Annotated in this window: 81 protein-coding genes (1 of these 81 running past the window's edge); 28 read left to right on the top strand and 53 right to left on the bottom strand. The window is 59.9% G+C overall.

Annotated elements, in window-relative coordinates:
* Positions 1-315: 315 nt before the first annotated feature.
* The 18 genes from tilS to rpsB all read right to left on the bottom strand — a co-directional run bounded on the left by tilS (position 316) and on the right by rpsB (position 21,044).
* Complete coding sequence (gene tilS, locus ACI2KB_RS21090) at positions 316-1,653, bottom strand: tRNA lysidine(34) synthetase TilS (RefSeq protein WP_404637534.1); 1,338 nt, start codon at positions 1,651-1,653, stop codon at positions 316-318.
* A 48-nt stretch (positions 1,654-1,701) separates the two neighbouring features.
* Positions 1,702-2,649, bottom strand: coding sequence for an acetyl-CoA carboxylase carboxyl transferase subunit alpha (gene accA / locus ACI2KB_RS21085; protein WP_404637532.1), 948 nt, complete (start codon positions 2,647-2,649; stop codon positions 1,702-1,704).
* 113 nt (positions 2,650-2,762) lie between these two features.
* Positions 2,763-6,284, bottom strand: coding sequence for a DNA polymerase III subunit alpha (gene dnaE / locus ACI2KB_RS21080; RefSeq protein WP_404637530.1), 3,522 nt, complete (start codon positions 6,282-6,284; stop codon positions 2,763-2,765).
* A gap of 72 nt (positions 6,285-6,356) precedes the next feature.
* Positions 6,357-6,998 (bottom strand): ribonuclease HII, encoded by a 642-nt coding sequence (gene rnhB, locus ACI2KB_RS21075; RefSeq protein ID WP_404637528.1) that lies wholly within the window; start codon positions 6,996-6,998, stop codon positions 6,357-6,359.
* An 11-nt stretch (positions 6,999-7,009) separates the two neighbouring features.
* Positions 7,010-8,146 (bottom strand): lipid-A-disaccharide synthase, encoded by a 1,137-nt coding sequence (lpxB, locus tag ACI2KB_RS21070; protein WP_404637526.1) that lies wholly within the window; start codon positions 8,144-8,146, stop codon positions 7,010-7,012.
* Between the two features lie 2 nt (positions 8,147-8,148).
* The gene (gene lpxA, locus ACI2KB_RS21065) at positions 8,149-8,925 is read right to left on the bottom strand and encodes an acyl-ACP--UDP-N-acetylglucosamine O-acyltransferase (RefSeq protein WP_404637524.1); all 777 of its coding nucleotides are present in this window, start codon (positions 8,923-8,925) and stop codon (positions 8,149-8,151) included.
* Positions 8,922-9,362 (bottom strand): 3-hydroxyacyl-ACP dehydratase FabZ, encoded by a 441-nt coding sequence (fabZ, locus tag ACI2KB_RS21060; RefSeq protein ID WP_279893329.1) that lies wholly within the window; start codon positions 9,360-9,362, stop codon positions 8,922-8,924. The genes lpxA and fabZ overlap by 4 nt, the downstream gene beginning before the upstream one ends.
* A 112-nt stretch (positions 9,363-9,474) precedes the next feature.
* Entirely contained in the window at positions 9,475-10,530 is a 1,056-nt protein-coding gene (gene lpxD / locus ACI2KB_RS21055) for a UDP-3-O-(3-hydroxymyristoyl)glucosamine N-acyltransferase (protein ID WP_404637521.1), read from the bottom strand.
* A 4-nt stretch (positions 10,531-10,534) separates the two neighbouring features.
* Positions 10,535-11,038, bottom strand: coding sequence for an OmpH family outer membrane protein (locus tag ACI2KB_RS21050; RefSeq protein ID WP_108235756.1), 504 nt, complete (start codon positions 11,036-11,038; stop codon positions 10,535-10,537).
* Positions 11,039-11,083: 45 nt separating this feature from the next.
* Complete coding sequence (bamA, locus tag ACI2KB_RS21045; RefSeq protein ID WP_404637519.1) at positions 11,084-13,459, bottom strand: outer membrane protein assembly factor BamA; 2,376 nt, start codon at positions 13,457-13,459, stop codon at positions 11,084-11,086.
* Positions 13,460-13,534: 75 nt separating this feature from the next.
* Complete coding sequence (gene rseP / locus ACI2KB_RS21040; RefSeq protein WP_404637517.1) at positions 13,535-14,887, bottom strand: sigma E protease regulator RseP; 1,353 nt, start codon at positions 14,885-14,887, stop codon at positions 13,535-13,537.
* A gap of 93 nt (positions 14,888-14,980) precedes the next feature.
* Positions 14,981-16,171, bottom strand: coding sequence for a 1-deoxy-D-xylulose-5-phosphate reductoisomerase (ispC, locus tag ACI2KB_RS21035; RefSeq protein ID WP_404637515.1), 1,191 nt, complete (start codon positions 16,169-16,171; stop codon positions 14,981-14,983).
* Positions 16,168-16,986 carry a phosphatidate cytidylyltransferase gene (locus ACI2KB_RS21030; RefSeq protein WP_404637513.1) on the bottom strand — a complete coding sequence of 273 codons (819 nt, stop codon included), beginning with the start codon at positions 16,984-16,986 and terminating at the stop codon, positions 16,168-16,170. Before ACI2KB_RS21030 ends, ispC begins: the two co-directional genes overlap by 4 nt.
* Positions 16,986-17,741 (bottom strand): polyprenyl diphosphate synthase, encoded by a 756-nt coding sequence (gene uppS, locus ACI2KB_RS21025; protein ID WP_404637511.1) that lies wholly within the window; start codon positions 17,739-17,741, stop codon positions 16,986-16,988. The genes ACI2KB_RS21030 and uppS overlap by 1 nt, the downstream gene beginning before the upstream one ends.
* Positions 17,742-17,757: 16 nt before the next feature.
* Positions 17,758-18,315: a ribosome recycling factor gene (gene frr / locus ACI2KB_RS21020; protein WP_404637509.1), complete on the bottom strand. Its 558-nt coding sequence runs from the start codon at positions 18,313-18,315 to the stop codon at positions 17,758-17,760.
* Entirely contained in the window at positions 18,312-19,055 is a 744-nt protein-coding gene (pyrH, locus tag ACI2KB_RS21015; protein ID WP_019692086.1) for a UMP kinase, read from the bottom strand. The genes frr and pyrH overlap by 4 nt, the downstream gene beginning before the upstream one ends.
* Positions 19,056-19,256: 201 nt before the next feature.
* Complete coding sequence (gene tsf / locus ACI2KB_RS21010) at positions 19,257-20,123, bottom strand: translation elongation factor Ts (RefSeq protein WP_400596905.1); 867 nt, start codon at positions 20,121-20,123, stop codon at positions 19,257-19,259.
* A gap of 183 nt (positions 20,124-20,306) precedes the next feature.
* Positions 20,307-21,044 (bottom strand): 30S ribosomal protein S2, encoded by a 738-nt coding sequence (gene rpsB, locus ACI2KB_RS21005; protein WP_108235765.1) that lies wholly within the window; start codon positions 21,042-21,044, stop codon positions 20,307-20,309.
* Between the two features lie 339 nt (positions 21,045-21,383).
* On the opposite strand from rpsB, the gene map reads away from it, so the two are divergent.
* The 4 genes from map (at position 21,384) to ACI2KB_RS20985 (ending at position 27,379) form a co-directional block, all read left to right on the top strand.
* On the top strand, positions 21,384-22,166 hold the full coding sequence (gene map / locus ACI2KB_RS21000; RefSeq protein WP_404637506.1) for a type I methionyl aminopeptidase: 783 nt from the start codon (positions 21,384-21,386) through the stop codon (positions 22,164-22,166).
* Between the two features lie 45 nt (positions 22,167-22,211).
* Complete coding sequence (locus ACI2KB_RS20995; protein WP_404637504.1) at positions 22,212-24,911, top strand: [protein-PII] uridylyltransferase; 2,700 nt, start codon at positions 22,212-22,214, stop codon at positions 24,909-24,911.
* 74 nt (positions 24,912-24,985) lie between these two features.
* Positions 24,986-26,182: a succinyldiaminopimelate transaminase gene (gene dapC, locus ACI2KB_RS20990; protein ID WP_404637502.1), complete on the top strand. Its 1,197-nt coding sequence runs from the start codon at positions 24,986-24,988 to the stop codon at positions 26,180-26,182.
* Between the two features lie 345 nt (positions 26,183-26,527).
* Complete coding sequence (locus tag ACI2KB_RS20985) at positions 26,528-27,379, top strand: matrixin family metalloprotease (protein ID WP_404637500.1); 852 nt, start codon at positions 26,528-26,530, stop codon at positions 27,377-27,379.
* An 8-nt stretch (positions 27,380-27,387) separates the two neighbouring features.
* On the opposite strand, the gene ACI2KB_RS20980 is transcribed toward ACI2KB_RS20985, so the two are convergent.
* Entirely contained in the window at positions 27,388-29,034 is a 1,647-nt protein-coding gene (locus ACI2KB_RS20980) for a Na+/H+ antiporter (RefSeq protein ID WP_404637498.1), read from the bottom strand.
* Positions 29,035-29,265: 231 nt separating this feature from the next.
* Here ACI2KB_RS20980 and ACI2KB_RS20975 point away from each other — a divergent pair, with 231 nt between their 5' ends.
* From ACI2KB_RS20975 to ACI2KB_RS20960, 4 genes are all read left to right on the top strand, one after another.
* On the top strand, positions 29,266-29,622 hold the full coding sequence (locus ACI2KB_RS20975) for an ArsC family reductase (protein WP_404637496.1): 357 nt from the start codon (positions 29,266-29,268) through the stop codon (positions 29,620-29,622).
* Between the two features lie 31 nt (positions 29,623-29,653).
* Entirely contained in the window at positions 29,654-30,688 is a 1,035-nt protein-coding gene (gene dapD / locus ACI2KB_RS20970; RefSeq protein ID WP_404637494.1) for a 2,3,4,5-tetrahydropyridine-2,6-dicarboxylate N-succinyltransferase, read from the top strand.
* A gap of 113 nt (positions 30,689-30,801) precedes the next feature.
* A complete protein-coding gene (locus ACI2KB_RS20965) occupies positions 30,802-32,007 on the top strand; it encodes an aminotransferase class V-fold PLP-dependent enzyme (RefSeq protein WP_404637492.1) in 1,206 nt (401 codons plus the stop codon).
* Positions 32,004-32,408 carry a SufE family protein gene (locus ACI2KB_RS20960; protein ID WP_404637490.1) on the top strand — a complete coding sequence of 135 codons (405 nt, stop codon included), beginning with the start codon at positions 32,004-32,006 and terminating at the stop codon, positions 32,406-32,408. The genes ACI2KB_RS20965 and ACI2KB_RS20960 overlap by 4 nt, the downstream gene beginning before the upstream one ends.
* A gap of 167 nt (positions 32,409-32,575) precedes the next feature.
* On the opposite strand, the gene tcdA is transcribed toward ACI2KB_RS20960, so the two are convergent.
* Entirely contained in the window at positions 32,576-33,400 is an 825-nt protein-coding gene (tcdA, locus tag ACI2KB_RS20955) for a tRNA cyclic N6-threonylcarbamoyladenosine(37) synthase TcdA (RefSeq protein WP_404637488.1), read from the bottom strand.
* Positions 33,401-33,650: 250 nt separating this feature from the next.
* Here tcdA and dapE point away from each other — a divergent pair, with 250 nt between their 5' ends.
* The 6 genes from dapE (at position 33,651) to ACI2KB_RS20925 (ending at position 40,146) form a co-directional block, all read left to right on the top strand.
* Complete coding sequence (dapE, locus tag ACI2KB_RS20950) at positions 33,651-34,802, top strand: succinyl-diaminopimelate desuccinylase (RefSeq protein ID WP_404637486.1); 1,152 nt, start codon at positions 33,651-33,653, stop codon at positions 34,800-34,802.
* Positions 34,802-35,611, top strand: coding sequence for a putative RNA methyltransferase (locus ACI2KB_RS20945; RefSeq protein ID WP_404637484.1), 810 nt, complete (start codon positions 34,802-34,804; stop codon positions 35,609-35,611). The genes dapE and ACI2KB_RS20945 overlap by 1 nt, the downstream gene beginning before the upstream one ends.
* Before the next feature lie 23 nt (positions 35,612-35,634).
* Positions 35,635-36,012 carry a hypothetical protein gene (locus tag ACI2KB_RS20940; protein ID WP_404637482.1) on the top strand — a complete coding sequence of 126 codons (378 nt, stop codon included), beginning with the start codon at positions 35,635-35,637 and terminating at the stop codon, positions 36,010-36,012.
* 303 nt (positions 36,013-36,315) lie between these two features.
* Positions 36,316-38,808 (top strand): glycerol-3-phosphate 1-O-acyltransferase PlsB, encoded by a 2,493-nt coding sequence (gene plsB, locus ACI2KB_RS20935; RefSeq protein WP_404637480.1) that lies wholly within the window; start codon positions 36,316-36,318, stop codon positions 38,806-38,808.
* A gap of 213 nt (positions 38,809-39,021) precedes the next feature.
* Entirely contained in the window at positions 39,022-39,423 is a 402-nt protein-coding gene (locus tag ACI2KB_RS20930) for a YbaY family lipoprotein (protein ID WP_404637478.1), read from the top strand.
* Between the two features lie 33 nt (positions 39,424-39,456).
* Positions 39,457-40,146 carry a DUF4197 domain-containing protein gene (locus ACI2KB_RS20925; RefSeq protein ID WP_404637476.1) on the top strand — a complete coding sequence of 230 codons (690 nt, stop codon included), beginning with the start codon at positions 39,457-39,459 and terminating at the stop codon, positions 40,144-40,146.
* Between the two features lie 67 nt (positions 40,147-40,213).
* Here ACI2KB_RS20925 and ACI2KB_RS20920 read toward each other — a convergent pair whose 3' ends face one another.
* The 3 genes from ACI2KB_RS20920 to ACI2KB_RS20910 form a co-directional block, all read right to left on the bottom strand.
* Positions 40,214-40,780: a DUF4337 domain-containing protein gene (locus ACI2KB_RS20920; protein WP_404637474.1), complete on the bottom strand. Its 567-nt coding sequence runs from the start codon at positions 40,778-40,780 to the stop codon at positions 40,214-40,216.
* Positions 40,781-41,030: 250 nt separating this feature from the next.
* Positions 41,031-44,105 carry an efflux RND transporter permease subunit gene (locus tag ACI2KB_RS20915; RefSeq protein ID WP_404637472.1) on the bottom strand — a complete coding sequence of 1,025 codons (3,075 nt, stop codon included), beginning with the start codon at positions 44,103-44,105 and terminating at the stop codon, positions 41,031-41,033.
* Positions 44,106-44,111: 6 nt separating this feature from the next.
* Complete coding sequence (locus ACI2KB_RS20910; RefSeq protein ID WP_404637470.1) at positions 44,112-45,212, bottom strand: efflux RND transporter periplasmic adaptor subunit; 1,101 nt, start codon at positions 45,210-45,212, stop codon at positions 44,112-44,114.
* Between the two features lie 107 nt (positions 45,213-45,319).
* On the opposite strand from ACI2KB_RS20910, the gene ACI2KB_RS20905 reads away from it, so the two are divergent.
* The gene (locus ACI2KB_RS20905) at positions 45,320-45,952 is read left to right on the top strand and encodes a TetR/AcrR family transcriptional regulator (RefSeq protein ID WP_404637468.1); all 633 of its coding nucleotides are present in this window, start codon (positions 45,320-45,322) and stop codon (positions 45,950-45,952) included.
* Positions 45,953-46,127: 175 nt separating this feature from the next.
* On the opposite strand, the gene ACI2KB_RS20900 is transcribed toward ACI2KB_RS20905, so the two are convergent.
* On the bottom strand, positions 46,128-46,910 hold the full coding sequence (locus tag ACI2KB_RS20900; RefSeq protein ID WP_404637466.1) for a class I SAM-dependent methyltransferase: 783 nt from the start codon (positions 46,908-46,910) through the stop codon (positions 46,128-46,130).
* A gap of 98 nt (positions 46,911-47,008) precedes the next feature.
* On the opposite strand from ACI2KB_RS20900, the gene ACI2KB_RS20895 reads away from it, so the two are divergent.
* A complete protein-coding gene (locus ACI2KB_RS20895; RefSeq protein WP_404637464.1) occupies positions 47,009-47,635 on the top strand; it encodes an energy transducer TonB in 627 nt (208 codons plus the stop codon).
* A gap of 117 nt (positions 47,636-47,752) precedes the next feature.
* Here the strand turns inward: ACI2KB_RS20895 and ACI2KB_RS20890 are convergent, their stop codons facing one another.
* The 6 genes from ACI2KB_RS20890 to ppc all read right to left on the bottom strand — a co-directional run bounded on the left by ACI2KB_RS20890 (position 47,753) and on the right by ppc (position 54,308).
* Positions 47,753-48,451 (bottom strand): extensin family protein, encoded by a 699-nt coding sequence (locus ACI2KB_RS20890; RefSeq protein ID WP_404637462.1) that lies wholly within the window; start codon positions 48,449-48,451, stop codon positions 47,753-47,755.
* A 45-nt stretch (positions 48,452-48,496) separates the two neighbouring features.
* Positions 48,497-49,363: a DUF72 domain-containing protein gene (locus ACI2KB_RS20885; RefSeq protein WP_404637566.1), complete on the bottom strand. Its 867-nt coding sequence runs from the start codon at positions 49,361-49,363 to the stop codon at positions 48,497-48,499.
* Between the two features lie 2 nt (positions 49,364-49,365).
* Complete coding sequence (locus ACI2KB_RS20880) at positions 49,366-49,659, bottom strand: hypothetical protein (RefSeq protein ID WP_404637460.1); 294 nt, start codon at positions 49,657-49,659, stop codon at positions 49,366-49,368.
* Between the two features lie 309 nt (positions 49,660-49,968).
* On the bottom strand, positions 49,969-50,643 hold the full coding sequence (tsaB, locus tag ACI2KB_RS20875; RefSeq protein WP_404637458.1) for a tRNA (adenosine(37)-N6)-threonylcarbamoyltransferase complex dimerization subunit type 1 TsaB: 675 nt from the start codon (positions 50,641-50,643) through the stop codon (positions 49,969-49,971).
* Positions 50,644-50,738: 95 nt separating this feature from the next.
* Complete coding sequence (gene adk, locus ACI2KB_RS20870; RefSeq protein ID WP_404637456.1) at positions 50,739-51,386, bottom strand: adenylate kinase; 648 nt, start codon at positions 51,384-51,386, stop codon at positions 50,739-50,741.
* A gap of 285 nt (positions 51,387-51,671) precedes the next feature.
* Positions 51,672-54,308 (bottom strand): phosphoenolpyruvate carboxylase, encoded by a 2,637-nt coding sequence (gene ppc, locus ACI2KB_RS20865; RefSeq protein ID WP_404637454.1) that lies wholly within the window; start codon positions 54,306-54,308, stop codon positions 51,672-51,674.
* 234 nt (positions 54,309-54,542) lie between these two features.
* Here ppc and ACI2KB_RS20860 point away from each other — a divergent pair, with 234 nt between their 5' ends.
* The 3 genes from ACI2KB_RS20860 to ACI2KB_RS20850 all read left to right on the top strand — a co-directional run bounded on the left by ACI2KB_RS20860 (position 54,543) and on the right by ACI2KB_RS20850 (position 56,426).
* Entirely contained in the window at positions 54,543-54,887 is a 345-nt protein-coding gene (locus tag ACI2KB_RS20860; protein WP_404637452.1) for a pilin assembly protein, read from the top strand.
* A 282-nt stretch (positions 54,888-55,169) separates the two neighbouring features.
* On the top strand, positions 55,170-55,595 hold the full coding sequence (locus tag ACI2KB_RS20855; RefSeq protein WP_404637450.1) for a DUF4398 domain-containing protein: 426 nt from the start codon (positions 55,170-55,172) through the stop codon (positions 55,593-55,595).
* A gap of 48 nt (positions 55,596-55,643) precedes the next feature.
* Positions 55,644-56,426: an OmpA family protein gene (locus tag ACI2KB_RS20850; RefSeq protein WP_404637448.1), complete on the top strand. Its 783-nt coding sequence runs from the start codon at positions 55,644-55,646 to the stop codon at positions 56,424-56,426.
* 141 nt (positions 56,427-56,567) lie between these two features.
* Here ACI2KB_RS20850 and ACI2KB_RS20845 read toward each other — a convergent pair whose 3' ends face one another.
* The 15 genes from ACI2KB_RS20845 to ACI2KB_RS20775 all read right to left on the bottom strand — a co-directional run bounded on the left by ACI2KB_RS20845 (position 56,568) and on the right by ACI2KB_RS20775 (position 73,398).
* Positions 56,568-56,894: a hypothetical protein gene (locus ACI2KB_RS20845; RefSeq protein WP_404637446.1), complete on the bottom strand. Its 327-nt coding sequence runs from the start codon at positions 56,892-56,894 to the stop codon at positions 56,568-56,570.
* Complete coding sequence (locus tag ACI2KB_RS20840; RefSeq protein ID WP_404637444.1) at positions 56,891-57,799, bottom strand: alpha/beta hydrolase; 909 nt, start codon at positions 57,797-57,799, stop codon at positions 56,891-56,893. Before ACI2KB_RS20840 ends, ACI2KB_RS20845 begins: the two co-directional genes overlap by 4 nt.
* Before the next feature lie 126 nt (positions 57,800-57,925).
* Positions 57,926-59,203, bottom strand: coding sequence for a flavohemoglobin expression-modulating QEGLA motif protein (locus ACI2KB_RS20835; RefSeq protein ID WP_404637442.1), 1,278 nt, complete (start codon positions 59,201-59,203; stop codon positions 57,926-57,928).
* Between the two features lie 27 nt (positions 59,204-59,230).
* Positions 59,231-59,788 carry a hypothetical protein gene (locus tag ACI2KB_RS20830; RefSeq protein WP_404637440.1) on the bottom strand — a complete coding sequence of 186 codons (558 nt, stop codon included), beginning with the start codon at positions 59,786-59,788 and terminating at the stop codon, positions 59,231-59,233.
* Positions 59,789-59,824: 36 nt separating this feature from the next.
* Positions 59,825-60,547 carry a TetR/AcrR family transcriptional regulator gene (locus ACI2KB_RS20825; RefSeq protein ID WP_404637564.1) on the bottom strand — a complete coding sequence of 241 codons (723 nt, stop codon included), beginning with the start codon at positions 60,545-60,547 and terminating at the stop codon, positions 59,825-59,827.
* A gap of 131 nt (positions 60,548-60,678) precedes the next feature.
* Positions 60,679-62,181, bottom strand: coding sequence for a lysine--tRNA ligase (lysS, locus tag ACI2KB_RS20820; protein ID WP_404637438.1), 1,503 nt, complete (start codon positions 62,179-62,181; stop codon positions 60,679-60,681).
* Between the two features lie 105 nt (positions 62,182-62,286).
* A protein-coding gene (gene prfB, locus ACI2KB_RS20815; protein ID WP_404637436.1) for a peptide chain release factor 2 occupies positions 62,287-63,382 on the bottom strand; the annotation gives its coding sequence in 2 pieces (ribosomal slippage) (positions 62,287-63,309 and positions 63,311-63,382; 1,095 coding nt in all).
* 314 nt (positions 63,383-63,696) lie between these two features.
* Positions 63,697-64,704: a diguanylate cyclase domain-containing protein gene (locus ACI2KB_RS20810; protein ID WP_404637434.1), complete on the bottom strand. Its 1,008-nt coding sequence runs from the start codon at positions 64,702-64,704 to the stop codon at positions 63,697-63,699.
* Positions 64,705-64,749: 45 nt separating this feature from the next.
* A complete protein-coding gene (locus tag ACI2KB_RS20805) occupies positions 64,750-65,760 on the bottom strand; it encodes a chemotaxis response regulator protein-glutamate methylesterase (RefSeq protein ID WP_404637432.1) in 1,011 nt (336 codons plus the stop codon).
* Positions 65,757-68,138, bottom strand: coding sequence for a hybrid sensor histidine kinase/response regulator (locus tag ACI2KB_RS20800; protein WP_404637430.1), 2,382 nt, complete (start codon positions 68,136-68,138; stop codon positions 65,757-65,759). The genes ACI2KB_RS20805 and ACI2KB_RS20800 overlap by 4 nt, the downstream gene beginning before the upstream one ends.
* On the bottom strand, positions 68,135-68,818 hold the full coding sequence (locus ACI2KB_RS20795; protein WP_404637428.1) for a chemotaxis protein CheW: 684 nt from the start codon (positions 68,816-68,818) through the stop codon (positions 68,135-68,137). Before ACI2KB_RS20795 ends, ACI2KB_RS20800 begins: the two co-directional genes overlap by 4 nt.
* On the bottom strand, positions 68,815-70,119 hold the full coding sequence (locus ACI2KB_RS20790; RefSeq protein ID WP_404637426.1) for a CheR family methyltransferase: 1,305 nt from the start codon (positions 70,117-70,119) through the stop codon (positions 68,815-68,817). The genes ACI2KB_RS20795 and ACI2KB_RS20790 overlap by 4 nt, the downstream gene beginning before the upstream one ends.
* Complete coding sequence (locus ACI2KB_RS20785; RefSeq protein ID WP_404637424.1) at positions 70,116-70,652, bottom strand: chemotaxis protein CheW; 537 nt, start codon at positions 70,650-70,652, stop codon at positions 70,116-70,118. Before ACI2KB_RS20785 ends, ACI2KB_RS20790 begins: the two co-directional genes overlap by 4 nt.
* Before the next feature lie 7 nt (positions 70,653-70,659).
* The gene (locus ACI2KB_RS20780) at positions 70,660-72,282 is read right to left on the bottom strand and encodes a methyl-accepting chemotaxis protein (RefSeq protein ID WP_404637422.1); all 1,623 of its coding nucleotides are present in this window, start codon (positions 72,280-72,282) and stop codon (positions 70,660-70,662) included.
* A gap of 381 nt (positions 72,283-72,663) precedes the next feature.
* Positions 72,664-73,398: a tellurite resistance TerB family protein gene (locus ACI2KB_RS20775; protein ID WP_404637420.1), complete on the bottom strand. Its 735-nt coding sequence runs from the start codon at positions 73,396-73,398 to the stop codon at positions 72,664-72,666.
* Between the two features lie 166 nt (positions 73,399-73,564).
* On the opposite strand from ACI2KB_RS20775, the gene ACI2KB_RS20770 reads away from it, so the two are divergent.
* The 8 genes from ACI2KB_RS20770 (at position 73,565) to ACI2KB_RS20735 (ending at position 84,477) form a co-directional block, all read left to right on the top strand.
* Positions 73,565-74,479 carry a LysR substrate-binding domain-containing protein gene (locus ACI2KB_RS20770; RefSeq protein ID WP_404637418.1) on the top strand — a complete coding sequence of 305 codons (915 nt, stop codon included), beginning with the start codon at positions 73,565-73,567 and terminating at the stop codon, positions 74,477-74,479.
* 250 nt (positions 74,480-74,729) lie between these two features.
* On the top strand, positions 74,730-76,190 hold the full coding sequence (locus ACI2KB_RS20765) for a gamma-aminobutyraldehyde dehydrogenase (protein ID WP_404637416.1): 1,461 nt from the start codon (positions 74,730-74,732) through the stop codon (positions 76,188-76,190).
* Positions 76,191-76,278: 88 nt separating this feature from the next.
* Positions 76,279-77,430 (top strand): putative ABC transporter substrate-binding protein YdcS, encoded by a 1,152-nt coding sequence (gene ydcS / locus ACI2KB_RS20760; protein ID WP_404637414.1) that lies wholly within the window; start codon positions 76,279-76,281, stop codon positions 77,428-77,430.
* Between the two features lie 184 nt (positions 77,431-77,614).
* A complete protein-coding gene (locus tag ACI2KB_RS20755) occupies positions 77,615-78,652 on the top strand; it encodes an ABC transporter ATP-binding protein (RefSeq protein WP_404637412.1) in 1,038 nt (345 codons plus the stop codon).
* 31 nt (positions 78,653-78,683) lie between these two features.
* Positions 78,684-79,604, top strand: coding sequence for an ABC transporter permease (locus ACI2KB_RS20750; protein ID WP_404637562.1), 921 nt, complete (start codon positions 78,684-78,686; stop codon positions 79,602-79,604).
* The gene (locus ACI2KB_RS20745; RefSeq protein ID WP_404637410.1) at positions 79,594-80,424 is read left to right on the top strand and encodes an ABC transporter permease; all 831 of its coding nucleotides are present in this window, start codon (positions 79,594-79,596) and stop codon (positions 80,422-80,424) included. Before ACI2KB_RS20750 ends, ACI2KB_RS20745 begins: the two co-directional genes overlap by 11 nt.
* A 201-nt stretch (positions 80,425-80,625) precedes the next feature.
* Positions 80,626-82,050 carry a gamma-aminobutyraldehyde dehydrogenase gene (locus ACI2KB_RS20740; RefSeq protein ID WP_404637408.1) on the top strand — a complete coding sequence of 475 codons (1,425 nt, stop codon included), beginning with the start codon at positions 80,626-80,628 and terminating at the stop codon, positions 82,048-82,050.
* Positions 82,051-82,464: 414 nt separating this feature from the next.
* Positions 82,465-84,477, top strand: coding sequence for a response regulator (locus ACI2KB_RS20735; RefSeq protein ID WP_404637560.1), 2,013 nt, complete (start codon positions 82,465-82,467; stop codon positions 84,475-84,477).
* 102 nt (positions 84,478-84,579) lie between these two features.
* Here the strand turns inward: ACI2KB_RS20735 and ACI2KB_RS20730 are convergent, their stop codons facing one another.
* From ACI2KB_RS20730 to ACI2KB_RS20720, 3 genes are all read right to left on the bottom strand, one after another.
* A complete protein-coding gene (locus tag ACI2KB_RS20730; protein WP_404637406.1) occupies positions 84,580-85,686 on the bottom strand; it encodes an NADH:flavin oxidoreductase/NADH oxidase in 1,107 nt (368 codons plus the stop codon).
* 92 nt (positions 85,687-85,778) lie between these two features.
* Complete coding sequence (recJ, locus tag ACI2KB_RS20725) at positions 85,779-87,494, bottom strand: single-stranded-DNA-specific exonuclease RecJ (RefSeq protein WP_404637404.1); 1,716 nt, start codon at positions 87,492-87,494, stop codon at positions 85,779-85,781.
* A gap of 59 nt (positions 87,495-87,553) precedes the next feature.
* Positions 87,554-88,096, bottom strand: coding sequence for a YaeQ family protein (locus tag ACI2KB_RS20720; protein WP_404637402.1), 543 nt, complete (start codon positions 88,094-88,096; stop codon positions 87,554-87,556).
* A 295-nt stretch (positions 88,097-88,391) separates the two neighbouring features.
* Here ACI2KB_RS20720 and ACI2KB_RS20715 point away from each other — a divergent pair, with 295 nt between their 5' ends.
* Entirely contained in the window at positions 88,392-89,285 is an 894-nt protein-coding gene (locus ACI2KB_RS20715; protein ID WP_404637400.1) for a TIGR02285 family protein, read from the top strand.
* A gap of 161 nt (positions 89,286-89,446) precedes the next feature.
* Here the strand turns inward: ACI2KB_RS20715 and ACI2KB_RS20710 are convergent, their stop codons facing one another.
* The 5 genes from ACI2KB_RS20710 to dsbC form a co-directional block, all read right to left on the bottom strand.
* Positions 89,447-89,743, bottom strand: coding sequence for a DUF3509 domain-containing protein (locus ACI2KB_RS20710; RefSeq protein ID WP_404637398.1), 297 nt, complete (start codon positions 89,741-89,743; stop codon positions 89,447-89,449).
* Between the two features lie 148 nt (positions 89,744-89,891).
* A complete protein-coding gene (locus ACI2KB_RS20705) occupies positions 89,892-91,976 on the bottom strand; it encodes a transporter substrate-binding domain-containing protein (protein ID WP_404637558.1) in 2,085 nt (694 codons plus the stop codon).
* 180 nt (positions 91,977-92,156) lie between these two features.
* The gene (gene thrC, locus ACI2KB_RS20700) at positions 92,157-93,566 is read right to left on the bottom strand and encodes a threonine synthase (protein WP_404637396.1); all 1,410 of its coding nucleotides are present in this window, start codon (positions 93,564-93,566) and stop codon (positions 92,157-92,159) included.
* Positions 93,567-93,614: 48 nt separating this feature from the next.
* Positions 93,615-94,919 carry a homoserine dehydrogenase gene (locus ACI2KB_RS20695; RefSeq protein WP_404637394.1) on the bottom strand — a complete coding sequence of 435 codons (1,305 nt, stop codon included), beginning with the start codon at positions 94,917-94,919 and terminating at the stop codon, positions 93,615-93,617.
* Positions 94,920-95,008: 89 nt separating this feature from the next.
* A protein-coding gene (dsbC, locus tag ACI2KB_RS20690) for a bifunctional protein-disulfide isomerase/oxidoreductase DsbC (RefSeq protein ID WP_404637392.1) crosses the window boundary here: on the bottom strand, positions 95,009-95,133 show its 3' end. It continues 619 nt past the right edge of the window; 125 of the gene's 744 nt are visible here — the last part of the coding sequence; the start codon falls outside the window, past its right edge — the gene reads right to left on this strand; the stop codon is at positions 95,009-95,011.

Raw genomic sequence — 95,133 nt, 5'->3', positions numbered from 1 at the left:
CCCAATGAAGAAACAACACCGCCCGTGACGAAGATGTAGCGCGTCATGAAAAACCCTAGAAGTCTGCGTTAAAGCGGTCAGAGCCGCCGGGGAAAGCGAAGGAAGGCCGAAGCCCCCGATGACCTGCGTGTTTCACAGTGCATTCCTGAAACTGCTGCGTTGAAAGCGACTGGTCGTATACGGACCTGTCCATTGCTCGCCACATTTTGAGAATCGCCCAGTAAAGACTGGCTGGTAATCGGCAACTTGTGTCGTTCCGAAAGGGCCGACATAAGCTGTATCAAGAAGGGAGCGTAGTCTACCGGAAACAGGCTCTCATCTCAAACTGTGGTCATTCGTCGGTGGCTGCCAGTGCAATCGCCAATCGCCACGGGGGTCTGCGTCGAGTCCGGGAAGATTGGCGACCGCCAGCAATTGCTCGCCGCGATAGAGCAGCGGCAATCGGCCGCGCAAAAACACAGGCACCCTTTTTTCGTTGAGTAGACGCTTGAGGTCGCGGCGACCGCGGTCCGGCACATCGAGCACTTCGCCGCCTTGACGATAGTGAACGTGAAGCCCGCCCCGAGGCACATCTCCGAGAATCTGCAACATCCCGTTGCCCGGCAGGTGCAGGGGCTGAGACGCGGTTGACCAGTGCTGCGAACCGGCGACGTCTTTCAACCAGATCCCCGACAGCCACCAGATGCGCCCCTCTGCCCTATGCAATTGCCCGTCGGCCAGCCGCCAGATCGGACGTCCCTCCGGGCCTGCATCACGCAGCGAATCCCAGCCAGCCCAATGATCGCTGTCCGGCAGGCGGGTCAGCGGGCCGAGCCAGTGTCGCAACGCATTGCGTTGGCGCGCGGGGGATAACCCCTCCAAGGGGGCCAACTCCAGCGAGGGCAGATTCAGCCAGGGCCATGAGCAGGGAGTGTCCGCGAGCGACAGGTCCTGCACCGCCAGCTCTTCGAGCAACCCTTGCGCTTCTGCCAAATGCGCGGCGCTGCGCGTCATGCTGGCAATCGCCTGAGGCCAGCGGGCGGTGAGCAGGGGCATGACATGATTACGCAGGTAATTGCGGGAAAAACGGCTGTCCTTGTTACTCGGGTCTTCAATCCAGCTCAGCCCTTCCTCCTGCGCATAACGTTCAAGCAACGCACGGGGCTCGTCCAGCAGCGGGCGGAACACATGCCCGTTGCCAAGAATTCGCTGCGCAGGCATCGCGGCCAAACCGCGCACTCCGGCACCGCGCAACAGGCGAAACATCAGAGTTTCGGCCTGATCGTCGCGGTGCTGTGCCGTCAACAGCACAGCACCGGATGGCAAGGCGTGTTCGAACGCCGCATAACGGGCATCCCGCGCGGCCTGTTCAAGGCTGGCGCCGGGCTGCACCTGAACGTCGATGACCTGCAATGGCACACCCAAAATCTGGCACATCTGGCGGCAATGCCCCGGCCACGACGCGGCAACGGCCTGCAACCCGTGATGGACGTGAATGGCAGTCAAGGGAGGAATGCGCTGACTCCGAGCCAGTTCGGCAAGCAGGTGCAGCAGGACGGTGGAATCAAGGCCACCCGAGAAGGCAATGCACCAACCGGTTGCGTCGCGCCAAGGGGAAAGGCGTGACAGCAGCCGCTGGTTGAGCTCTTTCTTGAAATGGTCCGGTTTGCTCATGCTGGTAGACCCCGCGCTGGCTCACCGGACCTCGAAAGCTGGCTCCGGTTAGACGCCGTAACTCATCAGACGCTCGTAACGACGCGCCAGCAGTTCATCGTGACTGAACTTCTTGAGCATGGCCAACTGGCTGCTCAGTGCTTCACGAATCGAAGCGGAGGCCGCAGCCGGATCGCGGTGCGCACCACCCAGTGGCTCGCTGATCACTTTGTCAACGATACCCAGACCTTTCAGGCGCTCGGCAGTGATGCCCATGGCCTCAGCAGCATCCGGCGCCTTCTCGGCGGTTTTCCACAGAATCGACGCACAGCCTTCCGGCGAGATCACCGCATACGTGGAGTACTGCAGCATGTTTAACTGATCGCAAACACCGATGGCCAGCGCACCACCCGAACCGCCTTCTCCGATGACTGTGGCAATGATCGGAGTCTTCAGGCGCGCCATGACGCGCAGGTTCCAGGCAATCGCTTCGCTCTGGTTGCGCTCTTCAGCGTCGATGCCCGGGTAGGCGCCCGGTGTGTCGATGAAGGTCACGATCGGCATCTTGAAGCGCTCGGCCATTTCCATCAGACGGCAGGCTTTGCGATAGCCTTCAGGACGAGGCATGCCGAAATTGCGACGCACCTTTTCACGCACTTCACGGCCTTTCTGGTGACCGATCACCATGACAGGCTGATTGTCCAGACGGGCGATGCCACCGACGATGGCAGCGTCATCAGAGAAGTGTCGGTCGCCGTGCAGTTCGTCGAACTCGGTGAAGATGTGTTCGATGTAATCCAGCGTGTACGGACGACGCGGGTGACGCGCCATCCGCGCGATCTGCCAACTGGTCAGGTTGCCGAAAATGCTTTCGGTGAGCGTTTTGCTCTTATCTTGCAGTCGAGAGATTTCGTCGCTGATGTTCAGCGAGTTGTCATTGCCCACCAGACGCAGCTCTTCAATTTTGGCTTGCAGGTCAGCGATCGGCTGTTCGAAATCCAGAAAATTCGGGTTCATAGGCATCCGTCTTGGGTCGACGGCCAAGAGGCCGGCCGGTTGATCCGTAAGCGCCATACCTTAAAGGAGCAGGCGCCTTGCGGTCGAGTTTTAATAAATTCGTCTGTTGGCTTTCAACGATACTGCAGGAAGACGTTCTCTCGTCCGAACTGGTCACGCAGCGCCTGAATCAGGCTGTCTGCGGGATCGATCCGCCACGCTTCGCCAAACTGCAGCAGCGCTCTGGCATCCTGCCCGGTGTAATCGAGCGTGATCGGGCACGCCCCCCGATGCTTCCTGCACAGGTCCCCCAGCCAGCGTAGACGATCGCCTTTGAGCGCTTCGCTACGCACGGTCAGGCGTAAACTTTCAGCGAGGCCGGTCCGCGCCTCTTCCAGACTCATGACCCGCTTGGCCCGCAGGCGCAGCCCTCCGGAGAAGTCGTCCGAACTGACCTCGCCTTCAACGACCACCATCGCGTCGGTTTGCAACAGCGATTGCGCGGCCTGGAACGAGTCGGCGAACAACGACGCCTCGATGCGCCCTGAACGGTCGTCCAGGGTGATGAAGCCCATCTTGTCGCCCTTTTTGTTCTTCATCACCCGCAACGCGATGATCAGGCCGGCCACGGTCTGAGTGTCGCGCGCAGGCTTGAGATCAACGATGCGCTGACGCGCGAAGCGGCGAATCTCGCCTTCGTATTCGTCAATCGGGTGCCCGGTCAGATAAAGACCCAGCGTTTCTTTCTCCCCGCGCAAACGCTCCTTGAGAGTGACCTCGCGGGCATTGCGATGGTTCGCGTAAACATCGGCATCGGCCTCGTCGAACAGGCCACCAAACAGGTCGGAGTGACCGCTGTCGTGGCTGCGCGCGGTCTGTTCGGCGGCTTGAATCGCCTCTTCCAGCGCAGCCAGCAACACGCCGCGATTGCGGTCGATATTGGCGTGATATTGCTTGGGCTCGTCATAGAAAAACGGGCCGAGACGATCCAGCGCACCACTGCTGATCAACCCGCCGAGGGTCCGTTTGTTGACGCGTTTGAGGTCGATGCGCTCACAGAAATCGAACAGATCCTTGAACGGCCCGGCCTGGCGCGCTTCGGTGATGGCCTCGACCGGCCCCTCGCCCACGCCCTTGATCGCGCCGAGACCGTACACGATGCGGCCTTCGTCGTTCACCGTGAACTTGAATTCGGAGTTGTTCACGTCCGGCGCATCAAGGCGCAGCTTCATGGTCCGCACTTCTTCGATCAAGGTCACGACCTTGTCGGTGTTGTGCATGTCCGCTGACAGCACCGCCGCCATGAACGGCGCCGGGTAGTGCTTCTTCAGCCACGCGGTCTGGTACGACACCAGGCCATAGGCCGCAGAGTGGGATTTGTTGAAACCGTAACCGGCGAACTTTTCCACCAGGTCGAAAATGTTACCGGCCAGATCGGCATCGATGCCGTTCGTGGCGCAGCCTTCGATGAAACCGCCACGCTGTTTGGCCATTTCCTCGGGTTTCTTTTTACCCATGGCGCGACGCAGCATGTCTGCACCACCAAGGGTGTAACCGGCCATGACCTGTGCGATCTGCATCACCTGCTCTTGGTACAGGATGATGCCGTAGGTCGGTGCCAACACCGGCTGCAGACCTTCGTACTGGTAATCCGGATGCGGATAAGCCAACTCTGCGCGACCGTGCTTACGGTTGATGAAGTCATCCACCATGCCCGATTGCAACGGACCGGGGCGGAACAGAGCCACCAGTGCGATGAGGTCTTCCAGGCAGTCGGGCTTGAGCTTTTTGATCAGCTCTTTCATGCCACGGGATTCAAGCTGGAACACTGCCGTGGTTTCGGCCTTTTGCAGCAGATCGTAGGTCGGCGCGTCGTCCAGAGGGATGAAGGCAATGTCCAACGGCTCCTCGCCTGCCTTGGCGCGGTCGCGGTTGATGGTTTTCATCGCCCAGTCGATGATCGTCAGCGTCCGCAGGCCGAGGAAGTCGAACTTCACCAGACCCGCCGCCTCGACATCGTCCTTGTCGTACTGGGTCACCAGACCGCTACCCTCTTCGTCGCAGTAAATCGCGGCAAAGTCAGTCAGCTTGGTCGGCGCGATCACCACCCCACCGGCGTGCTTACCGACGTTACGCACAACGCCTTCCAGCTTGCGCGCCATCTCCCAGATTTCCGCACCTTCTTCGTCGGTCTTGAGGAAGTCGCGCAGGATCTCTTCCTGCTCGTAGGCTTTTTCCAGGGTCATGCCGACTTCGAACGGGATCATCTTGGACAGACGATCCGCCAAACCGAAGGATTTACCCTGCGCCCGCGCCACGTCCCGAACCACCGCCTTGGCGGCCATGGAACCGAAGGTGATGATCTGGCTCACCGCGTTGCGGCCATATTTGTCGGCCACGTACTCGATCACGCGGTCGCGACCATCCATGCAAAAGTCGACGTCGAAGTCGGGCATGGAAACCCGCTCCGGGTTAAGGAAACGTTCGAACAGCAGGTCATAGGCCAGCGGATCGAGGTCGGTGATTTTCTGCACATACGCGACCAGCGACCCGGCACCCGAACCCCGGCCCGGCCCCACCGGCACACCGTTGTTCTTGGCCCACTGAATGAAGTCCATAACGATGAGGAAGTAACCGGGGAACCCCATCTGGATGATGATATCCAGTTCGAAATTCAGCCGGTCGACGTAGACCTGACGCTTGGCTTCATAGTTGGGCGTGGTGTCTTTAGGCCACAGCACCGCCAAGCGCTCTTCAAGCCCTTCGAAGGACACCTTGCGGAAATATTCGTCGATGGTCAGACCATCGGGGATCGGGAAATTGGGCAGGAAGTGCTTGCCCAGACGCACATCGATGTTGCAACGCTTGGCGATCTCGACGGTGTTCTGCACCGCATCGGGCAAATCGCTGAACAGCTCGATCATTTCATCGGCGCTTTTCAGGTACTGCTGGTCGCTGTAATTTTTCGAGCGGCGCGGATCGTCCAGCGCCCGGCCCTCACCGATGCAAACACGCGTTTCGTGGGCTTCGAAGTCTTCCTGTTTGATAAAGCGCACATCGTTGGTCGCTACCAACGGCACACCGTGACGGTCTGCCAAAGCGACAGCGGCGTGCAGATGTTCCTCGTCGTTGACGCGGTTGGTGCGCTGGATCTCGATGTAGAACCGATCCCCAAACACCGACACCCACTCCTTGAGCAGTTCGTCAGCTTCCGCTGGATTGCCGCCCAACAAGGCCATGCCGATTTCGCCTTCTTTCGCAGCGGAGAGCGCAATCAGCCCCTCGTTCGCCTCGGCCACCCAATCGCGCTCGATGATGACCAGGCCGTTGCGCTGGCCGGTCATGAAGCCCTGGGAAATTAACTCGGTCAGGTTCAGGTAGCCTTTGGGATTCATCACTAGCAGGCTCATGCGGCTGAGCGGCGCGTCCTTGCCGCGACCCGCCAGCCAGATGTCGGCGCCACAGATCGGCTTGATGCCCGCGCCCATCGCAGCCTTGTAGAACTTGACCAGCGAGCACAGGTTGTTCTGATCGGTCACTGCCACCGCAGGCATGTTCATCCCGGTCAGCGCCTTGACCAGGGGTTTCACCCGAACCAGGCCATCGACCAGAGAATATTCGGTGTGCATGCGCAGATGAACGAAAGAAGCCGACATGGGTGATCCTATGGCGCACAGAAAACAAAGGCCGGATTGTACCGGCCTCTCAAAAAAACATCAGCCCGCGATTCAGCTGATCGGTAACGACGAGAATCCAGTGGACACCATGAGTTCCCGCGCTTCATAAGCCGCCCGGACGGGGCCGAAAGAACGACGATGAATCGGGGTAGGCCCCAGCCGTGCCAACGCTTCCAGATGAACGGCGGTCGGATAACCCTTGTGCCCAGCCATGCCATAGCCCGGATAGGTCAACTCCATCGCTGCCATTTCCCGATCGCGGGTGACTTTCGCCAGAATCGAGGCCGCCGCAATGGCAGGCACCTTGGCGTCGCCCTGAACCACCGGCGCGCAGGGCACTGACAGTTGGGGGCAACGGTTGCCATCGATCAGCGCCAGTTTGGGCGTGATGATCAGGCCCTCGACCGCACGCTTCATGGCCAGCATGGTGGCGTGCAGGATGTTCAGCTCATCGATTTCGTCGACCTCTGCCCGCGCGATGTGCCAGCACAGGGCCTTTTCACATATCTCGTCGAACAGCTTTTCGCGCTTGGCTTCGGTGAGCTTTTTCGAATCGTTCAGCCCCAGAATGGGACGATTGGGATCGAGAATCACCGCAGCGGTCACCACCGCGCCACAGAGCGGGCCACGGCCCACTTCGTCGACACCGGCGACCAGATCCTCGACCAGGTTGAAGTCCAGACCCATTTGCATTGATTGAAGGCTCATTGTGAAGGCGAAGCGCCAATCAGGCTCAATACCGCATCAGCGGCTTGATTGGAGGCGTCGCGTCGCAAGGTACGGTGAATGGCATCAAAGCCTGCTGTCTGTTCCGCGCCGTTGTCGAGCAACGGCAGCAGGGTGTGTGCCAGGGCATCGGGGGTCGCCGCGTCCTGCAGAAGTTCCGGGACCAGCAGTCGCTGGGCCAACAGATTCGGCAGAGACACATACGGACTTTTCACCATCCGCTTGAGGATCCAGTAGGTCAGTGGCGCCAGACGATAGGCCACCACCATCGGTCGCTTGTACAACAGGGCTTCCAGCGTGGCCGTGCCCGAGGCGATCAGAACGGCATCGCAAGCGGCCAGTGCCACATGAGAACGGCCATCGAGCAAGGTCAGTGGGAGTTGGCGTCCTTGCAGGAGCTGTTCGATCTGCACGCGACGTTGCGGGCTTGCACAGGGCAGCACGAAACGCAACTCAGGCCGCGCGGCGAGCAAACGCTCAGCGGCATCGAAGAACAACGCGCCGAGGCGTCCGACTTCGCCGCCACGACTGCCTGGCATCAGAGCAACCACAGGGCCATCACCCAACCCCAGTTCGGCGCGAGCCGCCTGACGATCAGCTTCCAGAGGAATGGTGTCGGCCAGCGGATGCCCCACAAAACGCACCGGAACGCCTTTCTCTTCGTAAAAACGCGCCTCGAACGGCAGCAGCGTCAGCATCAGATCGCACCCTTCGCGAATCTTCAGCACCCGCTTCTGTCGCCACGCCCATACGGACGGACTGACGTAATGAACGGTCTTGATACCGGCCTGGCGCAGTTTGAGTTCGATATTGAGGGTAAAATCCGGGGCATCGATGCCAATGAACACGTCCGGTTTTTCACCGATCAGGGTCTGGATCAGCAGTTTGCGGCGCGCCAGCAACTCTTTCAGCCGGCCCAACACCTCCACCAGCCCCATGACCGACAAACGTTCCATGGGGAAGTAAGAGTGCATGCCCTCGGCTTCCATGAGCGGACCGCCCACACCGATGAACTGTGCATCCGGATGGCGAGCTTTAATCGCACGCATAAGCCCGGAACCGAGAATGTCGCCGGAGGCTTCCCCGGCGACCAGCGCAATACGCAAGGCCGCCATGGTCAGCGAGTAATGCCGCGAGTCGAGTTCTGAATGGACTCAAGGAACAGCGCGACTTCCGGGAACTGCGCAGCCGGTTCGGCCAGCTCGACAATCGCCTGCTCAACGGTGAGGCCCTGGCGATAAACCGTTTTGTAGGCACGACGCAGTGCGTGGATCGAGTCGTCCGAAAAACCGCGACGGCGCATGCCTTCGAAGTTCATGCTGCGCGCCTCGGCCGGGTTGCCGAATACGGTCACGAATGCCGGAACGTCCTTGCCGATTGCCGTGCCCATGCCGGAAAAGCTGTGAGCACCGATGTGACAATACTGGTGAACCAGAGTGAAACCGGACAGGATCGCCCAGTCCGCCACATGAACGTGGCCAGCCAGCGCGGTGTTGTTGACCAGGATGCAGTGATTGCCGATGACGCTGTCGTGCCCGATGTGGGCGTACGCCATGATCAGGTTGTGATCGCCAATGGTGGTCTCGGCGCGGTCCTGAATGGTGCCCCGATGAATCGTCACGCCTTCGCGAATCACGTTGTGATCGCCAATGACCAGGCGCGTCGCTTCGCCCTTGTACTTGAGATCAGGCGTGTCCTCACCTACCGAGGAGAACTGGTAGATGTGGTTATGTTTGCCGATTTTGGTCGGGCCACGCAGGATCACGTGCGGGCCAATCACCGTACCCTCGCCAATTTCCACACCAGGTCCGACGATCGACCACGGGCCGACCTCCACATCGTCGGCCAGAATGGCCGTCGGATCGATGATCGCGCGAGGGTCAATCAAACTCATAGCTTGCGTTCCGCACAGATGATTTCAGCGGAGCAGACCGGCTTGCCATCGACCGACGCCTGGCATTCGAACTTCCAGATCTGACGCTTGCAGCTGATGAACTTGGCTTCAAGGATCAGTTGGTCGCCCGGCAACACTGGCTGGCGGAAACGCAGCTTGTCGGAGCCCACGAAGTAATACAGAGTGCCGTCCGCAGGTTTCACGTCAAGCATTTTGAAACCCAGAATACCGGCAGCCTGAGCCATGGCTTCGATAATCAACACACCCGGCATGATCGGATGCGCCGGGAAGTGCCCATTGAAGAACGGCTCATTGATGCTGACATTCTTATAGGCACGAATGCTCTTGTTCTCAACATCCAGCGCCACCACCCGGTCCACGAGCAGGAACGGGTAACGGTGGGGCAGATATTCGCGGATTTCGTTGATGTCCATCATTTCGAGAGGAAGCCTGTAGTCAAGAATGGGAGTGCGCGACGAACGCGCAGCACTCCTCTAGCAAATCAAGGAGGCAGTTTATCGGCTGTACACGCTTGATAAGAAAAAAATATCAGCTATCAGATGACGCTTTACCGCCCGAGGTCACGGCCTCGACAATCTTTTCCAGCTGCTGCAGCCGCCGCGACATGCCATCGAGCTTACGAATACGGGCCGCGCTCTTGCGCCACTCAGCAGCAGGCTGCATCGCCGTGCCGGAGGAATAGGAACCCGGCTCGGTGATCGAATGGGTCACCATGGTCATGCCGGTGATGAAAACTCCGTCGCAAATATCGATATGCCCCACCAGCCCGACACCGCCTGCGAGCATGCAGTGCTTGCCGATTTTCGTGCTGCCGGAAATGCCGACACACGCCGCCATGGCCGTGTGATCGCCCACTTGAACGTTGTGCGCAATCTGAATCTGGTTATCCAGCTTCACGCCATTGCCGATACGGGTGTCGTCCATCGCACCACGGTCGATGGCCGTGTTCACGCCGATTTCCACGTCATCACCAATGGTCACACCGCCGATCTGAGCGATTTTCTGCCAGACGCCCTTCTCGTTGGCGAAACCGAAGCCCTCGCCACCCAGAACCGCGCCGGACTGGATCACCACACGCTGACCGATACGCACATCGTGGTAAAGCGTCACGCGAGGTGCGAGCCAGCCGCCGTCGCCAATGACACTGCGCGCGCCGACGTAGCACTGCGCACCGAGGGTCACGCCTGCACCAATCTTCGCGCCGCTTTCAATGACCACGTAGGGACCGACACTGGCGCTCAGATCAACGAACGCATCCTGCGCGACGACCGCCGTCGGGTGAATACCCGCCGCAGCCTTGGGCTTGGGGTCGAACAGGTGGGAAATTCGCGCGTACGCCAGATACGGATCGGCGATCAGCAGGGCATTGCCGTCGTAATCTTCAGCATCTGCTGGCTTGAGTAGCACGGCAGCGGCCTGGGTCGTGGCGAGGAATTTTCGATATTGGGGGTTGGCCAGGAAACTGACCTGCCCGGCGCCCGCCTCCTGCAAGGTGGCGAGTCCGGTGATTTCCTTGTCCGCCGGGCCACGCAGTGTGGCCCCGAGGAACTCGGCCAACTGGCCGAGGGTGGTAGTCGCAGTCATGAAGTTACTTCAACTGGTTCATGCGCTCGATCACCTGGCGAGTGACGTCGTATTGTGGCTTGACGTCAATCACGGCTCCGCGCTCGAACACCAGGTCATAGCCGCCTTTCTTGATGACTTCTTCAACGGCCTGATCCAGCTTCGGTTTCAGTTGCTTGAGCATGTCGCGGTCAGCAACGGCTTTGGCTTCGTTCAGCTCCTTGGACTGGAACTGGAAGTCACGGGCTTTCTGTTTGAAGTCCAGCTCCAGCTTCTCGCGCTCAGGCTGAGCCATCTTGTCGCCGCCCGCCACCAGACGATCCTGAATACCCTTGGCGCTGCTTTCCAGTGCTTTGAGCTTGGTCAGTTGCGGGCCGAATTTCTTTTCTGCGTCAACGGCATACTTCTTGGCAGCATCCGATTCCAGCAGCGCCATCTGATAGTTCAGGACGGCGATTTTCATGTCAGCGAATGCCGGGCCTGCAACCAAAACCGTTGCCAGCAATGCCAATTGGGTCAACTTACGCACGTTGTAACTCCTACAGAATCCGTTGTCGTGACAGTGATCAGACCCTTAGAAGGTCTGACCGAGAGAGAATTGGAAGACCTGGGTTTCGGTGTTGTCGTCCGGCTTCTTGATCGGCATCGCCAGTGCGAAGCTCAATGGACCCAGAGCGGTAACCCACGTCACGCCAACACCGACCGAGCTGGCCAGGCCAGACAGGTCAGGGCCGTTACATTCAACTTTTTCACCGTTGACTGTGGTTTTGGTGCTACCACAGTTGGTGTTGAACACGTTACCCACGTCCCAGAACAGCGAGGTACGCAGAGAACGCTGGTCCTTGATGAACGGCAGCGGGAACAGGATCTCGGCACCGCCAGTGATCAACACGTTACCACCGAACGGCAGCGGGTCTTGATCCGGGTCTTGGGAAGTACCCGGGTTACGTCCGCTACTTGGTGTACTACGAGGACCCAAGGTGCTGTCCTTGAAGCCACGTACCGAGTTGAAACCACCTGCGTAGTAGTTCTCATAGAACGGCAGACCGGAGGTCGAACCGAAACCGTCACCATAGCCCAGCTCCGAGTGCAGGCGCAGGGTGGTGTTGGTGGTCAGTGGATGGAACAGCTGGCCACGGTAGTCAAGTTTGTAGAACGACAGGTCGCTGCCCGGAATGGTGGTTTCCAGCGTCAGGCTTTGGGAATGACCACGAGTTGGCAGGGTGCCTTTGTTCAGGGTCGACTCGGACCAGCCCACGGATGCCTTGAAGTTGGTGAAGCTGTCGCCTTCCTTCTCCAGGAAGTCGAATATTTCGTCAACGGTGTAAGTACCGGTGTTGATCTCGTCACGCTGCACCGACAGACCGAAGTTCAAACGCGAGGTTTCGCTGATCGGGTAACCCATGTTGATACCGGCACCGATGCTGTCTACCGAGTAGCTGGCGATATCGACATCGAGGTCGTCGTAGTTGGTCTTGCGGTAGAACGCGCTGTAACCCAAGCTCACACCGTCAGGCGTGAAGTACGGATCGACATAGCTGAAGTTGTAGCGGGTCTGGTATTCACTTTTGGTCAGGCCGATGCTGACCTTGTTACCGGTACCCAGGAAGTTGTTCTGGCTGATCGAACCGCCGAGGATCAGACCGGCACTCTGTGCAAAACCGACGCTCGCGGTGATCGAACCGGAGGCCTGCTCTTCCACGGCATAGTTCACGTCAACCTGATCGTCGGTGCCTGGCACCGCCGGGGTTTCAACGTTCACTTCCTTGAAGAAGCCCAGACGATCAAGACGGGTCTTGGACTGGTCAATCAGATAGGTGGAGGCCCAACCGCCTTCCATCTGACGCATTTCGCGACGCAACACTTCGTCCGCGGTCTTGGTGTTGCCACGGAAGTTGATGCGGTTCACGTAGGCACGCTTGCCCGGATCGACAGCGAACAGAATGTCGACGGTATGGTCTTCATCGTTCGGGGTCGGAACGCCGTTGACGTTGGCGAAGGTATAGCCTTCGTTACCCAGACGACGTGTGATGAGCTCGGAAGTAGTGGTCATGACCTTGCGCGAGAACACCTGGCCCGGTTTGACCAGCAACAGCGACTTGACCTGATCTTCAGGCACTTTCAGGTCGCCACTCAACTTGACCGACTTGACGGTGTATTTTTCGCCTTCATGAATGTTGACGGTGATGTACACGCTTTTCTTGTCAGGGGTGATCGACACCTGAGTCGAGGCGATATCCATGTTGATATAGCCACGGTCAAGGTAGTAGGAACGCAGACGTTCCAGGTCGCCGGACAGTTTTTCCCGGGCGTACTTGTCGTCGTTCTTGAAGAAAGAGAGCCAGTTGGTGGTCTTCAGTTCGAACAGGTCGGTCAGGTCTTCTTCTTTGAAGACCGAGTTGCCGACCACGTTGATGTGCTGGATGGCGGCCACTGCGCCTTCGTTGATGTTGATCTTCAGACCAACGCGGTTACGCGGCTGAGGAACGACTTCAGTGGCGACTTCTGCCGAATAGCGGCCCTGAGCGACATACTGACGCTGCAGCTCGTTACGCACGCCTTCAAGGGTTGCACGCTGGAAGATTTCGCCTTCAGCCAGACCGGATTGCTTCAGCCCCTTCATCAGGTCTTCAGTGGTGATTGCCTTGTTGCCCTCGATCTCGATGCTCGCGACCGACGGACGTTCCACGACAGTGATCACCAGCACGTTGCCATCACGGCCCAGCTGGATGTCCTGGAAGAAACCGGTTTTGAACAACGCGCGCGTGGCTTCGACCAGGCGTGCGTCATCGGCCTGTTCGCCCACGTTCAACGGCAACGCGCCAAAGACGCTGCCTGCGGACACCCGCTGCAGCCCGTTGACACGGATATCGGAGATAGTGAAGGACTCGGCGTGAACTTCGGCGATCATCAGTACGGCAAGAACCGCAGTTAGCAGCAGACGTTTCATGAAGTCCTTTCTTATTCCAACTGGCAATAAACAAACTGCCGCAAAATGCGGCAGATTCACAATTCGGCGTAGCTTTTACAGTCGTCCCAGATCGTTGACCAGTGCGAGTAACATGACTCCGACCACTAGACTGACTCCGATCTGAACCCCCCAGCCCTGAACCTTTTCCGACAGCGGACGACCACGCGCCCACTCGATCAGATAAAACAGCAAGTGCCCCCCGTCCAACACTGGAATGGGCAGCAAATTGAGAACCCCCAGGCTTATGCTCAGATAAGCGAGGAAATTCAAGAAGTCACCAACACCTGACTGGGCCGAAGCGCCCGCCACTTTAGCAATGGTTATCGGTCCGCTCAAGTTTTTTACCGAGAGCTCGCCGAACAGCATTTTCTTCAGCGAATCGAGGGTCAGCACGCTCATCGTCCAGGTACGACGAGCCCCTTCTGCAACAGCAGCCACAGGCCCGTAGCTGACTTCGCGAAGCATCTCCGGCGGCCAGTCAACGGCTTTGACACCAGCCCCCAAGTACCCCGTTGCCGCTTTGCCCTCACCGCGAACCGCGAGCGTGACCGGGACCTCGATTGTCGCACCGTCACGCTCGACACCGAGTGTGATCTTGGTATCAGGACGGACACGAACCCAATCGACGACCTGCTGCCACTCCTCGACCGATTGCCCATTGAGCGTCAGCAGACGATCTCCGGTCTTCAAGCCTGCCGCCTGGGCCGGGCCTTTGGGGTCAAGTTCTGCCAGAACAGGCAACAAGGCCGGGCGCCACGGACGAATCCCCAGCGAATGAATCGGATCTGGCTCATCGGCGCCTTTGAGCCAGTTATCCAGAACCAATGTGCGCGGCATATCGACGTCAGAGCCCTTGTCGCGGACCTTCAAGGCGATGCTGCCGGTCTCCCCCAGACGACGAACCAGCTGCAAATTGACCGCTGCCCAGCCCGTGGTGGTTTCGCCATCAATGGAAACAATTTCCTGGCCGGAAACGAGGCCCGCCTTTTCTGCAATGCTCCCCGCCTCCACGCCACCGATGACAGGGCGAAGCTGCTGACTGCCCAGCATGGCCAGCACCCAGAAGAATGCGATGGCCAGCAAAAAGTTTGCAACCGGGCCAGCGATGACAATGGCGATACGCTGATACACGGTTTTGCGATTGAACGCCTGATCGACGAGGTGAGCAGGCACATCGCCTTCGCGCTCGTCGAGCATTTTCACGTAGCCACCCAGCGGAATGGCAGCTACGACATATTCGGTTCCCTTACGGTCATGCCAGCGCAGCAGCGGCATGCCGAAGCCCACCGAGAAGCGCAGCACTTTTACGCCGCAACGCCGGGCCACCCAGAAGTGGCCAAATTCGTGAAACGTCACCAGCACGCCCAACGCAATCAGGGTGCCGACAATCATGTAAAGCGCGCTCATCGCAGTTCTCCGGGTATCGGTCCGGCGCTGCGGGCAGGTATTGCTTGAGCACCCACCCCCGCCGACACACCTGCATCGTGTGACACATGTCGCCTATCGATCATTTCGCGCGAGCCACTGCTCAGCCAGGCTTCGCGCCCTGGCGTCGACTTGGAACACCGTCTCCAGCTCGCCCATCGCCATGATCGGCTCCGCATTCAAGACTTCGTCGATCATACTCGCGATTTCCGGAAAACGAATGCGTCGATCAAGAAACGCCGCCACCGCGACCTCATTGACCGCGTTCAGCATGGCCGGAGCACTGCCCCCTGCCTCCGCAGCTTGCCGTGCCAGACGCAGGCAAGGGAAGCGCACTTCGTCCGGCGCCTGAAAATCCAGCCGCGCAATGCTGAACAGATCCAGAGGCGCAACGCCCGAATCAATTCGCTCAGGCCAAGCCAGTGCGTGGGCAATGGGAGTACGCATGTCGGGATTGCCCAACTGAGCCAGCACCGAACCGTCCACATAATCCACCATCGAGTGGATGACGCTCTGAGGGTGGACCACGACTTCAATACGAGCCGGCGCACAATCGAACAGCCAGCAAGCCTCGATCAGCTCAAGCCCCTTGTTCATCATGCTGGCTGAATCCACGGAAATCTTGCGACCCATGGACCAGTTTGGATGCGCGCAGGCTTGCTCGGGGGAGACATGCTCCAGCTCCGAAAGCGGCGTTTCCCGAAACGGACCACCGGACGCGGTCAGCAACACCCGGCGCACGCCCACGGCATCGAGGCCCTTGGCGTAGTTGCCGGGCAGGCATTGAAAAATAGCGTTGTGCTCGCTATCCAGCGGCAACAAAACGGTCCCGCTGCGCTGAACCGCTTGCATGAACAGCGCGCCAGACATGACCAACGCTTCCTTGTTGGCCAGCAGTACCTTCTTGCCCGCTTCAACGGCGGCGAGCGTAGGCCTCAAGCCAGCAGCACCTACGATCGCGGCCAGAACAGTATCGACTTGCGGATGGGCAGACACTTCACAAAGGCCACCCTCCCCTACCAAAACCCGCGTATCAAGCCCCGCAGCGCGCAGGTCGTCCTGCAACTGCCGTGCGGCCAGCGTCGTTGGCACCACCGCGAACTGCGGAGTGTGCCGCACGCACAGCGCCAGCAACTCCTTCAGCCGTGTATAACCCGTCAGCGCGAACACCTTGTAGCGCGCGGGGTGACGGGCAATGACGTCAAGGGTACTAAGGCCAATGGAGCCGGTGGCGCCGAGCACCGTGATGTGTTGAGGCTTGCTCACATTAAGCCCCAATCTTTGGCTGCCCACAGCAGCAGCGCGAACACCGGGATCGCAGCGGTCAGACTGTCGATGCGGTCCAGTACGCCGCCATGCCCGGGCAACAGGTTACTGCTGTCCTTCACGCCGGACTTGCGCTTGAACATGCTCTCTGTGAGGTCACCCACAACAGACACCAGCACCACGATGGCGGCACACACCAGCGCAAAGATGATTTCGGAAACCGCCCAACCACGACCGATCCCCACCGCCAGTGTGATCAACAGGCACGCCGCCAGACCACCGTAAAGGCCTTCCCAGCTTTTTCCCGGACTGACTTTCGGCGCCAGCTTTCGCTTGCCGAATGCCTTTCCGGAGAAATAGGCACCGATGTCTGCCCCCCAAACCAGAACCATGACAGCGAGGATCAGCCAGTTACCCGATGGCGAAAGCTTGATGAGAATCAGCCCTTGCCAGGCAGGCAGCAGAATCAGCAAACCGATGACCAACTTGCACAGCACGCTGGACCAATGCTCGCTCGATTCCGGGTAGGTCAAGACCAGCCAGGTCGCTGCCAGCCACCAGAGCAGTGCCGCGACCAGTAGCCACGGTGCGAGGCCCGGCAACAGGTAGAGCAGAAAAAGCAGCACCGCCACCGCAGCGGCATACACCACACGAATGGACTGGCTTTCAAAACCGGCGAGACGTGCCCATTCCCAGGCACCCAGGGCAACGACAACGCCAATGAACAGTGCGAAGTAACCGCCTTCAAGCAGAAAAAAACCGCACAGCGCCAGAGGCGCGAGAATCAACGCCGTAATGATTCGTTGTTTGAGCATTAAGCACGGGCTCCGGCTTCCACCTGCTCGCTGGTCTTACCAAAGCGGCGCTGGCGCGAAGCGAAATCGGCCAGCGCATGGCGCATGGCATCGTGTTTGAAGTCCGGCCAGAACAGGTCGGAGAAATACAGCTCGGCATAAGCGAGCTGCCACAGCAGAAAGTTGCTGATGCGATGCTCCCCCCCGGTACGAATGCACAGGTCGGGTAGCGGCAGATCACCGGTCGCAAGACAGGTTTGCAACAACTCGGGCGTAATGTCTTCCGGGCGCAAATGCCCGGCCTGAACCTCACGCGCCAAACGCTGCGCCGCTTGAGCAATATCCCACTGACCGCCGTAATTGGCGGCGATCTGCAGGACAAAGCGACTATTACCGGCGGTAGAGGCCTCAGCTTCGCGAATCGCGGCCTGAAGTTCCGGATGGAAGCGCGAACGGTCACCAATGATGCGCAAGCTGATGCCGTTCTCGTTCAAGCGCCGGGTCTCCCGACGCAGGGCGGTGAAGAACAACTCCATCAACGCCCCGACCTCTTCCGCAGGGCGCTGCCAGTTCTCACTGGAGAAGGCGAACAGCGTCAGCACCTCGACCCCGGCCTCGGCACACACCTCAATCACTGCCCGAACAGCATCCACCCCAGCCTTGTGACCCGCCACACCTGGTAACAGACGCTTCTTCGCCCAGCGATTGTTTCCATCCATGATGATCGCGACATGGCGCGGTACCGACGACGGCACAGCCAGCTTTGTCTTTTCCATGAAAGCTTCCCGACCCTTAAACGGCCATCAGGTCCGCTTCTTTGTCATCCGTGGCCTTGGTGATCTGAGCCTCGAAGTCCTTGATCAGCTTGTCGATATCAGCGCTGGCGCGACGCTCTTCGTCTTCGCTGATTTCCTTGTCCTTGACCAGTTTCTTCAGGTCACCCATGGCGTCACGACGAATGTTGCGCACTGCGACGCGAGCGTCTTCGGCAGCACTGCGCGCCTGCTTGGTGAAGCCCTTGCGGGTCTCTTCAGTCAGCGGCGGCATGTTGACCAGCAGCAGCTCTCCCAGGTTGGTCGGGTTCAGATTCAGTCCAGCACTGGCGATGGCCTTGTCGATCGCCCCCAGCATGTTGCGCTCGAACGGGACAACTTGCAGCGTACGAGAGTCTTTCACGGTGACGTTGGCAACGCCGGTCAGCGGCGTGTCCGCACCGTAGTAAGGAACCATTACGGTTCCCAGCACGCTAGGGTGCGCCTTGCCAGTACGAATCTGGCCGAATGCGTGGTGCAGGGATTCCAGGGATTTCTGCATGCGCTCTTTAGCGTCTTTCTTGATGTCGTTGATCATTGTTCGCCTTCCTCGATCAAGGTTCCTTCCGCGCCGCCATGCACGATGTTCAGCAGGGCGCCGGGTTTATTCATGTTAAAGACACGCAGCGGCATCTTGTGGTCACGGCACAGACAAATGGCCGTCAGATCCATTACACCCAGCTTGCGATCCAGCACTTCATCATAAGTAAGATGATCGAACTTCTCGGCATGCGGGTCCTTGAATGGATCGGCAGTGTACACACCATCGACCTTGGTTGCCTTCAATACGACGTCGGCATCGATTTCGATGGCGCGCAGGCAAGCGGCCGAGTCGGTGGTGAAGAACGGGTTACCGGTGCCCGCCGCGAAAATCACCACTTCCTTGGCGTTCAGATGACGCATGGCCTTGCGACGATCATAGTGATCCGTCACGCCCACCATGGAAATAGCCGACATCACGATGGCCGAGATGTTGGCCCGCTCCAGCGCATCACGCATCGCCAAGGCGTTCATCACGGTCGCCAGCATGCCCATGTGATCACCCGTAACGCGATCCATACCGGCAGCGCTAAGGGCAGCACCGCGGAACAGGTTGCCACCGCCGATCACCAGACCGACCTGTACACCTATCCCTACCAGTTGCCCCACCTCCAGCGCCATGCGATCCAGCACTTTAGGGTCGATCCCGAACTCTTCGGACCCCATCAGGGCCTCGCCGCTAAGCTTGAGTAGAATGCGTTTATAGCGAGCTTGATAACCACTGCCCTGCTGAGCCATTGCGAATCTCTCCTGCGGCGTTTGAAAAAAATCTTCTGAGCGGCGGGCCGTTTTCAGCCTGCGCTAACTCTAGCTATTCACTCGGGGTGTTGCAGCCTTGTGGGCCACCCACCCGAAAAAAACAAATTCGTGCAGCCGTTTTGAAAAAGAGGCTGCGCGCGTGAGCGGGCAGCCTCTTTGGTCGACAGTTGAAAAACCGTCTTATTGCTTGCTGGCAGCAGCCACTTGAGCGGCAACTTCTTCAGCGAAGTTGTCAACTGGCTTCTCGATGCCTTCGCCGACTTTGAAGTAGGTGAAGGAAACGATTTCAGCACCGGCTTTCTTGGCCAGAGCACCAACGGTGACTTCAGGGTTCATGACGAACGCCTGCTCAACCAGGCTGGCTTCAGCCTTGAACTTGGCGATACGGCCAGCAACCATCTTCTCGGCGATGTCAGCAGGCTTGCCCTTCAGCTTTTCTTCGTTCAGTTGCAGGAAGACGCCCTTCTCGCGCTCGATCGCTTCGGCGGAGATTTCTTCCGGCTTCAGGAACTCAGGGTTGCTGGCAGCAACGTGCATCGCGATGTTCTTGGCCAGCTCGCTGTCGCCGCCTTTCAGAGCGACAACAACACCAATCTTGTTACCGTGCAGGTAAGCACCCAGAACGTCACCCTCGATACGGGCCAGACGACGGATGTTGACGTTTTCGCCGGTTTTGGCAACCAGAGCCAGACGAGCAGGCTCTTGCGCTTCGATCAGCGGCTCAACGGTGGTCAGCTTGTCAGCGAATGCTTTTTCGACGCTGGCAGCGACGAATGCCTTGAAGTCGTCCTGCAGAGCCAGGAAGTCGGTCTGAGAGTTGACCTCAACCAGAACGGCAACTTTGCCATCGCTCTTGACGCCGATGGAGCCTTCAGCAGCCACGTTGCCTGCTTTCTTGGCAGCCTTGATGGCGCCCGATGCACGCATATCGTCAATGGCTTTTTCGATGTCGCCGCCAGCCTTGGTCAAGGCCTTCTTGCAGTCCATCATGCCTTCGCCGGTACGCTCGCGCAGTTCTTTGACCAACGCTGCAGTAATCTCTGCCATTTCAAAATCCTCTTTGGATAGGTCTTCAACCATTCCACCCGCCGAGCGGGCGTACAATTCTTGAAAAACCATGGTGACAGTTGCGCATGACAATCAGATCGATGGCAACGCCAGATGGTTTTCGAGGTGGCAAAAAGGGGGCTTAGCCCCCTTTTTGCGTACCGAGTGAACGCTAAGCGTCAATTACTCGGCAGCAGGTACAGCCGCTTCTTCAGCGTAAACTTCGGTGCCGCCAGCAACATTGTTGCGGCCACGGATAACGGCGTCAGCCATCGAACCCATGTACAGCTGGATGGCGCGAATGGCGTCATCGTTACCTGGGATGATGTAGTCAACGCCTTCCGGGCTGCTGTTGGTATCGACAACGCCGATGACCGGAATGCCCAGCTTGTTGGCTTCGGTGATCGCGATGCGCTCGTGATCAACGTCGATGACGAACAGTGCGTCTGGCAGACCGCCCATGTCCTTGATACCGCCCAGGCTGCGATCCAGTTTTTCCAGATCGCGAGTGCGCATCAGCGCCTCTTTCTTGGTCAGCTTGGCGAAGGTGCCGTCTTCAGACTGAACTTCCAGCTCGCGCAGACGCTTGATCGAAGCACGAATGGTTTTGAAGTTGGTCAGCATGCCGCCCAACCAGCGGTGATCGACGTACGGCGAACCGCAACGTGCTGCTTCTTCAGCAACGATCTTGCCAGCGGAACGCTTGGTGCCGACGAACAGAATCTTGTTTTTGCCCTGAGCCAGACGCTCTACGAACGTCAGCGCGTCGTTGAACATTGGCAGGGTTTTTTCAAGGTTGATGATGTGGATCTTGTTACGCGCGCCGAAAATGTACTTGCCCATTTTCGGGTTCCAGTAACGGGTCTGGTGGCCGAAGTGCACACCGGCCTTCAGCATATCGCGCATGTTGACTTGGGACATGATAGTTCCTTGATAAGTCGGGTTAGGCCTCCACGTATCCCAATGACCAACCAGCGGCAAGAGCCGAGGGCACCCAGGTCATCGTGTCGACACGTGTGTGGGGTTTAGGCTTTCGGGGCATACCCCGTAAAGCGGCGCATTTTATATCACAAAAGACTGAATAACGGAACCCGCAATAAGATTCTGTTTTCTCGACGCTTTTGCACCCGGCGCGCTATCGGGCGGCATACTCTGCCAGCTTCCATATGAAGACGCGATGATCACCCGCCCGGCGGTGGTCTGATAGAATCCCGTTTTTCCGTGTTTAGCTGCGGCCTTGCCGCGCCGAGAGAGCCTTGTATGACCGTTACCATCAAAACCCCTGAAGACATCGAGAAGATGCGCATCGCCGGTCGTCTGGCCGCCGAAGTTCTGGAAATGATCGGGGCGTACGTCAAGCCTGGCGTCACCACCGACGAGCTGGACCGCATCTGCCACGACTACATCGTCAATGAGCAGAAGGCCATCCCGGCTCCGCTCAATTACAAGGGCTTTCCGAAATCCATCTGTACCTCGATCAACCATGTCGTCTGCCACGGCATTCCGAACGAGAAGCCGCTGAAGGAAGGTGATGTACTGAACATCGACGTGACCGTGATCAAGGACGGCTACCACGGCGACACCAGCAAGATGTTCCATGTCGGCAAAGTGCCCGAGTGGGCTGAACGTCTGTCGAAGATCACCCAGGAATGCATGTACAAAGGCATCGAACTGGTCAAGCCGGGTGCGCACCTGGGCGACATCGGTGAAGTGATCCAGAAGCATGCCGAGAAGAATGGCTTTTCCGTGGTTCGCGAATACTGCGGTCACGGTATCGGCAAAGTGTTTCATGAAGAACCGCAGGTCCTGCACTACGGCAAGGCCGGTACGGGCATGGAGCTGAAAGAAGGCATGACCTTCACCATCGAGCCGATGATCAACCAGGGCAAGGCCGACACCCGCCTGTTGGGCGATGGCTGGACAGCCATTACCAAGGACCGCAAGCTGTCGGCGCAGTGGGAACACACCATTCTGGTGACCGCCACCGGCTATGAAATCTTCACGCTGCGAAGCGACGACACAATCGCCCGCACCTCTGCCTGATCAACTTCGTCCGATTCGGCGCATATATAGAAGGAAAGCAGTTCGATGCCGCAAGTGGACCCAGATTTGTTTGATCGTGGCCAGTTTCAGGCCGAACTGGCACTTAAGGCCAGCCCCATCGCCGCCTTCAAGAAAGCCATCCGCCAGGCACGCGAGGTGCTGGATGAGCGTTTTCGCGCAGGCCGGGAGATTCGTCGGCTGATCGAAGACCGGGCCTGGTTCGTCGATAACATTCTGCAACAAGCCTGGGAACAGTTCGATTGGAGCGAAGACGCCGACATCGCACTGTTGGCGGTCGGTGGCTACGGTCGTGGCGAACTGCACCCCTATTCCGATATCGACTTGCTGATTCTGCTGGACAGCGCCGACCATGAGATTTTCCGGGACTCCATCGAGCGTTTTCTGACGCTGTTGTGGGACATCGGTCTGGAAGTCGGTCAGAGCGTGCGCTCGGTGGACGAATGCGCCACTGAAGCGCGGGCCGACCTGACGGTGATCACCAACCTGATGGAAAGCCGCACCATCGCCGGTCCCGAGCACCTGCGCCAACGTATGCTGGAAGTCACCAGCACCTCCGAGATGTGGCCGAGCAAGGAGTTCTTTCTCGCCAAGCGCGCCGAACAGAAGACCCGCCATCACAAGTATTTCGACACCGAGTACAACCTTGAGCCCAACGTCAAAGGCTCGCCCGGCGGCCTGCGCGACATTCAGACCATCCTCTGGGTAGCCCGCCGTCAATACGGCACGCTTAACCTGCACGCACTGGCCGATCAGGGCTTCTTGCTGGAAAGCGAACACGCCCTGCTCGCCTCGTCTCAGGAGTTTCTGTGGAAAGTGCGCTACGCGCTGCACATGCTCGCCGGTCGTGCGGAGGACCGCCTGCTGTTCGATTATCAAACCAATATCGCGCGCCTGCTGGGATACCAGGACAGCGACGCGAAGTTGGCCATCGAACGCTTCATGCAGAAGTATTACCGCGTAGTGATGAGCATCGCCCAGTTGAGCGACCTGATCATTCAGCATTTCGAAGAAGAGATCCTGGCGGACGATCAGGGCTCTGTCACCGAATCGATCAACTCACGCTTCCAACTGCACGACGGCTACATCGAGGCGACCAACCCGAACGTCTTCAAGCGCACGCCGTTCGCGATTTTGGAGATTTTCGTGCTGATGGCCCAGCACCCGGAAATCAAGGGCGTCCGTGCCGACACCATTCGCCTGCTGCGCGAACATCGGCACCTGATCAACGACGATTTCCGCAACGATATTCGCAATACCAGCCTGTTCATCGAACTGTTCAAGTGCGAGATCGGCATTCACCGCAATCTGCGGCGAATGAACCGCTACGGCATTCTGGGCCTCTACCTGCCCGAGTTCGGGCACATCGTTGGGCAGATGCAACACGACCTGTTCCACATTTATACGGTCGATGCCCACACGCTCAACCTGATCAAACACCTGCGCAAGCTCCAGTACACGCAGATGTCGGAAAAATTCCCGCTAGCCAGCAAGCTGATGGGCAAGCTGCCCAAGCCGGAACTGATCTATCTCGCGGGCCTGTACCACGACATCGGTAAAGGCCGCGGTGGCGATCACTCGGAACTGGGCGCGGTCGACGCCGAGGCGTTTGGCATTCGCCATCATCTGCCGAACTGGGACACCCAACTGATCGTCTGGCTGGTGCAAAACCATCTGGTGATGTCGACCACCGCCCAGCGCAAGGACTTGTCCGATCCACAGGTGATCCACGATTTCGCCCAGTTCGTAGGCGACGAAGTGCATCTGGACTACCTCTATGTGCTGACCATCGCCGACATCAACGCGACCAACCCGACCCTCTGGAACTCCTGGCGCGCCAGCCTGCTGCGCCAGTTGTATACCGAGACCAAGCGCGCCCTGAAACGCGGTCTGGAAAACCCGGTCGATCGCGAAGAACAGATCCGTCGCACGCAAAGCGCCGCGCTGGATATTCTGGTACGCAATGGCACAGACCCCGACGACGTCGAGCAATTGTGGTCGCAACTGGGCGATGATTATTTCCTGCGCCACACGGCAGGCGATGTGGCCTGGCACAGCGACGCCATTCTCCAGCAACCCGCCGACGGCGGCCCGCTGGTGCTGATCAAGGAAACCACGCAACGAGAATTCGAAGGCGGCACGCAGATCTTCATCTATGCCCCCGACCAACACGATTTCTTCGCCGTGACCGTGGCGGCAATGGACCAGTTGAACCTGAACATCCACGACGCCCGAGTCATCACCTCGACCAGCCAGTTCACCCTCGACACCTACATTGTGCTCGACAGCGACGGCGGCCCGATCGGCGATAACCCGGAGCGGATCAAAACCATTCGCGAAGGTCTGACCGAAGCGTTGCGCAACCCTGACGACTACCCGACGATCATCAAACGCCGGGTGCCGCGCCAGCTCAAGCACTTTGCCTTCGCGCCGGTGGTGACGATTTCCAATGATGCGCAACGGCCGGTGACCGTGCTTGAACTGAGCGCGCCGGACCGCCCGGGCTTGCTGGCCCGCATTGGCAAAATATTCCTGGAATTCGACCTGTCGCTGCAGAACGCCAAGATTTCCACTCTGGGCGAGCGCGTAGAAGACGTGTTCTTTCTCACCGACGAGAAAAATCAGCCGCTGTCCGATCCTCAACTGTGCAGCCGATTGCAGGACGCCATCGTCCAGCAACTGAGCGTCAACCAGGAGCCTGGCAGCGAACTGCGCATCAGCATTTGAACGCCCTGAAAATTCGATTCATCGGCGCCGGATGCAACAACGCCCGGCGCCCCGCTCTCCGAGAACGACTGCTCATGAACAATGCTTTGCAACAGCTTCAGCCCTACCCGTTCGAAAAACTGCGCGCCCTGCTGGGCAGTGTCACACCAAACCCGGACAAACGCCCGATAGCCCTGTCCATTGGCGAGCCAAAGCACACCTCCCCCGAATTCGTCGCCAAGGCACTGGCCGACAACCTGGACAAGATGGCGGTCTACCCGACGACAGCGGGAATCCCCGCGCTGCGTGAAGCCATCGCAGGCTGGTGCGAACGCCGCTTCAGCGTGCCGCAAGGCTGGCTGGACGCGGGCAAGCACGTACTTCCGGTCAATGGCACCCGAGAAGCACTGTTCGCGTTCACTCAAACCGTGGTCAACCGCAGCGATGACGGTCTGGTGGTCAGCCCCAACCCCTTCTATCAAATCTACGAAGGCGCAGCGTTCCTCGCGGGCGCCAAGCCGCACTACCTGCCCTGCGTGGTAGAACACGGCTTCAACCCGGACTTCGACGCCGTACCGGCTGACATCTGGAAGCGCTGCCAGATTCTGTTCCTCTGCTCGCCAGGCAACCCGACCGGCGCGCTGATTCCGCTGGAAACCCTGAAAAAGCTCATCGCACTGGCCGACGAACACGACTTCGTCATTGCCGCCGATGAATGCTACAGCGAACTGTACTTTGACGAAGGCACCCCGCCGCCAGGTCTGCTGACTGCCTGCGCCGAACTGGGTCGCGAGGATTTCAAGCGCTGCGTGGTCTTCCACAGCCTGTCCAAACGCTCCAACCTGCCAGGGCTGCGTTCCGGCTTCGTGGCGGGTGACGCCGAGATTCTCAAGGGGTTTCTGCTGTATCGCACCTACCACGGCTGCGCGATGCCGGTTCAGACTCAACTGGCGAGCATCGCCGCCTGGAACGATGAAGCCCACGTACGCGCCAACCGTGACCTGTACCGCGAGAAATTCGACGCAGTGCTGGAGATCCTCTCCCCCGTGATGGACGTACAACGTCCTGACGGCAGTTTCTACCTGTGGCCTAACGTCGGCAGCGATGACGCTGCGTTCTGCCGCGACCTGTTCGAAGCGGAACACGTGACGGTAGTACCAGGCTCTTATCTGTCCCGCGACGTTGATGGCGCCAACCCCGGTGCAGGGCGTGTTCGCATGGCATTGGTTGCGTCATTGTCCGAATGTGTGGAGGCGGCAGAACGCATTCGAAACTTCGTGAAAACCCGCTGACCGCTCGACGCTGAAACGGCATCAACCCTCGAAAGGGCTGTCCGCTAACGGTCAGCCCTTTTTATATGCGCTTATCGCAGCACGTTGAAAATCGGCTTCGTGGAGGAATCGATCGACAATGCATTGACCATTGGCGAGTGGGCGTGAATTCAACATTGAGCGAGAAAGACAAGTCGTTCATACGCCTGGCCTATCCGCGAAACCGACCCGTTCGTATAAAACACCGAAAATCATCACGCTATACATATGTACGGCAACTCGCTGAATTCAAAGGATTATTCTTTCGTGACTCAAGGCATTGTCTGCAACAAGCAGGCAGTGCCCTCACCTCGAAAGGACTCGACCATGAAAACCGCGCTTTACCTTTGCAACACGTCTCACCACGTAGACCTGAAAGCTGCCTACGACGCCGCCATCAACGAAAACCCGGCCAACGCCCAGATCACGCCCAGCTATCTCACAGAGCATCAATCTTCGGATCGGGACTCGCGCATCGTGACCTCATTCACCAAATACTGGGCCCGCGGTCGGACGCTCAAAATACGCTTTCTGGAAAAAAGCCCCGCTTACCTGCAGCAGCTATTTTTCGACACAGCGAGCCAGTGGCTCCCGCACATCAATCTCAAGTTCGAGCTGGTGACATCAGGAGATGCAGAGATACGTATCTCGCTTGCGCAGCCATTTCATGCCAGCGCCGTAGGGACTGACGCCCTGCTTGCGTACCATGATCAGTCGGTCCCGACGATGGGGTTCAATCTGACCAGCCTGGTCGACGCCCAGAAACTCATCAAACAGCAGGGAAAACCCTCTGCCGGATTCGATATCCGCACCGTACTCAGCGCCGACTTCGATCGGGTCGTTCTACACGAATTCGGGCACGCACTGGGTGCCGAGCACGAACATCAACACCCCAACGCAAACATCCCATGGGACGAACAGAAAGTGCTGAGCGATTTCGCCGCCAGAGGCATGAGTGAAGCCTTCATCCGCAAGAACATCCTGGATCGCTACGAAGCTGCCGACTTTTCCTACTCAGAATATGACCAGGAATCTGTGATGCATTACAACGTGCCCGAAAAACACACACTCGGCAGTTTCCGGATCGACAATACCGGCAAAACGTTGAGCGAGAAGGACAAAGCCTTCATGAAGGCCATTTACGGCGACCGACAGAACGATCGCGGCCCCTTAGATTGAGCTCGTCGTCACTTGACGACACCCAGATTGGCTTCACTCAGGTCAAGTTCCGCAAGTATCAGACGCAGCACGTCATCGCCAATCTTGCGGTGACGGTGCAAGCTGTACAACTCCAGACGTTGGGCACGCAGAGCATTAATGCGCATGCGCTTCTCCAGTTGATCCATCTGGAATGCCAGTGCCTGGGCTTCTGCAGTGTCGTTGAAAATTTCGAGCCGATGGCGGTACTCGGACATGATGCGCGACTTCACTTCTGTCGCGAGCACCGCCTGGGCCGCATCGGGCGAGCCGGTCGCCCCTGGGACGTCTTCGCTTTCCAGCGTCTTGATCGCCGCTTGAGCAGTCAACTTCCATGCGTCGCGCACTTCGCGCTTCAGACGAAGATCAGGCTCGCTGACCAGACCGCGCAACAACAGCGGAAGGCAGACGCTTGCCACCACCAGCGACAACAGAATGACCCCGGCGGCGATGAAGATCAGCAGGTCCCGCTCGGGAAACTCGACCCCGGCGGCGATCAGCATGGGTACCGACAACGTACCGGCCAGCGTCACGGCACCGCGCACGCCCCCTACCGTCAGCAACAACGCAGAACGGGCAGACAGCTCAAGAGCGCCATCACTCTGCCCACGCCAGCGCCTGAATTGCACCATCAGTCGCCAAACGCTGCGTACCCAGACATAGCGCAAAATGGCCAGCACGATGAAGATCGCCAAGACATCCAGCCAACGCCAGAGTAACGCTGGCCAGAGTGTCACTTCCTGATGCGTGACGGCGCTGACAATGTCCGGTAACTGCAATCCGAGCAGCAGAAAAATGAGTCCATTGAACGCGAATTCCAGAAGGGTCCACACGCTGCGATTGAGTAGACGGGTGCTGGTCTGGCGCGGCAGCAGATCAACCCAACTCTGCATCATCCCCGCCGCGACGGCAGAGAGAATACCCGACACCTCAAGTCGCTCCGCTAACACATAGGCCGCAAAGGGCAGCAACAACATGAACACGACATGGGTTGCCGGATCGTCCCAGCCCCGGGTGATCATCCAACTGCGAAAGCGCCCCACCACCCAGCTCAGCACCACCCCGACAGCCAGCCCACCAACGGCCACCAAGATGAACGTCAGACTGGCATCGGTCAGGGAAAACACCCCCGTGATCGCGGCCGCCAGTGCGAACTTGAAGGTCACAAGGCCCGACGCATCGTTCATCAGCGCCTCACCCTGCAACATGCGCATGATGGGCGCGGGCAATCGGTCCTGTGCAATGGCGGAGACCGCGACGGCGTCTGTCGGCGACAGCACGGCGGCCAGCGCAAATGCCACCGGCAGCGGAACACTGGGCAGCAACCAGTGAATGAAGTATCCCGCACCGACGACCGTGAAAATCACCAACCCCACCGCAAGTGTCAGGATCGGACCGCGATAGTGCCAAAAGTCGCGCTTGGGCATGCGCCAGCCATCCGAGAACAGCAGTGGCGGCAGAAACAGAAAAAGAAACAGCTCCGGGTCAAGCGCCACATGCAGGCCCAGCGTCGGCCATGCGAGCAAGGCTCCCGCCGCAATCTGGACCAGCGGCAGAGGCAGCGGGATCACTCGTGCCAACAAACGTGAGACCCCTACCAGCGTCAACAGAATCAGGACGGTATAGGCGGTCTGCATTGCGTTTTTCCCCAAACGAGCGACATGTGACTGTTGCCCGGAGTCACTCCGGGTACAGCGTCGAAGTGCCATATTAGCGGCTTAAGCTGCCCTCTCGGGTTAATACATAGGTCTTAACGCGCACAAAAACACTCGCCAGAAGACACAAAGCTTCGGCGGGCCGCACCCAAGCCCGCTGTACGTGGCATAATCCGTCACCGTTTTTTTCGCAATCCCAAAGGGGGCAAGCTCATGGCTGACAAAACGTTGCACCTGTTCGGGATCAAAGCCTGCGACACCATGAAAAAGGCCCGCACCTGGCTCGATGAAAAATCGGTGAACTACGATTTTCACGACTACAAGACGCTGGGCATCGACCGCGAACACTTGACCCAGTGGTGCAACGAGCACGGCTGGGAAACGGTGCTGAACCGCGCGGGCACGACCTTTCGCAAGCTGGATGAGGCGCAGAAAGCCGACCTCGACCAGAACAAGGCGATTGAGCTGATGCTCGCCCAACCCTCGATGATCAAGCGCCCGGTGCTGGATCTCGGTGGCAAGACCCTGATTGGCTTCAAACCTGACCTGTACGCAGCGGCTATCGCCTGATTGAGATAGCCCCAAAATGAGAGGAATTTCCATGTCCACTTCCCTGTTCAGCCTGGCCTTCGGCGTCGGCACTCAAAACCGCCAAGGCGCCTGGCTGGAAGTTTTCTACGCCCTGCCCCTGCTCAACCCTTCGGCTGAAATCGTTGCCGCTGTTTCGCCAATTCTGGGTTACACCGGTGGCAACCAGGCCATCGCGTTCACCACCGACCAGGCCTCGAAACTGGCCGAATCACTGAAGTCGGTCGACGCTGCACAAGCCGCGCTGCTGACCCGCCTGGCTGAAAGCCACAAGCCGCTGGTTGCAACGCTGCTGGCCGAAGACGCCGCGCTGACCTCCACGCCCGAGGCTTACCTCAAGCTGCATCTGCTGTCCCATCGTCTGGTCAAGCCGCACGGCCTGAGCCTGGCCGGTGTGTTCCCGCTGCTGCCAAACGTGGCCTGGACCAGCCAGGGCGCCATCGACCTGAGCGAGCTGGCAGAGCGTCAACTGGAAGCACGCCTCAAAGGCGAGCTGCTGGAAGTGTTCTCCGTCGACAAATTCCCGAAAATGACCGACTACGTCGTACCGGCCGGTGTGCGTATCGCTGACACCGCACGCGTTCGCCTGGGCGCTTACATCGGCGAAGGCACCACCGTCATGCACGAAGGTTTTGTCAACTTCAACGGCGGCACCGAAGGTCCGGGCATGATCGAAGGTCGTGTGTCGGCAGGCGTGTTCGTCGGCAAGGGTTCAGACCTGGGCGGCGGTTGTTCGACCATGGGCACCCTGTCGGGTGGCGGCAACATCGTGATCAAGGTCGGCGAAGGCTGCCTGATCGGCGCGAACGCCGGTATCGGCATTCCGCTGGGTGACCGCAACACCGTGGAAGCCGGTCTGTACATCACCGCAGGCACCAAAGTGGCGCTGCTGGATGAGAAGAACGAGCTGGTCAAGGTCCTCAAAGCCCGTGATCTGGCCGGTCAGCATGACCTGCTGTTCCGTCGCAACTCGCAAACCGGCGCCGTGGAATGCAAATCCCACAAGTCGGCCATCGAGCTGAACGAAGCGCTGCACGCTCACAACTGATCGAATCTGAGGGCCAGTTCATTCGCCAGACGGGTACATCCGACACAGGCGTGTCGGATGATTCAGCCTCTCGCGAATGAATTCGCTCCCACAGGTGAGAGAGTCAACTTCTCATGTCCCTTATTTCTCCGTGGCGCGCTGACTTCCCCGCTCTCGATGCCTTAGAACGGCAAGGCCAGACCTATCTGGACAGCGCCGCCACTGCACAAAAACCTCAAGCCCTGATCGACGCTCTGGCCCATTACTACGGCAACGGCGCTGCCAATGTGCACCGTGCCCAGCATCTACCCGGCGCCATGGCCACGCAGGCGTTTGAGGACACCCGCCACAAGGTCGCCGACTGGTTGAACACAGGCTCGTCCGGGCACATCGTGTTCACCCATGGCGCCACCTCGGCCTTCAATTTGCTCGCCTACGGGCTGGAGCATCTGTTTGAGGCGGGCGACGAGATCGTCATCAGTGCCCTGGAACATCACGCTAACCTGCTGCCTTGGCAGCAACTGGCCAAACGTTGTGACCTGAAACTGGTCATTCTGCCGCTGACGCGCGAAGGCGTTATCGATCTGAGTGCCGCCACTTCACTGATCAACTCGCGAACTCGTTTGCTGGCGGTCAGCCAACTGTCCAACGTGCTCGGCACCTGGCAGCCAGTCAGCGAACTGATGACGATGGCGAGGGCGCACAACGCGCTGACCGTGATCGACGGCGCTCAGGGCGTGGTACATGGCCGCCACGACGTGCAGGCGCTGGGTTGTGATTTTTATGTGTTCTCCAGCCACAAGCTGTATGGCCCGGATGGGGTTGGCGTTCTGTTCGGTCGTCATCAGGCTTTGGCGCACTTGCAGCATTGGCAGTTTGGCGGCGAGATGGTCTTGCAGGCCGGCTATCAGGACGCGACGTTCCGCCCTGCTCCATTGGGTTTTGAGGCCGGTACGCCACCGGTTTCCGGGGTGATCGGCCTGGGCGCAACCCTCGACTACCTGAACGATGTCAATCAAGTGGCCGCCGCTGAACATGAAGCCCGACTGCATGAGCTGCTGTGTGCAGGTCTGCGTCTGCGCGAGGGTGTGCGACTGGTCGGTGCACCTCAGGTGGCACTGGCGAGCTTCGTCGTTGATGGCGTGCACAACGCAGACCTCGCGCATCTGCTGACCGAGCAAGGCATCGCCGTCCGCGCAGGGCACCATTGCGCAATTCCCCTGATCAGCAGTCTGGGCCTGTCGGGCGCAATTCGGGTGTCGCTGGCGCTGTACAACGATTCAGAGGATCTGGAGCGCTTCTTCAATGCGCTGGATCAGGCGCTGGAGCTGTTGCGATGAGCCTGCCCGTTGACGCACAGACCGCCCTCGACACCTTCAACGCGTCGCTCAGTTGGGAGCAACGCGCACGCCTGTTGATGCAATGGGGCGAGCGTTTGCCCGCGTTGGCAGATGACGAAAAAACCGATGAGCACCTGGTCGACGGTTGCGAAAGCAAGGTATGGCTGCTGGGGGATGTGATCGACGGCCATTGGCAGTTTCGCGCCGCCAGCGACGCCCGTTTGGTTCGCGGACTGGTGGCGTTGCTGCTGGCGCGGGTCAACGGGTTGTCCGCTGACGACTTGCAACAAGTCGATCTGAATGATTGGTTCAATCAGTTGGGTCTGAGCCGCCAGCTCTCGTCATCACGCAGCAATGGGTTGAATGCCGTACTGCAGAAGATGCGGCAACTGGCGGGTTGACCACATAGAGGCTGACACCATCCGCCCCTGTGGGAGTGAGCTTGCTCACGAGGCACTGGCAGATTCAGCGGATTTACATCGCTTGGAACACAGTCTTCGTGAGCAAGGTCACTCCCACAGAGGTCACGTTGGCGCACCAACAGGATTCGACCCGACCGCTCCTCCGTTCAGGACTGAACCGGGTCCTGCGACTTCACCCGCTCCGACGGACGCCGCGCACCCGCCACGATTTTCTCCACGGCCTTGGTCGCCGCCACCATGCCGAAGGTCGCCGTCACCATCATCACGGCTCCGAAACCGCCCGTGCAGTCAAGCTTGACGCCCTCTCCAACGAAACTCTTCTGCAAACAAATGCTGCCGTCAGGCTTGGGATAACGCAGTTGTTCGGTGGAAAACACACACGGCACGCTGTAATGCCGGGTCACGGTGCGGGAAAAACCATAATCGCGACGCAAGGTCGAGCGGACTTTTGAAGCCAACGGGTCGTTGTAGGTGCGGTTCAAATCGCAGACCTGAATCTGTGTCGGGTCAATCTGCCCGCCCGCGCCACCCGTGGTGATGATCTGGATCTTGCGGCGCTTGCACCAGGCGATCAGCGCTGCCTTGGCGTTGACGCTGTCGATGCAGTCAAGCACGCAATCGATGTCGGGGGTGATGTATTCGGCCATGGTTTCGCGGGTGACGAAATCGGCGACGGCGTGCACCACGCAATCAGGGTTGATCTCGCGGATGCGCTGCGCCATCACCTCGACCTTGGATTGACCCACAGTGCTGGTCAACGCGTGCAACTGGCGGTTGCTGTTGCTGACGCAAACGTCGTCCAGGTCGAACAGCGAAATCTCGCCCACACCACAGCGGGCCATGGCTTCCGCTGCCCACGACCCCACGCCGCCAATGCCAACCACCGCCACATGGGACGCGCGCAGGCGTTCGAGGCCCTCAAGGCCGTACAGACGAGCGACGCCAGCAAACCGTGGATCTTCTGTGCTCATGACCAATACCCCAAAAAACCGGCGCGCATTATAGGCCTTGTACGGGATTGGGACAGCTGTTTGGTCGGGGTGTTTGCTCTGATCGTTCGACGGCGGCCTTTGATCCACTGTTTTGCTTTAAGATACCTGCCGTTTTGTAGGAGCGCGCTTGCCCGCGATGGTGGGTCAGTCAGCAATAGACAACTTGATACAGCATTCGCGGGCAAGCGCGCTCCTACAGCGTCAACACTCTCATTTGCGCGGACTTTTCATGACAGCCCCAGCCGATCTTTCGCCCACTCTGCAACTCGCCTGCGACCTTATCCGTCGCCCATCGGTCACGCCGCTCGACGCCGATTGTCAGGCCGTGATGATGAAACGCCTGGGCAATGCCGGTTTCATGCTAGAGCCGATGCGCATCGAAGACGTCGACAACTTCTGGGCCACCCACGGCACACAAGATGGCCCGGTGCTGTGCTTCGCCGGCCACACCGACGTGGTGCCGACAGGCCCGGTGAAAGCCTGGCAGAGCGACCCGTTCGATGCGCTGATCGACGAAAACGGCATGCTCTGCGGCCGTGGCGCAGCGGACATGAAAGGCAGTCTGGCGTCGATGATCATCGCCACCGAGCGTTTCGTCGCTGATTACCCGAACCACAAAGGCAAAGTCGCGTACCTGATCACCAGCGACGAAGAAGGCCCGGCCCACCACGGCACCAAAGCCGTCGTCGAGCGACTGGCCGCGCGCAATGAGCGTCTGGACTGGTGCATCGTCGGCGAGCCGTCGAGTACCACGCTGGTGGGCGATGTGGTCAAAAATGGCCGTCGCGGCTCGTTAGGCGCCACCTTGACCGTAAAAGGCGTGCAGGGCCACGTGGCCTATCCGCACCTGGCCAAGAACCCGATTCATCTGGCCGCCCCGGCGCTCGCCGAACTGGCCGCCGAGCACTGGGACGAGGGCAACGCGTTCTTCCCGCCAACCAGCTTCCAAATCTCCAACCTCAACTCGGGGACTGGCGCGACCAACGTAATTCCGGGTGATCTGACGGCGGTGTTCAACTTCCGCTTCTCCACCGAATCGACGGTCGAAGGCCTGCAGAAACGCGTGGCCGATATTCTCGACAAACACGGGCTGGACTGGCACGTGGAGTGGGCACTGTCGGGCCTGCCGTTTTTGACCGAGCCAGGCGCGCTGCTCGATGCCGTGTCCTCCAGCATCAAAGACGTGACCGGTCGTGAAACCAAGGCTTCCACCAGCGGCGGCACCTCCGATGGCCGTTTCATCGCCACCATGGGTACGCAAGTCGTCGAGCTCGGCCCGGTCAACGCGACGATCCATCAGGTCAACGAACGCATCCTGGCCAGCGATCTCGACGTGCTCACCGAGATCTACTACCAGACACTGGTCAAGTTGCTCGCCTGATGCTGACCTGCCCAATCTGCTCTGCCCCGCTCGACACAGCGGACAACGGCGTGGTGTGCCCGGTGGGCCACCGCTTCGACCGCGCCCGTCAGGGGTATTTGAACCTGCTGCCGGTGCAGCACAAGAACAGCCGCGACCCCGGTGACAATCAGGCGATGGTCGAGGCGCGCCGGGACTTTCTCAACGCCGGGCATTACGCCCCGGTGGCGAAACGTCTGGCGCAACTGGCGGCTGAACGTGCGCCTGCGCACTGGCTGGACATCGGCTGTGGCGAGGGCTACTACACCGCGCAAATCGCCGATGCCCTGCCCACCGCCGACGGCTACGCGCTGGACATCTCCCGAGAAGCGGTCAAACGCGCCTGCAAGCGCAACCCGCAACTGACCTGGTTGATCGCCAGCATGGCCCGCGTGCCACTGCCGGACGCCAGCATTCAGTTCATCGCCAGCGTGTTCAGCCCGCTGGACTGGGACGAGGCCAAGCGCCTGTTGTCGCCAGGCGGTGGCCTGATGCGCGTAGGACCGACCAACGAACACCTGATGGAATTACGTCAGCGCCTGTACGACGAAGTTCGCGACTACGCCGATGACAAGCACTTGGCGCTCGTCCCTGAAGGCATGCGCCATGCCCACAGCGAAACCCTGCGCTTCACGCTGACGCTGATCGACGGCCAGGCCCGCGCCAACCTGCTGGCCATGACGCCCCACGGCTGGCGCGCCAGCGCCGAACGCCGGGCCAGCGTCATTGAACAGGCCGAGCCGTTCGAGGTCACGGTGTCCATGCGCTACGATTATTTCGTTCGGCACTGACCGAAACACTTTACGAGGCCCCCATGCGCCAACCCGATATCGAGATTTACTTGAAAGACGCCGACGTGGACCACAAGGCGATCACCGCCTGGCTGAGCGCCGATATCGGCCCCTGCAGCGAGTGGGTCCAACGCGGCCAGACCTGGAAGTGCAAGGCAGGCGACATCCCCGTGACCTGGATTCCCAAGGCCGTGGGCAAATGGAACAGCCTGTGCCTGGACAGCGACAACACCCCGTGGGACGACGACATCGCCTGCGCCCGCGCGGCCTTCAAGGCCATGAACGTCGAAGTGCGTTGCGCACCGGGGACGTGGGTTGAGGAAGAAAGCGAAGAAGACGCCGACCGCTGGATCCGCATCAGCGCCGATGGTGAGGAAGAGATTACCTGGCGTACGTCGTAAGGCATCGCTGTCGACTGTGGGAAGCTCTATGTTGACGGGTCAACTGCATTCGCCACCAAGGCGGCTCCCACAAGGATCGCGCCGGATCCTGACCTCCTGCTCGACGCCTAACCTCTGGGAGCCGGCTTGCTGGCGAATGTGCCAGACCATTCACCCTTGTGCTGAATGACACGCCGCTCTCGCCAGCAAGTTGGCTCCCACAGGGTTTAACGCCGTGTCCTACGGCGAGCCGCTTTGCCCATCCCCGCCATATCCGGCACACTGACCGCTTCGTGGGCCATGGCCCCTCAGCGCAGAATTCGTATGACCCGTTCCCCGTTTCGCCGTCTTGTCTTCGGCACCCTGCGTCGCCTGCTGTACCTGTGGGTGCGTTCGGAGACGATCAATCAATCGTCCTTCACCCTCAATCTGGACCGCAGCCGCCCGGTGTTTTACGCGCTGCAAAGCCCTTCACTGGCCGACCTGGCCGTGCTCGACCGGGAATGCGTCAAAGCCGGTCTGCCGCGCCCGGTCCTGCCCGTAGCGGTGGGCAATCTCACCGAGCCCGCAGCGTTTTTCTACCTGACGCCGGAGCCGGACTGGCTCGGCCGTCAAGACAAACGCGGTGCGCCCCCGACGCTTGAGCGGCTGGTGGGCGCGGTGTCGCAGAGCGCCACTGAAGACGCGCAGATCATCCCGGTCAGTGTGTTCTGGGGTCAGTCACCGGACAAGGAAGACAGCCCGTGGAAACTGTTGTTCGCCGACAGTTGGGCCGTCACGGGCCGCCTGCGCAAGTTCATCACCATCCTGATTCTGGGCCGCAAGACCCGGGTGCAGTTTTCCGCGCCGATTCACCTGCGTGAGCTGGTCGACGAGAACAAGGGGTACGAGCGCACCGTACGCATGGCTCAACGGCTGCTGCGCGTGCATTTCCGCAATCTGAAAGCCGCGGTCATCGGCCCCGACATTTCCCACCGTCGCAATATGGTCAAAGGCCTGATCAACGATCCGCTGGTCAAGCAGGCCATCCTCGATGAAGCCACGCGGGAGAACATCCCTGAAGCCAAGGCCCGGGAAAAAGCCCTGCATTACGGCAACGAAATTGCCTCGGACTACACCTATACCGCCATCCGCTTTCTGGAAGTGGTGCTGAGCTGGTTCTGGAACAAGATCTACGACGGCATCAAGGTCAACCACATCGAAGGCGTGCAGGACGTCGCGCAGGGCAACGAGATCATCTATGTGCCCTGCCATCGCAGCCATATCGACTATCTGCTGCTGTCCTATCTGCTGTTCCGCAATGGCCTGACCCCACCGCACATCGCGGCAGGCATCAACCTCAACATGCCGGTGATCGGCGGCCTGCTGCGCCGTGGCGGCGCGTTTTTCATGCGTCGCACGTTCAAGGGCAACCCGCTGTACACCGCCGTATTCAACGAATACCTGCACACCCTGTTCACCAAGGGTTTTCCGGTGGAATACTTCGTTGAAGGCGGGCGCTCACGCACCGGGCGCATGTTGCAGCCCAAGACCGGCATGCTCGCAATCACGATGCGCAGCTACCTGCGCAACTCGCGTACGCCGATCGTCTTCGTGCCGGTTTACATCGGTTACGAGCGGGTGCTCGAAGGCCGTACCTATCTGGGCGAGTTACGCGGCGCGGCGAAGAAGAAAGAATCGATCTTCGACATCTTCAAAGTCATCGGCGCGCTCAAACAGCGCTTCGGTCAGGTCGCGGTCAACTTCGGCGAGCCGATCAAACTGGCTGAATTCCTCGACCACGAACAACCCGACTGGCGTACCCAGGAACTGGGGCCGGTGTTCAAGCCTGCGTGGCTGAACGAAACCACCCATCGCCTTGGTGAACGCGTGGCCCGTCATCTGAACGAGGCCGCCGCCATCAACCCGGTGAACCTGGTGGCGCTGGCATTGCTGTCCACCAACAAACATGCGCTGGACGACCAGGCACTGGTTCGCGTGCTCGACCTTTATCTGACCCTGTTGCGCAGCGTGCCCTACTCGCCGCACACCACGCTGCCGGAAGGGGATGGCCGTGAGTTGATCGAGCACGTGAAGGGCATGGACCTGTTGTCCGAACAGAAAGACGCGCTGGGCAGGATTCTGTATCTGGACGAGCAAAATGCCGTCCTGATGACCTACTACCGCAACAACGTGTTGCACATCTTTGCGTTGCCATCGCTGCTGGCGAGTTTCTTCCAGAGTTCGTCGCGCATGAGCCGAGAACAGATTCTGCGATTTGCCCGCGCGCTGTACCCGTACCTGCAATCGGAGCTGTTCATTCGCTGGTCGCTGGATGAACTGGATGAGGTCATCGATCAATGGCTGGCCGCGTTCGTGGAACAGGGCCTGTTGCGATTCGAGAACGACGTGTACCTGCGCCCGGCGCCCAGCTCGCGGCACTTTGTCCTGCTGACCTTGCTGTCACGCTCCGTGGCGCAAACCCTGCAACGTTTCTACATGGCGATCTCGTTGCTGCTCAACAGCGGCCAGCACACGCTCACCGCCGAAGAACTGGAAGACCTGTGCACGATCATGGCTCAGCGCCTGTCTATACTTCACGGTCTGAACGCCCCGGAATTCTTCGACAAGAGCCTGTTCCGGCACTTCATTCAGACCCTGCTGAATCAGGGCGTACTCACCAAGGACGAGAGCGGAAAACTGGGCTATCACGAGTTGCTCGGCGAGTTGGCCGAGGGAGCGGCCAAGCGGGTGTTGTCAGCTGAAATCCGATTGTCGATCCGTCAGGTGGCACTGCATCGCGAGGATGAGGTCCTAGATCCAGGCCCGATTGGCTGAGGCCTGATCTTGTACATTCGGGATACCGGAGCCGAACGCAGTTCCCGTGGGAGCCGGCTTGCTGGCGAAAGCGCTGGGTCAGTCAGGGATAAATTGACTGACAGATCGCATTCGCCAGCAAGCCGGCTCCCACGGGGGAAGCGAGTCAATCAGGACGATCGCGGCGTTATTTCACCGATGACGCATCCACGAAGCCACAAGGAGACTCACCCCATGAAACAGCTTTTCCTCGCCCTCGCCGCCTCACTGCTGGCCGCCTGCGCCGGTCACACACCGGACAACCTGCCCGGTACGGTCGATGGCGAAGTGTTCTACCTCCAACGCATGGCCTTGCCGCCCACCGCCACGTTGAAAGTCAGCTTGCAAGACGTCTCACTGGCCGATGCCCCCGCGCAAACGCTGGCCAGTCAGAGCGGCCCGATCAAAGGCCAGGTTCCGCTGCCGTTCCATCTGACTTACGATCAGAAACAAATCAAGCCGGGCCACACCTACGCGGTCAGCGCACGCATTGAGGTCGACGGCAAACTGCTGTTGATCAGCACCGAACGCTATACCGTGGACCTGACGCTGGAAGAAAAGCCGCCGATCAAGATCCGCGTGAACCCGGCGAACTAACACGCTTACTACATGATGAAAAGGACACTCCCCATGCTGCTTCGCACCCTCTCGTTCACTGGCCTGTGCGCTGGACTGTTGCTGTCGGCCAACGCCTTCGCACTCTCTTTGGGTGACCTGTCGCAATCCGATGCAACGGGCGGGCTGAAGGACGCGCTGACACAGGGCGCGCAGATCGCCGTCAAGCAACTGGGCGTGCCTGGCGGCTTCAGCAACAACAAGGATGTACGTATCGAGTTGCCAGGCAAGCTGGGCAAAGTGGCGAGCAAAATGAAGCTGCTGGGTATGGGCTCTCAGGTTGATCAACTGGAAACCAGCATGAACCAGGCGGCCGAGGCCGCAGTACCGCAGGCTCAGGCGATTCTGGTCGATGCCGTGAAGAAGATGAGCGTAGCGGATGCCAAAGGCGTGCTGACCGGCGGCAAAGATTCCGCGACCCAATACCTGAACAAATCCAGCCGCGAGCAGATCCGCGCCAAATTTTTGCCGATCGTCAAGCAGGCCACCGACAAAGTGGGCCTGGCGCAGCAGTACAACGCGTTTGCAGGCAAGGCAGCAGGTCTGGGCGTGGTCGATGCCAAAGACTCCAACATCGAAGGCTACGTGACTGAAAAGGCGCTGGATGGCCTATTCGAGATGATCGCCAAACAGGAAGAAAGTATTCGCTCCAACCCGGCCGGTGCTGCCACCAGCCTTGCGAAGAAGGTATTTGGCGCACTGTAATCGCCTGACCGCCAACCGACACAAAAAGCCCCGACACCGCAAAGTGTCGGGGCTTTTTGTTAAGCGATCAGAGGTGTAGCCAGGCCATGACACCCAGCAGAATGCTCACACCACCGGCGCCATAGGAGACCTTTTGCAGCCATTCCTTGCGGGTGAGCAAGGTGATCGCCGCCAGCGAAATGGCCATCTGAATTGCCATCATCGCTTGCGCCCACCGATGGTGGGAGTGCAGCACTCGCTCGGACTTCTCGTCCCATTCCTGCGCCTGAACTTCCAGCGCCTCGGCTTTCACCTTCGCCGCTTCCTTGTCCGCCTTGTAACGCTGCACCTCGGCGACGTAATGCGCGGCGTCCATTCCGGGAATGTGGCTGGCAAGGTCGGCGAGGTTTTCACGGCTGGACTTGGCCTGATAGTAATTCCACTGATTCGAGGCCTCGGTCTTCTTGATCGCTGCGTTGTTCTTGTCCATCGCCGCTTCGCTTTCAGTGGAACCGGCCTGATAACTGAGCAGCGCACCCACCGTCGCCATGATCGCGGTCATTACGGCGATCTTTCCGGCAAAGCTGTCGCCGCTTTTGTGCGCATGCTCGACATGGTGCTCGTGGGGGCTGGGGACTTCGAAAGATTCGGACATGGACTTCTATCGCCTGAAACGATGTTGACGCGGATGGTGCTTGAGCAGCCGGAGGCTGGCGGGGCGAATATAGGAGAAAACCGCCGAGGCGAGAAGCACGGCGGTGAGTTTGTTCAGGCAACAGAAAGGGAGTGCTATGGCGTGTACACGGTACTCTGCCTCCAAACGTGCCCCTGTAGCAGTCCGGCTTGCCGACGGTGACGATTTAAAAGACGCCACCGCCGGCAAGCCGTGCTGCTACAGAGGTGTTTCAGTTAGGCGTCTGCTTCTTCACCCTGAACCACGCCGCATATAGCGCTGGCAAAAACAGCAGCGTCAGCGCCGTCGCCACGATCAATCCCCCCATGATCGCCACTGCCATCGGCCCAAAGAACACGCTGCGCGACAGCGGGATCATCGCCAGTACCGCCGCAAGCGCAGTAAGGACGATGGGGCGGAAGCGGCGAACAGTCGCTTCGATAATCGCCTGCCAGCGATCAAGCCCTGCGGCGATGTCCTGCTCGATCTGGTCCACCAGGATCACCGAGTTGCGCATGATCATCCCGGACAGCGCGATGGTGCCCAGCATTGCCACGAAGCCGAACGGCTGACGGAAGATCAACAGAAACAGCGTCACACCGATCAAACCCAGCGGCGCTGTCAGAAACACCATGAAGGTGCGTGAGAAACTGCGCAGCTGGATCATCAGTAACGTCAGCACCACCACGATGAACAACGGCACACCGGCGTTCACCGAGTTCTGGCCCCGGGTCGAGTCTTCGACCGTGCCGCCGACTTCGAGCAGGTAACCATCGGGCAATTGTGCGCGCACGCCCTCAAGCGTCGGCAGGATCTGATTGACCAGGGTCGCCGGTTGCTCCTTGCCATAAATGTCGGCGCGAATGGTCACGTTGGGCAGACGATTGCGATGCCAGATGATGCCTTCCTCGAAGCCGTATTCCAGCGTCGCGACCTGGGACAACGCCACGCTGGCGCCGTTGGCCGTCGGTACTGACAGACTCGCCAACCCGCCCAGCGCATGACGCTCCTGTTCGGTGCCGCGCAACAGGATTTCGATCAGTTCGTCGTCTTCGCGGTACTGGCTGACGCTGGAACCGGTCAACTGACTTTGCAGGAAGCGCGACAGGTCGGCCGTGGTCACGCCCAAGGCCCGCGCCCGGTCCTGATCAACGTTGAGATACACCACTTTGCTCGGTTCCTCCCAGTCCAGGTGCACGTTGACCACATGGGGGTTTTCGCGAACCTTGGCCGCGACTTTGCGCGCCAGCGCCCGCACCTCGTCGATGTGCTCACCGGTCACCCGAAATTGCACCGGATAGCCCACGGGGGGACCGTTTTCCAGCCGTGTAACCCGAGGACGCAGCATCGGGAACTGCTCATCCAGCGTCTGAATCAGCCAGGTGCGCAGGGCTTCGCGGTCCTCGATGGTTTTCGCCAGCACGACAAACTGCGCAAAGCTGGCGGCAGGCAGTTGCTGGTCCAGCGGCAGGTAGAAACGCGGCGAGCCGGTGCCGACATAGGCCACGTAATTCTCGACGCCCGCGTGGTCCTTGATCATGCCCTCAAGGCGCTTGACCTGCTCTGCCGTATTGCTCAGCGACGCGCCTTCAGCGAGCTTCAGATCGACCATCAACTCCAGTCGTCCCGAGGCCGGAAAGAACTGTTGCGGGACGAAACGGAAGCTAAAAATCGACAGCACGAACAAGGCAATGGTCAGCACGATAACGGTCTTGCGCCGACGCACACACCAGCCCACCAGCGCTCGAACCTTTTTATAAAACGGCGTGCCGTAAGGGTCTGGCGCATCCGGGCCTGAGCCGTGTTTAGCCGCATGAATCCTGGCCAGATCCGGCAGCAGGCGCTCGCCCAGGTACGGCACGAACACCACCGCAGCCACCCACGAGGCGAGCAGTGCAATGGTCACCACCTGAAAGATCGAGCGGGTGTATTCACCCGTGCTGGACTGCGCGGTGGCAATCGGCAGGAACCCGGCCGCAGTGATCAGCGTGCCGGTCAGCATGGGAAACGCGGTACTGGTCCAGGCGAAGGCTGCGGCCTTGAGACGGTCGTAGCCCTGTTCCATTTTGATCGCCATCATTTCCACAGCGATGATCGCGTCGTCCACCAGCAGCCCCAGCGCCAGCACCAGCGCGCCGAGGGAAATCTTGTGCAGGCCGATGCCGAGGTAATACATGGTGGCGAAGGTCATCGCCAGGACCACGGGAATCGCCAGCGCCACCACCATGCCAGTGCGCACGCCGAGGGAGAAGAAGCTCACCAGCAGCACGATACCCAACGCCTCGGCGAGCACCTGAACGAATTCGCCCACGCTGGTCTTCACCGCCGCCGGTTGATCAGAGACCTTGCGCAGCTGCATGCCCGCCGGAAGGTTGTTTTGCAAACGCGCGAACTCGCCTTCCAGCGCGCGGCCGAGTACCAGGATGTCGCCGCCGTCCTTCATCGCCACGGCCAGCCCGATGGCGTCCTGTCCCATGAAGCGCATACGCGGCGCGGGGGGGTCATTGAAGCCACGACGCACGTCGGCCAGATCGCTGATGCGGAAGGTGCGGTCGCCGACCCGGATCGGGAAATTGCGAATTTCGTCGACGGTCTGGAAGCGTCCGGTCACCCGCAACTGCACGCGCTCGCTGGGGGTCTCGAAAAAGCTCGCTGCGACCACCGCGTTCTGCGCTTCCAGCGCCTGTTGAACCGCAGACAACGGTAGGCCAAGGGTAGCGAGTTTGACGTTCGACAGCTCGATCCAGATCTTCTCGTCTTGCAGGCCGATCAGCTCGACCTTGCCCACATCCTTCACCCGTTGCAACTGGATCTGGATACGGTCGGCGTAATCCTTCATGACCGCGTAATCGAAGCCCTCCCCCGTCAGCGCGTAGATGTTGCCGAAGGTGGTGCCGAATTCGTCGTTGAAGAATGGGCCTTGTACACCCGTGGGCAAAGTCTGGCGGATGTCACCGATCTTCTTGCGGATCTGATACCACAGCTCGGGCAACTTGGCCGAGACCAGCGAGTCCCGTGCCATGAACGTCACCTGAGACTCGCCGGGCCGCGAAAACGAGACGATGCGCTCGTAATCGCCGGTTTCCATCAGCTTCTTTTCAATCCGGTCGGTGACCTGACGCGCCACTTCCTCGGCGCTGGCACCCGGCCAGAGCGTGCGAATCACCATGGCTTTGAAGGTAAACGGCGGATCTTCACTCTGCCCCAGCTTGGTGTAGGACAACGCTCCGACCACGGCCAGAAGAATCATCAAATACAGGACCATCTGCCGGTTGCGCAGCGCCCATTCGGAGAGGTTGAAACGCATCCGTGCTTACTCCCCGCTTGCCAGTTTGATCGCGCGGTTATCGCGGTCTACCGGACGCACCTGTTCACCTTCGTGCAACACATGAACGCCCGCCGCCACCACCCAATCATTGGCCGTCAGCCCACCCAACACGGGGACGGATTCCTGGCCATAAGGGCCGACCTGAACCGGCGTGCGCTTGAGGGTGCTGTCGCTTTGCAGGCGCCAGACGTAGGTCTGCCCATTTTCAGCGGTCACGGCAGACAGCGGTACCGACAACGGCACGCTGTGATCCGAGGCAATGAACACCCGCGCACTCTGCCCCAGCTCGGCAGGGACTTTGCCCCCGGCAAAAGCGATGCGCGCCGCGAAGGTACGAGATTTAGGATCGGCTGCCGGAGACAGTTCGCGGATGCGGCCAGGGAACCGTTGTTCGCGCTGGGTCCACAGTTCGACAGACACTGGATCGCCGATCTTGAAACGGCCGAAATTCTGTTCCGGCAGGCTGATCGCCACTTCGCGCTCACCATCGGCAGCCAGCGTGAAGACGGTTTGCCCGGCGGCCACCACCTGACCCACTTCCACCAGACGTTTGGCGACCACACCATCCTGAGAGGCACGAAGCACCGCGTAACGGGTCTGATTGTCGGCGACGGTGAGTTCAGCCTTGAGCTGTTTGAGACGGGCATCGCCTGCGCGGTAAAGGTTCTCGGCGTTGTCGTACTGTGACTTGCTGACCATTTGACGGTCCATCAATGTCTTGTAACGGTCACGCTCGGAGCGGACCATTTGCAGGTTGGCTTCGGCAGCCGCGACCTGCGCGCGAGTGGCATCCAGTTGCAGGCGCACGTCTTGTGCATCGAGTTCGGCCAATGGCTGCTCGGCCTTGACCCGTTCGCCCTCCTCGACCAGCCGCTTGCTCACCTTGCCCGAGATGCGAAAGGCCAGATCCGGCTCGAAACGGGCGCGGACTTCACCGGGGTAGCTGTCCATGGATTGGGACGACGGCATGGGTTGCACTACCATGGCCGGGCGAACAGTGGCGGGAACCGAAACATCCTGGCCACAGCCGACCAGCAACGACGCCAGACCGATCGGCACAGCAAGGAACAAGGCATCGCGAAACATGATGAGGCACCTTGGCAGAGGGAGCTTTGAATAATTGTACTGGCGAGTATATTAAGAATTACCGAACTGCACAGTCCACTATTAAAACCGACAGGCTTGATCACCGAATGACCGATGCAACATCCACCACAGGCCCTGGCCGCCCGAAGGATCTGGCCAAGCGCCAGGCGATTCTGGACGCCGCCAAAGACCTGTTCGTCCGCAATGGGTATGCGAATACCAGCATGGATGCGGTCGCCGCTGAAGCCGGGGTTTCCAAGCTCACGGTTTACAGCCACTTCAATGACAAGGAGACACTGTTCTCTGCCGCGGTCGTGGCTCGCTGCGAGGAGCAACTGCCCGAGTTGTTCGTCGACATGGCGCCGAATGCATCAGTGGAAAAAGTATTGCTGGGTATTGCGAGAGGTTTTCAGACGCTGATCAACAGTCCGGAGTCCATCGAGCTGCATCGCCTGATGATCGCCTTGGGCACTCAGGACACTACGCTGTCACAAGTTTTCTTCGAGGCTGGGCCGCAACGTATCCTGCACGAAATGGAGCGTTTTCTGACGCGGGTGAACGACACCGAAGGCCTGCATTTCGATTCGCCTGCCCGCGCCGCGGGGCACTTTCTGAGCTTGATCAAGGGGGTGTGTAACTTCCGGTTGCTGATCGGCAACGCAGGTGTGCCGGATGAACAGACCGGCGAGCGGCATGTGCGGGAGGTGGTGGCGTTGTTTTTGAAGGCTTACAAAGCCTGAACGTCAGCCGCGCCGCCAAATGCATGCCCTGCATCCCCCCCGGTGGGAGCGAATTCATTCGCGATGCGGTTGTACATCCGACACATCTTCATCGGAGGTACGATCCAATCGCGAATGAATTCGCTCCCACAGATTTGCGTGCATGCCGACAAAATGGCGTCGGTGAAATCTGCAATCAGGGCTTCAATGCTTTCTTCGGGTAGATGTCATACCGGCTCGATTTGCCATCCAACGCATACCCTGGCTTCGTGCCCTCGATGCAAGGCGCCTTGCGCGGGCGTTTGACGACTACGCGGTGAGTCGCCAGCGCGAGGGCCGCTTCCAGCAACGCGGGGGCGTCCATGTCGTCGCCCACCAATGGCCGGAACAAACGCATCTCCTTCTTCACCAGCGCCGTTTTCTCACGATGGGGAAACATCGGGTCCAGGTAGATGACCTGCGGCGGCTCACCTTCCCAATTGCGCATCAGTTCGATGGAGTTACCGGTCAACAAGCGCATCTGGCTGACAATCGCGCCGACGTCCAGATCCTGCGCCGCACGGGCGAGACCATCCTCCAGCAGTGCGGCAATGATCGGCTGACGCTCGATCAGGCTCATCTCACAGCCCAGGCTCGCCAACACGAACGCGTCCTTGCCCAGCCCGGCAGTCGCGTCCAGCACACGGGGACGAACACCCGGTTGGATACCCACCGCCTTGGCGATCATCTGCCCGCTACCGCCACCAAACAGGCGTCGATGGGCGGCTTTGCCTTCCACGAAGTCCACCCGCACCGGACCCGGCGCATCCTCGCCCAGCTGCTGCAATTGCAAACCGTCATCACAGACTTGCAGTGCAAAATCGGCCTCGCCGTCCTCCAGAGGCAAACCCAGACGCTCGGCCCATCGTGCGGCTTGCTGCGCGCCATCGGCGGTCAGGGTTTCGACCCGAATGCGGCTGCCCGCTTGCTGCTCACTCATCTTTTCAACACGCTCAAATTTTCTTAATGATTGGCAACATCTGCCGATAACGAAAGTATCCGGCATTCTGCCAGACCCACGGCATGTACTGAGCGCTTATGTCAGACATTCAGAACACATCCTCAATCGGTTACTTGACGTACGTTGGCGACTACAGCGTACGCAACACCGAAACCCTGGGCGGCTCCACGCAGCTCTGGCAGGATGCGTTCGCCCGGGCAATGGCTCAGCAAGTCGACGACAACGCAGGCACAACCCCGGAATTCAGCGTTGTAGCCGCGACGGACAGCATGACTGGCGAGCCAATTGCGGGCGCCAAGACCCTGAGCAAAATCGTCGAACAGCGCGAATGCCCGGTCGAAGACAAAGAAATTGCCCCGCCCGAGCCGCTGTTTTTGCCGATTGCCGAATTTGAATGGGACCTGGCCAAACCACCCGTGCCTTTCAGCGCCAGCGAAATGATCGAACAGCAGCGCAATCTGGAAATCGACAGCAACTGGGTACGCCCGACCGTGCTCAACCCGTACGACGACAGCGTCGATCCGGGTCCAGGCCCTCAGCCTCGCCCGCTTTTCCTGCCCATTGCCGAGTTCGAATGGGACCTGGCCGACAAACCGGCCACGCCTTACAGCGCTGAAGAAATAAACGAACAACAGCGCCATCTGGAATTCGATAACGGCTGGGCACGGCCGATCGTGTTGCAGAATCTTCGTATCGCGGCTTGATAATCTAATCTTGGGCAACGCCTGTAGCAGTCCGGCTTGCCGGCGGTGGCGTCAGCGAGCTCGCTAACACCGGCAACCCGGACCGCTACAGAAACTCATGCCCGCCACCGCAACCCCCTAACGGCAGACCCGCCAGCGCCCCATGTCGACGTGAAAGTGATTCCGGTGCGCCGCGTTATAGTCCGGCCCCAGCACCGTGTTGAACTGCCGACAGGCGCCATCCCTGACTAATGCCAGAAACTTCCCTTTATCACTGCCGTCATTCCAATCCCTGAGCACCGAAATCCGTTTTCCGTCAGCCAGGCGAAACCCGGCAATGTCCAACGCATTGGCCGAGGCATGCTGACTGAGCCGCCCTACGCTACGGTTATACACGTTGCGACAGGCAAAACTGCCGAGATGATCGACCTGCGTGACGTTTTGCCCGAACACCGCTTGGGCGGCCGGTTGGAGTTCATGAATGTCGAACAGCGCATAAGCCACCGCCAGCGGGCAGCTTGAGAGAAAGCTGCTGCTCAACGCCACATCCCCGCCTTGTATGCGCAACGTGTTAGTCAGCGGGCATTTGGCGTCGGCGCCGCTGTCGGTCTGACGGCTGTAACGCAGGCTCGACGTCTGCAGCACGTGATCGCACAACGTCGGATTGCGCTGGAGGCGCCAGAGCTTGAACGACGTCAGAAGATTCGGCTGATCGCGCAGGTCCAGCGGCACCCAAGGATTCCAGCGGTCCGGAATAGGTAGCCATCCGCGCCACACCGAAATGGCAACGCTTGCGCAGGCTAAAAAGCATATGAGGAACAGGGTCGAACCGCGCATAAGCAGATTTCCACTGAGTGTGCGAGGACATGCCCACTATCGACCTCAGAGCAGCCCAAGTTGCTCCACTTCAGGCCCACGCTCCAGCTCAGGCAGGTCCGGCAGACCAGGCAGCAATGTCATTAACTGCTGATGGAAGCGTCGTGCGAGGTCCGGAGCCTGAACGTTATCGGGCGTGTGTAGGAACACGTAGGGCGTCCGCCCCTCTTCAATCCACCCTGCCACTTTCACTGCCCATTGCTTGAGGAAGCTCTGGTTGGCGTCCAGCTCCGGGCGGCCAATGAAGCGGATCTGGGGGAACTGCGTCAACGCAGCGGGCCTCGCAGGCACTTTCGGCTTTTTCGACTGTGCATGCAGCACAGCCGGATCATTGGAGATGCAACTGAACAGGGGGCGGGAATCGAGACAGATGCGTTCGACGCCGCGATCCAGCAACAGCCGATTGAGCATTCGCTCTTCTTCACCCTTGCTGAAAAACGCCATGTTGCGCACTTCAACCGCCAAGGCTCGACCTTCCAGCGCATCGATGAAGGTGGCCAGTTCCCCCAGGCGGTTGGGCGTGAAACTGGCGGGCAGTTGCAGCCACAACGGCTGAACACGCTCACCCAACGGCGCCAGCAATCGCAGGAAATCGTCGGCGGCGGTCAGGTGCTCGCGCAAATCCCCCGCGTGGCTGATGTCACCCGGAAACTTGGCAGTGAAGCGAAAATGCTCAGGCAACACCTGCGCCCAGCGCTGCACCGTCGTGTCTTTCGGGCGTGCGTAGAACGTCGTGTTGCCTTCAACGGCGTTGAAGACTTGGGCATAGAGTTCAAGAAAATCGGTGCTGCGGGCATCGGGCGGGTACAGCGAATCACGCCAGGCGTTTTCACTCCACGACGGACAACCGATGTAGTAAGGCGGATTGGCGATGTTCAAACGTGCAGATCAAGCCCCGAGACTTCGAGGTCCCAATCAACGAACGTGGACGTCGTCAGGTAGCTGCTGAGCGCGGTGGCGACTCGACGGCTCATGGCACGAGGGAAGATGATGTCCTGTTGGCGAGCAGGCACATTGGCGGTGCTGCCGGTTTGACGACGAGCAGGCTGTTGCGCGACCACTTCAACGTCGTCGATCACTTCTTCCGAGGCGTTATCGATCGTCGCCGAGCCTTTGCGGGGCTTGCGCTTGATCGGGTACGAACGTGGTGATGGACCATTAATACGCATCGATGCTTACTCGGCGTCTTGTAGTGGCAATTTAATCTCACGAAACGCACTTAAGCAAACTCGCGAACGTTAACTAGACCACAGTTATTGCAAAACGTTTAAAGCCACGGGCAGAAATTGCAGGTTTGTCGCCGAACGGTAGCAAACGGTGTGACTTGGGTCGCAGATTGCACGTATCTAGCGGTTGAATTCCTGTGGGAGCCGCCTTGGTGGCGAAAGCGGTGGATCAGTCGGACCAGACGGGACAGAAAGGCCGCATTCGCCAGCAAGCCGGCTCCCACAAGGGTATTCGCGATGGAACAGACCACGTCACCGCGCCTTGGGCGTGGCCACTTTGTCGCGCAGGTAAACCGGTTGCGCCTGATCGGCGACGATGGCTTCGCCGCGATGCCAGGCGAAAGTGCCTAGCGTGAGCAGATCCTGTGCGTGAGGCAGCAACGTGGCGTCCTGGCCGGACAGGTTGACGTGAATGCGCTCGCCGTACCCCCAACCGGTGCCCGCGCCGAACCACTCGCCCGACGCATCGTGCGGCAGTGCAGCACTTTCCGGTGGCATCACCGCTTCTGCGCCGATCAGCGTCATCTCGCCTGCCACTTCGCGATAGCAACCCCAATACACTTCATCCATCCGCGCATCGATGGCTGCCGCCACCTGCGTGGCGCCCTGCTCACGAAAGGCACGTTGCGCCAATGCCGCGAGGTTGGAAACCGGTAATACCGGGCGATCCAGGCCGAACGCCAGCCCCTGAACCACACCAATGGCAATACGCACGCCGGTGAAAGCACCCGGACCACGACCAAATGCAATGGCGTCCAGCGCCGACAGACCAATCCCCGCCTCGGCCAGCAGGTCCTTGATCATCGGCAGCAGCTTTTGAGCGTGCAGACGCGGGATCACCTCGTAGTGAGTCAGCACTTTGCCGTCGTGCAGCAAAGCGACTGAGCAGGCTTCAGTGGCGGTGTCCAGGGCCAGCAAGGTGGTCATCGTGGGGTTCCGTGAGTGAGGGGGAGTACGAAAAGTGCCGCATTATAAACAACAACGGCCCGCAATCGGGCCGTTGTTCACTGCGCCATGAAGGATCAGGCCAGTGCTGCTTCCACCTTGGCGGTGATGTCGGCTACCGAGCCAACGCCCGGAATGCTGCTGAACTTCGGCGTGCCGTCGTTCTCTTCGAGCTTTTTGTAGAACTCGACCAGAGGCTCGGTTTGCGCGTGGTAAACCGACAGGCGATGACGCACGGTTTCTTCAACGTCATCTTTACGCTGAACCAGATCTTCGCCGGTCTCGTCATCCTTGCCTTCAACCTTTGGCGGGTTGAACACGGTGTGATAAACACGGCCCGAACCTTCGTGTACACGACGACCAGAGATGCGTTTGACTATTTCTTCGTCATCCACCTTGATTTCAACCACGTGGTCGATCGAAAGGCCCGCATTCTTCAGGGCTTCAGCCTGAGGAATGGTGCGTGGGAAGCCGTCGAACAGGCAGCCATTGACGCAGTCTGGCTGCGACAGGCGATCTTTGATCAGGCCAATGATCAGGTCATCGGAAACCAGACCGCCCGCGTCCATGACGCTCTTGGCTTTCAGACCCAGTTCGGTGCCCGCCTTGACCGCTGCGCGCAGCATGTCGCCCGTGGAGATTTGCGGAATGCCGAATTTCTTGGTGATAAACGTTGCCTGAGTACCTTTACCGGCCCCGGGAGCTCCCAGCAGAATCACGCGCATTGTTGTGCTCCTCAATTTTTATAGAGATTTCGTCGGATTCGCCTGATTGGGGCCAATCGCTTTAAAGATTTACTGACCCAACGGCCAAAAGGCTGATCAAGATACACAGCCGATTCCTGCCGCACAAGACGCTAAAAGTCGCACCAACCGGGCGTAAACCGGTAGCCCGCCAACGATCGATACTTTCGGATGACCCGCCATAGCTGCACATTTACGCGCAGTGAACAGCCACCCGTAACCCGCGAGATGAAGGCTTTCGCCCCCATCCCTGCCAGAAAACGCCCTTCAGCCCGTGTTGCGCAAACCGGCGGCAATCCCCGCCACAGACACTAGCAGCGCCTGTACCAAAGGACTGTCCAGACTGGCCTCCTGCCGACGCGAGCGTGCCAGCAGCTCGGCCTGTAGCAGATGCAGAGGGTCCAGATAGGTGTTGCGCAAACTGATGAACTCCAGCGTTTCCGGGCTATGGGCCAACAGCTGCGACTGGCCGGTCAACCCCAGCACGACCTGACAAGCCTGCGACAATAGGTCGCGCAGATGTATACCAAGATGCAGCAGTGTCGGGTCAACCAGACGTTCGTCGTAGAGTTGTGCGATGTCGCTGTCGGCCTTGGCCAGCACCATCTCCAGCATGTCGATACGGGTGCGGAAAAACGGCCACTGCTCGCGCATCTGGCCAAGCAAATCGCCCTGCCCTCGCTTCAGTGCGTTGCTCAGCGCCTCCTCCCAGCCGAGCCACGCAGGCAACATCAGGCGCGTCTGAGTCCAGGCGAAAATCCACGGGATCGCCCGCAGACTTTCCACCCCACCCTCTCGACGTTTCGCCGGACGACTGCCCAATGGCAAGCGCCCCAGTTCCTGCTCTGGCGTCGCTTGACGGAAGTACTCGACGAACTCGGGATTTTCCCGCACCACCGCCCGGTAGGCCTTAACCCCATCTGCCGCCAGTTGATCCATCATTTGACGCCAGGCAGGCTCCGGCATCGGCGGAGGTTGCAGCGTGGCCTCCAGCACCGCAGCCAGGTAGAGGTTGAGGTTTTGCTCGGCAATGTCGGGCAAGCCGAACTTGAAGCGGATCATTTCGCCCTGTTCAGTGGTACGGAAACGCCCGGCCACCGAACCCGGCGGCTGCGACAGAATCGCCGCATGAGCCGGGCCGCCGCCACGCCCCACGGTGCCGCCACGACCATGAAACAACAGCAGCTCCACTTGTTGGGCGCGGCAAATTTCGACCAGTTTTTCCTGCGCCCGGTACTGCGCCCAGGCTGCCGCCGTGGTACCCGCGTCCTTGGCCGAATCGGAATAGCCGATCATGACTTCCTGTGGCCCGCTCAGACGTGCGCGATAGCCCGGCAGACTCAGCAGATGCTCGATCACAGGCCCTGCGTTATCCAGATCCGCCAGGGTTTCGAACAACGGCACCACGCGCATCGGCCGCTGCAACCCGGCTTCTTTCAATAGCAACTGTACGGCCAGGACGTCGGACGCAGCACCGGCCATGGAAATGACATAGGAACCCAGCGACGCGGCAGGCGCCGCCGCCACTTCGCGGCAGGTCGCCAACACTTCAGCAGTGTCGGCAGCGGGTTTGAAATGGGCGGGCAATAGCGGACGTTTGTTACTCAACTCACGCAGCAGAAACTCGATGCGCGCCTCTTCGTCCCACTCGTTGTAACGGCCCAGCCCCAGATAATCGGTGATTTCGGTCATTGCCGAACTGTGTCGCGTGGAGTCCTGGCGTACGTCGAGCTTGACCAGAAACAGGCCGAACGTGACGGCGCGACGCAAGCAATCGAGCAGCGGCCCGTCGGCGATCACGCCCATGCCGCATTCATGCAGCGACTGGAAACACAACTGCAACGGCTCCAGCAACTCGCGGTTGCTGTGCAACACGCCTTCTGGCTCGGGCTGAGTGACTTTGAGGGACGCGTGCGCCCAATTCCGGGTAGCGCGCAACCGCTCACGCAGTTGTTTAAGGACGCTGCGGTAAGGTTCGGCGCTGTCCCCCGCCACAGCCAAAAGCGCAGGGCTGGCTTGTTGCATCGACAGTTCAGCGGCCAGTTGATCGACGTCTCGCAAGTAGAGATCCGCGGCCATCCAGCGAGCCAATAGCAGCACTTCGCGGGTGACCGCTGCCGTTACGTTAGGGTTGCCATCACGATCCCCGCCCATCCACGAGGCAAAGCGAATCGGAGCCGCCTCAAGGGGCAAATGCAGGCCGGTTGCCGCGTGCAGCGCCTGATCGGCCTTGCGCAAATAATTGGGAATCGCCTGCCACAGCGAGTTCTCGATCACCGCAAAGCCCCATTTCGCTTCATCCACCGGGGTGGGACGCACGCGGCGAATCTCTTCGGTGTGCCAGGCTTCGGCGATCAGACGTTGCAAGCGCTCAGTGATCTGCTGGCGCTCCAGACGATTCAGATCGCGATGATCGAGGGCGGCGAGTTGCGCGGCGATGGCGTCGTATTTCTGGATGAGGGTACGTCGCGCCACTTCGGTCGGGTGCGCGGTCAGCACCAGTTCGATTTCCAGCTTGCCGAGTTGACGGGCCAGCGCGTCAGGCGACTGTCCGGACTGCTTCAAACGCTCCAGCAGTTCGGGCAACACGCGAGACTCGAACGGCTGAGGCGTGCTGTCGTCGCGACGATGAATGAGTTGGTATTGCTCGGCGATGTTCGCCAGATTCAAGAACTGATTGAAGGCCCTCGCCACCGGCAGCAGCTCGTCTTCCCTCAGGCTTTCCAAGTTGGAACTCAGTTGCTCGGTGCCCTGCGCCGAACCGTGACGCCCGGCCTTGGCACTCTTGCGAATGCGTTCGATCTTTTCGAGAAAATCAGCCCCGTGCTGATCACGAATGGTGTTGCCCAACAACTCACCCAGCAGGTGAACGTCTTCGCGCAAGCGTGCATCGATATCAGCCATCCAGCGTTCTCCTTTAGCGCTTTTTTGTTGTTCTGCCTTGAGTCTGCGATCAGCCGAAACTGAACGTCCTCACCTGTTTTGCCTCTATCTCTGTGTATAGAGCGACAAATTCATGCATCGACGCAACCCTTGGCGTCGCATCCGCCCGAAGCAGACTAGTCTGAACGACGGGCCTCATGAGGGTCCGAAAATCCGCCTTGACCCGCCATCACGCGGGTCTGTGAAGAGGTCTCTATGAAAATTCGTGAGCTCGCAAGACAGTGGGAAGACTCGGCAAAAGGCCGTCTGACTAAAACCGGCTACGCGGTGCATCTGGACATCGAAGCGGCGGCCCGCCTGGCCGCGCTCGCCGAAATGTACCCCAAGCGCTCCCCCGAAGAGCTGATGGGCGAGTTGCTCGGCGCCGCGCTGGAAGAGCTCGAAGCCAGTTTTCCGTATATCAAGGGCCAGCATGTGGTAGCCACTGACGAGGAAGGCGATCCGCTGTATGAGGACGTCGGCCCGACGCCACGCTTCCTCGCGCTGTCCCGTCGTCATTTGCAGGATTTGTCCGATCAGAAGGACAGCTCTCAGCACTGATAACGACGTCGTTTTTTGAACATCGAATCATCCCGCACCGGCCTGGGAAACCGGGTATGGCGTGGGATTTTTTGTGTCAATTTTCAAGCGTCATATTTACAACGCGTAACAAAAGACGCGCTCTTGAGAAGCAAAACGTCTGAACTATTCAAAAAACGCGCAGGTCCGAGCAGTTAGCCATTACAGAAAAAGCCGACCAATGGCAGCGGGTTTCCATGCGTTTATCGCCCCCCCGCCAGGCCTAAAACTGAAATGGATCCTCTCGTTTTCAGGAGTTAAAAAATGGAGTTGACCATGATGAACACCCGCACTGCCAACGCCTCATCCAAGGGTCTGCGCGGACTGAAACTGGCTGCGTTGGTGCTGGGCACCAGCGTGCTGCTCGCCGGTTGCGCGGGCAAGCCGCCCAGTGAGCAATACGCCGTGACCCAATCGGCGGTGAATGCTGCTGTGACCGCGGGTGCGACTGAGTATGCACCGGTCGAAATGAAGTCGGCTCAGGACAAGTTCAAGCAATCCGAGCTGGCCATGCAGGAAAAGAAATACGACGAAGCCCGTAAATACGCCGAGCAGGCCGAATGGGACGCCCGCGTCGCCGAACGCAAGGCTCAGGCAGCCAAGGCACAGAAGGCAGTGCAGGACGCGCGTCAGGGCGTCAATGAACTGCGTGAAGAAGGCCTGCGTCAGGTTCAGCCGGTCAGCCAGTAACCCTTCGCATTTCATGCATTGCCATTGGATTTAAAGGACGAAATTATTATGCGTAAACAAGTACTCATCCCTGCCCTGTTGGCCGTTAGCGTTGGTCTGGCTGCCTGTTCTTCGGCGCCTAACGTCAACCTGGAACAAGCTCGTACCAACTACTCCGCACTGCAAAGCAACCCGAAATCGACTGAATTGGCCGCACTGGAAACCAAAGACGCCAGCGAGTGGCTGGACAAGGCGGATGCCGCCTACCGCAACCACGAAGACGAAAAGAAAGTCGATCAACTCGCGTATCTGACCAACCAGCGCGTGGAGCTGGCGAAGCAGACCATTAATCTGAAGACCGCTGAAAACGATCTGAAAAACGCCTCGGCCCAACGTGCTCAAGCGCGTCTGGACGCTCGCGATGCGCAGATCAAGGCCCTGCAAAACAGCCTGAACGCCAAGCAGACCGAACGCGGTACGCTGGTGACCTTTGGTGACGTGCTGTTCGACCTGAACAAATCCGAGCTGAAATCGGCCGGTCTGGTCAACGTCAACAAGCTGGCCCAGTTCCTTCAGGAAAACCCGGACCGTAAGGTGATCGTCGAAGGCTATACCGACAGCACCGGTTCCGACAGCTATAACCAGTCGCTGTCCGAGCGTCGCGCCAACTCGGTGCGCATGGCGCTGGTGAAAATGGGCGTGAGCATGGACCGCGTGGTCGCTCAAGGTTATGGCAAGGAGTACCCGGTAGCCGATAATAGCAGCAACTCGGGCCGCGCCATGAACCGTCGTGTGGAAGTGACCATTTCCAACGACAACCAGCCGGTTGCACCGCGTTCTTCGATTCAGTGATCGGTTAGCGCTGCATCTAAAAGCCCCGCTTGGCATTGCACCCAGGCGGGGCTTTTTTGTGGATGCGGACTCAGCACGTTGCCCGAACGTCCAAGAGATGCAAATCCTGTGGGAGTGACCACTTAAAGTGAATGGTATCCCTCACTGCACCTGCTGCGGCGTCTGTTGCCCCATGCAACGCACGGCTTGCTTACGGTCATTGACCAACACGCCGGTCAAACCTTTTTGTTCGGTGTCGAACAACACCAGCACTCCCTCGATGCACTGCGCGACTTGCGGCGCAGGCTCCAACGCCACTTTGTAATCCTCACCGGGAACCGTCTTGAGCATGGTGAACTGGCTCAATTCCAGTGCGTCCTCCGGTTTGGCGAAATGCAGGTAGCCGTAGTACCACAACACCCCCACGGTGCCGAAAATGCAGGCGATGCCCGTAAGGATTTGCGGGATAACGTTACGCTCATCGGTCATTGCGGATTCTCTGCCTTCTTGCCCGCATCAGGGTCGGGATAATTCGGAATTTCGGCCAGACGTCGCAGGCCATTGAAGTGCTGCGGATCGTCCAGATAACGCACCATGACTTCACGCCAGGTCGGGTCGCCGAATGTTTGCACATGAGGGCCGCGGGTCAGTTGCAAGACGCGGGGCGGCGGCGCGGACTGGTACAGACGGATGCCGTTGTACAGCGGCACTTGGCTGTCATCCAGGCTCTGGAACAACAGCATCGGCGTGCCCTTCAATTGCGCGATGCCGTTGATGGCGCTGTCGCTGTCGGGGATCACCCAGGATAGAGGCCGCTTGAACGCCCACGTCAGCCAGGACGTGCTCAAGGTGTAACGGGCGACTTCCCGGTAACTGGCGGGCACGCCGTCGAGCACCAGCGCTTTGATACGCGAACGCTGCTGCGGATGCTCAGCGAGATAGTGCACACCCAGCGCGCCGCCGATGCTTTGCCCCAGCACCACTAACGGTTTGCCCTGTACGTCGGGCGCGTTGTTCAGCCACTCGAAGGCAGCGTCGATATCCTGATACACCGCAGGCAGGCTGGGGTCGCCTTGGGAGTGGCCATAGCCGCGGTAGTCCAGCAGCAACACTTGATAGCCTTGTTCGGGCAGCCATGCACTGCCGCTCAAATGCCAGGCCATGTTGCCGCCGTTGCCATGCAGGTGTAGCACCGTGCCTTTGAGCGGAACACCCTGTTTGGCCGGCAGAAACCAGGCGTTGAGCCGGGTGCCGTCGGTCGCGGTGAGAGTGACGTCGCGCCAGGCGAGCTGGGCCGCTTTCGGAGTCAACGGCACCTCGCGTTCAGGGTAGAACAGCAGTTGGCTGCAGCCGGTGAGGCAGAGCAGCAGGAGCAGCGAGGTGAGCAGCTTCACGCAGTGTCCTTTTATTGTCTGGATACCCCCTGGAGCAGCACGGCTTGCCGGCGGTGGCGATGTTGATGACGCCACCGCCGGCAAGCCGGACTGCTACAGAATGGGTGAGTGTTCGCTGGGTGGGTATCAAAGGATATTCGAATAATCCGCCTCGATCCGGTCCAGGCTCAAATGGTTGAGGAAGTTGGAGAAGCACATCCACGCCGAGAGCGCGTTCATGTCGCGGAACTGATCGGGCAAGTACTTGGGTGGCACAACCAAACCTTCGTCCACCAACTGCCGCAAGGTGCGCATGTCTTCCAGAGTGGTCTTGCCGCAGAACAGCAGCGGCACTTGCTCCAACTTGCCCTTCCTCACGGCCAACTGGATGTAGTTGTAAACCATGATGAAGCCCTTTAGGTAGGACAGATCCTTGGTGAACGGCAGACCGTTCGGCACCGAACCGCGGAAAACGCGGCTGGCATTGCCGTAACTTTCCGGCATCCCGAAGCCTTGCTCACGGTAGAAGTCGAACACCTGAAGGAAATCAGCGCCCTCCTCGGCCATGTGAATCGCGCGGGTGCGGTTGGTGAGTTTGCGCAGACGGCTGGGATAGGAAGCGAAGCCGATCACTTCCATCAAGATCGCCAGGCCTTCCTGAGTGATAGTCGACGAGGGCGGGCCTTTGGCCAGAAAGGTGCAGATCGGCTGATTCAAACCGTTCAACGTCGTGCCCACGTGCACCAACCCTTCGTGGACTTCCAGCGCACGCACGTCACGCTCGTTGAACATCGCATCACTGCGAATCTTGATGTAGTCCGCGCCCGCTGCCGCGTCAGCGACGATGCCGTCGGACTCGAACACGCGGATGGTCTCTTCCGCCTCGCCAAAGGTCCGGTTCAGGCGGCTTTGCAGCATCGCCACGGCGTCCTTGGCATTGAGGGTTTTCGGCTCGTCCTTGAGATCGCCTCGGCCTGCGATGTTATTCAGGTAATCAGAGAGCATCAGCCCAAGGTCGGACAGCGTTGGGTCTCCGGCATGAAACGCGTCCGATGCCGCGCCATAAAGCTCTTGCGAAATCAGCCCGAAATCCGGCGTACCCCGCGCTTCGAGCATGCGAATGACCATCCGGTATTCCTTGCACATGCGGCGCATGATCTGCCCGACCGGGTTGAACTGTCCCAGTTGTCGGGTGATGTCCCGTTCGATGTTCTGGAATTCCACCTTCAGCGCGCCTGAATCAAAACCCAGCGGGCGATTTTCGTAGTACGCCCGATCGATTTCCGGAAGCTCCTTGCCCTTGGCCGCCAGGAAACGCTTGCGAATGCTCTCGTCCCATTTCACGGCGTCAAGGACACGAATCGGCGTCTGGGCCAACACGATACGATCGGACAACGTGCGTATGGTCTGCTGGTATTCGTCCACCCGGTACTCCTGTGATTGATTCGCGCGCTATTGGGTCATGCGCTGGTATTTGGCCGCTGAAAGAAACACGTCGGAATTGGCGCTGTCATCCAGATAGGCAAAAACCTTGTCCATGGACGTGGTGATCAACACGCCGTCACCTTTTTCGGTGTCGGTGGGCTGGCCTTCGAACACCTTCTGATCGACCAATTGCTGCATGCGTTCCAGATCCAGATCGTAGATCAGCAGTTCATCGGCACCGTTGTCGTTGTCGATCAGCTCGAAACCGGCGATCACGTAGTGGGCGCCGTACTTCTCGGGCAACGCCGCCGACACGTACCAGCGGCTACCGTGCCGTGACACGGTGAACGCGTATTCGTCACGGTTTTTGCGGTCGCCCTTGCGATAGCTGACGGCCTTATACTGATCCGTCCCGGCGCGGCTGATTTCCAGTTCCAGCGGCTCGCCCCAGGCATTTTTGCTGGTCCAGGTGCCGAGCAGTTTCGGCGGCGCAGTGTCGCGGGTCGGGATCGGGTCGTTGAACGTCACCAGGCACCCACTCAACAGCGCGAACGACAGGGCGAGCAAGACGTTCCAGACTTTCATCACGTTCTCCTGAAACTCGCCCCGAGTGAAAAGTGTTCAAGCTGCCATGGGTTTGGCAGTGCCCAGCACCAGATGCATCTGGCGGGTAAGAATAGCGAGCATTTCGTCGTCTGCGTCGGGCTTTGGCCCTTCCAGCAGGCCCTGATATTCCATCCGGCCGATCACACCCGTCAACACTTGGGCATCCACATGAGGCTGGCTAGAGCCCATCACCTCCAGAAACTGGGCACTTCCCTGCAACAGAATTTCCTGGTGAGCGGTCACCAGCGATGCCAGGCGCGGGTTGATCAGCGCTTCGAGACGGAAGGCATGTTCGGCGATCAACTGATCGCGACGGGTTTGCAATTGATGACGCACATACTCCATGGTCATGCGGGCGATCTCGTCGGCCAGGCGTGCGCGCGCCTGAGTACTGCCATCGTTACGCGACACCATTTCCCGCAGCAGCGCTTCGGTGTTGGTCCATAGCTTGGCCATGTAGGCGGCGCTGCGCTCCACGTATTGGGCGAAGGCATCGGTGAGCAGGTCATCGATGTCTTTGAAGTAGTAGGTAGTGGCTGACAAGGGTACCTGCGCTTCGGCAGCCACGGCGCGGTGGCGCACTGCGCGCACGCCGTCGCGGATGACGATGCGCATGGCCGCGTCGAGGATCTGCTGTCGACGCTGCTCACTCCCCTGCCGACTGGCCTTGCGGCCCTGGTACTGAACACTCTGCGCGACGGCCGTAGCCAGGCCAGCGGCTCCCTTTTGAGCGGTCATGCGATTCACGACGGGTTTTCCTTTTTCAGTCATTGAAGCGGAACGACACAATTCCTGTAGGAGCGTGGTCAGTATTCCGATAAAACAGGCAAAAAAAAGCCGCCCTGCTCAGGCGGCTTGTTTTTTGATGCTTACGCCTGTGGCCGCATGTGCGGGAACAGGATCACGTCGCGAATAGACGGCGAGTTGGTCAGCAGCATCACCAAGCGGTCGATACCGATGCCTTCGCCCGCCGTTGGCGGCATGCCGTATTCCAGAGCACGGACGAAGTCAGCATCGTAATGCATGGCCTCGTCATCACCGGCGTCCTTGTCAGCCACCTGTTGCATGAAGCGCTCAGCCTGGTCTTCCGCGTCGTTCAACTCGGAGTAGGCGTTAGCGATTTCCCGGCCACCGATAAACAGCTCGAAACGGTCGGTCACGCTTGGATCATCGTCGCTGCGACGGGCCAGTGGCGACACTTCGAACGGGTAACGGGTGATGAAGTGCGGCTGCTCCAGCTTGTGCTCGACCAGTTCTTCGAAAATCATCACTTGCAGTTTGCCCAGACCTTCGAAGCCCAGCACTTTGGCACCGGCCTTTTTGGCGATAGCGCGGGCCTTGTCGATGTCGTTCAGATCGTCAGCAGTGATGTCCGGGTTGTATTTCAGGATCGAATCGAACACCGACAGGCGCACGAACGGCTCACCGAAGTGGAACACCTTGTCGCCGTACGGCACGTCGGTGCTGCCCAGCACCAGTTGCGCCAGCTCGCGGAACAACTCTTCGGTCAGGTCCATGTTGTCTTCGTAATCGGCGTAGGCCTGGTAGAACTCCAACATGGTGAATTCAGGGTTGTGACGGGTCGAAACGCCTTCGTTACGGAAGTTGCGGTTGATTTCGAACACTTTCTCGAAGCCGCCTACCACCAGGCGCTTGAGGTACAGCTCCGGCGCGATGCGCAGGAACATGGCCATGTCCAGGGCGTTGTGGTGAGTTTCGAACGGCTTGGCCGCGGCGCCTCCAGGAATGGTCTGCAGCATTGGGGTTTCGACTTCGAGGAAGTCGCGCTTCATCAGGAAGCTGCGGATGTAGGCAATCACTTGCGAACGCACACGGAAGGTCTCGCGCACTTCTTCGTTGACCATAAGGTCGACGTAGCGCTGGCGATAACGCTGCTCGGTGTCAGTCAGACCGTGGTGTTTGTCGGGCAGCGGACGCAGGGATTTGGTCAGCAGGCGCACACTGGTCATTTCAACGTACAGGTCGCCCTTACCGGAACGGGCCAGAGTGCCTTCAGCGGCGATGATGTCGCCCATGTCCCAAGTCTTGACCGCAGCCAGAGTTTCTTCCGACAGGGTCTTGCGGTTAACGTAGACCTGAATGCGGCCGGTCATGTCCTGGATCACCATGAACGAGCCACGGTTGAGCATGATGCGACCTGCAACCTTGACCGGAATCGCTGCCTCAGCCAGTTCTTCCTTGGTCTTGTCCACGTACTGTTTCTGCAGGTCATTGCAGTAGTTATCGCGGCGGAAGTCGTTCGGGAAGGCGTTGCCCTTGGCGCGCTCGGCAGCAAGCTTTTCCTTGCGCAGGGCGATCAGGGTGTTTTCTTCCTGTTGCTGGGCTTGCGGGTCGAGTTGTTGGTCGCTCATGTCTTCAGTTTTTCCATCACAGGTTCGTTGCTTCTTGCCATCGGCAAGGGATCGCGGGCCGGTCGCTTGTTGGCATGCGCCGTGCCCACAACGGGAGTTTCGCGATTACAGGCCCTGCTTGAGGCTAGCTTCCAGGTAACCGTCGAGGTCGCCGTCCAGCACCTTGTTGCAGTCGCTGCGTTCAACGCCGGTACGCAGGTCCTTGATGCGCGAGTCATCGAGCACGTACGAACGGATCTGGTGACCCCAACCGATGTCGGACTTGCTGTCTTCCAGCGCTTGGGACGCGGCGTTGCGCTTCTGCATTTCCAGCTCGTACAACTTGGCCCGCAGCATTTTCATGGCGGTGTCCTTGTTCGCGTGCTGGGAACGTTCGTTCTGGCAACTGACCACGGTGTTGGTCGGTACGTGGGTGATACGGACCGCCGAGTCGGTGGTGTTAACGTGCTGACCACCGGCACCGGACGAACGATAGGTGTCGATGCGCAGGTCTGACGGGTTGATGTCGATTTCGACCTTGTCGTCGATCTCTGGCGAAACGAAGACCGCCGAGAACGAGGTGTGGCGACGCGCGCCGGAGTCGAACGGGCTCTTGCGCACCAGACGGTGTACACCGATCTCGGTACGCAGCCAGCCGAAAGCGTATTCGCCCTTGATGTGAACGGTCGCGCCCTTGATGCCTGCGACTTCGCCCTCGGACAGTTCCATGATGGTGGCGTCGAAACCACGCTTGTCGGCCCAGCGCAGGTACATGCGCAGCAGGATGTTCGCCCAGTCCTGCGCTTCGGTGCCGCCGGAACCGGCCTGGATGTCCAGGTAGGCGTTGTTCATGTCCATCTCGCCGCTGAACATGCGACGGAATTCGAGCTTGGCCAGGGATTCTTCCAGACCCTCAAGCAACTCGACGACGTCATTGACGGCGCCTTCGTCGTTTTCTTCGACAGCCATGTCGAGCAACTCGCGGGAATCGGTCAGGCCGCTGGACATTTCGTCCAGAGTGTCGACGATCTGCGCCAGCATGGCGCGCTCGCGGCCCAGTGCCTGGGCGTACTCGGGTTTGTTCCAGACGTTCGGGTCTTCCAGCTCGCGGTTGACTTCGATCAGACGATCACTCTTGTGATCGTAGTCAAAGATACCCCCGAATGGACTGGGAGCGTTCGGTCAGGTCCTTGATGGTGTTCAGGATCGGGTTGATTTCCATGGTCGTCAGGACTCGCAGGCGAATTTCACAAAGCCCGCGAGTATACCTGAGCCGATGGCGCGATGGCAGTCCATTGGGCAGCGGTTGGCGATTGGTCCGACTTGATCAATGCGTAATCGTTGTGGGAGCCGCCTTGGTGCGGGCGGCGTTCCGACGAATGCGGCTGGTCCGGCGCAGATTTATTGTCTGAACCACCGCACCGATACCAAGCCTTCTGGTCGACGCCGAACCTGTGGGAGCCGCCTTGGTGGCGAAAGCGGTTGAGCAGCCACCATAGAATCTCCCACAGAATCGCCGCACAGCACCAAAATCGGTTACCCGCCCACCACCACCTGATTGCGTCCATTGTGCTTGGCCGCGTACAGCCCTTGGTCCGCGCTCTGAATCAACTGGCGGCTGTGGCTACCCACCGGCGGGATGATCGTCGCCAGGCCGATGCTGACCGTCAGGTGCGAGCCTTCGGTCGGCGCGATGTGCGGGATCTTCATGCCTTCCACGGTCTGGCGCAGCTTTTCCGCCAGCAGACGCGCGCCGCCCGGCGAGGTGTTCGGCAACACCAGCGCAAACTCTTCACCACCATAACGGGCAGGCAGATCGGATGGGCGGCTGCAACTGGCGCGAATGGCCTTGGCCACCTGGCGCAGGGCTTCATCACCCTCAAGATGGCCGAAATTGTCGTTATACGCCTTGAAGTAGTCGACATCGATCATCATCAGCGACAACTGGGTCTGCTCGCGGATCGCCCGCCGCCACTCCAGTTCCAGGTACTCGTCGAAGTGCCGACGGTTCGAAAGGCCGGTCAGGCCGTCAGAGTTCATCAGGCGTTGCAGTACCAGGTTGGTGTCCAGCAACTGCTGCTGGCTGACGCGCAAGGCGCGGTAGGCCTCATCACGCTGCAACAGCGTCATGTAGGACCGCGAGTGGTAACGGATGCGCGCCACCAACTCGATGTTGTCCGGCAACTTGACCAGATAATCGTTGGCACCCGCTGCGAACGCGGCGCTCTTGATCAACGGGTCTTCCTTGGTCGACAGCACGATGATCGGGATGTCCCGTGTCATCGGGTTGTTGCGGTATTCACGTACCAGCGTCAGGCCATCCAGCCCCGGCATGACCAGGTCTTGCAGGATGACGGTCGGCTTGATCTGGATCGCCTGTGCGATGGCCTGATGAGGGTCGGCGCAGAAGTGGAAATCAATGTTTTCCTCATTCGCCAGCCCACGCCGGACTGCTTCGCCGATCATCGCCTGATCGTCGACCAGCAACACCATGGCAGCGTTTTCGTCCGTGGTGTCTAACTCGTCCAGCTGCAAATCATGCATTCAGGGTCTCCTGGTCACAGCCGGGCTGTGAAATCACCTGGAAATTCATTGGGTAAAAGCCTCGTTCAAGCGAGACGCGATGCTGTCCAGCGGGCGAATCTCCATGGCGGCGTCAATCGCGGCTGCCGCTTTGGGCATGCCGTAAACCGCACAGCTTTGCTGATCCTGGGCGATGGTGAGAAACCCGCGCTGACGCATCAGCTTGAGTCCCTGGGCACCATCCCGGCCCATACCTGTCAACAGAACACCCACCGCATCACTGTTCCAATAGGTCGCTACGCTCTCGAAGAAGACGTCAATCGAGGGCCTGTAGATCTCGTTAACCGGCTCGGCGGTGTATGCCAGCGTGCCGTTTTTCAACAATCGAATATGGTGATTGGTGCCTGCCAAGAGCACGGCACCGGGTTGAGGCGGTTCGCCATCACGGGCTAATCGTACTGCGAGTCCCGATGAACTGCTCAACCATTGTGCCATTCCAGCCGCAAACACCTGATCCACGTGCTGAACCAGCACGATAGCCGCCGGGAAACTCTTCGGCAGGCCCTTGAGCAGCACTTCCAGCGCAGCCGGTCCACCTGCGGACGATCCAATGGCAACCAGCCCTTGCCGTTGCGCGGCTTCGCGCACCGGTGGCGGCGCCTGTTTGACCCGGCTGTCACGCTGGCCGATGAGCCAGCCTATATTAAGTATCTTGCGTAACAAAGGTGCGGCGGCTTCTTGCGGGTTGCCCGCGCCAATCGCCGGGGTGTCCACGACGTCTAGCGCACCGTGGCCCATGGCTTCGAAGACGCGATGCACGTTCTGCTCGCGATCCACCGTCACGATCACGATGGCACAGGGCGTGGCCGCCATGATGCGTCGCGTGGCCTCGACGCCGTCCATCACCGGCATGATCAGGTCCATCAGGATCAGGTCCGGCGTCAGCTCGGCGCAGCATTGCACCGCCTCCGCGCCGTTGCTCGCCACCCACACCACTTGATGCGCAGGCTCGAACGCCAACGCACGGCGCAGAGCCTCGACAGCCATGGGCATGTCGTTGACGATGGCGATCTTCATCCCTGCGCATCTCCTATGAGTTCAACGACCGCATCGAGCAATGCGTCGTCATGAAAACTGGCCTTAGCCAGATAATAGTCGGCGCCAGCATCAAGCCCGCGTCGGCGGTCTTCTTCACGATCCTTGTACGACACCACCATCACCGGCAGCGACTGCAACCGGCTGTCGCGTCGTAACAGGGTGACCAGCTCGATGCCGTCCATGCGCGGCATGTCGATGTCGGTGATCAGCAGGTCGAAATCCTCGGCACGCAGGGCGTTCCAGCCGTCCATGCCATCCACCGCCACCGCCACTTCATAACCGCGACTGAGCAGCAGCTTGCGCTCCAGTTCGCGCACCGTTAGAGAGTCGTCCACCACCAGCACGCGTTTGCGCGATTGTGCGTCGGCCTGGCGATTGCGCCGGTCGATGCGCTCCAGACGTCCGGTGTTGAGCAGTTTTTCCACCGAGCGCAGCATGTCTTCGACGTCGATGATCAGCACCGCCGAACCGTCGTCCAGCAACGCGCCAGCGGAAATGTCCTGAACCTTGCCCAGACGCGGGTCCAGCGGCAGCACCACCAGCGTGCGCTCGCCGATGAAGCGCTCGACCGCCACGCCATACACCGCGTCGCGCTCGCGAATGATCACGACCTTGAGCACATCGGCGCTGTCCTGGCTGGCCGGGCGATTGAGCAACTGGCTGGCCGCGACCAGACCGACGTGCCGCTCTTCGTGCCAGAAATGCTGACGACCTTCCAGTTGCACGATTTCGTCGGCCTGCACATCGCGCATGCGTTCGATGTGCGCCAGCGGAAAGGCATAGGCCTCTCCGCCCACTTCGACGACCAGACTGCGCACCACCGACAGCGTCAACGGCACTTCAAGATGGAAGCGACTGCCCTGCCCCGCCTGCTGGTGCAAATCAACACCGCCGCGCAGTTGCCGGACCATGTGCAACACCGCATCCAGCCCCACGCCTCGGCCCGAGACTTCGGTGACCTTGTCGCGCATGCTGAAACCAGGCAGGAACAGGAAACTCAACAGCTCTTCTTCGCTCAACTGCGCTGCGGTTTCTTCCGGCGATAATTTGCGCGCGATGATACTGCGACGCAGCTTCTCCAGATCGACACCCGCGCCGTCGTCGATCAGTTCCACGACCAATAGCCCGGCCTGATGGGAGGCCTTGAGCTGAATCAGACCTTCGGCGGGCTTGCCGCTGGCCAGGCGTTGTTCGGGCAACTCGATGCCATGATCCACCGCGTTACGCAGCAAGTGAGTCAGCGGCGCTTCAAGTTTCTCCAGCACATCGCGGTCGACCTGGGTTTTCTCACCTTCGATTTCCAGGCGCACCTGTTTACCCAGCGAGCGCCCCAGGTCGCGCACCATGCGTGCCTGACCGGCCAATACATCGGCGAACGGGCGCATGCGACACGCCAGTGCGGTGTCATACAGCAGTTGCGCGCGCTGGCTGGCCTGCCAGCCGAATTCGTCCAGGTCCGCCGTCTGCTGAATCAGCAAATGCTGCGCTTCGCTCAACAGACGACGGGCCTCATCCAGTGCTTTCTGGGCGTCCGGATCGACATTGGCGTCGAGCAGCGCTTCCAGATTATCCAGCGCCCGGCTGGCCCCCATCTGTGAACGTTTGACCCGTTGCATGGCGGTCAGATACGGCTTGAGCCGCTGGGTCTCGACCAGCGATTTGCTCGACAGGTCCAGCAGGTTGTTCAAACGCTCGGCGGTGACCCGCAGGACCCGCTCGCCGCCTTCAGCCACCCGCCGCTCACGATGCCGCTCGGTTTTCGGTGAAGCATCTTCTTCACTTTCCGCGACAACGGGCGGCGTCGGCGCAGGGGGTTCCACGACGAGGGGGGGCTCAATCGCCGCAGGCTCGGGAACGAGCGGCGCATGAGCGGATTGCACCGACTCCACCAATGCCTGGGCATTGGCCCGCAGCAAATCCTCCATCGAGGGTTCGGCGGACGGCGCCGCAGCCGCATGATGAGCGCCCGGCTTGATCAAGTCGTTCATCAGGGCCACATAGCCATCCACGTCACCCTGACCCACGCTGCTTTCGCCCGGCGTGGCGATGCGCATCAACATGTCGGTGCCCATCAACAACGCGTCGATGTGTTCGGGCTTCAGGTGCAGACGCCCTGTCTGGGCTTCCACAAGACAGTCTTCCATGACGTGGGAAACGCTGACGCCCGCATTGACCCCGACAATCCGCGCCGCGCCCTTGAGCGAGTGGGCTGCACGCATGCAGGCTTCCAGTTGGTCGGCCTGGGTCGGGTTGCGTTCGAGGGCGAGCAGGCCTGCGCTCAACACTTGAGTCTGCGCTTCGGCTTCCAGCGTGAAGAGTTCGAACAGCGAGGCGTCGCGCATTTGATCGGGCGTCATGTCAGGCTCCGGTTCACTGCCGACAACAGGTGTTCTTCATCCAGCAGGCGCAGGCTGCGGTTTTTCCACTGCACAACCCCCTTGGTGAATCGGGCATTGGTGTTCTGTGCGGGGACGGATGCGGCGTCCAGCAACCGCGCTTCGATGGCGTGGATACCGTCGACCTCATCCACCGGCACCACCACCGGGCCGCCCTCCGCGGCGACGATCAGCATACGCGGCATAACTCGACCAGTGCTGACAGGGGCGAACGAAACGTCCAGCCCGAGCAGCTCGACAAACGACAGGCAGGCCACCAGCGCGCCACGCACGTTAGCGACACCGAGCAAGGCGCGTGAACGCTGGTGGGGCAACGAATGAATCGACTGGACGGGCGAGACTTCCACCAGACACCGGGTCGGCAAACCGAGCCATTCTTCACCGAGGCGAAAGACCACCAGCGAGCGGGTCTTGACGTCGCTGTCCAGCTCGTCGCTTTGCGCCACGGCCCGGTGCTCTTGAGCGAGCGCATAACGGTCCAGCAAACGGGTGGCGGCGGCGGAATACACCGAGCAGTTGCGGCAATGGATGTGATCGGCCAGCAACGGGCAGGAACGGTCGCCGTGAATGCCGATACGGTTCCAGCAATCGTCGATGGCCTGGGCGTCGTCGCTGATCAATTCACTGTGTACGCCGGTCATCGACTACGTCCTTCTTTGTTCACACCACGTGCGGCGCGCTCTTGCAGACGGCGGGCTCCGGCGCTGTCGCCTTGCGCAGCCAACAGGGCCGCCAGTTGCGCCAGCGCCTCGGGGTGCTGGGGTTCCAGATACAGCGCCTTGCGGTAAAAGCCCTGAGCGCCGATGACATCACCGCCCACTTCACTGAGCAGACCCAGCCAATAGAAAACCGAGGCCACCGGTTCATAGCGTTTCAGGTATTGCTCGCAGGCCAGTTTGGCCTCCGCGCTTTTGCCTTCGTTGGCCAGTTGTTTGATGCTGTTCAACAGGGTCGCCGCCTCGCCGGTCGAGACAGGCGCTGGCGGTGCCGGGCTGCGCGTCGTAGCGGGTGTGGACGCAAAAGGCCTCGTGACAGGCTTGGACCGTGGGGACGGTGCCGGTTTGCTGCTGACCGATGGCGCAAGAGTTGGCGACACAGGCGGCAGCGGCGCAGCGGGTTGAGCTGCAAAAGGGTCCGCCACAGGTTCCGAGCGGTGACGGAACGCGAACGACTGGGGAATCCCGATGGAGGCCATGCCCATGCGCCCCAACAGGCTGCCTTCAGCGGGACCGATGAACAGCAGGCCGTCCTCGCGGGTCATCCGCTTCAACGCCTCGAAGCCCTGACGTTGAGTGTCGACGTCGAAGTAGATCAACAGGTTGCGGCAGAACACGAAATCATAGGCCGATTGCGCCACCAGCAAGTTCGGGTCGAGCAAATTGCCGGTCTGAAAACTGACCCGCTCACGCACCTTCTCGTTGACGAGGTAGCCCTCGTCGACCTGGCTGAAGTAGCGGTCACGAAAACTCAATTGATCGCCACGAAAGGAATTCTTGCCATACACCGCACTTCGCGCCCGTTGCAGCGACAGCGGGCTGATGTCCACGGCTTCGACTTTGAATTGCTGCGGTTGCAACCCGGCGTCGAACAGGGCCATGACAATCGAGTACGGCTCTTCGCCGGTCGAGCATGGCAGGCTGAGAATGCGTAATGGGCGAACGCCACTCAACTGGACGACCCGTGCGGCAGCGAGCTTGCCGAGGGTGCCGAAGGATTCCGGGTAACGGAAAAACCAGGTCTCCGGCACGATCACCGCTTCGATCAGCGCTTGCTGTTCGTCAGCCGAGCTTTGCAGCAGTTGCCAATAGGCATCGGCGGTGTCCGCCTTGACGCTGGTGCAGCGCTGACGCACCGCCCGCTCGATGATGGCCTCGCCCACAGACGCAACGTCCAGACCGATGCGGCTCTTGAGGAAGGCGAAGAAACGCGCATCGGAACTCATGGCATGGACTCAAGGGCTGCAAGGTCCATGGGCTGGGCGGGAAACAGCATGTCCCGCACATCATCGGTGAGCAGGTCCTGTACTCGAATCCATTGCAACAACCCAAGAGCGTCTTCGCGCACAGGCCCCAAGTACGGCGCTTCGCGGTTGTCCAGACCATAGGCCTTGAACTCATCGACGGCGCAACGCAAGGTATCCGTCGCGTGTTCGAGAACCAGCCCCAGACGCTGCGACGGGCGATCGCCCCCCATCCGGTAATGCACCAGCACCACGCGCGTGCTGGTGCGCAGCGGCGCCGGCTCGCCAAAGGTCAGCGCGCTCAGGTCAATGACCGGCACCACTGCGCCCCGATGGGCAAAAACGCCTGCGACCCAGTGCGGCGCCCGCGCAATGGGTTTGAGCATCAGACGAGGCAGGACTTCGGCGACCTCGGCTGCCTCCAGCGCATAACGCTCCGTCCCGATGCGAAACAGCAGGAACAGTTTGTTCTTGGGCACGACGGCCGTGCCGCGCTTGGCTGAATGCTCGGTCATGGCCCGATCAGACCTTGAATCGCGAAACGCCGCTGCGCAGACCTACCGCCACCTGACTCAGTTCGTCGATGGCAAAACTGGCCTGACGCAAGGACTCCACCGTCTGGCTGCTGGCATCGCCCAACTGCACCAGCGCCTGGTTGATCTGCTCGGCGCCCGTGGCCTGGGCCTGCATACCTTCGTTGACCATCAACACCCGCGGCGCCAGCGCCTGTACCTGGTGGATGATCTGCGAAAGCTGCTCACCGACCTGCGTCACCTCGAACATGCCGCGACGCACTTCTTCAGAGAATTTGTCCATGCCCATCACGCCCGCCGACACCGCTGACTGGATCTCGCGGACCATCTGTTCGATGTCATACGTGGCGACCGCCGTCTGATCAGCCAGACGACGCACCTCGGTGGCGACCACCGCAAAACCACGACCATATTCGCCGGCTTTCTCGGCTTCGATCGCCGCGTTGAGGGACAGCAGGTTCGTCTGGTCGGCGACCTTGACGATGGTCACGACCACCTGATTGATGTTGCCCGCCTTCTCATTGAGGATCGCGAGCTTGGAGTTCACCAAATCCGCCGCGCCCATCACCGAATGCATGGTTTCTTCCATGCGCGCCAGGCCTTGCTGGCCGGAACCGGCGAGGATCGAAGCCTGATCGGCGGCCGACGTCACCTCGGTCATGGTGCGCACCAGATCGCGAGAGGTGGCGGCGATTTCCCGCGAGGTCGCACCAATTTCCGTGGTGGTCGCAGCGGTTTCGGTGGCCGTGGCCTGCTGCTGTTTGGACGTGGCGGCAATCTCGGTGACCGAGGTGGTGACCTGCACCGACGAACGCTGCGCCTGGGACACCAGCGCCGCCAGCTCGGTGACCATGTCGTTGAATCCGGTCTGCACCGAATCGAATTCGTCCTTGCGCTCCAGGTTCAGGCGGCTGCTCAAGTCACCCGTGCGCATGACCTCCAGAATGTGCACGATGCGGTTCATCGGCGCCAGAATCGCCCGCATCAGCAGCAAACCGCAGGCAGCGGCTGCAAGGACGGCAAGCACCAGGGAAATGCTCAGCGTGACTTTGGCGCTGGAGACAGCGGTCTGAATATTGTCAGACGCGCGGTCCGCATTGACCTTGTTCTTGGTACCCAAGGCATTGAGCATCTTGCGGCCGTCAAACCACATCGGGGTCAACTGCTCGGTAAAAATGCGTTGCGCCAAGGCATAGTTGTCGCCCTGATAGGCCGCCAGAATGCCATTAAGGACCAGACCATAACGTTCCCGCAGTTGCAGGAACTGCGCGAAATCATTGCGATCGGTCTCTTCGAAAATACTCTTTTGATAGGCGGATATCTGCGCTTGCAGACGGTCCTCGAACTCTTTGTATTGGTCTTCTTCAGCGTTGGTCAGCGCACGCCCTGCGCCTTCAGCGAGCAACTGCTGGGTACGCACATAACTTTCAACCCATGCCCCACGCACCGTGCTGCTGTAATAGACGCCCGGCAACGCGTCGAGACGCACCTCATCGCCGCTGCTTTCAATCACTAGCAACCGGTTGAAAGCCACAATCACCATCAGCAGCATGATGGCGATGATGACAGCGAAGCTCGCCAAAATACGTTGACGCAACGTCCAGTTCTTCACAGTCAGCCCTCAAGAGTTCAACACCGGCAAAAACCGGGTTCAAGAAGCGGACCGACAGACGGCCCAACGCGAGCGGAGTATAGCCTAGTGCCTTACTGTTTAAACGGGCTGTTTCCGACATGACTTACGTAATAACGCACACATATAGCGTAAATGTCAGACGGGTTATCGGCAGATGGGAAAGTGTGTTTGATAGTGGACTGCCAACCTGTCAAAAATCGTCCGGCGTTCAGACCGCGCTGTCGATCATCGAGCACTGTAGCTGTTGGAGTGAGCTTGCTCACGATTTCGGTCTGTCGTCATAGCGGCAGTGACTGACCGGATGCCATCGTGAGCAAGCTCACTCCCACAGGTATGAATACCGACTTTGTGCGGTGCCGTTTATTGCTGTGCCTGGCGAACCTGATTTTCCAGCTCGGCTTTCAAGCCCGGCGCCAGCTTCAGTTGCTTCGCCAGCTCATCCAGATACGCCCGCTCCATGAAATGCTCCTCATCCACCATCATCACGCTGGCCAGGTACATCTCGGCAGCGATTTCCGGGGTATGGGCCGCGCGGGCGACTTCGGCAGGGTCCAGCGGTTTGTTCAGTTCGGTGTGCAGCCAGTGCTGTAATTCCTGATCGCCAGTCAGGCGGGTGAACTCGCCTTCTAACAACTGCCGTTCGTAGTCATCTACGTGGCCGTCCGCCTTGGCCGCCGCCACCAACGCCCGAAGGATCGCCTCACTGTGCTGCTCGACCTGCGCCGGTGGCACGCGGTCTACGGTTTGTGGCTGACTCGGCCCGGCACCCGCTTGATTCGCCTGCCAGTTGCCGTAGGCCTTGTAGGCGAGTACGCCCAGCGCCGCCAGGCCGCCATAGGTCACGACCTTGCCGCCGATCTTGCGCGCGCTCTTGTTGCCCAGCAACAGCCCCATCGCACCCGCTGCCAGCGCCCCGCCGCCCGCGCCGGACAGAAATCCGCCCAGATTGCCGCCCCCCATTTTGCCCAGTAAATCGCCAAGCCCGCCCTGGCTGCCTTGGCGTTGAGATTCGGAACGAGCCGGTTTGCCTGCCGTGTTCTGCAACAGGTCCTGACCGGATTTCAACAGCTGATCGAGCAAGCCTCGGGTATTCATGGGCACCTCCTGAAAACAGATAAACAGTCCGACCCGCAGGTTAAGTCGAAGTCGTCAGGTGTCGTTTTCGGGTGTGCTTCTGGATGTTGCAGGTCAGTCACCAGCCATTCAGTAAAAACGATATACACTCGCTACATTCTAAAAAATCACGCGAGCCGCGCCCTTCATGATGACGCTACGCCAGATTCGCCATTTCATTGCGGTGGCCGAAACAGGGTCGATATCAGCCGCTGCACAAGCGGTGTTCATTTCCCAGTCCACCCTGACGCTGGCCATTCAGCAATTGGAGGAGGAAATCGGCGTCACCCTGTTCAGTCGTCATGCCAAGGGCATGACCCTGACTCACCAAGGGCATCAGTTTCTGCGTCAGGCGCACCTGATTCTGGCCACCGTCGAAAACGCCAAACGCAGCCTGCAACAAGGCGCTGAACAAGTGGCCGGGCAATTGGTGATCGGCGTGACCAGTCTCGTCGCGGGTTACTACCTCGCCGACCTGCTGACCCGCTTTCAGCGCGCCTATCCCAACGTCGACATTCGCGTGATGGAAGACGAGCGGCCTTACATCGAGCATCTGCTGGTCAGTGGCGAGATCGACATTGGCGTGTTGATTCTCTCCAACCTGGAAGACCGTCATGCCTTGCAGACCGAGGTATTGACCCACTCGCCCTATCGGCTTTGGCTGCCTGCTCAGCATCCGCTGCTGGAGCACGACAACATCAACCTCGCCGATGTCGCCTGCGAGCCGCTGATTCAACTGAATGTCGACGAGATGGGCAGCAACGCACAGCGCATTTGGTCCCGCGCGGGGCTGCAGCCGAAAGTCGGCCTGCGTACGGCCTCAACGGAAGCAGTGCGCAGTCTTGTGGCGGCCGGCCTGGGTGTGTCGATTCAGCCGGACATGACCTATCGCCCCTGGTCGCTGGAAGGCGACATCATTGAAGCCCGCCCTATCGCCGACTTGACCCAAACGCTGGACGTGGGCTTGGCGTGGCGTCGAGGCACCGCACGGCCTTCATTGGTTGATCCCTTCCTGAGCGTCGCCCGAGAACAGCCTCACCCGGGACGCAAGCCATCGATTTAATCGAATGGAGGTTTCAGTATTTAGAATTTGTCGACCACTGAAGGGGGCACTAGGCTCTGAGGATTGGGAGCCAATTGTTTCTGAATACAACGGCCAGCAGACCCGCGCACAGTGATGACGCCATCGCGAGCAAGCTCACTCCTACAGGGAGGATGCGCACTTCTGTAGGAGTGAGCTTGCTCGCGATGGCAATTTCCGCGGCGCCAACGATTTAGATACAGAAAGAAATCGACACAAGGAAGCTCGAACCATGGCAGGCGGCGCGAACCCTCAATTCCTCACCTCACTGCTGATCGACGGTGAACTGATCGCAGGCCAGGGGTTTGTCGAGCCGATCCTCAATCCGGCCACGGGCGAGGTGTTGACCCACATCGCCGAAGCCAGCACGGATCAGGTCGAAACCGCGATTCTGGCGGCCAACCGCGCCTTCGCCGAATGGTCGCGCACCACACCGCAACAACGCGCCCACGTGCTGCTGAGCATCGCCGATGCCATCGAAAAGAACGCTGATCACCTCGCCCAACTGGAAGCGCTGAATTGCGGCAAACCTTTGCATCTCGCGCTTCAGGACGACCTGACCGCCACCGTCGACGTGTTCCGCTTCTTTGCCGGAGCAGTGCGTTGCCAGACCGGGCAACTGGCCGGTGAATACGTACCTGGGTACACCAGCATGGTGCGGCGCGACGCCATTGGTGTAGTGGCGTCTATTGCGCCGTGGAATTACCCGATCATGATGGCCGCGTGGAAAATCGCCCCGGCATTGGCCGCAGGGAACACGCTGGTATTCAAACCCTCGGAACACACCCCCCTCTCGATTCTCGCGCTCGCCCCGCTGCTCGCTGACCGCCTGCCCAAGGGCGTGATCAACATCGTTTGCGGCGGTGGTGAAGGCGTGGGCAGTCATTTGGTCAGCCACCCGAAAGTGCGGATGGTGTCGCTGACCGGGGATATCGTCACCGGCCAGAAGATCCTTCAGGCCGCTGCCAAAACCCTTAAACGCACCCACCTTGAGCTGGGCGGTAAGGCCCCGGTGATCGTCTGCAACGATGCCGACATCGCCGCAGTGGTCGAGGGCGTGCGCACCTATGGCTATTACAACGCGGGCCAGGATTGCACCGCCGCCTGCCGAATCTACGCCCAGGCCGAGATCCATGACAAATTGGTCGCCGAACTCGGCAGCGCTGTCAGCAGCCTGCGCTTTGCGGGCAAGCGCGATGCCGACAACGAGATCGGCCCGCTGATCAGCACCCGCCAACGCGACCGCGTGGCCAGCTTTGTCGAGCGTGCACTGAGCCAGCCGCACATTGAGCGCATCACGGGCGCTGCCGTGCATTCCGGCCCCGGCTTTTTCTACCAGCCGACGCTGCTCGCAGGCTGCAAACAGAACGATGAAATCGTCCAGCGCGAGGTGTTCGGGCCGGTGGTGACCGTCACCCGTTTCGACGAACTGTCACAGGCCGTGGAGTGGGCCAACGACTCCGAATACGGCCTGGCCTCGTCGATCTGGACCCGGAATCTGGACAAGGCCATGCAGGTGGCAGCCCGGCTGCAATATGGCTGCACCTGGATCAACAGCCACTTCATGCTGACCAGCGAAATGCCCCACGGCGGCTTGAAGCGCTCAGGCTACGGCAAGGATTTGTCCAGTGATTCGCTTCAGGACTACAGCGTGGTCCGCCACATCATGGCCCGAAGCAGCTACGAGCTGTGAATTTCAAGCGTCAAGCGAACGCTATAAAAACAGCGATACCCTGAGATTTTGTTCTGCCGAAAAAAACATCAATAACGAGGTGAACCCTATGTCGTTTCAAAAAACCGCGCTCTTGGGCGCCATAGTGGCCGGATTGCTCTCAAGCGGCATGGTACAGGCGGCCGAAGTGCTCAAGTCTGTCGGCAATGGTGAAGGCCAACTGGATATCGTGGCGTGGCCGGGTTACATCGAACGGGGCGAGAGCGACAAAGCCTATGACTGGGTCACCGGCTTCGAAAAAGAGACCGGCTGCAAGGTCAACGTCAAAACCGCAGCGACCTCCGACGAGATGGTCAGCCTGATGACCAAGGGCGGCTACGACCTGGTGACCGCATCGGGCGATGCCTCGCTGCGTCTGGTAGCGGGCAAGCGTGTTCAGCCCATCAACACCGATCTGATCCCCAACTGGAAAACCCTCGACCCGCGCCTGAAAGACGGCCCGTGGTACACCGTCAACAAGCAGACTTACGGCACGCCCTATCAGTGGGGACCGAACGTGTTGATGTACAACACCAACGTGTTCAAGACCCCGCCTGTGAGCTGGAGCGTGGTGTTCGAACCGCAAGACCTGCCGGACGGCAAGCCGAACAAAGGCCGTGTGCAGGCTTATGACGGGCCAATCTACATCGCTGACGCGGCGCTGTACCTGAAGTCCGCCAAGCCGGAGCTGAAAATCGAAGACCCGTACCAGTTGACCGAGACCCAGTACAAGGCCGTGCTCGACCTGCTGCGCGCGCAACACCCGCTGGTGCACCGCTACTGGCATGACGCGACCGTGCAGATGAGCGACGTGAAAAACGAAGGTGTCGCCGCCTCAAGTTCGTGGGGCTACATGGTCAACGGCCTGGTGGCGGACAAACAGCCTGTCGCCTCGACCATCCCGCAGGAAGGCGCCACCGGTTGGGCTGACACCACCATGCTGCACGCCGAGGCCAAGCACCCGAACTGCGCGTACAAGTGGATGGACTGGTCGCTGCAACCGAAGGTGCAAGGTGACGTCGCCGCCTGGTTCGGCTCGCTGCCGGTCGTGCCTGCGGCGTGCAAGGGCAACGAGTTGCTGGGGGCCGAAGGTTGCGCCACCAACGGCTTCGACCTGTTCGACAAGATCGCCTTCTGGAAAACCCCACAGGCCGAAGGCGGCAAGTACGTGCCATACAGCCGCTGGACCCAGGATTACATCGCGATCATGGGTGGGCGGTAGCTATTTAACCCGCAGGTCAGACGCAATTCCTGTGGGAGCCGGCTTGGTGCGGGCGGCGTTCCGATGAATGCGGTCAGTCATTCAACATTGCAGTGCCTGACCTGACGCATTCGCCAGCAAGCCGGCTCCCACAAAGGCGACCGCGCAAGACTCCAGATCCCTGCTATCTCCAGAGTTTCCAATCATGACCCTTGCAGTCCAGTTCACCCACGTTTCCCGTCAGTTCGGCGATGTGAAGGCCGTTGACCGGGTTTCCATCGACATCAAGGACGGCGAGTTCTTTTCCATGCTGGGCCCGTCGGGCTCGGGCAAAACCACCTGCCTGCGCTTGATCGCAGGCTTCGAGCAACCCAGCGCAGGTTCGATCCGCATTCATGGCGAGGAAGCAGCAGGCCTGCCGCCGTACCAGCGCGACGTGAATACGGTGTTCCAGGATTACGCCCTGTTCCCCCACATGAACGTGCGTGACAACGTGGCCTATGGCCTGAAGGTCAAAGGCGTGGGCAAGAGCGAGCGCCTGACCCGCGCCGAAGAGGCGCTGAGCATGGTCGCCCTCGGCGGTTATGGCGATCGCAAACCGGTGCAGCTTTCCGGCGGCCAGCGCCAGCGTGTGGCGTTGGCACGTGCGCTGGTCAATCGCCCACGCGTCCTGTTACTCGACGAACCCCTTGGCGCCCTCGACCTCAAGTTGCGCGAGCAGATGCAGAGCGAGTTGAAGAAACTCCAGCGCCAACTGGGCATCACCTTCATTTTCGTGACCCACGACCAGACCGAAGCGTTGTCCATGTCAGACCGCGTCGCGGTGTTCAACAAGGGCCGCATCGAACAAGTCGACACCCCGCGCAACCTGTACATGAAACCGGCGACGCCGTTCGTTGCCGAGTTCGTCGGCACTTCCAACGTGCTGCGCGGCGAGCTGGCGCAGCAATTGAGCGGCAATGCCAATGCGTTCTCCATTCGACCCGAGCACATCCGCTTCGCTGAAGGCCCGGCGGGCAGTCATGAGATCGAAGTCAGCGGCTTGCTGCACGACATCCAGTATCAAGGCAGTGCGACCCGCTTCGAACTGATGCTGGATAACGGCCAGACCTTGAGTGTCAGCCAGCACAATACCCAATGGCTAGACACCAGCGCGCAACACCAGACCGGCCAGCGGGTCACCGCACGCTGGGCGCGTGAGGCGATGGTCGCGCTGCACGACCCTGTCACCGAGGCCCGCTGACATGAGCCAGACAGTCGCGCATTCAGCGCCGATGCCAGGGCTTTCGCCCCTGCGACGCCTCTCCAATCTGCTGTATCTACGGCCGAACCTGTACCTGTCGCTGCTATTGATCCCGCCGCTGCTGTGGTTCGGCGCGATCTATCTCGGTTCGCTGCTGGGCCTGCTGTGGCAAGGGTTTTACACCTTCGACGACTTCAGCATGACGGTCACCCCCGACCTGACCCTGACCAACTTCGCTGCGCTGTTCAACCCGGCCAACTTCGATGTGATCCAGCGCACCCTGACCATGGCCATCGCGGTGTCCATCGCCAGCGCCATCGTCGCCTTTCCCATCGCCTACTACATGGCGCGTTACACCACGGGCAAGACCAAGGCGTTTTTCTACATTGCGGTGATGATGCCGATGTGGGCCAGTTACATCGTCAAAGCCTATGCCTGGACGCTGTTGCTGGCCAAAGGCGGCGTGGCGCAGTGGTTCGTTCAGCACTTGGGGCTGGAACCGGTGTTGCAGGCGATTCTGGGGCTTCCCGGCGTCGGCGGCAGCACCCTGTCGACCTCCCATCTGGGGCGCTTTCTGGTATTCGTCTATATCTGGCTGCCGTTCATGATCCTGCCGATTCAGGCCTCACTTGAACGTCTGCCGCCGTCATTGCTGCAAGCCTCGGCGGATCTGGGCGCCACACCCCGGCAAACGTTCATGCAGGTGATTTTGCCGCTGTCGGTGCCGGGCATCGCAGCGGGTTCGATCTTCACCTTCTCGCTGACCTTGGGCGACTTCATCGTCCCCCAACTGATCGGCCCGCCGGGCTATTTCATTGGCAGCATGGTCTACGCCCAGCAAGGCGCCATTGGCAACATGCCCATGGCCGCCGCGTTCACGCTGGTGCCCATCGTGCTGATCGCCATTTACCTGTCCATCGTCAAACGACTGGGGGCTTTCGATGCGCTCTAAGCCTGTCATCAAGCAAGGCGATCAAGCCTCATGGGGCTTGAAGATCGCCGCCTGGGGCGGGCTGGTGTTTCTGCACTTCCCGATCCTGATCATCTTCATGTACGCCTTCAACACCGAAGACGCTGCGTTCAGCTTTCCACCACAGGGGTTCACTCTGAAGTGGTTCAGTGTGGCGTTTGCCCGGCCTGATGTGCTGGAAGCGATCAAGCTGTCGCTGCAGATCGCCTGCGTTGCCACCCTGATCGCGCTGGTGCTGGGCACGCTGGCCTCAGCGGCGTTGTACCGCCGGGACTTCTTCGGCAAGGACGGCATCTCACTGATGCTGATCCTGCCTATTGCCCTGCCCGGCATCATCACCGGGTTGGCGCTGCTGTCGGCGTTCAAGTCACTGGGCATCGAGCCGGGGATGTTCACCATCATCGTCGGCCATGCAACGTTCTGCGTGGTGATCGTCTACAACAACGTCATCGCCCGTTTGCGCCGCACCTCCCACAGCCTCATTGAGGCCTCGATGGATTTGGGCGCGGACGGTTGGCAGACCTTCCGCTACATCATCCTGCCGAACCTGGGTTCGGCGTTGCTGGCGGGTGGGATGCTGGCGTTCGCGTTGTCGTTCGACGAAATCATCGTCACCACCTTCACCGCAGGCCATGAACGCACGCTTCCGATCTGGTTGCTCAACCAACTCAGCCGCCCACGGGATGTGCCGGTGACCAACGTCGTCGCCATGCTGGTGATGATGGTGACCATGCTGCCGATCCTCGGCGCCTATTACCTGACCCGTGGCGGCGAAAGTGTGGCCGGTAGCGGCGGGAAATAATCCTTTTTTAAGGAACTACGCCAATCCCCTGTGGGAGCGAATTCATTCGCAATGGCGTCGGTACATTCGACACAACGCTGTCGCCTGGAATACCGATTCGCGAATGAACTCGCTCCCACAAGGGGCCCGATTTGAATCAATGCAGTAGCGACAGGCCAACGCGCCCGAAATACCCAACGGATCGAACAAGAGGACAACCCCATGCAAACCAAACTGCTGATCAATGGCCAACTGGTCGCCGGTGAAGGTCCCGCGCAACCCGTGTTCAACCCCGCACTGGGCCGTGTGCTGGTGGAGATCAATGAGGCCAGCGAAGGCCAGGTCGACACCGCCGTGCGCGCCGCCGATGCCGCGTTCGAGAGCTGGTCGCAGACCGCACCGAAAGACCGCTCGTTGCTGCTGCTGAAACTTGCCGATGCCATTGACACCAACGCCGAAGAACTGGCCAAACTGGAGTCGGACAACTGCGGCAAGCCTTACCACGCCGCGCTGAACGATGAACTGCCCGCGATTGCCGACGTGTTCCGCTTCTTCGCCGGGGCCAGCCGCTGCATGGGCGGCTCGGCGGCCGGTGAATACCTGCCGGGCCACACCTCAATGATCCGCCGCGACCCGGTAGGCGTGATCGCCTCGATTGCGCCGTGGAACTACCCGCTGATGATGGTCGCCTGGAAAATCGCCCCGGCCCTCGCCGCAGGCAATACCGTAGTGCTCAAGCCATCCGAACAAACCCCGCTGACCGCATTGCGCCTCATCGAATTGGCCAATGACATCTTCCCCGCAGGCGTGCTGAACCTGGTGTTCGGTCGCGGCCAGACTGTCGGCAACCCGTTGGTGACTCACCCGAAAGTGCGCATGGTCTCGCTGACCGGCTCCATCGCCACTGGCTCGCACATCATTTCCAGCACCGCCGACAGCGTCAAACGCATGCACATGGAGCTGGGCGGAAAAGCGCCGGTCATCATTTTCGACGACGCTGACATCGACGCCGCCGTCGAAGGCATTCGCACCTTCGGCTTCTACAACGCAGGCCAGGACTGCACCGCCGCTTGCCGTATTTACGCGCAGAAAGGCATCTACGAGAAGTTCGTGCAGAAACTCGGTGAAGCAGTCAGCACCATCAAAGTCGGCCTGCAGGATGACCCGAACACCGAACTCGGTCCGCTGATCACCGCCCAACATCGCGACCGCGTGACCGGCTTCGTCGAGCGCGCCGTCGCCCAGTCCCACACCCGCCTGATCACCGGCGGCAAAGCCATCGACGGCAATGGCTTCTTCTTCCAGCCAACGGTCATCGCCGATGTCCAGCAGGATGACGAAATCGTTCGCCGCGAGGTATTCGGACCTGTGGTGTCAGTCACTCAGTTCGACGATGAAGCGCAGGTGCTCGGCTGGGCCAACGATTCGGACTACGGCCTGGCCTCGTCGGTCTGGACCCAGGACGTCGGCCGCGCTCATCGCCTCTCGGCGCGCCTGCAATATGGCTGCACCTGGGTGAACACCCACTTCATGCTCGTCAGCGAAATGCCCCACGGCGGTCAGAAACTGTCCGGTTATGGCAAGGACATGTCCATGTACGGACTGGAGGACTACACCACCGTGCGGCATGTGATGTTCAAGCATTGAGCCTCCCTTGCCTGCGCTGATCAATCTGATCGTTCCCACGCTTCGCGTGGGGATGCCTCCACCAACGCTCCGCGTCCCAAGCGGACGCAGTGCGCCGAAAACAGCGTTACCACGCGGAGCGTGGGAACGATCAGAGTGATCTCAAAAAACTGATGAGAATTTGATATCACCACGCAACCCCTGTGCACTTCCATGGTCAACACCCTTGACGCTGCTTTGGATTGGCAGGGGCTTTTTGCTATTCGTTCGAGTAAGCACGAATCGCTCATCCAATCCATTCACCCTCAATTGGATAGAAAGGGTGAGGATTTTTCCGGTCCGGCTTCGTACACTGTCACCCCCTGACTGGAGCCTGCTTCGTTGACCAGATACCCCCGCTTCCCCGCAGGTGACAGTGAGGCCGCTCGCACCCTTATGGGAATCGACTGGAGCGAGACGTCGCTAGGCCCCATGGAGCAGTGGCCTGCCGCGCTGAAAGTGCACTTGAACCTGATCTTCAATTCTCCAGAGTCGATGTACGTACTCTGGGGTCCCGATCTGCTCTTCTTTCACAACGATGCCTATGCGCCCGTGCTCGGCCCTCGGGTGGAAAAGGCCATGGGCGCGCGGATGCAGGAGCTGTGGTCGGACGTATGGGATCAGGTGCTGCCCAATGTGGAAGACGCGCTGCGGGGTATCCCCTACCAATGCGAAGACCTGCCGTTGACAATGGCCCGTTACGGGGAAATCGAACGGACGTGGTGGTCATTCTCGTTCTCGCCCGTCATCGACGAGCAAAACGCTGTGGCCGGATTGCTGTGCATCACCAAGGAAACCACCAAACGCGTCCTGGACCAACGAGCATTAAAGGCCAGCGAACAGCGTCGGCTGGACCTGATCGCCAATCTGGAGCGCCAGGTGATCGAGCGCTCTCACGAACGCGGGCTGACGTGGCAAGTCAGCCCTGACCTGTTGTCGGTCATGACCGACGATTTGCGCTTCGAAACCACCAACCCCGCCTGGCGCTTGACCCTGGGCTGGTCCGATGACGAACTGTCGAAACGGGCGTTCATCGATCTGATCCATCCCGACGACGCCCCGCGCAGCCAGGAAGCGTTCGATGCCCTGAGCCACAACCATCCGGTTTTGAATCTGGAAAACCGCTACCGGCGCAAGGATGGCAGCTATCGCTGGCTGTCCTGGGTAGCGGTGCCGGAAGGCGGGAAGATGTACTGCAGCGCGCGGGACATCACCACCGAGAAACAGCAGGCCGATGCCCTGCGCGTGGCGGAGGACGCGTTGCGCCAATCGCAAAAAATGGAAGCGGTCGGGCAGTTGACCGGCGGACTGGCCCATGACTTCAACAACCTGCTGATGGGGGTCAGCGGCAACATCGAGCTGCTAAAAAACCGCGTCGCCAAGGGACGGACCGAGCATCTGGAGCGTTACATCGAATCGGCGCTTGAAGGCTCACGCAGAGCCGCTGCGTTGACCCATCGGCTGCTGGCGTTTTCGCGTCGTCAAACCCTGGACCCCAGACACACCGATATCGATCGACTCGTCGAGGGCATGGCCGACCTGATCCGGCGGACCGTCGGCCCCTCCATTGCCATGGATGTCATCGCCACAAGAGGGTTATGGGCGACACTGGTGGACCCCCACCAACTGGAAAACGCCCTGCTCAACTTGTGCCTTAACGCGCGCGACGCCATGCCGGATGGCGGTCAGTTGCTGATCGAAACCTGCAACAAAGAGCTCGACGCCGCCGAGGCACGGGACCTGGAATTGCCCGAAGGCCGCTACGTCGCGCTGTGCGTGAGCGACAACGGCAGCGGCATGAGCAGTGAAGTGGTCAAGCGGGCATTCGATCCCTTCTTCACCACCAAACCCATCGGGATGGGGACAGGCCTTGGGCTGTCGATGATCTACGGATTTGCCCGCCAGTCGGGGGGCGGTGTACAGATCAAATCGACCCTTGGACGAGGCTCGCAAATCTGCATTTATCTGCCCGCGCACTCCGATGTTCCAGTCGTCACCGAACACGCGCCCGTCCCGGATCCCGACGCTCGCCTGGGAGCAGGCGGGGAAACCGTTCTGGTGGTGGATGATGAACCGTCGGTACGGGTGCTGGTCGCTGAGGTGCTGACCGATCAGGGCTATCGTGTACTGGAAGCAGACACTGGGGCATCGGCGCTGGAAATCTTGAACACACGTCAGGCCATTGACCTGTTGGTGTCGGATGTTGGCTTGCCGGGCGGCATGAATGGTCGCCAACTGGCTGACGCCGCGCGCACGCTCCGGCCTGGTCTGAAAGTGTTGTTCGTCACCGGTTATGCCGAAAATGCCGCGCTGGACAAAGGACGGCTCGAACCGGGCATGCATGTGCTGACCAAGCCGTTTTCGATTCCGGCGCTCAGCGAGCGGGTGAAGGGATTGCTGGAAAACTGAGAACGTCCCCCCCCGTGGCAGTCCGGCTCGCCGGCGGTGGCGATTGTACGGACGCCACCGCCGACGAGCCGGACTGCTACAGAACTGACAACGCCAGACTGCTCAATCGCGCAAATCCGACTCATGAATCGGCTGATCCCGATGGGTCGCCCGCTGATACTGCGCAGGCCACACCGCCTGGCGCCCACCCAGATCATCATCGGCATGCAAGGGCCAATACGGATCACGCAACAGCTCGCGGGCCAAGAGAATCAAATCCGCCTGGCCAGTACGCAAAATCGTGTCGGCCTGATACGGCTCGGTGATCATGCCCACCGTCCCGGTGGCGATCCCCGACTCTCGCCGAACACGCCCCGCGAACTCGGTCTGATACCCCGGCCCCACTGGAATCTCGGCATTGGCCGCCGTGCCGCCCGATGACACGTCGATCAAGTCGGCACCAATGGCCTTGAGTCGTTTGGCCAGTTCGACCGTTTCATCCGGGTTCCAGCCGTCCTCGACCCAATCAGTGGCCGACACCCGCACGAACAACGGCAACTCCTGCGGCCAGACCTTGCGCACGGCTGCGGTGACTTCCAGTGTCAGGCGAATGCGATTCTCGAACGAGCCACCGTATTGATCACGCCGTTGGTTACTCAACGGCGACAAGAATTGATGCAACAGATAGCCGTGGGCCGCATGAATCTCCACCACCGAAAACCCTGCCGTCAGCGCCCGTTTTGCGGCATCGACGAAGGCCTGAATCACCGTCTTGATTTGAGTCTCGTCAAGCGGCGTGGGTTTGGTGTGCTGAGGGTCGAACGCGATTTCGGACGGCCCCCATGGCGTCCAGCCCCCCTCATCCGTGGGGATGCTGCCGTGCTTGCCCAGCCAAGGCCGCCATGTGCTGGCCTTGCGCCCGGCATGAGCCAGTTGAATACCGGCAACCGCACCTTGCGCGGTGATGAATCGGGTAATGCGTTGCAGCGGCGCGATCTGGTCATCGGACCAGATGCCGAGGTCTTCGGGGGTGATGCGGCCGTCGCGGGTCACTGCAGCAGCCTCAGTGAAAATCAACCCGGCGCCACCCACGGCACGACTGCCCAGGTGCACCAGATGCCAGTCATTGGCCAGGCCGTCGGCACAGCAGTACTGGCACATCGGCGACACCACGATGCGATTGCGCAGGGTCAGTTGACGGAAGGTGAAGGGTTCAAGCAGCAGGCTCATGGGCACCTCTCTCAAGTGGCGTTGGAAGGTCCGTTGTTCTGAACCTTGAGCCTAGTCGACAACCTGAGAGAAGTGACGTTCCTGCGGAAAAGTCAGCGCGGGGAAATATGCGCGACCAGCAATTGCACGGTTTCATTGCCACGGAACTCGTTCAGGTCCAGCTTGTACGCCAACTCGACCCAACGCACGGTCGGATTGGGCCAGACGTCCCGGTCCACGCTGAAGGCAATGCCATCGAGTCTGACGGTGCCACATTCGGTCCTGAGTACCATCTTCAGATGCCGCTCACCGACCACCCGCTGCTCCACCAACTGGAAAACGCCATGGAACAGCGGCTCAGGGAAATGCTGCCCCCAAGGCCCGGCATTGCGCAGCGCACGCGCCAGCTCCAGGTGAAACTCCTCGACCGCCAGCGTGCCGTCTGACAGCAGACGACCGGTCAAGTCTTCTTCCGTCAATTGGCGACGCACCTCGGCGTCGAAGGCCTCGGCGAACGCCGGGAAATTCTCGGCAGGCAGCGACAGGCCAGCAGCCATGGCGTGGCCACCGAACTTGCTGATCAAGGCAGGGTGCTTCGCTGCGACCGCGTCCAGCGCGTCGCGAATATGGAAACCGGGCACCGAACGCGCCGACCCTTTCAACACGCCCTCTCCAGCACTGGCGAACGCGATGGTCGGACGGTGGTAGCGCTCTTTGAGGCGCGAGGCGAGAATCCCGATCACGCCCTGATGCCACTCGGCTTCGTACAGGCACAGACCGAACGGCATCGACTCCACCGGCAGGTCTTTCAACTGGGCGAGCGCTTCGCGCTGCATGCCCTGCTCAATGGACTTGCGGTCCTGATTGAGTTCGTCCAGTTGAGTGGCCATTTCCCGGGCCAGGGTTTCATCGTCGCAGAGCAGGCATTCGATGCCCAGACTCATGTCGTCCAGACGACCCGCTGCGTTCAGGCGAGGCCCGAGGATGAACCCAAGATCGGTCGAGGTGATGCGCGAAGGGTCGCGACGGGCGACTTCCAGAATCGCCCGCAATCCCGGACGCGCGCGCCCTGCACGAATCCGCATCAGGCCCTGATGCACCAGAATGCGGTTGTTGGCGTCCAGAGGCACGACGTCGGCCACGCTGCCCAGCGCCACAAGATCCAGCAGTTCGCCCAGATTCGGCTGTGCCCGACCATTGGCCTCGAACCAGCCAATGTCGCGCAACCGCGCGCGCAGGGCCATCAGCACATAAAACATCACCCCCACCCCCGCCAGCGCCTTGCTCGGGAAGGTGCAGCCCGGTTGGTTGGGGTTGACGATGGCGTCAGCGGCAGGCAGCTCGTGGCCCGGCAAGTGGTGATCGGTGACCAATACCTGCAAACCCGCTGCCTTGGCCGCCGCAACGCCCTCGACACTGGAGATGCCGTTGTCTACGGTCATCAGGAGATCAGGCTGGCGCTCAAGGGCGACCTTGACGATTTCCGGAGTCAGGCCATAGCCATATTCGAAGCGGTTCGGCACCAGATAATCGACATGTGCCGCACCCAGCAAACGCAGGCCCAGAACGCCCACAGTGCTGGCCGTCGCGCCATCGGCATCAAAGTCGCCGACGATCAGGATGCGCTGGCGTTGTTGCAGAGCCGTCACCAGCAGACCCACAGCCGCATCGATGCCCTTGAGCTGCTGATACGGGATCAACCGCGCCAGGCCTTTGTCCAGTTCATCGGGTGACACGACGCCGCGCGAAGCATACAGGCGGGTCAACAGGGGCGGCAGATCGCCCAGAAATGGCAGGGTGTCGGGCAACTGGCGTGATTCGATGCGCATGCGGGTTCCGCTGATGTTCTTTGGTGTGAAGCGTGTTCAGGAAGGCGTGAAGGCGACGATCAACCGCGCTCGCCCGCCAGCCATTGCAACTGCACCTCGTGCTGACCACGGTCGTCGGTCACGAACACCGTACCTTCGCTGATCATGACGTCCCACTTGATCACCCGTGGCATCTCGCGGGCCAGGGTTTCCAGTACCTCTTGGGGCACGGCGGCAATGTTCACGTTCTTCAGCGCCTGAGCAGGAGGCACCACTTTGCCCTCCCAGACACGCAGGCTGCCGTAGGCCAGCAAACTGGTGCGTTCGGTCCGACGGGAGCACCAGGTCAGACGCTCGATGTCCGGCTGGCCCACTTCGATCCAATGCAACACGCGGTCGTCCAGGCTCTTTTCCCACAGGGCAGGTTCGTCGACATCCGATAGCCCCCGGCCAAACGACAGGTGTTCGTTGTACCAGAGCGCGTAGGCCAAAAGGCGCACGGCCATACGCTCCTCGGTTTCCGAAGGATGGCGGGCGATGGTCTGTTTGACGGTTTCATACACCCCACGATCCAGATCGGTGAGGTTCAGTTCGAATTTATAGGTCGTGGACGGCTGGGCCATGAACGGGCTTCTAGAGACGGGAAAGGCGCCAAGTCTAACCGATGCATGACCATTGAACGACCCGACGCGATGATTGATCGCTCAAGTGGCGCAAACGGTGTGCTGAAACGGCGGTGCAGTGCTTTACTCGTCCAAAGGTGACGAGTGTTAAACAAATGGACTACAACGCCGATACCTTGATGCGAGACCCTCTAGGATGAAGTGTTCAGAGCGGCCCGTTGCACCTTCAGTACCTTTCGGTGGTGATCGCGCAGAGTCCGGCCCCAGTCAGTTTTTTCGGGATTTACATCGACGGATGGTCAATCGCTCCCCGCGCCCTCTCAAGTCCGGGCTCTGTGTCCTGCTCGTTACATCGGTACTGGGCACGATACCCGGAACCGCGCATGCCAAGGAAACACTGACCTGGCTGCTGCGCGACTTTCCGCCCCTGACCATCTTTGCCGGCCCCCAGACCGGCCAAGGGGCCATCGACAAGCTGATGCCCGAACTGATCGCGCGCATGCCCGAGTACAATCACCAGATCATGCACGTGAACCGCGCACGGGGTACGCAAATGCTGCAAGACCCGGACGTGTTTGCCTGCGATCCGACGCTGTTGTGGACCCCTGAACGGGAAAAAACCATCCTGTTCTCGATCCCGACCTACGCCACGCCCGGTAACGGCGTGACCATCGAGAAAAGCAATCACGAGCGCTTCGCCCCCTTCCTCACCGACGATGGCCATCTCGATCTCACCTCGCTGCTGGCGAGCAATACGGTCAAGGTAGGGATCGTGGCGGAACGCAGCTACGGGCCGACCATCGACAAGATTCTGCGCACAACACCCCACCAAGACAGTCTGGTCCTGCACTACGGCAATGCGGCGGTGGGCAGCATGTTGCAGATGGAACGCATGGACCGTTTTCAGGCCATCATCAGTTACTGGCCAGAAGCGCGTTATCACGCGCAGCAACAGGCCATTCCACTGGATGAGCTGGAGTTCTTCCCGGTCAAGGATGCTCCCAAATATCAGTTCGCCCACATCGGCTGCTCGAAGACCGACAAAGGGCGCGCCGCCATGGACGTGATCAATCGGGAAATGCGTGTATTGCGCACGACCAGGCTGGTCGGCTTCTATGCCGAGTGGATGGTCAAGAGAGACGAATACCTGCGCGACGCGCAGACGTTTTTCGACGAGCCGGGCAATTGAAAAACGCTGGACAAAAGAAACCCCGAGCAGCGGGGAGACTACTCGGGGTCAACCGCGGTCCACCTTGGACCCGTACGGCAGGCGACATGAACACCGGAGCACAATGCCTGCACCTGCCGTAATGAATAAGAGCCACTTCGGCCGATAAGGTTCCCCGTGGTTCAGATGAAAGCTTGACCGGCAGCGAAATGAGTGACCTGTGTCGCATTACGCATTGCAGCGATCACACAAGGTTCTATACGCCCCTCGGCGACCATCAGATCTCGATGAAGCCCGTCGACCACGTCGGTCAACTGACGTTTGTCACACAACTGCGCAGCGCTGTAGACACGCTCGATCACAATCGCACCGGCTGCATTACTCAACGTCACCAGACGCTCGCCATTAACCCCTGCAGCGCCCAGACTCGCCTGATACGGTGCCAGGGCTTCGCTTAGCAACAAGCTGATATTTTCCATTGGATTCACCACTCAATCGTTTGAATGCAAAAGGTGCTCATCAGTGACCATCGACGGAAGCGGAAAGTTCTTGGCGCCGTGAGTGGGGTCATCGCTGCACCCTGTTCACTGGAGCATGCCTGCCGAATGTGACAGATGGAATTCAGGATCAAGGAGGGGCGGACTCCGGTTGCTGACGGGCCGTTATCAGTTCCTGCTCGATCCGTCTGGATTCGGTCAGGTCGGTCCAGCCTCCCACCAGTCCTTGCAGCTCACCATTGGCGCGGTAGAACGGCACCATCCATTGAAAGGCCTCTATCCGCCGGTCCAGAAGAGTCAAAGATTGGTGATCCTTGACGGGCTCTTGCGTACGAAGGAGTGTCATGTAGGCAGCATGCATCTTTTCTACGCTCTCACGCGGTAGCAGGTCGATATCAATCAAGCGTCGGCCATTCAATTGTTCGAAACTGATACCCAGACTGTCTTCGTAACGTCGGTTGCACGCCATCAACCTCCCCTGCAGATCGCGCACATACACGGGATCGGGCAGGCCGTCGAGCAAGGCTCGGGTGAAAACCAATTGATCATTGAGTTGCCCTTCAGCCCTTTCGCGCTGCGCAACCTGAGCTTTTAGCCGTCTGTTCCAGAGCAGCGAAAGCAGTGCCGATAGCGCTACGCCCCCCAGCAACCAATACACGGGAGCGGGAATCTTTTTCCAGACGCTTGTTTCAGGCTTCATGCTTCCCAGCCACTTCATCCGGATCGAACGCAGCTCGGCAACGGGAAACTCATCCAGCGCCTTGTTCAGGATGCTCAACAGCTCCGGTTGTGTCTTGACCACTGCAAACCGGTCGGGAGACCACAAGCCCTCAACGCCCCGTCCGACCTTGAGCTTTCCAAGGGGGGCAACCCACGCACCTGCTTCATTTTGAATGGTCGCGTGGGCGTCACCGGCTTCGACCCGCCTGCGAGCCTCCGCATAAGTCTGTACAAGCTCCAGCCTGATCTGCGGATAGTCACGCTGAATGCCCCCAAGCAAGGCATGCCGTGCGGGCATTGCCAGTATTTTCCCCGAAAGATCGGACAGCATGACCGGGGATTCTTCATCGTCCCTTACGATGTAGACCCAGTTGTTTCCGCCATAGGCGTAGCCGAAATTAAGCAGTTCTCTGCGCTCAGGCGTCTCCGCGAGTGTTGTGTTCATATCGGCCTTGCCAGCGCTGAGCGTATCCAGCGCGACCTGCGTGGAAGGCATCGCCTCGTGAACGAAGATCAGACCTGTCATGCGCGAAATCTTGTCGAGCACGTCGATATTCAACCCCACCCACTGCCCATTCTCGTCCTTGTAGATATAAGGCGGGTGCAACGTAGACGCGACCTTGATCTGTGGATGGCGACGCATCCATTGCTGCTCGCTGGGACTTAAACGAATGCGCTGATCCACCACATCGTCGCCCAGTCCGACGGTCCAGCGTCGGTGGATTTCTCGCGTCACTGATTCATCAAGATCGCCGAGCGCTCGGTTCATCAACGTCTGGAGCCGGTCGTCACTGCGGCGCATCGCAAAGGACAAACCCGAGGGTGGCAAGAGGCTCTCGAATTGAACTCGCAGCCCGAGGAATGGGCGTAATGCGCTATAGGAACGAACAATGACTTCATTGCCAATGAACGCGTCGACGTCTCCTTGCGCCAAAGCCTCCATCCCGCTGCGGAGCGTGGGCGCCAATACGATTTGACTGTCAGGGTAAGCTTTATGGACGTCATTGGCGTCAGCGTAGCCATCAAGCAAAGCGACTCGTTTGCCGTAAAGCGTGCTTCTAAGGGGGGTGTCCACTTTACGGCCCACCACGACCGATCGATCCGGCATGTAATCGTTCGAAAAACTCAGCCCAGAAAAAGCTCGCTCATAACCGTTAGCGCCTGTCAGCACGTCAACCTCGCCCGCCAGCAACGCCGCAATCTCGTCCTCGCGGCGGGAGAAGCCCGTGATTTTTATCGGGAGTGACAACTTGGCACTGATCAGGCTCAGGTAATCGGCGCTGATACCCTGATAACGGTTCTGGTCAGTGGTGATATCGATGGGTTCATAGTCGGCTATGGGGATACCAACCCTCAGCACTTTGCGCTCCTTGAGCCAACGACGATCATCATCGTTGAGTTCAAGCGCCCGTGGTACTTGAAAAGGTGCCCCAAGCACAAACGGTAACGTTTCCGCCCCCTCGCCTTGTCGACTCCAGACGCACGCGATCAGCATCAATACCCATAGAGCATGCAGCGTGATTCGAGGCTGGACGGGCATTCCTTGCGTGTCCATGTTCATGTGTTCTACCGCCAATTGGTTGTTTGCGAAAAGCAGAAATTTTCGCAAGTTTGGCACGTAGAAACGAGAAGGCCCGCTGGGGAGCGGGCCTTAACTTGTTACACCAGGATACGGTCAGAGCGGCTTGCCGCGGTTGCCATGCTGGCTGACGAAGGCCTGCATGGCCTTCAGGTCATTTGGCAACACCGTGCAACGTTCATCACGCTCGAACAAATCAGACAAATGTGCAGGCAGTTCAAGTGCTTTTCCTACACCGGCTTTTTGAACGGCTTCCGGGAACTTGACCGGGTGAGCCGTGCCCAGAATCACCATTGGCGTGTCCAGGCTGCGACGGCAATCGCGAGCCGCTTTTACGCCAATGGCTGTGTGCGGGTCAAGCACTTCACCGGTGCTGGCGAAGACTTCGGCAATGGTTTCGCAGGTCTGCTCGTCGCTGACAGCCAGGGAGTCAAACAGCTTGCGGGTCTCGGTCCAACGGTCTTCTTCTACGCTGAAACCGCCACCTTTCTTGAAGCTGTCCATCAACTCTGCGATCGCTGCGCCATTGCGGCCGTGCATGTCGAACAACAGACGTTCGAAGTTCGACGACACCATGATGTCCATCGATGGCGACAGCGTGGCGTGCAAGGTCTCTTTGACGTACTGATTGCCGCTCATGAAGCGGTGCAGGATGTCGTTGCGGTTGGTGGCGACGATCAGTTGGCTGATCGGCAGGCCCATGTTGCGCGCCAGATAGCCGGCGAAGATGTCGCCGAAGTTGCCGGTCGGCACCGAGAACGCCACGGAGCGCGCCGGACCGCCCAATTGCAGCGCGGCGTGGAAGTAGTAAACGATCTGGGCCATGATCCGCGCCCAGTTGATCGAGTTCACCGCCACCAGACGCGTGCCCTTTAGGAAGCCCTGATCAGCAAAGCTGTTTTTGACCATTTCCTGGCAGTCGTCGAAGTTGCCTTCGATGGCGATGTTATGAATGTTGTCGCCAAAGATGGTGGTCATCTGGCGGCGCTGCACATCCGACACGCGGTTATTCGGGTGCAGGATGAAGATGTCGACGTTCTCGCAACGGCGGCAGCCTTCGATGGCAGCCGAACCGGTGTCGCCGGAGGTTGCGCCGATGATTACCACGCGCTCGCCGCGCTTCTCCAGCACGTAGTCCAGCAGGCGACCCAGCAGTTGCAGGGCGAAGTCCTTGAACGCCAGGGTCGGGCCATGGAACAACTCCATCACCCACTCGTTGCTGTTCAGCTGGCGCAATGGCGCGACCGCGTTGTGCGCAAACACACCGTAGGTTTTTTCCAGGATTTTCTTGAAGTCCGCGTCCGGAATGCTGCCGGTCACGAATGGGCGCATCACCCGAAAAGCCAGCTCGTGATACGGCAAGCCGGCCCAGGAAGCGATTTCTTCCTGAGTGAAACGAGGCAGGTTTTCAGGGACGTACAGACCGCCGTCGCTGGCAAGGCCCGCGAGCAGGACGTCTTCGAAATTCAGGGCCGGTGCCTGGCCGCGAGTACTGATATAACGCATGTTTCAAACCTTTGGTTCGAGGTGCGAGCTTCACGCTCGCAACGGCTCTTAGTTGAGATGCTCGACGCGAATGCGCACGACCGGACCGGCTACGCCTTCCAGCGCTTCCAGCGCCTGAATGGCATCGTTGATACGTTGCTCGACCACTCGGTGGGTCAGCAAAATCATCGGCACCAGGCCATCCTGCTCTTCGGCCTCCTTCTGCATGATCGACTCGATGTTGATCCCGCGCTCGGACAGGATGCTCGCCACCTGCGCCAGCACACCCGGGTGGTCCTTGGCCTGAATGCGCAGGTAATACGCGCTTTCGCACTCCTGGATCGGCAGGATCGGATGGGCCGACAGCGAATCGGGCTGGAAGGCCAGATGCGGCACGCGGTTCTCAGGGTCGGTGGTCAGGGCACGCACCACATCGACCAGATCCGCGACCACCGACGAAGCGGTAGGCTCCATGCCTGCGCCTGCACCATAGAACAGCGTCGAACCCGCCGCGTCGCCGTTGACCATCACGGCGTTCATCACGCCATTGACGTTGGCGATCAGGCGATCCGACGGAATCAAGGTCGGGTGCACACGCAACTCGATACCAGCAGGCGTGCTGCGCGCAACCCCCAGGTGTTTGATGCGGTAACCCAGCGCCTCGGCGTAGTTCACGTCAGCAGTGGTCAGCTGAGTGATGCCTTCGGTGTAGGCCTTGTCGAATTGCAGCGGAATGCCAAAGGCGATGGACGCCAGAATGGTCAGTTTGTGCGCCGCATCGATGCCCTCGACATCGAAGGTGGGATCGGCTTCGGCATAACCCAGTGCCTGCGCTTCGGCCAGCACGTCAGGAAAGGTACGGCCCTTCTCGCGCATTTCGGTCAGGATGAAGTTGCCGGTACCGTTGATGATGCCTGCCACCCAGTTGATGCGGTTGGCCGCCAGGCCTTCACGGATCGCCTTGATCACCGGAATGCCACCTGCCACGGCCGCTTCGAAGGCGACGATGACGCCTTTCTCACGCGCCTTGGCGAAGATTTCATTACCGTGCACCGCGATCAGCGCCTTGTTGGCAGTGACCACGTGCTTGCCATTTTCAATGGCTTTGAGCACCAGTTCGCGCGCGACGGTGTAGCCGCCGATCAGCTCGATAACGATGTCGATGTCAGGATTGCTGGCCACTTCGAAAACATCGGTGGTGGTCGGGGTACCGGTAATCTGGCAATTGGGGTTTGGCGAACGCATGGCAATCTGCGCCACTTCGATTCCACGCCCGGCACGGCGGGCAATTTCCTCGGCGTTACGCTTTAGCACATTGAAGGTACCGCCACCGACAGTACCCAGCCCACAGATGCCTACTTTGACCGGTTTCACTATGAACTCCCCGTAAAACGATCGGCACGTGGCCGACCGTGGTATCAGCCGCATGACAGTGCGGCTCGCTGTTGAACTGGTTTATTGGGTTACTTGGCGGCGCTCAACGCCAGCTTTGCCACTTGGGGCGCAGGTTGATAGCCCGGGATCACCTGACCATCCGCCAGCACAATGGCAGGGGTGCCGTTCACACCAATCGACTGGCCGATCTCGA

Origin of the sequence: Pseudomonas sp. NPDC088444 (assembly GCF_044900175.1) — a bacterium.
Taxonomy (GTDB): Bacteria; Pseudomonadota; Gammaproteobacteria; order Pseudomonadales; family Pseudomonadaceae; genus Aquipseudomonas.
Note: the sequence above shows the minus strand (reverse complement) of the source record. Positions and strands in the feature narration are given on the sequence as shown.

Bases quoted from the DNA above. Each gene is read 5' to 3' on its own strand.
- plsB (WP_404637480.1), top strand. From the start codon at position 36,316: ATGACCCGTTCCCCGTTTCGCCGTCTTGTCTTCGGCACCCTGCGTCGC.
- ACI2KB_RS20910 (WP_404637470.1), bottom strand. From the start codon at position 45,212: ATGTTTCGCGATGCCTTGTTCCTTGCTGTGCCGATCGGTCTGGCGTCG.
- thrC (WP_404637396.1), bottom strand. From the start codon at position 93,566: ATGCGTTATATCAGTACTCGCGGCCAGGCACCGGCCCTGAATTTCGAA.
- ACI2KB_RS20825 (WP_404637564.1), bottom strand. From the start codon at position 60,547: ATGACCGCTCAAAAGGGAGCCGCTGGCCTGGCTACGGCCGTCGCGCAG.
- adk (WP_404637456.1), bottom strand. From the start codon at position 51,386: ATGCGCGTGATTCTGCTGGGAGCTCCCGGGGCCGGTAAAGGTACTCAG.
- ACI2KB_RS20965 (WP_404637492.1), top strand. From the start codon at position 30,802: ATGTCCCTTATTTCTCCGTGGCGCGCTGACTTCCCCGCTCTCGATGCC.
- ACI2KB_RS20810 (WP_404637434.1), bottom strand. From the start codon at position 64,704: ATGCATGATTTGCAGCTGGACGAGTTAGACACCACGGACGAAAACGCT.
- ACI2KB_RS20755 (WP_404637412.1), top strand. From the start codon at position 77,615: ATGACCCTTGCAGTCCAGTTCACCCACGTTTCCCGTCAGTTCGGCGAT.
- ACI2KB_RS20980 (WP_404637498.1), bottom strand. From the start codon at position 29,034: ATGCAGACCGCCTATACCGTCCTGATTCTGTTGACGCTGGTAGGGGTC.
- ACI2KB_RS20960 (WP_404637490.1), top strand. From the start codon at position 32,004: ATGAGCCTGCCCGTTGACGCACAGACCGCCCTCGACACCTTCAACGCG.
- tcdA (WP_404637488.1), bottom strand. From the start codon at position 33,400: ATGAGCACAGAAGATCCACGGTTTGCTGGCGTCGCTCGTCTGTACGGC.
- ACI2KB_RS20735 (WP_404637560.1), top strand. From the start codon at position 82,465: ATGGGAATCGACTGGAGCGAGACGTCGCTAGGCCCCATGGAGCAGTGG.
- ACI2KB_RS20830 (WP_404637440.1), bottom strand. From the start codon at position 59,788: ATGAAAGTCTGGAACGTCTTGCTCGCCCTGTCGTTCGCGCTGTTGAGT.
- ACI2KB_RS20850 (WP_404637448.1), top strand. From the start codon at position 55,644: ATGCGTAAACAAGTACTCATCCCTGCCCTGTTGGCCGTTAGCGTTGGT.
- ACI2KB_RS20890 (WP_404637462.1), bottom strand. From the start codon at position 48,451: ATGCGCGGTTCGACCCTGTTCCTCATATGCTTTTTAGCCTGCGCAAGC.
- ppc (WP_404637454.1), bottom strand. From the start codon at position 54,308: ATGGCTGATATCGATGCACGCTTGCGCGAAGACGTTCACCTGCTGGGT.
- ACI2KB_RS20975 (WP_404637496.1), top strand. From the start codon at position 29,266: ATGGCTGACAAAACGTTGCACCTGTTCGGGATCAAAGCCTGCGACACC.
- ACI2KB_RS20720 (WP_404637402.1), bottom strand. From the start codon at position 88,096: ATGGCCCAGCCGTCCACGACCTATAAATTCGAACTGAACCTCACCGAT.
- fabZ (WP_279893329.1), bottom strand. From the start codon at position 9,362: ATGATGGACATCAACGAAATCCGCGAATATCTGCCCCACCGTTACCCG.
- ACI2KB_RS20785 (WP_404637424.1), bottom strand. From the start codon at position 70,652: ATGACCGAGCATTCAGCCAAGCGCGGCACGGCCGTCGTGCCCAAGAAC.
- accA (WP_404637532.1), bottom strand. From the start codon at position 2,649: ATGAACCCGAATTTTCTGGATTTCGAACAGCCGATCGCTGACCTGCAA.
- map (WP_404637506.1), top strand. From the start codon at position 21,384: ATGACCGTTACCATCAAAACCCCTGAAGACATCGAGAAGATGCGCATC.
- ydcS (WP_404637414.1), top strand. From the start codon at position 76,279: ATGTCGTTTCAAAAAACCGCGCTCTTGGGCGCCATAGTGGCCGGATTG.
- ACI2KB_RS20750 (WP_404637562.1), top strand. From the start codon at position 78,684: ATGCCAGGGCTTTCGCCCCTGCGACGCCTCTCCAATCTGCTGTATCTA.
- ACI2KB_RS20715 (WP_404637400.1), top strand. From the start codon at position 88,392: ATGGTCAATCGCTCCCCGCGCCCTCTCAAGTCCGGGCTCTGTGTCCTG.
- ACI2KB_RS20765 (WP_404637416.1), top strand. From the start codon at position 74,730: ATGGCAGGCGGCGCGAACCCTCAATTCCTCACCTCACTGCTGATCGAC.
- ACI2KB_RS20930 (WP_404637478.1), top strand. From the start codon at position 39,022: ATGAAACAGCTTTTCCTCGCCCTCGCCGCCTCACTGCTGGCCGCCTGC.
- rseP (WP_404637517.1), bottom strand. From the start codon at position 14,887: ATGAGCGCGCTTTACATGATTGTCGGCACCCTGATTGCGTTGGGCGTG.
- tsf (WP_400596905.1), bottom strand. From the start codon at position 20,123: ATGGCAGAGATTACTGCAGCGTTGGTCAAAGAACTGCGCGAGCGTACC.
- ACI2KB_RS20855 (WP_404637450.1), top strand. From the start codon at position 55,170: ATGGAGTTGACCATGATGAACACCCGCACTGCCAACGCCTCATCCAAG.
- ACI2KB_RS20860 (WP_404637452.1), top strand. From the start codon at position 54,543: ATGAAAATTCGTGAGCTCGCAAGACAGTGGGAAGACTCGGCAAAAGGC.
- dapC (WP_404637502.1), top strand. From the start codon at position 24,986: ATGAACAATGCTTTGCAACAGCTTCAGCCCTACCCGTTCGAAAAACTG.
- rpsB (WP_108235765.1), bottom strand. From the start codon at position 21,044: ATGTCCCAAGTCAACATGCGCGATATGCTGAAGGCCGGTGTGCACTTC.
- lpxB (WP_404637526.1), bottom strand. From the start codon at position 8,146: ATGGCGGCCTTGCGTATTGCGCTGGTCGCCGGGGAAGCCTCCGGCGAC.
- ACI2KB_RS21030 (WP_404637513.1), bottom strand. From the start codon at position 16,986: ATGCTCAAACAACGAATCATTACGGCGTTGATTCTCGCGCCTCTGGCG.
- ACI2KB_RS20920 (WP_404637474.1), bottom strand. From the start codon at position 40,780: ATGTCCGAATCTTTCGAAGTCCCCAGCCCCCACGAGCACCATGTCGAG.
- ACI2KB_RS20775 (WP_404637420.1), bottom strand. From the start codon at position 73,398: ATGAATACCCGAGGCTTGCTCGATCAGCTGTTGAAATCCGGTCAGGAC.
- ACI2KB_RS20710 (WP_404637398.1), bottom strand. From the start codon at position 89,743: ATGGAAAATATCAGCTTGTTGCTAAGCGAAGCCCTGGCACCGTATCAG.
- lysS (WP_404637438.1), bottom strand. From the start codon at position 62,181: ATGAGCGACCAACAACTCGACCCGCAAGCCCAGCAACAGGAAGAAAAC.
- recJ (WP_404637404.1), bottom strand. From the start codon at position 87,494: ATGCGCATCGAATCACGCCAGTTGCCCGACACCCTGCCATTTCTGGGC.
- ACI2KB_RS20730 (WP_404637406.1), bottom strand. From the start codon at position 85,686: ATGAGCCTGCTGCTTGAACCCTTCACCTTCCGTCAACTGACCCTGCGC.
- ACI2KB_RS20880 (WP_404637460.1), bottom strand. From the start codon at position 49,659: ATGCGTATTAATGGTCCATCACCACGTTCGTACCCGATCAAGCGCAAG.
- ACI2KB_RS20895 (WP_404637464.1), top strand. From the start codon at position 47,009: ATGTCAGACATTCAGAACACATCCTCAATCGGTTACTTGACGTACGTT.
- ACI2KB_RS20995 (WP_404637504.1), top strand. From the start codon at position 22,212: ATGCCGCAAGTGGACCCAGATTTGTTTGATCGTGGCCAGTTTCAGGCC.
- rnhB (WP_404637528.1), bottom strand. From the start codon at position 6,998: ATGCAAATGGGTCTGGACTTCAACCTGGTCGAGGATCTGGTCGCCGGT.
- uppS (WP_404637511.1), bottom strand. From the start codon at position 17,741: ATGGAAAAGACAAAGCTGGCTGTGCCGTCGTCGGTACCGCGCCATGTC.
- ACI2KB_RS20905 (WP_404637468.1), top strand. From the start codon at position 45,320: ATGACCGATGCAACATCCACCACAGGCCCTGGCCGCCCGAAGGATCTG.
- bamA (WP_404637519.1), bottom strand. From the start codon at position 13,459: ATGAAACGTCTGCTGCTAACTGCGGTTCTTGCCGTACTGATGATCGCC.
- dapD (WP_404637494.1), top strand. From the start codon at position 29,654: ATGTCCACTTCCCTGTTCAGCCTGGCCTTCGGCGTCGGCACTCAAAAC.
- lpxD (WP_404637521.1), bottom strand. From the start codon at position 10,530: ATGACTGCGACTACCACCCTCGGCCAGTTGGCCGAGTTCCTCGGGGCC.
- ACI2KB_RS20940 (WP_404637482.1), top strand. From the start codon at position 35,635: ATGCGCCAACCCGATATCGAGATTTACTTGAAAGACGCCGACGTGGAC.
- ACI2KB_RS20800 (WP_404637430.1), bottom strand. From the start codon at position 68,138: ATGACGCCCGATCAAATGCGCGACGCCTCGCTGTTCGAACTCTTCACG.
- pyrH (WP_019692086.1), bottom strand. From the start codon at position 19,055: ATGGCTCAGCAGGGCAGTGGTTATCAAGCTCGCTATAAACGCATTCTA.
- frr (WP_404637509.1), bottom strand. From the start codon at position 18,315: ATGATCAACGACATCAAGAAAGACGCTAAAGAGCGCATGCAGAAATCC.
- tilS (WP_404637534.1), bottom strand. From the start codon at position 1,653: ATGAGCAAACCGGACCATTTCAAGAAAGAGCTCAACCAGCGGCTGCTG.
- ACI2KB_RS20770 (WP_404637418.1), top strand. From the start codon at position 73,565: ATGATGACGCTACGCCAGATTCGCCATTTCATTGCGGTGGCCGAAACA.
- ACI2KB_RS20795 (WP_404637428.1), bottom strand. From the start codon at position 68,818: ATGACCGGCGTACACAGTGAATTGATCAGCGACGACGCCCAGGCCATC.
- ACI2KB_RS20740 (WP_404637408.1), top strand. From the start codon at position 80,626: ATGCAAACCAAACTGCTGATCAATGGCCAACTGGTCGCCGGTGAAGGT.
- ACI2KB_RS20915 (WP_404637472.1), bottom strand. From the start codon at position 44,105: ATGCGTTTCAACCTCTCCGAATGGGCGCTGCGCAACCGGCAGATGGTC.
- ACI2KB_RS20805 (WP_404637432.1), bottom strand. From the start codon at position 65,760: ATGAAGATCGCCATCGTCAACGACATGCCCATGGCTGTCGAGGCTCTG.
- ACI2KB_RS20705 (WP_404637558.1), bottom strand. From the start codon at position 91,976: ATGCTGATCGCGTGCGTCTGGAGTCGACAAGGCGAGGGGGCGGAAACG.
- dapE (WP_404637486.1), top strand. From the start codon at position 33,651: ATGACAGCCCCAGCCGATCTTTCGCCCACTCTGCAACTCGCCTGCGAC.
- ACI2KB_RS20925 (WP_404637476.1), top strand. From the start codon at position 39,457: ATGCTGCTTCGCACCCTCTCGTTCACTGGCCTGTGCGCTGGACTGTTG.
- dnaE (WP_404637530.1), bottom strand. From the start codon at position 6,284: ATGTCGGCTTCTTTCGTTCATCTGCGCATGCACACCGAATATTCTCTG.
- ACI2KB_RS20790 (WP_404637426.1), bottom strand. From the start codon at position 70,119: ATGAGTTCCGATGCGCGTTTCTTCGCCTTCCTCAAGAGCCGCATCGGT.
- ACI2KB_RS20845 (WP_404637446.1), bottom strand. From the start codon at position 56,894: ATGACCGATGAGCGTAACGTTATCCCGCAAATCCTTACGGGCATCGCC.
- ACI2KB_RS20745 (WP_404637410.1), top strand. From the start codon at position 79,594: ATGCGCTCTAAGCCTGTCATCAAGCAAGGCGATCAAGCCTCATGGGGC.
- ACI2KB_RS20985 (WP_404637500.1), top strand. From the start codon at position 26,528: ATGAAAACCGCGCTTTACCTTTGCAACACGTCTCACCACGTAGACCTG.
- tsaB (WP_404637458.1), bottom strand. From the start codon at position 50,643: ATGACCACCTTGCTGGCCCTGGACACCGCCACTGAAGCCTGCTCAGTC.
- ACI2KB_RS20900 (WP_404637466.1), bottom strand. From the start codon at position 46,910: ATGAGTGAGCAGCAAGCGGGCAGCCGCATTCGGGTCGAAACCCTGACC.
- ACI2KB_RS20945 (WP_404637484.1), top strand. From the start codon at position 34,802: ATGCTGACCTGCCCAATCTGCTCTGCCCCGCTCGACACAGCGGACAAC.
- lpxA (WP_404637524.1), bottom strand. From the start codon at position 8,925: ATGAGTTTGATTGACCCTCGCGCGATCATCGATCCGACGGCCATTCTG.